The following is a 113,921-nucleotide window of genomic DNA, read 5'->3' on the forward strand; positions in this document are numbered from 1 at the left end:
GTTCGGGGTGACGCCCGCCCACGCGGTGGTGCTCGGGCCGCTGGACACGGCGACCGGGTCGCTCATCGACCGGATCGACGGGACGCGCGGCATGGAGCTGCTGCGGGCCGAGGGCGCCGGGATGGGGCTGCCGGAGGGGCAGGTGGACGGGCTGGTCCGGCACCTCGCCGGGGCCGGGCTGCTCGACGACCTCACAGCCGGAGGGCCGCGGGCGCAGGCCGTGCGCAGGAGGCCGGAGGTGCTGGAGCGGCTGGGGCCCGACCTGGGCTCGCTCTCGCTGGTGCACCGGGAGCCGGGCGGGGACCTGCGGGGCGTCGCGGCGCGGAGGGCGTTACGGGTCCAGGTGCGCGGGAGCGGCCGGGTCGGGGCGGTGATCGCCGCCGTGCTGGCGGGGGCCGGGGTCGGCCGGGTCGATGTGCTCGACGGGGGCCGGGTGGAGGCGGCCGACGTGGCTCCGGGCGGGCTGGATCCGGGCAGCGTGGGCCGGCCGCGGGCGGAGGCGGCGGGGGCGCTGGTGCGGGAGGCGGCGCCGGGGCGCGCTCCGGGTGCGGGCGATCCCGGAGGGCCCGGACCGGAGCCGGCCCTGGTGGTCCTCGCACCCCGGGACGGCCTCCAGGCGTGGGCCCCCGATCCGGCGACGGCCGCCGACTGGGTGGCGACGGGCACCCCGCACCTGTACGCGGGGGTGCTGGAGGGGACGGGGCTGGTCGGGCCCCTGGTGCTGCCCGGGTCCACGGCGTGCGCGGGGTGCATGGAGCGCGACCGCGTGGACCGGGATCCGGCCTGGCCGCGCATGCTGGTCCAGTGGCGCTCGGCGCACCGCCGACGCGGTGCGGGGGCCTGCGACCTGGGGCTGTCCACGGCGGTGGCCGGCCTGGCCGCGGCGCACGCCCTGGCCTTCCTCGACGGGCAGCTGCCCGCTTCGACGGCCGCCCGCTGGGAGGCCGCCCTGCCCGGACTGCACTGGCAGCACACCGCGCTGCGCCCGCATCCGGACTGTCCCTGCGCGGCCGCGGACCCGGGGGCGGCCGCCGGCCCGGGGGTGGCCGCCGGCCCGGGGGCGGGCTCCGGGGCGGGGGCGGGCTCCGGGGCGGGGGCGGGCTCCGGGGCGGTGCGGTCGTGAGCCGCCGGACTCCCGACGGAGCCGGGGCGGGTGCCCCGGTCCGGGGGCTCGGGGGGTCATGGCAGGATGCGACGGGGGCCGAGCCGCGCCTCGAACCGCCGCTCGCGGCAGAGCAGTCCGGAAACTGGAGGGGCTCATGTCTGATCTTCCCCGGAAGGCGGTCACGCGCACCGTCAAGCTGGCCGCGCTGCCACTCGGCATCGCGGGACGGGCCACGTGGGGGCTGGGCAAGCGGATCGGCGGCAAGTCGGCCGAGATCGTGGCCCGCGAACTCCAGCAGCGCACCGCCGAGCAGCTGTTCCGCACGCTCGGGGAGCTGAAGGGCGGCGCGATGAAGTTCGGGCAGGCCCTTTCGGTGTTCGAGTCGGCGCTTCCCGAGGAGGTCGCCGGACCCTACCGGGCTGCGCTGACGAAGCTTCAGGAGGCGGCCCCGCCGCTGCCGGCGGCGCGGGTGCACGAGGTGCTGGCGGAGCGGCTCGGCGAGGACTGGCGGGAGCTGTTCGAGGAGTTCGAGGACAAGCCGGCCGCGGCCGCCTCGATCGGGCAGGTGCACCGGGCGGTGTGGCACGACGGCCGGCAGGTGGCGGTCAAGGTCCAGTACCCGGGGGCCGGGGAGGCGCTGCTGTCGGACCTCAAGCAGCTGAGCCGGTTCGCGGGCCTGCTGGGTCCGCTGGTTCCGGGCATGGACATCAAGCCCCTGATCACCGAACTGCGCGACCGGGTCGCGGAGGAGCTGGACTACGAGCTGGAGGCCGAGGCGCAGCGCACCCACGCCGACGCCTTCGACGACGACGGGGACGTGGTCGTCCCGGACGTCGTGCACCAGGGTGACCAGGTGCTGGTGACCGAGTGGCTGGAGGGCACCCCGCTCTCCGAGGTGATCGCCGACGGGACGCGGGAGGAACGCGACCGCGCCGGACAGCTGCTGGCCCGGTTCCTCTTCTCCGGGCCCGCGCGCACCGGGCTGCTGCACGCCGATCCGCACCCGGGCAACTTCCGTCTCATGGCGGGGGCCGACGGCCGGATGCGGCTGGGCGTACTGGACTTCGGCACGGTGGACCGGCTGCCGGGCGGCTGGCCCAAGCCCATCGGCCGGTCGCTGCGGATGACCCTGGACGGGGACGCGGAAGGGGTCTACGGGCACCTGTGCGCCGAGGGGTTCGTGAGGGAGAGCGTCGAACTCGACCCGGACGCGGTGCTGGACTACCTCAAGCCCATCATCGAGCCCGCCGAGGCCGACGAGTTCACCTTCACCCGGCCGTGGCTGCGCGGGCAGGCGGCGCGGATCGCCGATCCCCGCTCCCCCGCACACCAGTTGGGGCGGCAGATCAACCTGCCGCCGTCCTACCTGCTGATCCACCGGGTGACGCTGAGCACCATCGGCGTGCTGTGCCAGCTGGGTGCGACGGTGCGGCTGCGCGACGAACTGGAGTCGTGGCTGCCGGGGTTCCTGCCCGAGGACTGATCCGGGCGGGCGTCACCACCAGGAGGAGTCGAGCCGTCCCTCGATCGCGCGGAGGTTGGCGCGCGCGCAGTCGACGCAGAAGTACTGTCTGGTGCCGTTCTCCACCGAACACGTCCAGGTGGGCGGTGGTGGGGCGCCTTCCGGGGAGCGGGCACCGCAGCGCGCGCAGACGACGGGCTGGGCCTCGGGCCCCGGCGGGGTGGGTTGGGGGGTCGGCTGGTCCACCACCAGACGATATCCCCGCCGGCCCGTGCGGGGCCCCGCAACGCACCGGGGGGACCGGTCCGTTCGGACCGGTCCCCCCGGGCGCTGCCGTCGCCGGCCGTGTTCAGCCGGCTCCGGCGGTGTTCAAGTCGCTTTCGAGCCGCGTTCGGGCCCGGTCGGGGCCCGTCGCGGGCTCAGTGCATGACGGCCATGGCCAGCGCGCGCCGGGCGCGCATGGAGACGCGCTCGGCCTTCCGCTGCATGCGCCGCGCGGCGACCAGGCGCAGGGCGTGACGCTCGGCGTCCACCTCGCGCATGCGGTCGTCCATATGGGCACGGGCCAGGGCTTCTGGGATGAGTTGCATTTCGCGGGTCCTGTTCTGACGCGAGGTGATCGCGCCTGCGGTGATGAAGTCTGCGGTGGCGGAGCCGTGCGGCTGCTCGCTCGTGGTGGCGTGGGGGGACATGGGGGCCTGCTTCAAGGGGTCGTGCGTGAGGGGGCGGTCGATGGTTCCGATGGCGGTCATGCCGCTGCAACCGGGTTCTTGCGCGGACGGCCACGGGGCCGCTTGCGGGCCACGACCACGCCCTGGACGAAGAGCTCGCCGCCCCAGACGCCCCAGGGCTCGCGGCGCTCCTTGGCGCCGGCGAGGCAGGCCTCGACCAGCGGGCAGGTGCCGCAGAGGGACTTGGCGTACTCGACGTCCGCCGGGGACTCGGCGAAGAAGACCTCGGGGTCGAAGGTCCGGCACGGTACGGGGACGCCGAGGTTCTCGATGGCGTCGTCGAGCGCGGTGAGCGCGGTGAGGGGGGTCAAGGCGGGGTCCTCCGGGACTGCGGGCGGGGAGATCGTTTGGGTCTGCGGTACGGACGGGGCGTGCGCTTCGAGTTGCACGGTGTTTTCTTCCTCGTCTTGGTCGGCTAGTCGTTCCGGCCGGTCGGCCGGGTGGCGGCTGTGGTACCTGGTCTTGCCAGTCCCGAGGCCCCTTCGCTCCGTCATCCCCGTTCGGGGACAAACAGAAGGGCCGCGGATCCCGGGTGGGGTTCCGCGGCCCTGAAGGCGCCGGCCTGATCATGCGATCAGGCTGGATCACTCCAGGGTTCGAGCCCGCGGAAGGCCCACATCAGGTGGTGCTGCTGCGTCTGCTGCGTCTTGGATCCGGCACCGGCTGCGGCCGCGAAGCCATAGGCGCCATGCGCCTTCCGGGCTTCCGCTACTGCCACCAGTGCCTTGGTCGGTCGCTCATTGCGCTCGCTGACCGGAAGGGTCGCCAGCAGGGCGGGGCTGTCAGCGGAAATCGCGGACAGACCGGTGCCCAGGAGGGAGACGGAACCGAGCAGGCAGGAAGCGTCGACCGAGCGATCGGTCATTTTGGTGAAGGTCATGAAGCTGGTCACTGGTCTCGCCTCCTCTCGGCGTCTCGGGGACCGGGCCCGGAGGCCTGTCCCATGTATTCGGATAAGTACAGCACGGATCCGGAGCTTCGGAGAAGCCACCGTTTCCGTTGCTAAGAACCTATGGGGCTTCGCCGGGCATGTGCAAACTATTTTTCCGACGAGTTTCTACGCGTCGTCAGGATCCTCACCGTCAGTCCCCTGACCAGTACAGATGGCCAGGACATCGGCCCCGTAACGGTCAAGCTTGCGGCCGCCCACTCCGGAGATCATCGAGAGCTCTCCCGGCTCGGAGGGCGCGGCCTCGGCGATCGCCATGAGGGTTTTGTCCGTGAACACACAGTATGCGGGCATCCCCTGGAGCTTCGACTGCCCGGCGCGCCACTCGCGCAGCCGCTCGTAGAGGCCCTCGTCCATGTCCGACGGGCAGTCGCCGCAGCGCATCAGCTTGATGTCCCCGGCCTCCGTCAGGGTCCGGCCGCAGACCCGGCACAGCACCGGACCCCGGCGGCCCCGCTTGCGCGGTGCGCCCTCGGCCGGGCCGCCCGGCCGGGCGGCGGGGGCCGCGGAGCCCGGCCGCAGGCCGTTCAGGAACCGGCTGGGGCGACGGGAGGCCCGGCCGCCCGGAGCCCGGGACAGGGCCCAGGAGAGGGTCAGGTGCAGCCGCGCGCGGGTGACGCCGACGTACAGCAGCCGGCGCTCCTCCTCGACCTGGTCGTCGGTCTTGGCGTAGGTGATCGGCATCATGCCGTCGGTGAGGCCGACCAGGAACACGGCGTCCCACTCCAGGCCCTTCGCGGCGTGCAGCGAGGCGAGGGTGACGCCCTGGACGGTCGGGGCGTGCTGCGCGGCCCTGCGCTCGTCCAGTTCGACGGTGAGCTCCGCGAGCCCGGCGCCGGGCCGGGAGCGGGCGAAGTCCTCGGCGAGGCGGACCAGCGCGGCCAGCGATTCCCACTGGTCGCGCACGGCGCCCGAGCCGGCCGGCGGCTCGGCGGTCCAGCCGGTGGAGCTGAGCACGGCCCGTACCTGGGCGCCGAGCTCGACGACGTCGTCGAGCAGCGGGTCGTTGCCCGCGGAGCGGGCGGCTCCGCGCAGCGCGAGCACCGCCCTCTGCACCTCGGCGCGTTCGAAGAAGCGCTCCGCGCCGCGCAGCTGGTAGGGGACGCCGGCGTCGGCGAGGGCCTGTTCGTAGACCTCGGACTGGGCGTTGATGCGGTAGAGCACGGCGATCTCGCCTGCCGGGACCCCGGCCGCGATGAGGTCGCGGACCCGGCGGGCCACGCCCTCGGCCTCGGCGGGCTCGTCGGGGTACTCGGCGTAGACCGGGTCGGGGCCGGGCTCGCGCTGGGAGACCAGCTCCAGCCGGTGTTCGGCGGCCCGGCCGCGGGCCTGGTTCAGCAGGCCGTTGGCGAGGTGGACCACCTGGGGGGTGGAGCGGTAGTCGCGGACCAGCTTGACGACCGTGGCCTGCGGGTAGCGGGTGCGGAAGTTCAGCAGGTGGTCGGGGGTGGCGCCGGTGAAGGAGTAGATCGTCTGGCTGGCGTCGCCGACGACGCACAGGCTGTCGCGGTCGCCGAGCCACAGCTCCAGCAGGCGCTGCTGGAGCGGGCTGACGTCCTGGTACTCGTCCACCACGAAGTGCTGGTACTGGGTGCGGATCTGCTCGGCGATGTCGTGGCGGTCCTGGAGGATGCCGACGGTGAGGAGCAGCACGTCCTCGAAGTCGATCATGCCGCGGTCGCGCTTGAGCTGCTCGTACGTGCCGTAGATCTGGGCGATCTCCGCCATGTCGCGGGGGGCCTCGCGGCCCGCCTTGAGGGCGGCGGCCGGGTAGTCGGCGGGGACGGTCTGGGTGACCTTGGCCCACTCGATCTCGCCGGTGACGTCGCGCAGCTCGTTGCGGTCGAGTCGGACGCGGCAGCGCGCGCCGGCCTCGGCCACGAACTGGATCTTGCGCTCCAGGAGCCGGGGCACCTCCCCGCCGATCGCCCGGGGCCAGAAGTACTGGAGCTGGCGCAGGGCGGCGGAGTGGAAGGTGCGGGCCTGGACGCCGCCCGCGCCGAGGGCGCGGAGCCGGCCGCGCATCTCGCCGGCGGCGCGGTTGGTGAAGGTGACGGCGAGCACGCTGGCCGGCATGAGCTGGCCCGAGCGGACTCCGTAGGCGATGCGGTGGGTGATCGCGCGGGTCTTGCCGGTACCGGCGCCCGCCAGCACGCACACCGGGCCGCGCAGGGTCGTGGCGACCTCGCGCTGCTCAGGGTCGAGGCCCTGGAGCACGGCGTCGGGGTCGACGTCGGGCGCGCCGCCGCCGGCCGGTACGGATGAGGAGTGCGTTGCTGCTGTCACCCCGCCATGCTGCCAGGTCCGGTGGGCCGGACGGGAAACTCGTCCACAGGCCCGCGGCATACGTCATACCGGACGCGTACCGGACGCGCGGGTGGATCAGCAGGCGCCGCAAGGGCGGGCCGGGGGGCGCCCCGGGAGCGGTCCGGCCGGCAGTCGGATCGGTCACACCGGGCGGTCCGGCGGGAATGGCCCGGCGGGGCGGGACGTTCGACTCCTCGGATCTTCGAGCGGGACCTCGGACCATGAACCGGCACCGCGATCCACCGAGACCTCACAGAGGAGCGAGCATGCAGGACACCGGCACCGTCACGATGTACAGCACCACCTGGTGCGGCTACTGCCGTCGGCTGAAGACCCAGCTGGACCGGGAAGGCATCGCGTACAACGAGATCAACATCGAGCTCGACCCGGAGTCCGCGGCGTTCGTGGAGAAGGCCAACAACGGCAACCAGACGGTTCCGACCGTGCTCGTGAAGTCCGCCGCCGGCAGCGAGTCCGTCATGACGAACCCGAGCCTGGCCCAGGTCAAGCAGGCCCTCGCCGTCTGACCCGCGCGCTCCCGGAACGGCCCCCGCCGCGGCGGGGGCCGTTCGGCGTCCACGGGGGGGGGCGCGGCGGCTCAGACGGCCGACGGCCCCTTGGGCAGCGGCTGCCCGTACCAGAGCTCGACCAGGCGGGCGGCGATGGAGATGCCCGCCGGGGGCAGGACCTCGCCGGCCTCGATCGCGGCGTGGTAGTCCTCGCGGGAGAACCAGCGGGCCTCCTGGATCTCCTCGCCGTCGACCGTGATCTCCGAGCTGACCGCGCGGGCGTTGAAGCCCAGCATCAGGCTGTACGGGAAGGGCCAGGGCTGGCTGGCGACGTACTCGACCTCGCCGATCCGCACCCCCGCCTCCTCCCACACCTCGCGGACCACGGACTGCTCTATCGACTCGCCAGGCTCCACGAAGCCCGCCAGCGTCGAGAAGCGGCCCTCCGGCCAGTGCACCTGGCGGCCCAGCAGCGCCCGGTCCTGCTCGTCGGTGACCAGCATGATCACGGCCGGGTCGGTGCGCGGGTAGTGCTCGGCGCCGCAGCCCGGGCAGCGGCGGATGTGGCCGGCCGCCGCCACGACGGTGCGCTCGCCGCAGCGGGAGCAGAAGCGGTGCATGCGCTGCCAGTTCTCCAGTGCCACCGCGTGCACCATCAGCCCGGCGTCGCGCGGGTTCAGCAGCAGCCCGGCCTCGCGCAGTCCGGCCGGGCGGGCCGACTGGTCCATGCGGCCCGGCAGGGAGTCCTTCTGCAGCGCGAAGTACCGTACGCCGTCCTCGTCCGTGCCGAGGAAGTACCGGTGCGTCTCGGTGACCGGGGCCTCGAAGGCGGGGGTCATCACGATGCCCGTCCCGCCGTCGGGGGTGTCGTCGATCAGCACCTGGCCGCCGGAGACGACGAAGACGCGGGTCGTCGGGTGGCTCCAGGCGGCGGCGAGCCACGCCTCGTCGAGGCGGTGGTGCGCGGCGCGGTCGATGTCGGTGGGCGCGGTGAGCGAGAGAGGACGCTCGGTATGGGTGCTCACTGGTACTTCCAACTCCCCCGGTGGTGGGACAAGGCAGGCGTACGGAACGTGTTTCAGGCGGTGGTGGCGGTGGGCGCGGCGGTCTTCGGCGACCAGTTCCCGGCGAGGTCGCCCCACAGGTAGGCGGTGGTCTCGACGCCCTTGAGGAGCAGGTCGAGCTCGACCTTCTCGTTCGGCGAGTGCCAGCCGTCGGAGGGTACGGAGATCCCGAGGAACAGCACCGGCGCGTCCAGCACGTCCTGGAGGTCGGCCGCCGGGCCCGAGCCGCCCTCGCGGGTGAAGCGGACCTGCTGCCCGAACGCACGGCCCATGGCGCGGACGACGGACTGCAGCGCGGGGTGGTCCAGCGGGGTGAGGCAGGGCCGGGTGGGGGCGCCGAAGACGATGCGGTGCCGGATCCCGGCGGGGACGCGGGCCGCGACCCACTCCCGGACGGCGGCCTCGACCTCGTGCGGGTCCTGCCCGGAGACCAGGCGGAACGACAGCTTCAGCTGGGCGGAGGCGGGCACGATGGTCTTGCCGCCGGGGCCCTGGTAGCCGCCTCCGATGCCGTTGACCTCGGCGGTCGGGCGGGCCCAGACGCGCTCCAGGGTGGAGTAGCCGGCCTCGCCGGCGGCCGCGTACGACTTGGCGGTGCGCAGCCACTCCTCCTCGTCGAAGGGCAGCTCGGCGATGAGCCGGCGCTCGGCCTCGGTCAGCTCGGCGATGTTGTCGTAGAAGCCGGGGATCGTGACGCGCCCGTCCTCGTCGTGCAGGGCCGCGACGACCCGGGCGGCGACGGCGGCCGGGTTGGGAACGGCCCCGCCGAACGCGCCGGAGTGGATGTCCTGGTCGGGCCCGTGGAACTCGATCTCGCAGTCGGCTACGCCGCGCATGCCGGTGCACACGGTCGGGGTGGTCTCGGACCACATGCCGGTGTCGGAGACGATCACGACGTCGGCGGCGAGCTCGGCGGCGCGCTCCTCGACGAGTGCGCGGAAGTTCGGGGAGCCGGACTCCTCCTCGCCCTCGATGAGCAGCTTGAGGTGCACGGCGGGGGCCTCGGCACCGGTCGCGGCGAGGTGCGCGCGCAGGCCGAGGGTGTGGAAGAACACCTGGCCCTTGTCGTCGGCGGCGCCGCGCCCGTACATCCGGCCGTCCTTGACGACCGGCTCGAACGGCTCGGTGTGCCAGCCGTCCGCGAGGGCGGCGGGCTGGACGTCGTGGTGCCCGTAGACGAGGACGGTGGGGGCGGCCGGGTCGGCGGCCGGCCAGTGCGCGAACACGGCGGGGGCGCCGGTGCCCTCGGCGGTCTCCCAGACCTCGGCGACGGGGAAGCCGGTCTCCTTGAGCTTCGCGGCGAGCCAGTCGGCGCTGCGGCGTACGTCGTCCGCGTGCTCGGGCTGGGCCGAGACCGAGGGGATCCGCAGCCACTCGGCGAGGTCGTCGAGGAAGGCGGCGCGGTGGGTGCCGATGTACGTGCGGACGACGCTGTCCGGGGTTTCGCTCATGGCCACGAGCCTAGCCGTCCGCCCGGGGGGCGCCGTCCGTGCCCGATTCGCCTTGGAGGATCCGCTCAAGTCGCTCCCGTCCGGGCAGGTCACGGGGGCGGACGACGCGGCCGCTGCGGACGTGGAGGAAGGCGGCGGAGACCCGGTCGAGGGGGGTGCCGGTGGCTTCCGCCCAGGCGAGGCGGTACACGGCGAGCTGGAGGGGATCGGCCTGGGTGGTGCGGCCGGTCTTCCAGTCGACCACCTCGTACGAGCCGTCGGGGTTGCGGTACACGGCGTCGATCCGGCCGCGGATCACCCGCCCGGCGAGGGTGAGCTGGACCGGCGCCTCCATCCGGTACGGGGTGCGCTCTGCGTACTCGCTGCGCTCGAAGGCGGCCTTGAGCGCGGCGAGGTCGGCCTCGTCGGCGACCTCCTGGTCGGAGCCGGGCAGGTCGGCGGCGGGGTCGAGGAGGTCGTCGAGGAGCGGCAGGGGCAGCTCGTCGAAGCGGGACTCGACCCAGGCGTGGAAACGGGTGCCCTGGCGTGCCGCGGGCTGCGGGGGCTTGGGCATGGGGCGCGCGAGATCGCGTACGAAGCCCTGCTCGTCGGCGGCGAGGCGCAGGAGCTGGCTCGCGGACAGGGCGGAGGGCAACTCGACGTCCCGCACGGCTGCGCGGGCGCGGCGGAGCTCGCCCTCCAGGGCGTCGAGGTCCCGGTCCCAGGAGGCGATGGTGCGGGCCTCCTCGGGGGTGAGCCCGTCGCCTGCGGCGGGCCGCACGGGCTCTCCCGCCCAGAGGTCGTCGCCGGGGTCGACGGCGCCGGGCTCGCGCCGGTGCCCCCCGGCCGGGCCGGGACGGAGGTTCTGCTCCCCCACCCCGCCCCTTCCCGAAACCGGGGCTCCGCCCCGGACCCCGGGGGACCCGTCCCCGGCTGCGCCGGGCCGCTCGGGCACGGCTTCGCCGGCCCACAGGTCGTCCGGCGGAGGAGGGGGTTCGTCGTCGTACGACGGGTCCTCGCAGTCCGGGGGCCAGAGGTACGGGTCGTCCGCCGGGGGGTCGGGGGTGAGGTGGGCTTCGACCAGGGCGGCCGCCTGGCGGCGGAGGGCCAGGGAGGACGGGTCCAGGGGCAGGGGCCAGGAGTGGTCCGGGGCCGCGTCGGCGGCCAGGGCCGGGTTCTCGGCGTCGGGGGCCGGTTCCTCCGCCCAGGCCTCGATCTCGCCGAAGCCGGCCGCGCAGTGGTCGTGGAGGGCCGTCAGGAAGGCCGAGGGGCCCCGGCGGCGCTTCTGGGTCGGCCCCCACCAGTGGCCCGAGGCGAGCAGGAGGGAGCGGGGCCGGGTGAAGGTCACGTAGCCGAGGCGGAGCTCTTCGGTCTGCTTGTGGGTCTTCAGGGCCGCCTTGAAGGACTTCAGGCTCGCCGAGGTCCACTCCGGGGCGGCCGGCAGGGTGCCGGCGTCGCCGCGCAGGGCGTACGGGAGGACCTTCGGGTACGAGGTCCAGGCCTCGGGGGCCTTCTCCTTCGGGAAGGAGCCCGCGCACAGGTCGGGAACGACGACCACGTCCCACTCCAGGCCCTTGGACTTGTGGGCCGTGAGGACCTTCACCGTGTTCTCCCCGCCGGGGAGCGCGTGGTCGAGGCCCTTCTCGTACTGGGCGGCGGTGCGCAGGAAGCCGAGGAAGGCCAGCAGGGTCGCCTCCCCGTCCAGGGCCGCGAAGCCGGCCGCGACGTCCAGGAAGCCGGACAGGGTCTCGCGCCGGCGGGCCGCCAGGGCGTGCGGGGAGGCCGACAGCTCCACGTCCAGGCCCGTCGTGGCCAGGACCCGGTGCAGGACGTCCATCAGGGGGTCGGCGAGGGAGCGGCGCAGGTCGCGGAGCTCCTGCGCGAGGTGCGCGAAGCGGACCCGGGCGGCCGCCGAGAAGGGCAGGCCTTCCGGGGTCGAACCGTCCAGGAAGGTCTCCAGCGCGTCGGCCAGCGAGACGACCTCGGCCGGGTCGACGCCCTCGACCGCCGCCGCGAGCCGGCCGTCGGGCCCGTCGGAGGCGTCGGGGCGGGCCACCAGCTGCCGGGCCAGACGCCCCAACAGGGCCAGGTCCCGGGCGCCGATCCGCCAGCGGGGGCCGATCAGGAGGCGGACCAGTGCGGCATTGGCGCCGGGGTCCTGGAGCACCTCGCAGACGGAGACCAGGTCGGCCACCTCCGGCAGGTGCAGCAGGCCGGACAGGCCGACGACCTCCACCGGGACGTCCCGGGCGACCAGGACGTCCTGGATCTGGGCGAAGTCGGCGGCCGAGCGGCACAGGACCGCGATCTCGCCGGGCTCCCAGCCGGTGCGCACCAGGTGGGCGACGGAGTCGCCCAGCCACTCCAGCTCCTCGGCGTGCGTCTCCAGCAGGGCGCAGCGGACCACGCCGTCGCTCTCGGCGCCCGGGGCGGGGCGCAGCGCCTCGACGCCCTCGTGCATGGCGCGCAGCGGGGCGGCGAGGCCGTTGGCCAGGTCGAGGAGGCGGCCGCCGCTGCGCCGGTTCTCGCTGAGGGAGAGGCGGGTCGCGGGGGTGCCGCCGGCGTGCGGGAAGTGCTCGGGGAAGTCGTCGAGGTTGGCCACGGACGCGCCGCGCCAGCCGTAGATGGCCTGGCAGGGGTCGCCGACGGCGGTCACCGCGTGCCCCGTGCCCCCGCCGAAGAGGCCGGACAGCAGCAGCCGCTGGGCGACGGAGGTGTCCTGGTACTCGTCGAGGAGGACCACCCGGAACTCCTCGCGGAGCAGGCCGCCGACCTCCGGGCGGGTGGTGGCGAGCCGCGCGGAGAGGGCGATCTGGTCGCCGAAGTCGAAGAGGTCTCGGGAGCGCTTGGCGGCCCGGTAGCGGGAGACCAGTTCCAGCAGCTCCAAGCGGCCGCGCACCGCTTCCGGGACCTTGCGCAGGTCGTCGTTGGTGAGCTTGGCGACGGCGAGCCCGTCGAGCAGCCCGGTGTCGTGCGCGCGCAGTGCGTCCGGCTCGACGAGGTGCTCGGAGAGTTCCCCGTCGAGCGCGAGGAGGTCGCTGACCAGGTCGGGGACGGATTTGGTGAGGGAGGGGTAGGGGCCGGGGGCCTCGCGGAGCACCTTCGCGGCGAGCTGGAAGCGGGTGGCGTCGGCGAGGAGGCGGGCGCTGGGCTCCAGGCCGATGCGCAGGCCGTGGTCCTTGAGGAGCTGCCCGGCGAAGGCGTGGTAGGTGGAGATGCGGGGCTCGCCGCCGGCCGTCCCGGCCGCCACGTCGGCCGGGGAAGGGTCGGGGTCGGTGACGCCGGCCCGGGCGAGGGCCTTGCGGACGCGCTCGGCCAGCTCGCCGGCGGCCTTGTTGGTGAAGGTCAGGCCGAGGACCTGCTCGGGGGCGACCGTGCCGGTGCCGACCAGCCAGACCACGCGGGCGGCCATGACGGTGGTCTTGCCGGAGCCGGCGCCCGCGACGATGACCTGGGGAGCGGCGGGGGCGGTGACGCAGGCCAGCTGTTCGGGCGTGAACGGGATCCCGAGGAGCTCCTTGAGCTGCTCGGGATCGTCGAGGACGGGGGCGCGCCCGGACACGTACGCGGTCACCTCAAAAGGCTAGCCGGAGCCGCCGACACTCCCGGCCGCCGTCTCGCCGGCCGGTCATTCGACGGTCTGGCGTCCCTCGGGCAGGGCGCTGCACGCGCTGCGGAAGGTGCAGCGGGTGCAGTGTTCGCCGGTGGCGGGGGCGAAGCGCTCGTCGAGGACCCGTCCGGCCGCGGTGGCCAGCAGGTCGCCGACCCATTCGCCGGAGCCTCCGCCGGACAGCGGTTCCTGCGCCTGGATCTTCGGGACCTCGTCGCCGCCGTCGCGTTTGGCGGCGCCCTGGCGCAGCTGGACGAGTTCGGCGCCGCCGGGTTCGGGACGGCGGCCGTCGAAGACCTCGTCGACGGCGCCCTCGCGGACGGCGAGCTGGTAGACGGCGAGCTGGGGGTGGCGGGCGACCTCGTCCTTGGTCGGGGCGCCCTTGCCGGTCTTGAAGTCGACGACGTACGCGCGGCCCTGCGGGTCCGCTTCCACGCGGTCCATGGAGCCGCGGATCCGTACGGCGTACTCGCCCGCGTCGAGGGTGACGTCGAAGTCGTGCTCGGTGGCGACGGCGGCCCGGCCGCCGCGGTCGGTGGTGTGCCAGCGCAGGAAGCGCTCCAGGGCGGCGCGGGCGTTGTCCTTCTCCTGGCGGGACTTCCAGGGGGCGTCGAAGGCGAGGGCGTCCCAGACGGAGTCGAGGCGTTCCATGAGGACGGCGAGGTCGGCGGGGGTGCGGCCGGAGGCGACCTCGTCGGCGAGGACGTGGACGACGTTGCCGAAGCCCTGGGCGGCGGTGGAGGGGGTGTCGGCCTTGACCTCGCGGCCCAGGAACCACTGGAGGGAGCAGGTGTTGGCGAGCTGGTCCAGGGCGCTGCCGGAGAGGGCCACGGGCCGGTCGCGGTCGCGGAGCGGCACGGCGGAGGCGGTGGGCTCGTACAGGCCCCACCAGCGCTGCGGGTGCGCGGCGGGCACCAGGGGGCGGTCCTCGTCGTCGGTGAGCGCGGCGAGCCGGGCCAGGCGCCGGGCGGCGGCGTCGCGCAGGGCGGGCGAGGCGTCGGGGTCGACGGTGGTGGCGCGGAGCTCGGCGACGAGCGCGGTGACGGCGAGGGGGCGGCGGGGGCGGCCGGTGACGTCCTTGGGGGTGACGCCGAGTTCGGTGAGGAAGCGGGCGGGCTGGTCGCCGTCCTCGGCGGGGGCCTTGACGGCGGTGACGACGAGGCGGTGGCGGGCGCGGGTGGCGGCGACGTAGAAGAGCCGCCGCTCCTCGGCGAGGAGGGCGCCGGGGGTGAGGGGTTCGGCGAGGCCGTCCCGGCCGATGCGGTCGGCTTCGAGGAGGGAGCCGCGGCGGCGCAGGTCGGGCCAGAGCCCTTCCTGGACCCCGGCGACGACGACGAGGCCCCACTCCAGGCCCTTGGAGCGGTGGGCGGTCATGAGGCGCACGGCGTCGGTGCGGAGCGCCTTGCCGGTGAGGGTGTCGGCGGCGATGTCCTCGGCCTCGAGCTGTTCGAGGAAGTTGAGCGCGCCGCGGCCGCCGGTGCGTTCCTCCGCGCGGGCGGCGTTGTCGAAGAGGGCGCAGACCGCGTCGAGGTCGCGGTCGGCGTTGCGGCCGGCGGTGCCGCCGCGGCGGGCCTGGCGTTCGAGGCGCTGCGGCCAGGGGGTGCCGTCCCAGAGGGTCCAGAGGGCCTCCTCGGCGGTGCCGCCGCCCTGGAGCAGCTCGCGGGTCTTGCGCAGCAGCAGGCCGAGGCGCTGCGCTCCGCGGGCGTAGGCGGGGTCGTGGGCGGTGAGCCGCTCGGGCTCGGCGAGGGCGCGGGCCAGCAGTACGTCGGAGGGCGCGGGCACGGCGACGCCGGCTGCCCGCTCCTCGTCGCGCAGCGCCCGCCCGAGCCGGCGCAGGTCGGCGGCGTCCATCCCGCCGAGCGGCGAGGTGAGCAGCACGGCAGCCCCCTCGACCCCGACCCACCCTTCGCCTCCGGCGGTCGCGGGGGTCTCGGCGTCGCCCCCGGGGGCGTCGGATCCCGCCTCGGCGGGGCCGGTTCCTCCGGCGGTCGCGGGGGGTTCGGGGTCGCCCCCCGGGGCGTCGGATCCCGCCTCGGCGCCGGAGGGAAGGTCCCGCCCACCCGCCCCGAAGTCGCGAGCGAGCTCGCGCACCCCGGCGCCTGCGGCACCCGTCGCGGACGCCGCGGAGCCTGCCGTCTCGGCGGCCTCCGGCAGCCCCGCCGACACCGCGGCAACGCCCGGGAGGGCGGCGGCGGATACGGCCCCGCCCGACGGGGCGCCTGCGGCCACCGGCCGGGCGCCATCCGGCTCCCCGCCCGGCAGGGCGGCCGCGGCCGGGAGGACGGAGCGCTCCCCGTCACCGCCCGGCAGGGCTGCGGTGGCCGTGAGGCGGAGGGCTGTCAGGAGGGGGGAGACGGCGGGTTCGTGGCGGAGGGGGGTGGATGCCGCGTCGGTCTCCGCCGGGACTCCGGCCGCGATCAGGGCGCGGCGCATCGCCGGGAGGGTGCGGCCGCCCGCGCGGACCAGGACGGCCATGTCCCGCCAGGGCACGCCGTCCTCCAGGTGGGCGCGGCGCAGGATGTCGGCGATGTTGTCCAGCTCGGCGCCGGCCGTCGGGTACGTGTACACCTCCACGCTGCCGCCCTCCCGGGCCGGGGTGAGGTCCCGGTGCGCCCGGACGGCGGCCGCGGGCAGCCGCGGTACCGGCATGCGGGTGGTGAGGAGGCGGGTGGCGGCCAGCAGGTTCGAGCCCGAGCGGCGGCCGACCGTCAGGGCCCGGACCTCCGCGCCCGGGAAGGCCGACTCGAAGTCGAGGACGTTGTTGATGTCGGCGCCGCGGAAGGCGTAGATCGACTGGTCGGGGTCGCCGAAGGCCACCAGCGTCCCGGCCGGCCCGTTCAGCGCGCGCAGCAGCCGCAACTGGGAGGCGTCGGTGTCCTGGTACTCGTCCACGAGGATCACGTCGTACGTGGCGGCGAGCGACGGGGTGGTCTCCGCCAGGAGGACGGCGCGGTGCAGGAGTTCCGCGTAGTCCAGGGAGCCCTGGAGGTCGAGGACGTCGAGGTACTCGGAGAGGAAGGCCGCGGCCGCCTTCCAGTCGGGGCGGCCGATGCGGTCGGCGAAGGTGGCGAGGGCCTCCGGGCCCAGGCCGAGTTCGCGGGCGCGGGCGAGGACGGCGCGGACCTCGTCCGCGAACCCGCGCGTGGTCAGCGCGGCCCGCAGGTCGTCCGGCCAGCGGATGGACCGCAGCCGCCGCTGGCCCTCCAGCAGCGTGCGGACCATCACGTCCTGCTCCGGGCCGGACAGCAGCCGCAGCGGGTCGGCGAAGAGCTCGTGGTCCTGGTGGGCGCGGACCAGGCCGTAGCAGAAGGAGTGGAAGGTGGTGGCCTGCGGGGCGCGGGCGCCGCCGAGCCGCAGGGCGGCGCGGTCGCGCAGCTCCACGGCCGCCTTCCGGCTGAAGGTGAGGATCAGGATCCGGGCGGGGTCGGTGCCCGCCTCGACCCGGGCTGCGGCGGCCTCGACGAGGGTGGTGGTCTTGCCGGTGCCGGGGCCGGCCAGGACCAGGAGCGGTCCGCGGGTGTGATCAACCACCGCCTGCTGGGCTGCGTCCAGAACAGGGGGAGCCACCTGGACCGGCCCGGTGCGCACCAGGCGGTACGCGTCAGGCGTGCGCGTACGCCGCTCCGAGCGGCCGGGGGGAGAGGTGATCACGTGGGGTGCCGGTCCTGGTGGGTCTGCGGTTGCTGCGGTCTGGCCGGCGGCCGCGGAGGTCGGGGGGACCGCGGCCGCGTACGCCGAAGAGGCAACGCTACGCCAACCTCGCCGGCTGCCGCAGTCCGTCCCGCGGGGTGCGGAAGTCGCCCGGGAGGTCTGCGGCATCCTCCCCCGTACGGGCCTTCGACCCTCCGCCCGCGTCTCGTATGCCGGAAGCTGTCAGGTGTGAGCCTCGTCGCCTCCGGCCCCCTCGTCGCGCCCGTCCCAGCGCGCCCTGCGCATGGCCAGCCGGGGTTCGCCGGAGGGGGTCTCGCGCAGCGGGGTGCCCTCGGTCCGGTAGTGCTCCAGGGCCCGCCGCTCGCTGCCGGGCAGTGGTACGCCGTCCGCCCGGACCACCCGCCACCAGGGCACCGCTCCTCCGTACAGGGCCATGACACGCCCGACTTGGCGCGGTCCTCCCTCGCCGAGCCACTCGGCGACGTCCCCGTACGTCATCACCCGGCCGGGCGGAATCCGCTCGGCCAGCTCCAGTACCCGCTCCGCGTAGGCGGGCAGCTCTTCGCTCATTCGGCACATGGTGCCGGATGCTCCGGCCGGTCCGGTGGAAGCTTTCCTTCCGTACCGGCGCGCACCCTGCTGCCCCGCACGACCGCCCGTCCGTGCCACCATCTTCCGGGCGGTGACTGGTGATACGTGATCAAGAAGAGACGGATGTGACGGCGAAGGAGCGGGTTGTGAGCCCTCCGGACGGCGCGGCGAGGGGCGATGACGCGCGCCCGGACGAGGCGCACCCCGACGACCCGCCCGGCCACACGCCGACGGCGGCCGACCGCGTCGAGGTGGACGAGCCGCTGCTCGCCGCCCGCGTGCACCGGCCCTCCGACCTGGTACGCCTGCTCTCCGGGATCCTGGGCATCGCCGTCGTGCTCGGCATCGCCGCCTTCGCCCACGGCACCACCGCGGGCCTGGAGCAGGACATCACGCAGGGCACCGGCCAGGCGCCGGCCCTGCTGATCAAGGTCGCGGGGCTGGTGTCCAGCATCGCCGTGCTGCTCGTGCCGGTGGCCTTCGCCATCGAGCGGCTGATCAAACGCGACGGGCTGCGCATCGCCGACGGCGTCCTCGCGGCCGTGCTCGCGCACGGGGTGACCCTGGCCACCGACCTGTGGGTGTCGCAGGGCGCCCCCGAGACCATCCAGGACGCCCTGACCCGTGCCACCGGCACGGCCGGCTCCACGGACCCGGTGCACGGGTACCTCGCGCCCGTGATCGCGTACATGACCGCCGTCGGGATGACCCGGCGGCCCCGCTGGCGGGTCGCGCTGTGGGTGGTGCTGCTGTTGGACGCCTTCGCCATGCTGGTCAGCGGCTACACCACGCCGTTCTCCATCATCCTGACCGTGCTGATCGGGTGGAGCGTGGCGTACGGAACCCTGTACGCCGTCGGTTCGCCGAACGTCCGGCCCACCGGTCAGAACCTCCTCGCCGGCCTGCGCCGCGTCGGCTTCCAGCCGGTCAGCGCGATGCGCGCCGAGCCCACGGACGGGGACAGCACCGAGACCGGCGACCGGGGCCGCCGGTACCACGTCACGCTGGAGGACGGGCCGCCGCTGGACGTCACCGTCGTCGACCGCGAACAGCAGGCGCAGGGCTTCTTCTACCGGGTCTGGCGGCGGATGACCCTGCGCGGGATCACCACCCGGCGCAGCATCCAGTCGCTGCGCCAGGCCCTCGAACAGGAGGCCCTGCTCGCGTACGCGGCGATCGCGGCCGGGGCGAACGCGCCGAAGCTGATCGCCACCTCCGAGCTGGGTCCGGACGCCGTGATGCTCGTCTACGAGCACCTGGGCGGCCGCAACCTGGACGCGCTCGCCGACGAGGAGATCACGGACGGGCTGAGCCGCAACGCGTGGGAGCAGGTGCGTGCCCTGCAGTCGCGCCGCATCGCGCACCGCCGGCTCACGGGGGACGCGCTGGTGGTGGATCGTTCCGGCAAGGTGATCCTCACGGACCTGCGGGGCGGTGAGATCGCGGCCGGCGACCTGGTGCTGCGGATGGACATCGCACAGCTGCTGACCACGCTCGGCTTGCGGGTCGGCGCGGAGCGGTCGGTGGCCTCGGCGGTGTCGGTGCTCGGGCCGGACACGGTGGCGGACTGCCTGCCGCTGCTCCAGCCGATCGCGCTGAGCCGCTCCACCCGGGCGACCCTGCGCCGGCTGGCCCGGGAGCGGGCCGACCGGCAGCGGGAAGCCGTACTGGAGTCCTCGCGTGCGGCGAAGGCCGCGCGCGAGGCGGGCTCCGAACCCGCGGCGGCCACCGCCGCGGCGGACCGCAAGGCCGAGAAGAGGGCGCTGGACGACGCCCTGGAGGGGGCGCGGGAGGAGGACCTGCTGAGTCAGATCCGCCAGCAGGTGCTGCTGATCCGCCCGCAGGCGCCGGTGGAGCCGGCCCGGCTGGAACGGATCCGGCCGCGCACCCTGGTGTCCTTCATCGCGGGTGCCTTCGGCGCGTACTTCCTGCTCACGCAGCTGGCCCACGTGGACTTCGCGACGATCATCGGCGAGGCGCAGTGGGGCTGGGTCGGGGCGGCGCTGGCGTTCTCGGTGCTGACGTACTTCGCGGCGGCGATGAGCCTGCTGGGCTTCGTCCCGGAACGGGTCCCCTTCCTGCGGACGGTGGTCGCGCAGGTCGCGGGGTCCTTCGTGAAGCTGGTGGCCCCGGCGGCGGTGGGCGGTGTCGCGCTGAACACCCGCTTCCTCCAGCGGGCCGGGGTCCGGCCCGGGCTGGCCGTGGCGAGCGTCGGCGCGTCCCAGTTGTTCGGGCTGGCCAGCCACATCCTGCTGCTGCTGGCCTTCGGCTACCTGACGGGTACCGAGAAGACCCCGGAGATGGCCCCGTCGAGGACGGTGATCGCGGGTCTGCTGACGGTGGCGGTGCTGGTGCTGGTCGTCACGGCGGTGCCGTTCCTGCGGAAGTTCGTGGTGACGCGGGTGCGGGCGCTGTTCGCGGGCGTGGTGCCGCGCATGCTGGACGTGCTCCAGCGGCCGCAGAAGCTGGTGACGGGCATCGGCGGGATGCTGCTGCTGACCGGCTGCTTCGTGATGTGCCTGGACGCGTCGATCCGCGCCTTCGGGGGCGGCGAGGCCATCAGCTACGCGAGCATCGCGGTGGTGTTCCTGGCGGGCAACGCGCTGGGTTCGGCGGCGCCGACGCCGGGCGGCATGGGTGCGGTGGAGACCACCCTGACGCTGGGTCTGATCGCGGCGGGGCTGGAGAAGGAGGTCGCGATCTCGGCGGTGCTGCTGTTCCGCCTGATGACCTTCTGGCTGCCGGTGCTGCCGGGGTGGGTGTCGTTCAACTTCTTGACGCGCAAGGAAGCCATCTAGCTCCGCAGGTTCCGCCGGTCCCGCCGTGGCCGGGGTGGGTGGGCCGCTGCGCGGGGCGGAGTCCCCACACCCGCCCTTCGCCCGTTCCCCGTGGCTCCGCCCCAGCCCCGCGCCTCAATCGCCGACGGGGCTGAATTCGACGGCGTTTGAGGCGAGAACGGGTGGCGGGCGGGGAGGGGCCAGGCCCCGCGCAGCGGCCCACCGGCCCCGGCCGCCCGCACCGGCCCCGCCCCGGGTCCGGCGGCCGGAGGCTGTCGCAGCGGCGCGAAGCCGGTGGGGCCGGCCGCGGCCGAGCCGCGCGAGCGGCGCGTCAGGAAGGAATCAGCAGCACCGTCAGGAGGGCGGCCGCGCAGGAGAGTTCCACCGCGCCGACGACGGCCGGCCGCAGGCCACGGCCCGGGAGGGCGGCGGCGCGGGCGAGGTAGCCGGCGAAGGGGAGCGCCAGCCACGGGGAGAGCAGCACGGCCGGCGCGACGGCCGCCGCGTGGTAGGCCACCGAGCCCCGCCGGTAGGCCCGCGAGTTCCGTTCCCGGATCATCGTCTTCACGTACGGCACCGTCCCCGCGAAGTACAGCAGGCACGCCACCGCCGCCGGCCACGCCCCGCCCGGGCCCAGCCCCCCGAGCCGGGCCGCGACCAGCGCCATCCCACACGCCGGGACCACCGCCGCGAGGCCGTTGGCCAGCGCCCGCTCCCGGCCCCGCCGGGCGTACCAGGTGTTGACCGCCAGGAAGGGCAGCGCCGCCGCGGCCGCGAGCAGCAGCCAGGGGTGCGCCACCGCCAGTGGCAGCGCGGCCGCCGCACACGCCCCGCCGAGGACCAGCGCCGGCCGGACGTGCCGTCCCGCCGAGCGCAGGCCGCGCGCGTGCAGCCGCAGCCACTGCTGGGCGTGGAAGACCGCCGCGTACCCGAGCAGCCAGGCGGCGAGCAGCACCGCGTGCGTCCACCCGGGGTGCGGGGCGAGGAGGGTGCCCGCGAGGAACGGCACCACCAGCATCGCCCACGCCCCGTGCTGGTCCGGGATCCAGTTCCGCCAGATTCGCCTGCGAGCCATGGAAGCGAACCTCCCACGCATTCAAAGCGGAGTTTTTCCGCGTGATTCGATTCCGGCAATTCCCGGCCACTCGGCCCGGTGAAGTGCGGAAGTCGGTCACCCCTACCCGGGACCCTTGCCGCCCGCCGGGACTTTGCCGCGGGCGTAGCGTCGACGAGTGGTCCGGCTTTCCGGGACCGCCCCACCCACTCCGTTTCCGGTCGCCTGGAGGGTCACCTTGAACGCGCGTGATTCCGTCGATTCAGCCGTCGATTCGCTCGTCAGGGCGGGTGTTTTCTTCACCCGCGCCGAGGTCTCCGACGACCTGCGCACGGTGCACCGGACCGGCGGCCGGGCCGCCGAGGCGTTCTACCGGGACCGGTGGAGCCACGACAAGGTGGTCCACTCCACCCACTCGCCGCTCGCGCACGAGGAGCTCGCGGCGGTCCCGTACGCCTCGACGGCGGTCGTCACGCTGGTGTTCTCCCGCGGACGGGCCCACGCCCTCCCGGAGGGCAACGGCTTCCTGGTCCCGCCGGCGGACGGGCGCACCCTGAAGGCGGCGTCGTTCCTGTCGAACAAGTGGGCCTGGCTGCGGGACGCGGCGCCCTCGGAGTTCGTGGTGCGCGCCTCCGTCGGCCGGATCGGCGAGGCGGGCCTGCTGGAGCGCCCCGACCGGCACCTGATCCGTACGGTCGCCGCCGAACTCCGCCAGGCGGTCGGCGCCACGGGCGTACCCCACGCCGCCCGGGTGACCCGCTGGGACCGGGGCCTGCCCCAGTACGGCGTGGGCCACCTTGACCGGGTCGCCCGGGTCCGCGAGGCCGCTGGGAACCTCCCGGGCCTGGCCCTGTGCGGCGCGGCGTACGAGGGCGTGGGCGTGGCCGCCTGCGTCGCCACCGGCCGCGCCGCGGCCCGGCGGGCCGTCGGCGGGGCCTGAGCCGGCCCGTCCCCGGACCCCCCGAACGGGTCAGCGCGGGGGCGGGGGCGGGGGCGCGCCCACAGGATGGGGGCATGCCGAGAAACGTCCTGCGGGCCACCACCGCCGCCGCGCTCGCCGCCACGCTGCTCACCACCGGCGCCTGTTCCGACGGCGGCGACAGCGGAGGGCGGAGAACCGGTACCGGAGCCGCCAAGCCGGTCAAGCCCCTGTCCTGGGGCGGGTGCGACGCGCCCACGGCCGCCGAGGGCGGCGGGCAGGCGCCCGGCCAGGACTGGCAGTGCGCCACGCTCGACGTACCGCTCGACTACGCGGAACCCGAGGGCGAGACCATCCCCATCGCCCTGATCCGCGCGAAGGCCCGCAACAAGTCCAAGCGGCTCGGCTCGCTGGTGTTCAACTTCGGCGGGCCCGGCGGTTCCGGGATCTCCACGCTGCCCGGCGCCGCCAAGGAGTACGAGGCCCTGCGCACCCGGTACGACCTGGTGAGCTTCGACCCGCGCGGGGTCGGCCGCAGCGCCCCCGTCCGCTGCGAGGACGACAAGCAGCTCGACGCCTACTACGCGCAGGACTCCTCCCCGACGACCCCGGAGGAGGAGAAGGCCTTCGTCGACGGCATCCGCAGGTACCAGCAGGCCTGCCGGGCCAACTCGGGCAAGGTGCTCCCGTACGTGGGCACCGAGAACGCCGCCCGAGACCTGGACCGGATCCGTCAGGCCCTCGGCGACGAGAAGCTGAACTACTTCGGGATCTCCTACGGCACCGAACTCGGCGGGGTCTACGCCCACCTGTTCCCGAAGAACGTCGGCCGGGCGGTCTTCGACGCCGTCGTGGACCCCACCAAGGACGCCGAACAGGGCGCGCTGGGCCAGGCGAAGGGCTTCCAGCTGGCCCTCGGCAACTTCGCCCAGGACTGCGTGAACCGCGGCGACCAGTGCCGGATCCAGGGCAGCACCGCCAAGGAGATCGAGGCCAACGTCATCAAGCTGCAGAAGGAGCTGGCCGCCAAGCCCATCGCCGGCATCGGGGACCGGCGGCTCACCGAGTCCCAGGCGACCAACGGCATCGCGCAGGCCCTCTACTCCAAGGAGCTGTGGCCGCTGCTGGAACAGGGCCTGGACGAGGCCGAAGGCGGTCAGGGGCAGCTGCTGATGGCCCTGTCCGACGCCCTCAACGGCCGCGACCAGAACGGCCGCTACAGCAACATCGGCGCGGCCAACACCGCCATCAACTGCGCCGACTCGAAGGAGCGCTACACGCTGGAGGAGACCAAGGCCCGGCTGCCGGAGTTCCGTTCGGCCTCGCCCGTCTTCGGGGAGTTCCTCGGCTGGGCGATGCTGAGCTGCACCGACTGGCCGGTGCCCGGCGCCTGGCAGACCCCGGACGTGTCGGCCCCCGGGGCCGCCCCGATCCTGGTGATCGGCAACACCGGTGACCCGGCGACCCCGTACGAGGGCGCGCGCAAGATGGCCGAGCGGCTGGGCAAGGGCGTGGGCGTGGAGCTGACGTACAAGGGCGAGGGGCACGGCGCGTACAACAGCGGCGACAAGTGCGTGCAGGGCGCGGTGAACGCGTACCTGCTGGACGGGAAGGTGCCGGGCGCCGGCACGGTCTGCACGGCGGCCTGAGCCGGGCCGGGCACGCGGAAGGGGGCCGTACCCGCCGGGCGGGTACGGCCCCCTTCAGGGCACTTCGCAGGGCACTTCTAGTAGACCGGCTTCTCGGGCTCGATCTGGTGGACCCAGCCGATGACGCCGCCGCCGACGTGCACCGCGTCGGAGAAGCCCGCGGACTTCAGCACCGCGAGGACTTCCGCACTGCGGACACCCGTCTTGCAGTGCAGGACGATGCGCTTGTCCTGCGGCAGGTCCTGGAGGGCGGTGCCCATCAGGAACTCGCCCTTGGGGATCAGCTTCGCGCCGGGGATCGAGACGATCTCGTACTCGTTCTTCTCGCGGACGTCGATGATCTCGATCGGTTCGTCGCCGTCGATCCACTCCTTGAGCTGCTTCGGAGTGATCGTGGAGCCGGCGGCGGCCTCCTGGGCCTCCTCCGACACGACGCCGCAGAAGGCCTCGTAGTCGATGAGCTCGGTGACGGTCGCGTTCGGACCGCAGACCGCGCAGTCGGGGTCCTTGCGGACCTTGACCTGGCGGTACTGCATCTCCAGGGCGTCGTAGATCATCAGGCGGCCGACGAGCGGCTCGCCGACGCCGGTGAGGACCTTGATGGCCTCGGTGACCTGGATCGAGCCGATGGACGCGCAGAGCACGCCCAGCACGCCGCCCTCGGCGCAGCTCGGGACCATGCCCGGCGGCGGGGGCTCCGGGTACAGGCAGCGGTAGCAGGGACCGTGCTCGGACCAGAAGACGGAGGCCTGGCCGTCGAAGCGGTAGATCGAACCCCACACGTACGGCTTGTTGAGCAGCACGCAGGCGTCGTTGACCAGGTAGCGCGTGGCGAAGTTGTCCGTGCCGTCGACGATGAGGTCGTACTGGCTGAAGATCTCCATCACGTTCTCGGCCTCGAGCCGCTCTTCGTGAAGGACCACGTTGACGTACGGGTTGATGCCCAGCACGCTGTCACGGGCGGACTCGGCCTTGGAGCGGCCGATGTCCGACTGGCTGTGGATGATCTGGCGCTGCAGGTTCGACTCGTCGACCTCGTCGAACTCCACGATGCCCAGGGTGCCGACGCCGGCCGCGGCCAGGTACATGAGGGCGGGCGAGCCGAGGCCGCCCGCGCCCACGGCCAGCACCTTGGCGTTCTTCAGGCGCTTCTGGCCGTCCATCCCGACATCCGGGATGATCAGGTGGCGGGAGTACCGACGGACCTCGTCAACGGTGAGCTCAGCAGCTGGCTCTACCAGGGGTGGCAGCGACACGGGGACTCCGTAGATGGGTAAGTCTGAACGGTGGTTCTTCCCGTAACACTGCCACGCCCTTCTTCATTCCGAGACACCCGGTCCGATACGTGAGACGATTTCGTCCCAGTACGCGGGCATTGACGCCCAGGGGTCCCGGTCCGGGGTCCCGCGGCGGTCGGTGAACCAGATGGTTCCGGCGCCCTGCCAGCGGGCGACGCGGACGGCCTCCTCCAGGTGGGTGCGGGGCACGCCGTGGACGAGGTGGCAGAACCGCTCCGGCGGGTGGTCGGCCGTCCACTCCGCCACCTGCGACCAGCGGTAGTCGGCCCAGGCCCCGGAGAAGGTGACCAGCTGGTCGGCGGCCTCCACATAGCCCTCGTAGGGGTGCGTGCCGTGGCCCAGCACGATCCGCAGCCCCTCGCCGAGCCCCCGCAGGGCGTCGGTCACCCGGCGCACGGCGGGCAGCTCCGCCCGGCCGGCGGGGGCGCCTGCCAGGTAGAAGCCGCCGACGCCGTACCAGTCGCGGAAGCGGTGCGCGTCGGACACCAGCTCCCCGAAGGACCGGGAACCGTCCCGCATCGCGAGATGCCCGAGGACCGTGCCGCCCGCGCCCCGCAGCTTCGCCGCCGCCTCGGTGCAGTGCGGGTCCGGGCGGCCGCCGGGGCCGTCGGTGATGTTGAGCACCGCCCAGTGCAGCGGGGTCCCGGGGCGTGTCAGCTCGGCCCACTCCACCGGGGCGACCAGCGGGTGCGCGTAGCCGGGGATGCCCAGGCCGAGCCGGCCGGCCTCGGTCGCGGCGGCCGCCGTGGCCCCCGGCGGGGTGGTCAGATACGGCACGCCGCCTCCATCCAGATGTCCGCGAGGGACTCCTCCAGGTTGATCCGGGGCCGCCAGCCGAGCCGGTCCCGGGCGGTGCGCACGTCGGCCTGCTGCCAGGCGCCGCAGCCGTCGGGGTAGGGGTACGGCTGGGGGGTCGCGGCGAGCTGCTCGGGGGTGGCCTCGGAGCGGGGAGAGCCGATCGCGGAGAGGCCCTGCGGCCGGCCGCCGTGCCCGTGCCCGTGCCGGTCGGCGCCGTGCGGTACGTCCAGCTCGTGCAGGGCGCCGCCGTACCCGGCGACCCGGGCGAGGACGGCCGCCGCGTCGCGCAGCCGGACCGCGCGGCCGGTGCCGATGTTCACGACGCCCTGGGCGGCGGACAGGGAGGCCGCGTGGACGGCCCGCGCGACGTCCCGTACGTCGACGAAGTCGCGCTGCACCCCGAGGCCGCTGAGCTTGAGCTCGCCGTCCCCGGACTGCATGGCCCGCCGCATGGCCTCGGCGAGCCGGCCCAGCGGGGAGCCGGCCGGGGTGCCGGGGCCGACGGGCGAGAAGATCCGGAGCACGACGGCGTCCAGCCCGGAGCCGAGGACCAGCTCGGTGGCGGCGAGTTTGCTGACGCCGTACGGTCCGCCGGGTCTCGGGACGGCGTCCTCGGCCGTGGAGGAGCCGGGCTGGCTGGGCCCGTACTCGGCGGCACAGCCGAGCTGGACGAGCCGGGCGCCGCAGCCGCTGCGGCGCAGGGACTCGCAGATGGTGGCGACGGCGACGGTGTTGTGCCGGGTCAGCTCCCGGGCGCCGCCGCGGGTGGCGCCCGCGCAGTTGATGACCACGCCCGGGTGGACGGCGTCCAGGAACCGGGTGAGCGCGCCGGGGCTCCCGGTGGCGAGGTCGAAGCGGACGTCGGCGTCGTCGCCGCGGCCGAGCGCGGTGAGCTGCACGGCGGGGTCGGCGAGGAGCCGGTCCGCGACGTAGCGCCCGAGGTATCCGTTGGCTCCGATCAGCAGCACCCTCATCGCGCAACCCCTTGGTCGATTGGCTGGCCGGTCATGCTGTTTCTCCTTGGTTTCGGTGGGGCCGGTGACGCGCGTGTGCGGAGGCACGGGACAGCGCGAGGAAGGCGTGTACGAGGAGTCCCGCCGCGGCCGCGAGGACCGCCGCCGGGTCGGGGACCAGGGCGAGCGCCAGGGCTGCGGCCACCGGTGTGCGGTGCGCGCCGTGCCGCAGCAGCAGCCGGGCCAGGAACAGCAGCAGCGCGAACGGCACCGCCGTCCCCGGGGAGGCCGCGGTGACCGCGGCCGCCCCCGTGGCGGCCGCGGTGAACAGCAGGAGGACCCCGGCGAGCAGCGGTCGCGACCCGGCGGCGAAGTCCTCCAGGGCCCGGCTCCCGGCGAGCCGGCGGCGCGCCCGGGCGGCGTAGAGGACCCCGGCGAGGTGTCCGGGGGCGACGGCCAGCGCGAGGGCGGCGCCGAGGGCCGGGCCGTGCCGGTGGACGGCCCAGCCGACGGCGGCCGCCGCCAGCAGGTGGGCGGTGCAGGGGAAGCGCCCCCCGGCGCTCCGGCCGGGCCAGACGAGCGCGGCGGCGGTGAGGAGCGCCGCGAGGGGTCCGGCCCCCGGTGTCCCGGCGGCGGCCGCGCCGAGGGCGAGGGCGCCGGGCAGCAGGGCGTACCCGAAGCCGCGCACCACCCGGGTCCCGGCCGGGGGCCGCACGGGCGCGGCGTCGGGGGCCTCGCCGCGCGGGGTCCGGGCGTACAGCTCCTCGGCGAGGCCGAACACGTCCCGGTGCCGGAAGCGCGTGGCGGTCCGGTCGGTGATGCCGTGCGCCTCCAGGCCTGCGGCGATCTCCAACGGATCGACGGCCCGCTCGCACAGCTCCCGATGCCGGTGCAACAGCGCCTTGACGGGATCCCCCGCGGCTTTCCGCCGCGGCTTCTCCGCGGGGCGGGCTCCGGCCCCGCCGGATCCAGCGCTGTCAGCGCCGACGCCGGCGAATTCGGCCCCGCCCAATCCAGCCTGGCCGGCGTCGGAGGCGCGAGGGCCCGGGGGCAGAGCCCCCGGCAGCGGCGCCGCACCCGCGATGTCCGAGGTGGTCATGCCCGCACCTCCGTAGCCGAGGCGGGAGCCGGCCCCGCATCCCCCGCGTGACCGATCCACGGCCCGGCCACCCTCGCCTCCGCCGGCCAGGCGAACGGCACGTCCCCCGCCCCCCGTGCGGAACCACCGGCCAGCAGCCGCAAGTAGCTCTCCCCGAAGGCCTCCACGTTCTGCTCGACGGTGAACAGTTCCAGCGCCCTGGCCCGCGCCGCCGCGCCCAGCCGCTGGGCCCGCTCGGGGTCCTCCAGCAGCGCGAGGCAGGCCTCGGCCAGCGCCCGCGGGTTGCGCGGCGGCACGACGAGCCCGGTGCCGCCGATGACCTCGCGAACAGCGCCGACGTCGGTGGAGACGGTGGCCCGGCCGCAGAACATGGCCTCGGCCAGGGTGATGGGGAAGCCCTCGATCACCGAGGACAGCAGCACGATCCGCCCGGCCCCGTACGCGTCGGCCGGCGTGGGCGCCTCGGGTCCGCCGATCTCCTCGAAGGTGACGGGGCTCTCCCCCACGGTCCGCGCGTCGGCGGCCTCGTCGGGGAAGAGCTGCGCGGCCAGCGAGCGGCAGTCGGCCAGGTAACCGGGGGCGGCCGCCGAGGCGAAGATCCGCAGCCGGGTGTGCGGGGCGCCCCGGCGGACCTCCGCGAAGGCGTGCAGCAGGGCGATCAGGTCCTTGGCCGGCTCGATCCGCCCGACCCACACCAGGGTGTCGGGGTCCCCGCGGTCGGGGTCCTCGCCGACGGCGGCGAATCGGTCCGCCTCCATGCCCGGGTAGACCGTCCGCAGCCGCTCCCGGGGCGCCCCGCACCGCTCCTGCCAGCGGCGGGCGTGCGCGTTGCCGGGGGTGAGGAGGTCCGCGCGGGCGTAGATCTCCCCGGCGAGGCGGATGTGGAAGGCGGCGAGCAGGGCGCGGACGGCGGGCCGGGTGTCCTCGCGCTGTTCCAGGTAGTGGGCGCGGAGCTGGACGCCGTACTCGGTGACCAGCAGCGGGACCCCGAAGAAGCGTTTGGCCAGCAGTCCGGGGACGGCCGCGACCCCGCCGGCGGCGGCGTGGCAGACGTCGGCGCGGCCGAGGCCCTCGTCCTCGTCCTCGTACCAGTCGAGCGACAAGGGCCGCAGCGCGCGCTCCAGTTCGTCCACGAACTCCAGCAGGTCGGGGACCCGCGCGGCCTGTACGGCGCGGCCCCCGCCCGGGGCGCGGCAGCCGGCCTCGACCGCCCGCACGGCCGTCTCGGAGCGCAGGGCCGCGTACATCCCGCCCTGGTCCCGCGCGAGTTCGGCGAGCCCGTACAGTCCGGCGGCGAAGGCGTCGGGCTCGCCGGCGCAGATCCCGCGGACCAGCTCGGCGAAGCACTCGGTGAAGTACCGGCGCTCGCGGCGGGAGTACGTGCGCCCGTCGTCCGCGGGGGCCCACAGCGGGGCGGTGCGCACGCGGGTGACGTGCGGCGGGAGCGTGACCCGGCCGCCCTCCTCCTGCCCGGCGGTGCGGCTCAGCGCGTAGAGCTCGAACTCGTGCTGGGGCAGCCCGCGCACGAGCCGGTCGCACCAGAGCCTCGCCTCGCCCGCCGCATACGGATAACCACCTTCCGTGACCAGTCCGATCCGCACGAGTGGCACCCCCGATCTCCCGTTCCAGGCGGTCGCCGTCGGTCCGGCGACCCGCCGCGGGAGAACTCAAGCGGATGCGCCGGTGGCGCGACGGACGGTTGTCCGTCGCGCCACCGGAAGGGGTGAAGAGTCGTAACTTTCCCGTACGGTTCGCGTTCGAGCACGCTAAGAAGGGCGTTACGCGAAGGCCTCCTGGCGTTCGGAACAGGCCGCCCGCCGACACCGGTCGGTCAATTCCCGGGGTACACCCAGGGGTTGGCCTTGCAGCGGATGTTGTCGATGTCGAGGGACTTCGTCTGCTGCTGCATGATCGGCGCGAGGGCGCCCGGGGTCTGACAGCTGACGTGCCCGTGCCCGAGCCGGTGTCCGACCTCGTGGTTGATGAGCATCTGCCGGTAGGCGAGCATCTGGTCGGCGCCGTAGGTCTGCGACCCCTGGCCCCACCGGAAGGCGTTGATCATCACGCGCTCCGTGGACGCGGAGTCGCAGGAGACGTTGTCGATCGTGGTGTCGAGCCCCGACTTGGCGCACCAGACGCCGGTGGTCCCGGGGCTGGCCAGGGTGATCACGAACTCGGCCTCGCCGCCCGGCACCCGCTCGAAGGTCATCGCGTCGCCGTGGGCCCAGCTGCGCGGGTCGTTGAGGGTGCGCTGCACGGCGTCGGCGAACAGCTGCGCGTCCATGCCGAGGCCCTGCTCCACGTCGACCCGGTAGCGCACCCGCTTCCCCTTGCCCGGGGCCTTGGCCACGCCGGGCACGGTGTCGAAGGTCCCCGGGCCGGTGAGCTTCGCGTCGATGGGCAGCTGCTGCGCCATCTGCTGCTCGTACGTCGCCGGCTGCGCGGCCGGGGCCGCGGCCGGCGGGACGGAGGGGGTGGGGCGGCCGTCGGAGCGGGAGGCCGGGGAGCTGTCGGTCTGGGTGCGCTGCGGGGCGTCGTCCCCGGCGGCGCGGGCGGCGGTGCCGGAGTCCCCGTCGGCGGCCACCTGTCCGGCGACGACGACGGCGAGCACGGTGGTGACGGCGGCCGCGGCCATCCCGGTGTACGTACGGATCTTCGTGCCGCGGCTGCTCGCGGGCGCGGCGGCGGCCGCCTCGGGCTTGCGGGGTCCCGGCACCCGGCGGTGCGAACCGGTCGAGGTGAAGGGGTCGCGCGGGGCGGCCTCCGGCTCGGGCGCCGCGGTGGCGTGGGCGGCCGCGGCACGGGGGGCGTCGGTCCGGGGGGCGTCGGTCCGGGAGGTGCCGCGCCAGTCCCCGTAGACGGCGGCGGGCGCCGGGGCGGGGGCGGTGCCCCAGGCGCCGCCGGCTTCCCGGTGTTCGGGGTGGCCGCCGGGGCGGGCGCCGCGCGGGGGCGCGTACCCCTGGTGGACGACGGTCGGCTCGCCTGCCCGGCGCGCGTCACCGGGCCAGGGCTCCTCGTACGGAGCGGGCTCGTACGGGTCGGCGTACGGGCCGGGCGCGTGGGACGAGGGTGCCGGCTCGTACGGGTCGGGGGTGTACAGCCCGTCCCCGAAGGGGTCGGCCGCGTACCCCTGCGGCTCGTACGGCGCCTGCGTGTCCTCGGGCTCCGGCTGCGGACGGACCGGGGCCGAGCCCTTGCGACTATGTCGTCCCACGTCCTCAGCCCTTGCCGTCTTCGGTACTTCGGTCGGTTTCCCGCCCGGCGGTGTCGCGCAGCAGCTCCTGGAAGGCCGCCGCGACCACCTCGGGGTACTCCATCATCGCCACGTGCCCGGCCTCGGGCAGGCTCAGCAGCCGCGAGCCGCGGAAGTGCGCGGCGGCCTTGCGCGCCATACGGTACGAGACCAGTTGGTCGCGCCCACCGTAGACGAGGAGGGTCGGCGCGAGCACGCGCTGCGCCTGGCGCCACAGTCCGTGTTGCCCGCCGAGGGTGTACGCGTCGACGATCCCCCGCGAGGAACGGGTCATCGCGTCCCAGAAATAGGGCAGCGCCATGCGACGCTCCATCTCCTCGACGGCGGCGCTGAAGCCGTCCGCCGTCACCCGTGAGGGGTCCCCGTAACAGAGGTCCGTCACTCCCCGGGTGCGTTGTTCGGCCGTCAGCCCGACCGTGAGGCGCCCGAACAGCGCGGCCACGCCCGGCAGCGCCAGCAGGGCGGTGGGCACGGCCGACCTCTGCACGCGCAGCTCGGGCAGCGCGGGCGAGACGAGCGTCAGGGTCCGCACCAGGTCGGGGCGGACGGCGGCGACGCGGGTGGAGACGGCCCCGCCGAGGGAGTTGCCGAAGAGGTGCACCGGGCCGCGCCCGGCGGCGTCGAGGTGGCGGATGACGGCGCGGGCGAGCGCGGTCACCGAGTAGTCCCGGTCGGAGGGCGGCGGGGACCAGCCGAATCCGGGCAGGTCCACGGCCTCGCCGTCGACGTCGCCGGCGAGCTGCTCCATGAGGGCCGACCAGTTCTGGGAGGAGCCGCCGAGTCCGTGCACGAAGAGCGCGGGCGGCAGGCCCTCGCGCAGCGGTGGCCGGAAACGTACGTTCATTTCCAGGCCCGGCAGCGCGACGGTGCGCAGCTGCTCCCCCTCGGCCACCCGGACGGCACCCACCTGGGAGGCCGTTCCGGCGGTGGACCGGACGCCCGGCGGCTCGGTCGAAGACATGGGCCAATGTTACGAGACGATCACGCCCGGCCCCTTGCGTTCTCTTGTGTTCGCGGTCACAGGACCGTCTGGCGTCGCACTCCCGATCCTCCTAGGCTCGTAGTGAGTACGAGCGAAGGCGAGGGGAGCGGAATGACTGTCGACCCCGCGGAGCCGGACACCTTCCGGGAGCGGTTCCGGGACGCCCTGGGCGCCGAGGCTCCGGAGGCGGACGCCGCCGAGCAGCACATCGAGATCCAGCCGCAGGAGGACGACCTCCTCGTCGGCCTGGATCCGGGCGAGGCTCCGGAGGCGGACGCCGCCGAGCAGGCCCGGGTGGTCCCCCTGGACGAGGAGGACTACCGCTGACCGCCGCCGCCCCGCCCCGACGGGCGCTGACCAGCGTGTCAGGCGTGTGTCCGGGCGGTCCGTACCGCGAGAAAACTCGGCTTGAACCCACCAGATTCGGTTACCGAAAAGTACGATGGCGGCGCGGCGCAGAGCGCACTGTGTTCTTAGAGAAAGTGGGAGGCGGCGTGACAGCCATCGAGCAGACCGAGGCAGCGCGTCCGCGGGGTACGCGGCTGCCGCGCCGTGCCCGGCGCAACCAGCTGCTGGGCGCGGCCCAGGAGGTTTTCGTCGCGCAGGGCTACCACGCGGCGGCGATGGACGACATCGCCGAGCGCGCCGGCGTCAGCAAGCCGGTGCTGTACCAGCACTTCCCGGGCAAGCTCGACCTCTACCTGGCCCTGCTGGACCAGCACTGCGAGAACCTGCTCCAGGCGGTACGCGGTGCGCTGGAGTCCACCAGCGACAACAAGCTGCGCGTGGCGGCGACCATGGACGCCTACTTCGCGTACGTCGAGGACGAGGGCGGGGCGTTCCGGCTGGTCTTCGAGTCGGACCTGACGAACGAGCCGGCGGTGCGCGAGCGCGTCGACCGGGTCTCGCTGCAGTGCGCCGAGGCCATTTCGGACGTGATCGCCGAGGACACCGGCCTGTCGAAGGACGAGTCGATGCTGCTGGCGGTGGGTCTGGGCGGGGTCTCGCAGGTCGTGGCCCGGTACTGGCTCTCCAGCGAGAGCCCGGTGGCCCGTGACACGGCGGTGGGGCTCCTGACCTCGCTGGCGTGGCGCGGCATCGCCGGTTTCCCGCTGCACGGCACGGAGGCCTGACCGGCGCTGTTCGCTGCGAGCGTGTCCGCCGTGAGCCGATCGTGTCCCCTCTCCGGGCTAATGTGGACCGGGTACGGCGCGGCTGATCGCGCGAACCGGACCGTCGGAGGGACAAAGCCGTGGAGGTCAAGATCGGCGTGCAGCACGCACCCCGGGAGATCGTGCTGGAGAGCGACCTGAGCGCCGAGGAGCTGGAGGCCATCGTGGCCGCCGCGCTGTCCGGTACGGCGCCGCTGCTGAGCCTGACCGACATCAAGGGCCGCAAGGTCCTCGTGCCGTCCGACCGCCTGTCGTACGTCGACCTGGGCGAGCCGAGCGTGCGCAAGGTCGGTTTCGGGGCGCTCTGACGCTCTTCGAGGCACCGAGCAACGAAGGAAACGGCCCGGCGGATGGTTCCGCCGGGCCGTTTCCCTTTCTTCCGCTTCGGGTAGGACCGCAGTGACCCGGTTTGCCCTGACGCATGGGAGTGACCAGATGCTGCTGATGGAGGCGCTCGGCTCCGGTCTGCTCGGCCTCGCACTGGCCGCCGCCGCCTCGCGGCTCCTCGCGAAGCGGCTGCCCTCCACCAGAACGGTGCTGGTCAGCGGGGTGGTCGGCGCCCTGTTCGGGGCATACCTGACGCACATGTCGCTGGGTCCGGGGCACAACACCCTGTTCGCGACGCTGCTGGGCGGCGTCGGTGTCTCCGCCGTCGTGCTGTCGCTGCTGCTGCGACCCGCCGCGGGTTCCGGGAGGTCTCCCCGGCGCGCTCCGTTTTCGCTCTCGTCGGGCAGCTGAGCGGACCTCGCGCCCCGCTGGAGCGGTACGCCCCCGCGGTGCGGCGGACGGGCCGGGGGAAGCGCCCCCGACCCGCGTGCCTCCGTGAACGCCGGGGCGGGACTCAGGCCGCGAGGCCCAGGGCCGCCATGCGCTTGGTGTGCGCCTTGGTGATCCGGGTGAACATCTCGCCGACGGCCGCCAGGTCGAAGCCGGCCGCCATCCCGTCGACGCCGCCGACCAGCATGGTGGACAGCGCGTCGCGCTCGGCGACCACGCGCTGCGCCTGCGAGAGGGCCTCGCCCATCAGCCGGCGGGCCCACAGCGCGAGCCGGCCGCCGCAGCGCGGGTCGGCCTCGATCGCGGCGCGGACCTTCTCCACGGCGAAGCCGCCGTGGCCGGTGTCGTCGAGGACGCCGACGACCAGGGCGCGGGTGTCGGTGTCGAGGTGGGTGGCGACCTCGCGGTAGAAGTCGCTGGCGATCGAATCACCGACGTAGGCCTTGACCAGGCCCTCCAGCCAGTCGGAGGGGGCGGTCTGGCGGTGGAAGTCGTCCACGCCCTTGGCGAAGGGCTCCATCGCGGCGGTCGGCTCGGCGTCGATGGCCGCGAGGCGGTCCCGGAGCCGCTCGAAGTGGTGGAATTCGGCGGAGGCCATCTTCGCCAGCTCGGCCTTGTCACCCAGGGTGGGCGCGAGCTTCGCGTCCTCCGCCAGGCGCTCGAAGGCCGCGAGCTCCCCGTACGCCAGCGCGCCGAGCAGGTCCACGACGGCGGCCCGGTACTGGGGGGAGGCGGAGGCCGTCGCCCAGTCCTGGGCGGCGATGCCCTGCGGCTGCTCCTGGGCGTCGTCGTCGGCGGGAGATGCGTTTTCTACGGTCGACATGCTCCGCACAATAGCCCGCCGAAAGGCCGCACAAGTCACCACACCTGAGCACCGTCGGCCCCCGTAAACACGCCTACCCGGTGAATTCACCCGACACACCTGCGCGATTCCGGGGTACAGTGGTAATGCGCCTGCCGAATACTCGGCGGGCCATCCGAATGAGGATGCCCGGTCGGTGGCCCGATCGGCTCCACCCGACCGCCCTCTGTGTGGTGGTGCGTCCATGCGCACCGGTCCGCACGAGGGGCCCCCTCAGCGGCAGAAGCGCTTGAGCGAAGGCCAGTGGTCCCGCGCAGCTTTGTATGTACACAGCAGTACTGCAAGCCCGGCACGGTAGGACCCCCCTCGCCGCCTCGCGCCGCGTCTCACAGAAGAGGCAGCACCCTGACTACGTTCCGAGAACTCGGGATCTTTCCCGAGACCGCCGAGGCCCTGGAAGCCGTCGGCATCGTGTCCCCCTTCCCGATCCAGGAGATGACCCTCCCCGTCGCCCTCTCCGGCACGGACGTCATCGGCCAGGCGAAGACCGGAACCGGCAAGACGCTCGGTTTCGGCCTTCCGCTGCTGGAGCGGGTCGTCGTCCCCGCGGACGTCGAGGCCGGCCGGGCCAAGCCCGAGCAGCTGACCGACGCCCCGCAGGCCCTCGTGGTGGTTCCGACCCGCGAGCTGTGCACCCAGGTCACCAACGACCTCCTGACCGCGGGCAAGGTCCGCAACGTCCGCGTCCTCGCCATATACGGCGGCCGCGCGTACGAGCCGCAGGTCGAGGCCCTCAAGAAGGGCGTCGACGTGATCGTCGGCACCCCGGGCCGCCTGCTGGACCTGGCCGGGCAGAAGAAGCTCGACCTGTCCCGCGTCAAGGCCCTCGTCCTGGACGAGGCCGACGAGATGCTCGACCTGGGCTTCCTGCCCGACGTCGAGAAGATCATGAACCTGCTTCCCGCGAAGCGCCAGACGATGCTGTTCTCGGCGACCATGCCGGGCGCGGTCATCGGCCTGGCCCGCCGCTACATGTCGCAGCCGACGCACATCCGCGCCGTCTCCGAGGACGGCGAGGGCGCCACCGTCGCCAACATCACGCAGCACGTCTTCCGCGCGCACAACATGGACAAGCCGGAGCTCGTCTCCCGCATCCTGCAGGCCGAGGGCCGCGGGCTCGCCATGATCTTCTGCCGCACCAAGCGCACGGCGGCCGACATCGCCGAGCAGCTGGAGCGCCGCGGCTTCGCCTCCGGCGCCGTCCACGGCGACCTGGGCCAGGGCGCCCGCGAGCAGGCGCTGCGCGCGTTCCGCAACGGCAAGGTCGACGTGCTGGTGTGCACCGACGTCGCCGCGCGCGGCATCGACGTCGAGGGCGTGACCCACGTCATCAACTACCAGACGCCCGAGGACGAGAAGACCTTCCTGCACCGCGTGGGCCGCACCGGCCGCGCGGGCAACAAGGGCACCGCCGTCACCCTGGTCGACTGGGACGACATCCCGCGCTGGCAGCTGATCAACAAGGCGCTGGAGCTGGACTTCCACGACCCGGTGGAGACGTACTCCACGTCCCCGCACCTGTTCGAGCAGCTGAACATCCCGGCCGGCACCAAGGGCATCCTGCCGCGCGCCGAGCGCACGCGGGCCGGCCTGAAGGCCGAGGAGCTGGAGGACCTGGGCGAGACCGGCGGGCGCGGTGGCCGTGGCGGCCGCGGCGCCGCTGCCGCCGCCGTGGTGACGGAGGAGCGCCCCGCGCGTACCCGTACGCCGCGCCAGCGCCGCCGCACCCGTGGCGGTGCCGACCTGGGCGCCGAGGCGGACGTCGAGTCCCCGGCCGTGGCCGAGGCACCGGCCGTCGAGGTTCCCGCCGACGACGAGCCGCGTCGGCCGCGCCGCCGCCGGACCCGGGTGACCGCTTCGGCCGTCGCCGCCGTGGCGGAGGCCGCCGTGGTCGAGGCCCCGGCCGTCGCCGCGGCGCCGGTCGCGGAGGTCGTCGTCGAGGTCCCGGCCGTGGTCGAGGAGGCCCCGGTCAAGCCCAAGCGCACCCGGACCCGCAAGACCGCCGAAGCCGTCGTGGTCGAGGCGCCGGTCGCCGAGGCCCCGGTGGCCGAGGAGGCCCCGGCCAAGCCGAAGCGGACGCGGACCCGCAAGGCCGCCGCCGTGGTGGAGGCCCCCGCGGCCGAGGCCGTGGCGGCCGAGGCTCCGGTCGCCGCCGCCGAGGCGGCGCCGGTCAAGCCGCGCCGGGTCCCGACCCGCAAGCCCGTGGCCACGCCGATCCCCGACGTGGTCCGCGGTGCGGTCGCCGAGGCGCCCGCGCCCCGCCGGACCCGGACCCGCAAGCCGGCCGTCGCCGCCGTGCCGGAGCCGGACTTCCAGATGGCCCCGCCGTCGGAGCCGGCCCGGACCACCCGCCGGTTCCGCTGACCCGGCCGGGCGCACGCCCGCAGGACGGCCCCGGTCCCCTTTCGAGGGGGCCGGGGCCGTTCCCGTACCCGGACGCCCGCTACGGACCGGTAACCTCGGGCCATGAGCAAGCCGCCGCGCCTCACCCTGCCGTCCGTCGCCCGTGCGTACCGCCTGACCACCACCCGTGGCGAGTTCGCCGTGCACGAGGCGGGTCGGCCCGTACGCGGAACGGCCCTGCTGGTCCCCGGGTTCACGGGCAGCAAGGAGGACTTCATCGCCCTGCTGGAGCCGCTCGCCGCCGCCGGCTACCGGGTGGTCGCCGTGGACGGGCGCGGCCAGTACGAGAGCCCCGGCCCGCACGAGGAGGCCGCGTACGAACTCCAGGAGCTGGCCCTCGACGTGCTGGCGCAGGCCGCGGCGCTGGACTCCGGCCCGCTCCACCTGGTCGGGCACTCCCTCGGCGGGCTGGTCTCGCGCGCCGCGGTGCTGCGCGACGCCTCCCCCTTCGCCTCCCTCACCCTGCTGAGCAGCGGGCCCGCCGCCATCGCCGAGGACCAGCAGGCCCGTACGAAGCTGCTGGTCATGGCGCTGGAGGAGCTGCGGGAGACCGCGCCCGCCACATGCATGGAAACGGTGTGGGCCGCGATGCGGGCCCAGGACCCGGCGGACGCGGAGCCGGACTCCCCCGAGCTGGCCGCGTTCCTGCACGAGCGCTGGCTGCGCACCGTTCCGGAGCAGCTGATCACGACCGGGCGGGTGCTGATCTCGGAACCCGACCGGGTGGCGGAGCTCGCGGCGGTGCCGCTGCCGAAGCTGGTGCTGTCCGGGGTCGTGGACTACGCCTGGCCGGTGCGGCTGATGGACGAGATGGCCGTCCGGCTGGCTGCTTCCCGCGTGGTGGTGGAGGGCGCCGAGCACTCCCCCAACGCAGAGAACCCGCAGGTCACGGCGGGTGCCCTAGTCGGCTTCTGGCGATCCTTGAGCGGCCGGTAGTTAGCTAAGGAAAAAATTTCCTTAGCGTAGGGAATGTTTCTGGTGCGGCCCCTGTTGACCCCTGTGCAAGGAGAACACCGACGAAGGGAGAAGCCGTGCGCTTCGAGATTCTGCGCCTGGACGACGTCGACGGAACCGCCGTGGACAGCACCGTCGTGGACGCGGCCTCCGTCAACCGGATCGTGCAGCAGGCGGCCGCCATCGGCCAGCGCATCCTGATCCGACCGGCCGAGAGTGCGTCCTCCTGACGATTTCGCGAACGCCCCCGCACCGATCCGGTGCGGGGGCGTTCGCCTGCCGTACGGGCCGGCGGGGCTCAGGCGCCGCGGACGACCTGGAGCACGCCGTTGATGATCTGCTGGACGGCGATGGCGGAGAGCATCATGCCGGCGAGGCGGGTGACCAGGACGACGCCGCCGTCCTTGATGACCCGGATGATCACCAGCGAGTAGCGCATCGTCAGCCACAGCACGACGTGCATGGCGGCGATCGCGGCCCAGACGGAGAACTGGCCGCTGAACCCGTCGGCCTTCTGCACGGCCAGGATGACGGACACGATCGCACCGGGACCGGCCAGCAGCGGCATGCCCAGCGGGACGAGCGCCACGTTGACGTCCTTGGTCTGCTTGGGCTCGTCGGTCTTGCCCGTGAGCAGGTCGAGCGCGATCAGCAGGAGCAGCAGACCACCGGCGATCATCAGCGCCGGGACGGAGACGTGCAGGTAGTCCAGGATCTGCTGGCCGCAGAGGCCGAAGACGGCGATGACACCGAAGGCCACGCAGACGGCCTGCCAGGCCATGCGGCGCTGGACCTTCGCGGGACGGCCGGAGGTCAGGGCGAGGAAGATCGGCGTGATCCCCGGGGGGTCCATAATCACAAAAAGCGTGAGAAAAAGGGATCCGAAGACGGCGAAATCAAACACAGTGATGCCTTGCAGTGAGGGGTGTTACCAAAAGCGGGAGGGGGACGTGTGGGCGCGGCGCTTACGCGCGGGCGTCTCCACCGGCGCCGGGCACGGGGAAGGCCCCCGCCGCGCGGCGCGTGATCTCGCCGTAGATCTCGGGGTCGGTCGTGTACTCCCCGAGACGACAGGTCTTGCGGCTGCCGTGGTAGTCGCTGGAGCCGGTCGTCAGCAGACCGAGGTCCCCGGCCAGTCCGCGCAGCCGGGCGCGGGTGGCGGTGTCGTGGTCCATGTGGTCCACCTCGATGCCGTCGAGGCCGGCGGCCGCGAGCGCGGCTATCGCGGACTCGGGCACGCACTCGCCCCGCTTGACGGCGGCGGGGTGCGCGAACACGGTGACCCCGCCGGCCGCCTTGACCAGGCGGATGGCGTCGAAGGGGTCGAGCTCGTGCTTCTCCGCGTACGCGCGGCCGCCGTCGGCGAGCCAGTCCGCGGTGAACGCGTCGGACACGGTGGGGACGACCCCCAGCTCGACCATCGCGGTCGCGATGTGCGGGCGGCCGACCGAGCCCTTCCCCGCGATCCGGGCCACCTGCTCCCAGGTGACGTCCACGCCCAGCGCCTGGAGCTTGCCCACCATGGACTGCGCGCGGGGGGTGCGGTCGTCCCGTACGAGCTCCCGCTCGCGGGCGAGCTCGGGCTCCTCGGGATCGAACAGGTACGCCAGCATGTGCATCCCGACGCCGTCGAGGCGGCAGGACAGCTCGGCGCCGGTGACCAGCGTCAGCCCGGCGGGCAGGGCGGCGATCGCCTCGGCGTATCCCCCGACGGTGTCGTGGTCGGTCAACGCGACCACGTCCAGCCCGGCCGCGGCGGCATTGCGCACCAGCTCGGCGGGGGTGTCGGTGCCGTCCGAAGCGGTGGAGTGGGCGTGCAGGTCGATGCGCACAGCCGGACTCCAGGGTTCACGCGGACGGGGGACACTCCAGGGTACCGCCCACGGGACGCGCGACGGTCCCGCCGGGAGCGGTGTCCCCTCGGGCGGCCTGACAGTCGGTTTGGGGGTTTCCCGTCAGTCCCATCGTCCTTCCGTGTCGTGCCGGTCCCTCAAGGGCGCTCCTTCGTCGCGTCACTTCGTGATCGCCTTCGGCGACCCTTGACCGACCGCCCCGCCCCGGAAAGCCGAAAGACTGACGGGAAGCCCCCAAAGGAACGGTCACCGGGCAGGAGGAGGGGAGCGGGTCCCTCAGCGATGAGGCGAGGGGCCGGGCCTTGGCCGGCCGGGCATCCGGGCCCTCAAGAGTCGAGATCCCGGGCCGGGGGCGCGGCGACCCGCACGAGAGGTTCATCAGAGCCCCCAGCAGACCACCCGGACGCACCGGATCGCCACGCGCTCCCCATGTCTCAGCGTCCGACGGCCGTCCGGGGCGGATACCCGCACCGGAGGTTGATCAGAGCAGCCCAGGAAGGGGATGGGTGCGGTCGGATCGCTACGCGTCCGACCAGCAGGACGACGGGGCGTTCAAGTCCGCGGACTCCGCGCCATTTCCGCCCGCCAGGCCTCGGGGCTGCGGTAGTGGTTGCGATGTCCCGCGGCGAGAACCCGCCTCAGCGGTGCCAGGTGCTCGGTGTCGGCGGGGAGGTCCAGCCGGTCCAGCAGGGCGAGCGCGGGCTCCGGTTCGAGCTGCCCGTACAGGTCGTGGTAGCTCGTCAGCAGAGCCCGGAAGACAGCCGGGTGCAAGGCGGGTACCCGGCTCGCCGCCTCGTAGGTGGCGGCCTTGGCCTTCCACGGCACTGGGCCGGAAGTCTCCAGGACGCGGCGCGCCCGGCGCAGCAGAGGCTCCGGGGCGCCGGGCAGCAGCCGGTCGCGGTCGTTGCCGAGCACCTCGGCGAAGGCTTCCTCGGCGGTATGCCAAACCTCGAACCAGTCGAACCAGAGCGAGTCGGTGATCGCCGGGTACTCCCGGACGGCTTCGAGCCTCCGGCGGTAGCCGCCCCAGAGCAGCTCCGCAGGCAGCGGTCCCTCGGGCCCGAGATGCGCCGAATGGACCTGTCCGGTCACCAGGGTGTGACCGCCGAGCAGGTCCATCAGCCCGAGCGCCACCCGCAACCTGCCCGCCAGGTCGAGTCCTTCGTCGGTGAAGGCCATCGAACCGAGCCCGTTGCACAGGTCCTCCCCGGTCAGGTTCTCGGCGGGTGGCTCCGCGTCGTACCAGGCGTCCGGCCCGGTCTGTGTGATGCAGTCCTCGGCGAGCCAGCGCCGGGCGATCTCGCCGTCCGGTACGTCGGCGAGGAACGCGGTGACGGCCCCTGTGAACTCCTCCGGAGCGGCAGCGTGCACCAGATGGCCGACCGGGATCGTGGTGAGCCGGGCGTCCGGGACCCGGCGGACGAGCTCGGCGAGGGCCTCCTGCGGGATGTGACTGTCCGGCCCGCCCCCCACCACCAGGGTCGGGGCCGTGATCAGGGAAAGGCCCTCCAGCCAGGACGGGTCGGGCCGGTCCAGATGAGGCCGGACCGCGAGCACCATCGCCCAGTCGAAGGCCAACTCCCCCTCGGGCCGCACCGGAGCGACCGGTTCGCGGGGGAGCGGCGGCGGGGCGTCCTCCAGGACCAGCCGGACCACCCGCCACGGGCTGTGCTGCGCGACCAGATACGCGACCACGCCGCCCATCGAGTGGCCGACCAGGTCCACGCGGTCCAGGCCGACGGCGTCCAGGAATCCCAGCACGTCGTCGCGCATCAGCTCCGGCGAATACGCGTCGGTCCGCTCGCTCCGGCCGTGCCCCCGCAGGTCCAGGGCGTACACCCGGCGGTCCCGTGCGAGTGCGTCCCGTACGAGGGCCCAGTCGTCCGCGGTCTCGCCCAGCGCCGGCAGCAGGAGCAGCGGGTCGCCGTCGGCCGGGCCGGCCACCTGGTACGCCAGCCGGACGCCGTTCACCGTGAGGGCGTGGTGCTCTGTCATCCGGCCGACAGTACGCGCAACGGAGTGGACGGTGGTCGTTCGCCTCGGTGGCGCTCCCCCGCGCCTGGTGCGCACCCTCCTTGGCCTAGGCGTCGAAGTCGTACTCCAGGACGTAGGAAGCGGAGTCCCGGGTCATTTCGTTGGCCTCGACAGCCCGGCCGTCCTCGGCGAACGCGGTGCGGACGATCTGGATGACGGGTGTCCCCATGGAAAGGGTGAGCCGTTCAGCCTCGTCGGCGGAAGGCATGCGGCACCGAAGCTCCTCACGGAAGTGCACGGGCTCGTGGCCCAGTTCGGCCAGCCTCGCGTACGTCCCACCAGGCCCGGTGTCGGGTCGGGTGATGGCCGAGTCGGCCACGACCTCCGACGGCAGATACGACGTCGCGAAGAGCACCGGCTTGCCGTCCAGCACGAACCGGCGGCTGCGCGACCAGACCGGAGAGTCGTCCGGAACGCCGAGAGCTGCGGCGATCTCGCCGCTCGCCGGCTCTTCACGCACCTCGACCTGATCGACGACGACCTCTCGGTCTTCGCTGTCCGTCGACCAGACGGAGCGTCCCGAACCCCACTGCTCCCGCGCGAGGCGCTGGATGCCGTGCCGCCGAAGAGGCCTGAAGGCCCGGACGAAGACACCCGCACCCTTCCGCGCCTCGGCGAGGCCTTCGTCCTGGAGCACGCCGAGGGCCTGGCGCGCGGTCCCACGGGCGACGTCGTAGGTGGCCACGACATCTGAGGGCCCGGATGCGCGGTGGGCCGGCGCCCGGCCCCTCGTCTCGTCGCTGACGCGGCCGCTTCTCGCTCCTCTCCCCCGTGACCGTTCCTTTGGGGGCTTCCCGTCAGTCTTTCGGCTTTCCGGGGCGGGTCGGTCCGTCAAGGGTCGCCGAAGGCGATCACGAAGTGACGCGACCGCAGGGAGCGCCCTTGAGGGACCGGCACGACACGGAAGGACGATGGGACTGACGGGAAACCCCCAACCCCTCCCTGCTCCCGCCCAAGGGGATCCCGTTCACCACCCCACCGGCCCGCAGACGAGGGGGCCGGTGGGCAAGCCCCGCCCGGCCCCCACCCCGTCGAGGGGGAGATGGCGGGCCCGCCGCCGCGAGCCCCGGCCCCCTACCCCAGGATCCGCGGGCTCAGCGCCCCGCACGGCAGGAGCTCGACCTCCGAGCCTGCGTCGCGGAGGTCCGTCAGTACGAGTTCGTCGTACATGAGGAGGCCCGTCTGTTCCGGCCAGACGATGGCCCACAGCCACAGGCCGCGGGCCTCGCCCGCGAAGACGGCGCGGTCGTCCGGGGCGCCCTTGACGTGCCACAGCGGGGTGGGGCGGCCCGCGGCGACGACCTTGGCGTGCGGCGGGGCGGAGACGTTGATGTAGGGGCCGGGATCGGGGGCGTCGATGCCGGCGAAGCGGGAGCCGAGGCCCACTCCGAGCTCCTCCGCGACCAGCAGCAGCTCCCCGAGGCCGCCGAGCGGCCCCGGGCCGGTGCAGGCCACGGCGGTGGCGCGGCCTCCGCTGCGGTCGTCACCGGCGCTCGCGACGCCGGTGAACAGCCAGCCGACCGGGAGCGGCCACGGCATCCACACGGGCACGTTCGCCCGGTTGACGACGACCTCCAGCCCTTCGACGCTGGGCGGGATCACAGGCTGTAGCGGGTGGACGGCGCCGTGCACCGCGCACTGCCAGGAGTCGGAGAAGAGGCCGGGCGCACGGACCCGGCCACCGCACTTCGGGCAACTCGGTTCGCCCCTCATAAGAAGCACGCTCCTCCCCGCCCGGGGCGTCGTCAAGACGCGATCACCCGTCCGGGCTCAGTCCAGTGCGACGGCCGTACGCAGAGGGTCCCGCAGATCCGTGCCGCGCGCGAGCCAGCGCTCCTGGAGCGCGGCGGCTCCGTGGACGCGCTTCCAGGCGGCCTCGTTCGCCGTCATCGGGAGCAGCGGGAGGAAGCGGACGGGATCCATGGGCTCGTCGAGCTCCAGGTCCTCGACGAGCCCGCCGGGCTCGGCGACGAGTACGGAGCTGAACGGGGCGCCGTCCCACAGCGGTTCGCCGACGTCGAGCGAGGCTCCGGGGGCGACGATGAGCCCCTCGACCATCGGGGAGGCCGCCAGCACCGCCAGCGGCCGCAGCAGCTTGTCGGTGGGTGCGAGCCCCGCCCGTACGGTCAGCACCAGTTCGGCACGGGGGCCGCGCACCGGGTCGGCCACGACGGCGGTGGGGTCGGTCATCGGGTGTGCGGACATGCCGAGGGTCGCGTACCGGACGAGGTCGCCGTCGGTGAAGCGGAGGACCTCGATGCGGTCGGTGCCCAGGAAGGTGACGGAGGCGCGGGCGTCGGGTTCACCGAGCGTGCTGCGCAGCCGGGCTTCGACGAGGGCCAGAATTTCTGCCATGCAGCGAGCATAGAACTCGTATCCGCCGGGTAAAGGGCGGGTCTTGACCATCCGTCGGCTGATAGTGTTGACAGCTGGTCGGGGCCGCACTCAGAAGAGTTGTTTCAGGGCTCCGGCGACAGGACGTCCCTCACGGGGGACCGGCCGGAGGAGGTGGGGCTGCGATGGACCGAAGTCGATCGTGCAGTACCAATCGCTCTTCGGCGTCCGTCAAGGGCGGCTCCAGCCACCTTTGATCTTCTGATCAGCAGAAGAGCGACGGCAGAACTTTGTCCTCCCGTCCTGTTTCCCTCCGCCGGCCCCGGGCTGCCCGCCCCCGGTGCGCAGAGGGCCTCCCACCCGTACGGTCCGCAGCCGTGCGCGAGAAGGAGCCTGCCATGTCGATGCTGCCCTACCTCCGTGCCGCCGTCCGTCCGGCACTGCGCAAGTCCACCCCCGTACAGCCCGGCTACGACACCACCCGCGACCCCTCGGCCAGCAGTGCGGTGGTCGACTGCGCCGTGTACCGCGACGGCCGGCGCGCCCAGGGGGACTGCCTGACGCCCCGTGAGGCCCTGCGCCGGGTCCGTGAGGACGGCGGCTTCGCCTGGATCGGACTGCACGAGCCCACCCACGACGAGTTCGCCGGGATCGCCGCCACCTTCGGGCTGCACCCGCTCGCCGTGGAGGACGCGGTGCACGCGCACCAGCGGCCGAAGCTGGAGCGGTACGACGAGACCCTCTTCACGGTGTTCAAGACGATCCACTACGTGGAGCACGCCGAACTGACCGCGACCAGCGAGGTGGTGGAGACCGGCGAGGTGATGTGCTTCACGGGCCCCGACTTCGTGATCACCGTCCGGCACGGCGGCCAGGGCTCCCTGCGGAGCCTGCGCCACCGCCTCCAGGACGACCCGGAGCTGCTCTCGCGGGGCCCGTCGGCGGTGCTGCACTCCATCGCCGACCACGTGGTCGACGGGTACATCGCGGTCGCGGCGGCGGTACAGGACGACATCGACGAGGTGGAGAGCGCGGTCTTCGCCACCCCCGCCAAGGGCGTCGCCCGGGGCGGCGACGCGGGCCGGATCTACCAGCTCAAGCGGGAGGTGCTGGAGTTCAAGCGGGCGGTGTCGCCGCTGCTGCGGCCGATGGAGCTGCTGAGCGAGCGGCCGATGCGGCTGGTGGACCCGGACATCCAGAAGTACTTCCGGGACGTGGCCGACCACCTGGCCCGGGTGCACGAGCAGGTCATCGGCTTCGACGAGCTGCTGAACTCGATCCTCCAGGCGAACCTGGCCCAGGCCTCGGTCGCGCAGAACGAGGACATGCGCAAGATCACCTCCTGGGCGGCGATCATCGCCGTGCCGACGATGATCTGCGGCGTGTACGGGATGAACTTCGACCACATGCCGGAGCTGCACTGGAAGTACGGCTATCCCCTGGTGATGGCCGCGATCGTCGGCAGCTGTTTCGCCATCCACCGCACCCTCCGGCGCAACGGCTGGCTGTAGCGGGCGGGAGCGCACCGCCTACGCTGTGCGCATGACTCTCAGCGCGCTCGACCTGGCCCTCGTCGAGGAGGCCTCCAAGAAGTCCGGCCTGATCTGGGTCCGCGGCACCGGCGCCGACCGGGCCCTGTGGCACGCCTGGGTGGACGGCGCCGCGCACGTGCTCGGCGACGGCCCCGGCGAGCAGCCCTTCCCCGGGCTCACCGACGGCACCTCGGCGGAGGTGACCGTACGCAGCAAGGACAAGGGCGGCCGGCTCGTGGCCTGGACCGCGGACGTACGGGAGCTCGTGCCCGGCAGCGAGTCCTGGGAGGCCGCCGTCGCCGAGCTGAAGGGCAAGCGGCTGAACGCGCCGGACTCGGAGCGGATGACGGAGCGCTGGGCCCGCGAGTGCCGGCTGCTGCGCCTGGAGCCGGTGGCCGTGGCGGACGGACTGCCGACCGGTTCGCTGGCGGCGCGGCCGGTGGGCTCCCCGGCCGTCACCCGCAGGCCGATCCCGGCGGGCCTGCCGAAGCTGCTGCTGAAGCGGAAGAAGGCCAAGCGCTAGGGGGCGTCCCGGCCGTCGGGGCTCAGCCCGTGGGGTCGGCGCCCTGGCCGGAGGACTTCGAGGGCGCCGGGGATGCGCCGGGGGCGGTGCCCTTGCCGTCCTTGGTGGTCGGCAGCTGGCTGCCGTAGTCCACGGTCTGGTCCGGTGCGGGCGCCTCCAGCGGGAAGGGCTTGCCCCACTCGGACAGCTCCACCCGGCCGGCGCCGCCCGCCCGCTCCATCAGCAGCGGGTACGGGGTCCCCTCCAGGGACACCGACAGCTTGCCGCCCTTGCCCGCGTCCGCGGAGACGGGGACCGCGCGGGTGTGCCCGACGGTGGTGTAGGCGCCCTTGGTGAGCTTGCCCTGGAGGCCGAGCAGCCCGTCCAGCAGGACGTGCATGTCGGTGAACCCGCGGAACTGCTTGTAAGAGGGGTCGGCCTCGGGCACCTTCACGTACTTGTCGCCGAGCTTGCCCGCCGAGTCCGACTTCCCCCAGAAGGCCGCGCTGGCCTTCAGGTACAGCTGTTCGCCGACCCGCAGCAGCTGGAAGGTGTCCTCGGCCGACTTCACCTCGCCGGAACCGCCGTCGGCCTTCAGCCGCATGTCGAGGGTGAAGGTCTTCCCGCCGGTGACCAGCGTGCCCGCCAGGTGGACCGAGTTCGCCGCGGTCGCGGCCGCCTTGGCCTGGCCCTCGATCTTGTCGGCGGCGAGCTTGCCGACGCCGTTCGTGCCCTTGTCGGGGTCCGTCTTCTCCGCGCAGCCCGTCCCGGCGACGGCGAGGCCGGCGCAGAGGGCACCGATGAAGGCGGCCCGGCGCAGCCGTACGGCGGGGGTGTGGGCGGTCACGGGCGTGTGCCTTCCGTCGGGGGTCTGCGGCAGCAGGCAGCGTACCCGTCCGGGGGCGCGGCCCCGGCGGACCCCCGGACACACCCCGGCCGGACGGCCCCACCAGGACGCCTTCCCCCGCCACGGGCTAGCCTGAGGCACGGCACGACTGTTGATGGACGCTCTAGGAGGCGCACGGATGGCTGCAGGCGCCCCGCGGATCTTCGTCTCGCATCTGTCGGGTGTGCCCGTCTTCGACCCCAACGGCGACCAGGTCGGCCGCGTCCGCGACCTCGTCGCGATGCTGCGGGTCGGCGGCCGTCCGCCCCGGCTGCTGGGCCTGGTGGTCGAGGTCGTCAGCCGGCGCCGGATCTTCCTGCCCATGACCCGGGTGACGGGCGTGGAGTCGGGCCAGGTCATCACCACCGGTGTCGTCAACATGCGGCGGTTCGAGCAGCGCCCCACCGAGCGGCTGGTCCTCGGCGAGCTGCTGGACCGGCGGGTGCGCCTCGTGGACGGCGGCGAGGAGGTCACCGTCCTGGACGTGGCCATCCAGCAGCTGCCGGCCCGCCGGGACTGGGAGATCGACCGGATCTTCGTGCGCAAGGGCAAGGGCGGCGCACTGCGCCGGCGCGGCGAGACGCTGACCGTGGAGTGGTCGGCGGTCACCGGCTTCTCCCTGGAGGAGGAGGGCCAGGGTGCCGAGAACCTGGTCGCGACCTTCGAGCAGATGCGCCCGGCGGACCTGGCGAACGTCCTGCACCACCTGACGCCGAAGCGGCGCGCCGAGGTGGCCAACGCCCTCGACGACGACCGGCTGGCGGACGTCCTGGAGGAGCTGCCCGAGGACGACCAGGTGGAGATCCTCGGGAAGCTGAAGGAGGAGCGCGCCGCCGACGTCCTGGAGGCCATGGACCCGGACGACGCGGCCGACCTGCTCTCCGAGCTGCCGGAGGAGGAGAAGGAGCGGCTGCTGACGCTGATGCAGCCGGACGACGCGGCCGACGTGCGGCGCCTGCTGTCGTACGAGGAGAACACCGCGGGCGGTCTGATGACCACCGAGCCGATCGTGCTGCGCCCGGACGCCACCGTCGCCGACGCGCTGGCCCGCGTGCGCAAGTCCGACCTGTCGCCGGCGCTGGCCGCGCAGGTCTACGTCTGCCGGCCGCCGGACGAGACGCCGACGGGCAAGTACCTGGGGACGGTGCACTTCCAGCGGCTGCTGCGGGACCCCCCGTTCACCCTGGTCAGCTCCCTGGTGGACGCGGACCTGCCGCCGCTGCGCCCGGACGCCTCGCTGCCTGCGGTGACCAGCTACCTGGCCGCGTACAACATGGTCGCGGCGCCCGTCGTCGACGAGAGCGGTTCGCTGCTGGGCGCGGTCACCGTGGACGACGTGCTGGACCACCTGCTGCCCGACGACTGGCGGGAGACGGACTTCCACTCCGAGGAGGCCCTGCGTGGGCACTGAGCGCGGGCGCGGCGATGCGGCGCGCGAGCGGCGCCGGGAGAGGCGCGAGCAGGCCCGGGAGGGGCTGTCGGAGCGGCTGGAGGAGGCCGCCGAGCGGCTCCGCAACGAGCGGACGGAACGTTCCGCCGAACGGGCGAGGAGCGCGGCGCCCGCGGGGGCGAGCGCGCTGACGCGGTCGCGCGTACGGCTGGACCAGCCGCGCGCGGCTCGCCGCAAGCTGCTGCCCGAGTACGACCCGGAGGCCTTCGGGCGGCTGTCGGAGCGGGTGGCGCGGTTCCTCGGCACGGGCCGGTTCATCGTCTGGATGACCCTGGTCATCGTGGTGTGGGTGCTGTGGAACATCTTCGCGCCGGACTCGCTGCGCTTCGACCAGTACCCGTTCATCTTCCTGACGCTGATGCTGTCCCTCCAGGCCTCGTACGCGGCCCCGCTGATCCTGCTCGCTCAGAACCGGCAGGACGACCGGGACCGGGTCACCCACGAGCAGGACCGCAAGCAGAACGAGCGCTCCATCGCGGACACGGAGTACCTGACCCGGGAGATCGCGGCGCTGCGGATGGGCCTGGGCGAGGTCGCCACCCGCGACTGGATCCGCTCGGAGTTCCAGGACCTGATCAAGGAGATGGACGAGCGGCGCCTATTCCCCGGTGAAAGTGACGAAGGCGACCGCTGATCGGCTTACCTGAGCGCTGCTGCCGAGCCGTACCATCGGGGACATGGCTACCGAGACACCCTCCGCCGCCGTGCCGGAGCAGGACGCGATCCTGGACGCGCTGGCGACGGTCAACGACCCCGAGATCCACCGGCCGATCACCGAGCTCGGCATGGTCAAATCGGTGGAGATCGGCGAGGGCGGCGCCGTCGCCGTCACGGTCTACCTCACGGTGTCGGGCTGCCCCATGCGCGAGACCATCACCAAGAACGTCACCGAGGCCGTCGAGAAGGTCGCGGGCGTCACCTCCGTCGCCGTCTCCCTGGACGTGATGAGCGACGAGCAGCGCAAGGAGCTGGCGGCCACCCTGCGCGGCGGCACCGCCGAGCGCGAGGTGCCCTTCGCCAAGCCGGGCTCGCTGACCCGCGTCTACGCGGTCGCCTCCGGCAAGGGCGGCGTCGGCAAGTCCTCCGTCACGGTCAACCTGGCGGCGGCGATGGCGGCCGACGGCCTGAAGGTCGGCGTGGTCGACGCGGACATCTACGGCCACAGCGTGCCGCGGATGCTCGGCGTGGAGGGCAAGCCGACCCAGGTCGAAAACATGATCATGCCGCCGTCCGCGAACGGCGTGAAGGTCATCTCCATCGGCATGTTCACCCCGGGCAACGCCCCGGTGGTGTGGCGCGGCCCGATGCTGCACCGGGCGCTCCAGCAGTTCCTGGCGGACGTGTTCTGGGGCGACCTGGACGTGCTGCTGCTGGACCTGCCGCCGGGCACCGGCGACATCGCCATCTCGGTCGCGCAGCTGGTGCCGAACGCCGAGATCCTCGTCGTGACCACCCCGCAGCAGGCCGCCGCGGAGGTCGCGGAGCGGGCCGGCTCGATCGCGGTGCAGACGCACCAGAAGATCGTCGGCGTCGTCGAGAACATGTCGGGCCTGCCGTGCCCGCACTGCGACGAGATGGTGGACGTGTTCGGCTCGGGCGGCGGCCAGAAGGTCGCCGACGGCCTGACCAAGACGGTCGGCGCGACGGTCCCCGTGCTCGGCACGATCCCGATCGACGTCCGGCTGCGCGAGGGCGGCGACGACGGCAAGCCGGTCGTCCTGTCCGACCCGGACTCCCCGGCGGGCGCGGCCCTGCGCACCATCGCCGGCAAGCTGGGCGGCCGCGCCCGCGGCCTCTCGGGCATGAGCCTGGGCATCACGCCGCGGAACAAGTTCTAGGGGAAGGTGCGGCGACCCGCGGGGTTCGCGCAGCGCAAGGGCACCGCCGCCGGGCGGTGCCCTTTCCCGTACCTACTCGTACGCCGCGAGGTCCGCGATGGCCGAGAAGCCCAGCCCGTACGCGCTCATCCCCCGCCCGTACGCGCCCAGGTGCACCCCGCTCCCGGTGGAGCCGGCCAGCACCCACCCGAACTCCGACTCCCGGTAGTGGAACGGCGTCGGCTCCCCGTCCACCGGCAGCGACAGCGTCGACCAGTCCGGCCCCGCGAGGTCGTCGGCGAGCTCCCAGGCGGCCTCGGTCTGCTGGTCGAGCCAGTCGTCGCGGCGGGTGTGGTCCATCTGCGGCGGCCAGCTGTACGACAGCAGCCCCGACCCGGCCAGCCAGGCCGCCGAGGAGACCGAGGTGGCCTCCAGGACGCCGGTGCCGTCGCCGCTGCGGCGCAGGGGGTTGCCCGCGACGGTGACCACCACCGCGAAGCGGTCCTTCTCGCCGGTGGCGATCTCGCCCCGGGCGGACGGCTCGTCGCCGTGGCCGGTGGAGCCGTGCTCCACGCTGCCGTCGGCGCCGGTGCCGACCTGCATGAGCCAGCGGGGGCCGGTGAAGGCCCCGTCCAGGCCGTACCAGGGGAATTCCGCGCTCAGGTAGCCCGCCGCCCCCCGGCGGGCCTTCGGGAACGGTGCGGCGGCTTCCGGGGGCTGGCCCGGGGCGGCCTGGCCGCCGGTATGTTCCGGGGGCTCGGTCTGCGCGGGTGGTGCGTCTTCGGGGGCTTCGGCAGGCTGCGCGCCTACACGGCTGCTGCTCGTCGTCTCCATGGGCGGCCTCTCGTTCCGTGGGGTCCGGAACGGCCCTCCCCCTCGCTTGGCTGGGGGGACCCCCACCCTCGGGCGTCCTCGGTCCGGACAGATGGAGGATAGCCATCCGGCCCCGGATCGACGGGCAGGCTGCGGATCAGGTGGCGTCGGCGTCGAAGGGGGTACGGGGCTCCTGGGCCGGTGCTGCGGGCTTCTTCAGCAGGTCCGGACCGGTGCCCGCGGCGGGCGTGGCGGACGGCGCGGCGGCGGCCTGGGCCGCGTCGGCCTCCCGGCCGTTCACCGCGTCGGTGACCTCGTTCAGCTCCTTGCGGAGGTCGAAGCTGCTGCGCAGGTCCTGGAGGTCCTCGTTCTCGGTGAGCTGCTTGCGGATGAAGGTCTTCGGGTTCAGGTCCTCGAACTCGAAGTCCTTGAACTCGGGGCCCAGTTCGGAGCGGATGTCCTGCTTGGCGCTGTCCGAGAACGCGCGGATCTTCCGGATGAAGCCGGAGACGTCCTGGATCACCTTCGGCAGCTTGTCGGGGCCGAAGACGAGGATGGCGAGCACCACGATGGTGACCAGCTCGAGTGCGCCTATGTCGTTGAACACCTTGCCGCTCCTCGGCTCTCTCCACATCCGGCCCGGTCAACGGTACCCGGCGTTCCCTGCGCTCCCCTACGCCGGTGCACGAGCGTTCACGGATTCACCCGGGCGTCATCCGGTATTCGTGTGGCGGAGCGGCCGCCCGGGGCCCGTCCCGGGGCCCGGCCGGGGCGTCTCAGGAGCCGCTCGCCGAGCCGAGGACCACGTCCAGGGTGCGTTCCCTGCCGTCGCGCAGCACGGTCAGGCCCAGGCGGTCGCCGGGCCGGTGGGCCCTGATCTTGATGATCAGCTCGTCGCCGCCGTGCACGCGTACGCCGTCCACCTTGGTGATCACGTCGCCGGGCCGGATCCCGGCGCGGGCGCCGGGCCCGTCGGCCACCACGGAGGGCTTGCCGTCCTCGCCCTTGGCGTCGACCCGGGCTCCGTCGCCCTTGTACTCCATGTCCAGGGTGACGCCGATGACGGGGTGGGTGGCGCGGCCGGTGCGGATGAGTTCCTCGGCGACCCGTTTGCCCTGGTTGACGGGGATGGCGAAGCCGAGGCCGATGCTGCCGCTCTGGCGGGTGGGGTCGTCGCCGTCCTCGCCCTTGTCGGCGCCGCGGATGGCGCTGTTGATGCCGATCACGTGGGCGCGGGAGTCGAGGAGCGGGCCGCCGGAGTTGCCGGGGTTGATGGGGGCGTCGGTCTGGAGGGCGTCGACGTAGCTGATGTCGCTGCCGTCGCGTTTGCCGCCGCCGGCGGTGATGGGGCGGCCCGTGGCGCTGATGATGCCCGAGGTGACCGTGTTGGAGAGGTCGAAGGGGGCGCCGATGGCCACCACCGGGTCGCCCACGCGGACGTTCTCGGAGTTCCCGAGCGCCAGCGGGCGCAGGCCCCGGACCCCGTTGACCTTCACCACGGCCAGGTCGTAGCCGCCGTCGCGGCCGACCAGCTCGGCGGTGACGCTCTCGCCGGTGCTGAAGGTGACCGTTATGTCGCGGGCGTCGGCGACGACGTGGTTGTTCGTCAGGATGTGGCCCTGCTCGTCCAGCACGAAGCCGGTCCCGGTGCCGCTGCCGCCGCCCCCGCTGACGTGCAGGGTGACCACGCCGGGCAGTGCGGTCGCGGCGATGCCGGCCACGCTGTCGGGGGCCCGGCCCTTGTTGTCGGCGGCGGCCTGCGGGAGCTCCAGGCGGGTGCTCGTGCGCCGCTCGGAGAGGATGCCGAGGTAGCCGCCGGCGCAGCCCGCGAGGAGGGCGATGACGGCGCCGACGACCGCCAGCTGCCACAGCGCGGGCGCGCCGCGCGGCGCCTTGCCCTGGTCGACGACCTGGAGCGGGCCGGCGGCCCAGGGGTCGTAGCGGGGGCCGGGAGCGGAGCCGGGGTCCGGGTCCGGACCGGGCGCCGCCGGGTCCGGGACCGTGTCCGCTTCCGGGCCCGGCTCCGGGATGGCCGCGGGCCGGCTCCACCACGTCGGAGCCGGACCGTTCTGCTGACTGTCGGACATGGGCGCTCCCCCGCGGGCCTGGCGCACCGCGGGGCGGCGCGTGTGCCGCAGATTCAACCAGGTACCCGGGCCCCTCGGGGCCCGGGTCAGCGGGAGAGGGACACCGGCTGCGCCGTCGCCGGGGCCGAGGAGGCCGCCGTGGGCAGCTGTCCCACCGGGACCGGGCCGGTCGTCACGCCGGGGGTCGGGACCCGGTCGCGCACGAAGGCGTCGGTCAACGGCACCGCGGGTCCGGGCCTGGTCGCGGGCGCCTCGCCCCGGGCGTTCGGCTCGATCCCGTCCAGCGGCAGGGTGCCGCCGAGCGCGATCGCGGCCAGCGACACGGCTCCCGCCGCCACGAAGGCGAAGCGGCGTCGGGGACGGCCCACCTCGTGGATGCGGAAACCCTCGCGCGGGGCGGCCGGAGCGGAGTACCCGAACGAGGAGAACGGGTCGACGCCCGGGGCCGGGGGCGCGAGCGGAGCCCCCGGTCCACCGGTCGGCCCGGCGGGCCCGGCGGGCCCTGCAGGCCCGTCCGGGCCCGCCCCCGGCAGCCCCTGGAGCCGGGCCAGCAGCCCGGCCGACAGTGGCGGCGGTGCGCTCTCCACGAACAGGGTCTTCAGCCGGCGCTGCGCGTCGGCCTCGGCCTTGCACTTGGCGCAGGTCGCCAGGTGCGCCAGCACCCGCTCGCGCGCGTCGTGCTTCAACTCCCCGTCCACCAGGGCGGCGAGCCGGTCGCCCAGGTGCTGTTCGGCGGGGGAGGGACTGGCTCCGCTCACTCGGCTCCGCCCTCTCCCCCGGCGCCCGGCGCGCCCACCGCCACGCCCGCAAGCGCGCGCTGCTCGGCGCGGGCCTCGGGAGAGCGGTGCTTGAGCGCCTTGCGCAGGTGCGAGCGGCCCCGGTGGATGCGGCTGCGGACGGTGCCGAGCTTCACGCCGAGCGTGGCGGCGATCTCCTCGTAGGACAGGCCCTCGATGTCGCAGAGCACCACGGCGGCGCGGAACTCGGGCGCGAGGGTGTCCAGCGCCTGCTGCACGTCGGCGTCGAAGTGGGTGTCGTGCAGGACCTGCTGGGGGGAGGGCTCGCGGCTCGGCAGCCGCTCGGCGGCGTCGTCGCCGAGCGCGTCGAAGCGGATCCGCTGCTTGCGGCGCACCATGTCCAGGAACAGGTTCGTGGTGATGCGGTGCAGCCAGCCCTCGAAGGTGCCGGGAGTGTAGGTGGACAGCGAGCGGAAGACGCGGACGAAGACCTCCTGCGTCAGGTCCTCGGCGTCGTGCTGGTTGCCCGTCAGGCGGTAGGCGAGGCGGTAGACCCGCGCGCTGTGCGTGCTGACGATCTCCTCCCATGAGGGAGGGGTCCACGCCTGGGAGCCCGCATCGGCGGCAAAGGTCGCGGTGGTCGCGGTGTGGGCGGTGTGGAAGCGGTCAGCAGTGTAGGTCACGGATTTCGGCTCACCCGCCGACCAGAAGAGACGTCTGAGAACGCCTCCACGATCCACAGGCGCAGCCGCACCTCCCCTGTCGGCTCTGGTGGTGTCCAGTGGAGCCCCTACCATAGCCACCCCTCCCGTCAGCTCTGGATAAGCATTTTTGCAGTAACTTTGCACGGGCCTCGGGGTCCGGACCGCCGATCTGCCCGAAGCCGTCCCCTCTATCCCGCCTCTCACCCTCCCAACGCCCGGTCCCATCTGCGGGTTCCCGACGTCAGCGGATACAGTCACCGTTGCGCCAACTATGGGGACAGGAGAGGGTCATTAGCGGCAACCGGCAGACGAGCTGGGCGTTCGCCGACGCGTTTGTCGCCGAGGACGAAGCCCTGCGATGGGCACGAGACCGGTCCAGGGAAGCGGGCCTGCGGTCCGTGTCCCCCGGCACCGGGGCCGCGCTGCGCCTGCTCGCCGCCACCGCGGACGCCAAGGCCGTCGCCGAGATCGGCACCGGGACCGGCGTCTCGGGGATCCACCTGCTGCACGGGATGCGGCCGGACGGGGTCCTGACCACGGTGGACCCCGAACCCGACCGGCAGGCCTTCGCCCGCCAGGCCTTCCGCGCGGCCGGCTTCGCGGGCAACCGCGCGCGGTTCATCCCGGGGCGGGCGCTGGACGTGCTGCCGCGGCTCGCGGACGGCGGCTACGACCTGGTCTTCTGCGACGGCGACCCGGCCGAGTCCCTCGACTACCTCGCGGAATCGTTGCGGCTGCTGAGGCCCGGGGGGCTGGTGTGCTTCGAGGGGGTCTTCGCCGACGGGCGTACGGTCGACTCGGCGGCCCAGCCGGTGGAGGTCATCCGGGTGCGGGAGCTGCTGCGCAGCGTGCGGGAGAGCCCGGCGCTGGAAGCCGCACTGCTGCCGGTCGGCGACGGGCTCCTCTGCGCGGTGCGGCGGTAGCCGTCGCCCGGGGTCACCGCTGCGCGGGCTGCTCCCCGCCCCACCCTTCGCCCGTTCCCCGGGGCTCCGCCCCACACCCCGCGCCTCGAACACCGGCGAGGCCGGATGGTGCCGCGCGTCAAAAAAACCCCGCCCCCGCCGCGGTGGGCGGCAGGGGCGGGGCAAGATCAAGTGGCCGAGGCTCAGCCGACGACCTTCTTCAGGGCGTCACCCAGGGCGTCCGCCTCGTCCGGCGTCAGCTCGACGACAAGTCGACCGCCGCCTTCGAGCGGTACGCGCATGACGATGCCTCGCCCCTCCTTGGTGACCTCGAGCGGGCCGTCGCCCGTCCGCGGCTTCATGGCCGCCATGCTCGTTCCCCTTCCTGAAACCAGCTCATCGTCAGCCGACGGCCCCGTTCAGGCGCCTAGTACCCGGCATCGAACACATTGCTTCCCAGCCATTATCCCGCATGTCAGGACCCGATGACCAACATCGGAAGGGAACGCTTGCGCAACGCGCTCGACCAAAACCACTCATTTCGGGGATCCGCCTGCGATACTTCGCCGCCGCCCCCGGGGATGGGCCCCCTCTTTGTTTGACGCACATCACATGCCCGCCCCCGGTCCCGTCCGCCATGCTGGCCCTTGCACCGGCCGGTACCGGCCGGTAGCCAAGCCCGCGACGAAGGGGGACCCCCGCCATGGCCGACAGCGTGCTCTACGAAGTCACCGACGGACTCGCGACCGTCACGATCAACCGGCCCGACGCGATGAACGCCATGAACACGGAGGCCAAGGTCGCCCTGCGCGACGCCGTGCAGGCGGCGGCCGCCGACACCGCCGTACGGGCGGTCCTGCTCACCGCCGCCGGGGACCGGGCCTTCTGCGTGGGCCAGGACCTCAAGGAGCACATCGGCAACCTCGCCGCCGACCGTGAGAACGGCTCGACGCTCACGATGAGCACGGTCTCCGAGCACTACAACCCGATCGTGCGGGCCCTGACGGAGATGCCCAAGCCCGTCGTGGCCGCGGTCAACGGCGTCGCCGCCGGGGCCGGCTTCGGGTTCGCGCTCGCCGCGGACTTCCGCGTCGTCGCCGAGACCGCGTCCTTCAACACCTCGTTCGCCGGGGTCGCGCTGACCGCCGACTCCGGGGTGTCCTGGACCCTGCCCCGGCTGATCGGCGCCTCCCGGGCCTCCGACCTGCTGCTGTTCCCCCGCTCCGTCAAGGCGCAGGAGGCGTACGAGCTCGGCATCGTGAACCGGCTCGTGCCCGCGGAGTCGCTGCGCGCGGAGGCCGAGAAGGTGGCCCGCGCCCTCGCCTCGGGCCCGACGGTGGCCTACGCGGCCCTGAAGGAGTCCCTGGCGTACGGGGCCTCGCACTCCCTCTCCGAGGCCCTGGAGCGCGAGGACGTCCTCCAGACCCGCGCGGGGGCCTCCGAGGACCACTCCATCGCCGTGCAGGCGTTCCTCGCGAAGCAGCCGCCGCGGTACCTGGGCCGCTGACGCCTCACCCCTCGCGGGAGACGCAGCCCGCGAGGTGGTCGTTGACCAGGCCGCACGCCTGCATCAGGGCGTAGGCCGTGGTCGGCCCGACGAAGCGGATGCCCGCTTTCTTCAGGGCCTTGGCCAGGGCCGTGGACTCCGGGGTCACCGCCGGCACGTCGGCGGTGCTCCTCGGGGCCCGGCCCGGCTTCTGCGGGGCGTGGGACCAGATCAGCTCGTCCAGCTCCCCCGCCCCCCAGCCGGCCAGCACCTGCGCGTTGGCGAGGGTGGCCTCGATCTTGGCCCGGTTGCGGATGATCCCCTCGTCGCCCATCAGCCGCTCGGCGTCCGCCGGGCCGAACTCCGCGACCGCCGCGATCTCGAAGTCCGCGAAGGCTTTGCGGAAGCCCTCGCGGCGGCGCAGGATCGTGATCCAGGACAGGCCGGACTGGAAGGCCTCCAGGCACAGCCGTTCGTACAGGGCGTCGTCCCCGTGGACGGGCTTGCCCCATTCGGTGTCGTGGTAGACGACGTAGTCCTCCGTGGACAGCCCCCACGGACAGCGCAGCCCGCCGTCCGGGCCCGCGGCCAGTCCCGCGCCGCTCACCGCTCGTCCTTCGTGAGGTCGACCCGGTCCGCCGGGGCGGGCTGGGCTCGCGCGGCCGTCAGCTCCGCGATCCGCGCGTCCCGCTCCGCCAGCTCGGCCGCGAGCCGGTCCAGTACGTCGTCCACCTCGGCCATCCGGTAGCCGCGCGGCGCGACCGGCAGCCGGAGCGCGTCGATGTCCGCCCGTACGACCGGCCGGCTCTCCGGGAGCGCGTCCGCCACCCGGTCCGGCTCGGCCTCGGGCAGCACGGCCTCGGCACCTCCGCCGACGACCGCGAGGGTGACCGCGGCCACCACCACGACCAGCGCGATCAGCAAGAACCAGAACACGATCAACTCCCCTGAGAGACTCCTGCCCCTCAGGTTAAGGTCGCAGACGAGGCGCGAGGGTCGCCGAAGGAGGAAAGAGCAGGATGCTGCGACTGGGCAGGCGCGAGTTCGACACCCACGAGCCGGTGATCATGGCCATCGTGAACCGCACCCCGGACTCCTTCTACGACCAGGGCGCCACCTTCCGCGACGAGCCCGCCCTCGACCGGGTGGAGCAGGCCGTGGCCGAGGGCGCGGCGATCATCGACATCGGCGGGGTGAAGGCCGGCCCCGGCGAGCACGTGGACGCGGCGGAGGAGGCCCGGCGCACGGTCGGTTTCGTGGCGGAGGTGCGCCGCCGCCACCCGGACGTGGTGATCAGCGTGGACACCTGGCGGCACGAGGTCGGGGAGGCGGTCTGCGAGGCCGGGGCGGACGTGCTGAACGACGCGTGGGGCGGGGTGGACCCCAAGCTGGCGGAGGTCGCCGCGCGCTACGGCGCGGGCATCGTCTGCACCCACGCGGGCGGGGTCGAGCCGCGCACGCGGCCGCACCGGACCTCGTACGAGGACGTGATGGAGGACATCCTGCGCGTCACGGTCGGCCTCGCGGAGCGGGCCGAGGCCCTCGGCGTGTCCCGGGAGTCGATCATGATCGACCCGGGCCACGACTTCGGGAAGAACACCCGGCATTCACTGGAAGCCACCCGCCGGCTCGCGGAGATGACCGAAACCGGTTGGCCAGTACTGGTCTCCCTGTCCAACAAGGACTTCGTCGGCGAGACCCTCGACAAGCCGGTCAAGGAGCGCCTGCTCGGCACCCTGGCGACCACGGCCGTCTCGGCCTGGCTCGGCGCGCAGGTCTACCGCGTCCACGAGGTCGCGGAGACGAAGCAGGTCCTCGACATGGTCCGCTCGATCCAGGGGCACCGCCCGCCGGCGGTCGCCCGCCGCGGACTGGCCTAGCGAACCCCGTGAGGCCACCGCCCACCGGCCCGGGGGCCGGTGGGCGGTGGCCCGCGCCGCTACTTGCCGACTTCCTTCGTCACCAGCGCGATGGCCTCGTCCACGTCGTCCGTGACGTGGAAGAGGTAGAGGTCCTTCTCCGAGGCCTTGCCCTGGGCGATGACCGTGTTCCGCAGCCATTCGATCAGGCCGCCCCAGTACTCCGTGCCGAACAGCACGATGGGGAACCTGGTGATCTTCTGCGTCTGGACCAGGGTCAGCGCCTCGAACATCTCGTCCAGGGTGCCGAGTCCGCCCGGCAGGACCACGAAGCCCTGGCTGTACTTCACGAACATCGTCTTGCGGACGAAGAAGTACCGGAAGTTCAGCCCGAGATCGACGTGCTGGTTGAGCCCCTGCTCGAAGGGCAGCTCGATGCCCAGGCCCACGGAGATGCCGTTCGCCTCGCGGGCGCCCTTGTTGGCCGCCTCCATGGCGCCCGGACCGCCGCCGGTGATCACCGCGAAGCCGGCCTCGACGAGCGCGCTGCCGATCCGTACGCCGGCCTCGTACTCCGGCGAGTCCACCGGAGTGCGGGCCGAGCCGAACACGCTGATCGCGGGCGGCAGCTCCGCCAGCGTGCCGAAGCCCTCGATGAACTCCGACTGGATGCGCAGGACCCGCCAGGGATCGGTGTGCACCCACTCGGAGGGCCCGGCGGAGTCCAGCAGCCGCTGGTCCGTCGTACTGCCCGCCTGCACCTGGCCCCGCCTGCGCAGCACCGGCCCGAGCTGCTGCTCCTCGGGCCGTCGGCGGGACCCTTCGGGGTTGCCCATGATGTGCTCCCTCCTGCTGATCGTTGGATCAGGTTAGGCGCACAAAAGTGACGGGAGGTGGAATTCAGGAGGTCAGCCAGGCACGGAGTCGTTCCTCGCAGTGCAGGATGGCCTTCGTCTCGACACGCTCGTCGACCTTGTGGGCCAGCAGCGCGTCACCCGGCCCGTAGTTGACCGCCGGGACGCCGAGCGCGCTGAAGCGGGAGACGTCCGTCCAGCCGAACTTGGGCATCGGGCGGCCGCCGACCGCCTCCATGAAGGCCGCCGCGGCCGGGTGGGACAGGCCGGGCAGGGCGCCGCCGGAGGAGTCGTCGACCACGAACTCGGCGATGTCGCAGTCCGCGAAGACCTCCCGGACGTGGGCCAGCGCGTCGGCCTCGCTGCGGTCGGGGGCGTAGCGGAAGTTCACGGTGACCGTGCAGGCGTCCGGGATGACGTTGTTGGCGACGCCGCCCTCGATGCGGACCGCGTTGAGGCCCTCGTGGTACTCCAGTCCGTCGATGACGGGCTTGCGGGGCTCGTACGCGGCCAGCTTCGCCAGGATCGGGCTCGCGGCGTGGATGGCGTTGGAGCCCATCCAGCTGCGCGCGGAGTGGGCGCGCTCGCCCCTGGTGCGCAGCAGTACGCGCAGGGTGCCCTGGCAGCCGCCCTCGACCTCGGCGTTGGAGGGTTCCAGCAGTACGGCGAAGTCGCCGGCCAGCCAGTCGGGGTGGGCGTCGGCGACCTTGCCGAGGCCGTTGAGGTCGGCGGCCACCTCCTCCTGGTCGTAGAAGACGAAGGTGAGGTCGCGGTTGGGCTCGGGGACGGTCGCCGCGATCCTCAGCTGTACGGCGACCCCGGACTTCATGTCCGTCGTGCCGCAGCCCCACAGGACGTCGTTCTCGTCCAGGCGGGACGGGACGTTGTCGGCGATCGGCACGGTGTCGAGGTGGCCGGCCAGTACGACGCGCTCGGCGCGGCCGAGGTCCGTGCGGGCCACGACGTTGTTGCCGAGGCGGTCGACGGTGAGGTGTGGGAGGGCGCGCAGCGCGGCCTCCACCAGGTCGGCGAGCACCTTCTCGTCGCCGCTCACGGAGGGGATGTCGACGAGCCGGGCGGTCAGCTCGGCAGCGTCCAGGGTGAGGTCCAGCTCGGATTCGGACATGGAACTGACCCTAACGCCCCGGGATGGGCGGGAAGCGGGAGCGTCCGGCCGGTGGACGGTTTATCGGCCTCAAGTACGGTGGGCCGCGTGTCCGAGACCGATCGCTCCCGCCCCCGCCGCCGCCGGCCGTTCCGCAAGGCCGTCGGCCTGGTCGTCCTGCTCGGGGTGATCGGGTACTTCGTCGTCCAGCGGGATTCCAACAACGGCGCCTCGTACTGCACGGCTTCGGCGACCGGGGCGGCGGGTTCCGCGGGTGCGGGGACCGTCCAGACGTACGAGATGACCCCGGAGCAGGCGGCGAACGCGGCGACGATAGCCGCCGTCGGGATCTCCAAGGGGCTGCCGGACCGGGCGGTGACCATCGCGCTGGCGACGGCGATGCAGGAGTCGGCGCTGCGCAACCTCGACCACGGGGACCGCGATTCGCTGGGGCTGTTCCAGCAGCGGCCCTCGCAGGGCTGGGGCACGCCGGAGCAGATCATGGACCCGGTGTACTCGGCGGGGATCTTCTACGACCGTCTCGCCGAGATCAAGGGCTACACCCGGCTGCCGCTGACGGTGGCGGCTCAGAAGGTCCAGCTCAGCGGTTTCCCGCAGGCGTACGCGAAGCACGAGCCGGACGCGACGGTCCTGACGGCCGCCTTCGGCGAGAGCGGCACGCCGGCCTCCCTGTCCTGCTCCGGTCCGGCGCCCGCGGCGGGCGACCCGGAGACGGTGCGGGCGGAGCTGGCCCGGGCCTTCGGGGCGCCGGCGCGGGAGGCGCTGGGCGCGGGCCGGGCGGGCGCTCCGGCCGCGCGGCCGGCGTCGGGCGGGTCCGTGGCCGAGGCGGAGGTCGGGCTGCGGCTCAAGGAGGGCGGCGGTCCGGCGGAGGCGCGGCGCGGGCGGGCGATGGCCCATTGGGCGGTGGCCCGGTCGAAGGAGCTGGGTATCGGCCGGGTGTCGTACGACGGCTCCTCGTGGGTGGCCGGCCGGGACGGCGGCGCGTGGCGGGGCAAGGGCGGCGGCGGCCGCAAGGCCGGTGCCGGGGACCCGCACGACGCGGCTCCGGGCGAGGTACGGATCTTCATGGCCCGCGCCACCGCCCGCTGAGCGGCGCCACGGCCCGCGTACGCCCCCGGCGCGCGGGCGCCCGGCCGCGGCACCCCGGCGGCACGGTCAGGCGTACGGCCCGTCACCCGGGAGGGGTGTCCACGCGTTCGGCCCGTACACCCGGAAGGCGGACAGAACCGCAGGTCGGCACGGGTGCGGTGCTCTTGTCACGGAAGCCGATTAAACGATGCGTTACCGATCCTTTACCCGGCGGGTCCGCAACTCCCCGCACCCCGGGAGCGGTTGTACACGGCGTACTCAGCCGCTACCGCTTAGGAGCATCATGACCCTCCCCCTGACCCGTCGGATCGCCCGCGCCGCGCTTCTCCTCGCAGCCGGTACCGCTCCCGTGGTCGGTGCGGCAGGCGCCGCCAGCGCGGCCGACGCCGTGGGCCTGGAGTCCCTGCCGAAGCTGAACACGCTCACCGCCCCGGACACCGGGGCGGCCACCGACGCCGCGCACACCGCCACCGAGGCCCTCCCGGCCGCCGCCCCCGTCGCCGGACAGGCCACCGAGGCCGTCGGCGGCGCCGGGGCCGCCGGCCAGACGCTGGGCGGCCTGCCGGTCGCCGGCCAGCTGCCGGTCGGCCAGCTGCCGCTGGGCGGCCTGCCGCTGGGCGGCTGACCTCCGCGCCGGACCCGCGAACGCCCGAGGGGGCCGGGAGCTGCTGCTCCCGGCCCCCTCGGTCCGTTTCACGCGGGCGGCGGTGGTCAGCCGAGGCGCTTGACCGCGGCGGCGACCCGCTCGTCGGTGGCCGTGAAGGCCACCCGGACGAAGTTCGCGCCGGCCTCGCCGTAGAAGTCGCCCGGCGCGACCAGGATGCCGAGCTCGGCGAGGTGCGCGACGGTGTCCCAGCAGGGCTCGTCGCGGGTCGCCCACAGGTAGAGGCTGGCCTCGCTGTGCTCGATGCGGAAGCCGTGCGCCTCCAGGGCCGTGCGCAGCGCCTCGCGGCGGGCGGCGTAGCGGCCGCGCTGCTCCTCGACGTGGGCGTCGTCGCCGAGGGCCGCCACCGTGGCCGCCTGCACCGGGGCGGGGGTCATCATGCCGCCGTGCTTGCGGATCTCCAGCAGCTCGCCGAGGACGGCCGCGTCACCGGCGATGAACGCGGCACGGTAGCCGGCCAGGTTGGAGCGCTTCGAGAGCGAGTGGACCGCCACGAGGCCCTCGTAGGAGCCGCCGCAGACGTCGTCGTGCAGGACGGAGACGGGTTCGGCCTCCCAGCCCAGCTCCAGGTAGCACTCGTCGCTGAAGACCAGGATGCCGTGCTCGCGCGCCCAGGCGACGATCCGGACGAGGTCTTCCTTCGGGATGACCTTCCCGGTGGGGTTGGACGGGGAGTTGAGCCACAGCAGCTTCACGCCCGCCGGGTCCAGCTCCGTCGGGTCGTCGTAGACCACGGCCTCGGCGCCGCACAGCCGCGCGCCGACCTCGTACGTCGGGTACGCCAGCCGCGGGTAGGCGACCTTGTCGCCGGCGCCCAGGCCCAGCTGGGTCGGCAGCCAGGCCACCAGCTCCTTGGAGCCGACCACGGGCAGGACGTTGCGGTGTCCGGCGGCGCTCGCGCCGAGGCGGCCCCGCAGCCAGCCGGTGATCGCGTCGCGCAGGGCGGGCGTCCCCCACACGGTGGGGTAGCCCGGGGAGTCCGCGGCGGCGACGAGGGCGCGCTGGATCAGGTCGGGCACCGGGTCCACAGGGGTGCCGACGGACAGGTCGACGATGCCGTCAGCGTGGGCCGCCGCCGTGGCCTTGTACGGCTCCAGCTTGTCCCAGGGAAAGGCGGGAAGACGGTCGGAAACTGCGGCCACGGTGCTCTCTGCTCTCTGTGGGGTGCGGGGCTGTGTCGTACGGGGAAACGGCTCGGTCCCGCGCGGCAGCAGTGCCGTACGGGACCGAGGGGCGCGTCTGCCGTGAACGGTCAGTGCTCGCCGGCGTTGATGTCGGCGGGCAGCGCCGCGACGAAGGGGTGGTCGCGCTCGATCAGGCCGAGCTTGGAGGCACCACCGGGCGAACCGAGCTCGTCGAAGAACTCGACGTTCGCCTTGTAGTAGTCCTTCCACTCCTCCGGAGTGTCGTCCTCGTAGAAGATGGCCTCGACGGGGCAGACCGGCTCACAGGCGCCGCAGTCGACGCACTCGTCCGGGTGGATGTACAAGGACCGCTGGCCCTCGTAGATGCAGTCGACGGGGCACTCTTCGATGCAGGCCTTGTCCTTGACGTCGACACAAGGCTCCGCGATGACGTAGGTCACGCTCTCGTTCCTCCTCGGTAGGGCTGTCCATTCGCGCGGGAGCGCGGCGTCGTCGATGCCCGCACCTAGTATCTCCGTTCCCGGGCACGATCCGAACAGGAGGGGCGGACAGAGCTGTGGAAATCACTGCCGGTGGGCTGCTGGAGATCCGTATTACCCCGGTTGACGTGGGTAAACGGGTCTCTGTACGACGGGTGGAGGGCGGCAGGAGCGGTGCCCCGGTGTTCGCGGACGTGGTCGGGGTGCTCACATCCTGGACCGGGGGTGTGCTGACGATCACACGCAAGGACGGCGTGACCGTCCACATCCCGGAATCGTCGCTGGTGGCGGGCAAGATCGTGCCCCCCGCGCCCGCTCGGCGCAGGGGGCCCGCGGCCTCCTTCGAGGAGCTCGCGCGGGTCACGGCGCGGGCCTGGCTGCCGCTGGAGAGCGAGCCGCTCGGCGAGTGGACGCTGCGGGCCGCCGCCGGGTTCACCCGGCGCGCCAATTCCGTGCTCCCGCTCGGCGACCCGGGCATACCCCTGGACGAAGCACTCGCGCGGGTGACCTCCTGGTACACGGAGCGCGACCTTCCGGCGTACGTGCAGGCCGCGACGGGCGCCGCCGGGACGCAGGAGCTGCTCTGCGCGGAGCTGGAGCGCCGCGGCTGGGCGAACGAGGTCTCGGCGGAGGTGCGCGTCGGGGCGCTGGCCCCGGTGGGCGACCTGGACGCGGACGTGGCGGCGGTACGCCTCACCCGCGAGCCGGACGAGCAGTGGCTGGGGCGCTACGGCAGGGTCCGGGACCCGGAGCTCGCCCGGCGGATGCTGGTGGAGGGCCCGTCGGTGTGGTTCGCCTCCCTGGACGGCGGCCGGGCGATCGGGCGCTGCGTGGTGGACGGCCGCTGGGCCGGCTTCGCGGCCGTCACCGTCGCCCCGGAGGACCGGCGGCGGGGGCTCGCGACGGCGGTGATGACGGCGCTGGCCCGGCGGGCGCTGGAGGAGGGCGCGTCGGCGGCGTGGCTCCAGGTGGAGACGGACAATCCGGCGGCGCGGGCCCTGTACGACGGGATGGGCTTCGCCACGCACCACGCGTACCACCACTTCCGGGCGGCGCGATGAACACCCGTGAGCTGTTCGCGGCGGAGGCCCGCGCGGAGCGGCCCGATCTGGCCCGGCTGTGCCTGCTGCTGGCCGCGGAGGCGGATCCGGAGCTGGACGAACACGCCATGGACCGGGCCGAGATCGAGCTGGACCGGCTCGCGGGGATGCTCCCGTACGGGCTGCGGGACGCCCGGTCGTGGGCGGCGGCGGTGACGGAGCTCCTCGGCGGCCGGCTCGGCTTCCACGGCACCCCGAAGGACTACGACCGGCTTTCCTCCTCCCTCCTGCACGAGGTGCTGCTGCGCCGGCGGGGCCTGCCGATCCTCCTCTCGGTGGTGTGGCTGGAGGTGGCCCGGCGGGCGGGCGCGCCGGTGTACGGGCTGGGGCTGCCGGGGCACTTCGTGGTGGGCTTCGGGGACCCGGAGGACTCGGTGGTGGTGGACCCCTTCGCCGGCGGCGCCTCGCTGGGGGCGGGCCCGGCGGAACTGGCGGCCTCCCCCAAGACCCCGGCCCGCACCCTGGACATCGTGCTGCGGATCCTGAACAACATCCGCGTCTGGGCCTCCTCCCGCCCGGAGCACTCGGCGGTCGCCCTGTGGGCCCTGGACCTGTCCCTGCTGCTGCCCTCCCACCCGGCGGCCCTGCGCTACGAGCGGGCGCGGCTGCTGGTGGAACGCGGCTCCTTCCAGGAGGGTGCGGCGGAGATGGACTCGTACGCGGTGGTGATGGACGCGGTCGACCCCGAGTCCGCGACCCGGATCCGCGGCGAGGCCGCCGCCGCGCGGGCGCTGCTGAACTAGCCGGTTCCCCCCGGCGGGGTCGGGGGCCGCTGCGCGGTGCCGGTCCCCTACCCGCCCTTCAACCGTTCTCGCCTCAGTCGCCGGCGCGGCTCACTAGACGGCGCTACCGACGCCCGCGCCTCAAACGCCGGCGGGGCCGGCTTGCTACAACCAGCCCTTTTCGCGGGCCACGCGGACCGCTTCGGCGCGGTTGCGGGCCGCGAGCTTCTGGATGGCCGTCGAGAGGTAGTTGCGGACCGTGCCCTGGGAGAGGCTGAGGCGGGCCGCCAGTTCGGCGTTGGTCGCGCCGAACTCCGCCGCCCGCAGGATCTGCCGCTCGCGGTCCGTCAGGGGGTTCGCGCCCTCCGCCAGGGCCGCCGCCGCGAGGGTGGGGTCGATGACGCGCTCCCCCGCCAGGACCTTGCGCACCGCGTCGGCGAGTTGGGCGGCCGGGGCGTCCTTGACCAGGAAGGCCGAGGCGCCCGCCTCCATCGCCCCGCGGAGGTAGCCGGGGCGGCCGAAGGTGGTCAGGACGACGATCTTGAGGGCGGGCAGGGAGGCCCGTAGCTGCGCGGCGGCCTCGATGCCCGTCATGCCCGGCATCTCGATGTCGAGCAGCGCGACGTTCACGTCGTGCGCCCGGGCCGCCGCGAGGACCTCGTCGCCGCGCGCGACCTGGGCCAGGACCTCGATGTCCGGCTCCAGGCCGAGGAGGGCCGCGAGGGCTTCCCGGACCATCGACTGGTCCTCCGCCAGGAGGATCCGGATGGGGGCGTCGCCGGCTTCGCTCATGACCCGGATCCTAGGGGGACCCGCGCCACCAGGCGGAAGCCGGTCCTGCCCGCCGGGCCGGCCGACAGCGTGCCGCCGACGGCCTCCAGGCGTTCGGTGAGGCCGGTCAGGCCGTTGCCGGGGACCGCGGGGCCGCCCGCGCCGTCGTCGGTCACGGTCAGTTCGACGACCGGGCCCGCGAGGGACTGGCGGGTGGCGAGGGTGACCGTGCAGCGGCGGGCGCCGCTGTGCCGGACCACGTTCGTCACCGCCTCGCGCAGCGACCACGCAAGCGCGGACTCCGTCTCCTCCGGGAGCGGGGTCTCGTCGAAGTCGGCCGGCAGGTCCGCCGCCACGCCCGCCGCGGCCAGCGCCGTGCGCGCGCCCGCGAGTTCGCCGGGCAGCGTCGGCCGCCGGTAGCCGCTGACGGCCTCCCGTACGTCGACCAGCGCCTGCCGGCTGACCCGCTCGATGTCCGCCACCTGCTGGGCGGCCCGCTCGGGGTGCTCGGGCAGCATCCGGCCCGCCAGCTCGCTCTTGAGCGTGATCAGCGACAGGGAGTGGCCCAGCAGGTCGTGCAGGTCCCTCGCCATCCGCAGGCGCTCCTCGTTGGCGGCGAGCTCGGCCACCGTGGCCCGGGCCTGGCGCAGCTCTATGGTGGTCCGGATCATCGCCCGGACCCCGACCATCGCGAACCCGCCCATCAGCGCCGGGACCACCAGCCCGGCGAGGTACTGGGTGCCGCCCGGGACCGCGAGGGCCACCGCGGTCAGCAGCGCGGTCGCGCCCGGGACGGTCCAGCGGGACACCTCCCCGGGCAGGGCGGCGCCGGAGGAGATGGACACGTACACGAAGAGCACCAGCCACTCGCGGCCCAGGGTCAGCGACAGCACGGTGGCCTGCGTGGCGAGCACCGCCAGGGAGACGAGCACCCGGGCCACCGGCATCATCCTGACGGTGCGGAAGACCAGCACCAGGTACCAGCAGGTGAAGGCCAGCAGGCCCAGGCCGCCGAGCAGCCGGGCCCCGGTGCTGTGTCCGCCGCTGACCAGGTCGGTGACGGGGGCGCTGAGGTAGAAGAGCCAGATGCCGATCCACAGGCTCTTCACCACCTTGTGGGTGGTGGTCTCCGGTGCCTGGCCGATCCGGTGCAGACCGTCGGCTTCCTGCGTCAGCGCCACTTCCTCAGGCCTTCAGTGAGTCCTTGCGGTACAGCCAGGCGGCCGCACCGGTGAACAATACGAAGTACACGGCGAGGATCGCCACGTCCTTGGCGTGCGGCGCGCCCCCGAGCTCGATGGCCTGGCCGAGGCCGGCGTACGCGTGGGTCGGCAGCCACTCGCAGATGTTCCGGAGCCACTGGGGGAAGTTCGCGGTGGGCATCCACAGCCCGCCGAGGATGGAGAGGCCGAAGTAGAACAGCATCGTGATGGGGCGGACGTTGTCCCCGCTGGCGAGGTAGCCGATGGCCACGCCGAGCGCCGCGAAGACGAGGCTGCCGGCCCAGATCGCGCCGGTGAGGGCGAACCACTGCCAGGCGTCGAAGCGCACGCCCTTGGCCGCGGCCGCGACGGCGAAGACGACCAGGATGGAGGGCAGGGACAGGACGCCCGCGCTGGCGGTCTTGGCGAGGACGTAGCCGTGTCCGGGCAGGGCGGTCAGGCGCAGCTGGCGCACCCAGCCCTTCTCGCGCTCCTTGGCGATCCGCTCGCTGTTGCCCATCAGCACGGCGGTGAGGGCGCCGAAGGAGGCCATGGCGACCATGTAGAAGGCGGGCATGGTCAGTTCGGTGCCCATGACCTTCGTGGTGCCGTCCAGGGTGCCCCCGAGCATCAGGAAGAGCGCGGCCGGGTACATGACCGTGAAGAACAGGTACTTCTTGTTGCGCAGGGCGCGGGAGATCTCCAGCTTGACCAGCCGCAGGGTGCCGGTGTTGACCGTGTTCGTCATCGGGTGGCCTCCTCGGCCTCGGTGAGGGCGATGAAGGCCTGCTCCAGGCCGAGGCCCGCGACCTCCAGGTTGCGGGGGTGGAGCCCGAGCGCGTACACGGCGCGCACGGTGTCGTCGGCGTCGCGCGACTGGAGGCGTACGGACCGGCCGGTGAGGTCGAAGGCGGTCAGGCCGGGCAGCGCGCGCAGCGCCTGCTCGTCGACGGGCCCGTCGAGGTCGAAGGCGACCTTGCGGGCGCCCGCCTTGGCCTTGATCTCGGCGGCGGTGCCGTCGGCGAGCAGCCGGCCCTTGTTGAGGACGAGGACGCGGTCGGCGATCGCGTCCGCCTCCTCCAGGTAGTGGGTGGCGAACAGGACCGTGCGGCCCTGGGCGGCCTGCTCGCGCATGGTGGCCCAGAAGGCCTGGCGGGAGGTGACGTCCATGCCGGTGGTGGGCTCGTCGAGGACGATCAGGTCGTTCCGGCCGGCGGTGGCGAGCGCGAAGCGCACGCGCTGCTCCTGGCCGCCGGAGAGCTTGTTGACGAGCCGGCCGGCGATCTCCTCGACGCCGGCCCGGCTGAGCACCTCGTCGACCGGGTACGGGCGCGGGTGCAGGGCGCAGCCGAGGGCGACGAGCTCGCGTACGGTCACGTCCTCCATCAGGCCGCCGCTCTGGAGCATGGCGCCGACCCGGCCGGAGGCGATGGCCTCGCGGGGGGTGGTGCCGAAGAGGCTGACGGTGCCGGAGTCGGCGGGGCGCAGGCCGAGGAGGAGGTCGAGGGTGGAGGACTTGCCGGCGCCGTTGGGGCCGAGGAGCGCGACGGTCTCGCCCGGGTGGAGTTCCAGGGAGAGGCCGTCGACGGCCCGGACCTTGCCGTAGCTCTTGGTCACGTTCCGGAAGGACACCACGGTGCCGGTGTCGCCGGATCCGTCTGCGGGGCCCGGGGCGGCGGGGTGTGCCGCGGTCGTCGTCGTCATGGCCCAAGGTTCGCCCGTACGGGGGTGGGCGCGGCAGTGTCGCGGGTCGTGACTCCCGCATGACGGATGTCATGCGCTTCGGGTGACGCGCCTGGTGGGGCGGGGTGCCGGGGGATGCGGCGAAGCCCCTCGCCGGGGTTCGGGGAGGGGCTTCGCGGTGCGGCCTCGGGCCGGTCAGTTCGCGTTGGTGTCGATCGTGACGGTCCGTTCGGCGGCGGTCTTGCCGACGAGGGCCTTGCCGAGGGCGCCCGCCACGTCCTGCGGGGTGACGGGGGTCTTGGCGCCGGTGCCCCGGGTGATCAGGACCCCGTCGAAGGCGTTCCCGTAGGTGGCCTTGAGGGCCTCCAGGTCGTACTTCTCGACGAGGCGTCCGTCCACGGCCGTCATGCTGAGGATCTTCGGCAGGGACTTGGGGCCGAAGGGGATGGACTTGGTGCCCGCCTTGACCGTCGCCACGCCGGACATCGCGGGCTCGGCGAACTCCTTCATGGCCCGGTCCAGTTCGACCTGGGTGACCGTGGGCTCCTTCTTGGCGACGGGGAGTTCGACGGTCGGGGACTTGCCGTTGGCGACGAGCTCGCGGAAGGCCTTGGTGACCTTGTCCACGGAGCCTTCGACGTCGAGGCCCTCGCCCGCCTTCCCGGGCACGGCCACGGCCTTGCCGGTGTCGAACTTGATGGTGCTCTCGGAGGCCGAGCCGGCGGCGCCGGCCAGCTCCTGGAGGGAGACCCGCAGCTTCTCCTCGTCGACCGGCATGACGGCGGTGGCCGTGCGCTCGACGCCGAAGAGGGAGCCGATGACGGTGACGGGGTTGTAGTCGCTGCCCGTGGCGTTGCGGACGGTGGTCTGGCTGTCGAGGGTCAGGCCGGCCTTCTCGGGCTTCAGCTCGACCTGCTTGCCGCCGACGCTGAGCAGGAGCGGGGCGGAGGCGCGCTTGCCGAAGGCCGTCTGGAGCTTGGCGACGGCGTCGTCGCGGCTGCCGCTGATGTCGACGCCGAGGACGGTGGTGCCCTTGGGGACGTCGGAGTGGTTCATCAGGAGTCCGGCGCCGTAGGCCACGCCGGCGAGGACGACGACGCCTCCGCCGAGCAGGACCAGCTTGGAGCGGCCCTTCTTCTTGGCGGGCCTGCCGGCCGGGGCCGCCTTGCCGGACTTGCCCGCGGGGGCGGGCGGCGGCGTCTGGCGCGGCGGCTGCGGGCCCGGCGGCGGGGCGGCGGGGCCGGGGGACGGCACCGGCGCGGGGGCCGGGGTGTCGAAGGCCTCGGGGCCGGGCCAGCTCGGGGGCGCCTCGGCGCCGACGGGTACGGTGCCCAGCACGGGTCCGCCGGTCGGCCCGGCGGGCTCCGGGAAGGCGGGGAAGGGCTCGGTGACGGGGCCGTTGTCGTACCCGGTGTACCCCTGGGGCGCGCCGACTCCGGGTCCGCCGACGGCGGGGGCCGGTGCGAAGCCGGCTCCGCTGCCGTACGCGGCCGGGGGCTGCGGGCGTCCGGGCTCGGCCGGGGGCGCGAAGCCCGCGCCGGTGCCGGGCACGCCGGAGCCGTAGCCCGCGCCGGGGCCGGCGGGCGCGCCAGGACCGGCGGGGGGCACGGGCACGCCGGCCGGGGGCGTGGCGGTCGGCGGGGGCGTCGCCGCCTTGCGCGGGGCGAACCAGTTGCTGGTCGGCTCCTCGGCGGGCGCGGGGGCCGGCGCGGGCGCGGCCGGCGCGGGGGCCGGGGCCTGTGCCGCGGGGAGCGCGGGGGCCGAGGCCGCGGGCCGTGCCGGCGCGGGGCGCCGCTCGGGGGTGCGCGGGGCCGTGTCCGGGACCGGCCCGGCGGCCGGGGACGCGTCCTGGGCGCCGTCCTTGACGGGCTTGCGCACGACCACGGGCGGGATCGGCCGGGATCCGGGGATGTTGATCCGGATCCGGGTCGTCAGGTGGGTCTCGGTCTTCGGCCCGTCGGTGTCGGTGTCGGGCTTGGACGGGTTCGAGGTCACAGGGTTCTCCTCCGGGACGGTCGCGGCGCCGGGACCGGGTGGCACGGACGGATACTGGCCGGTTCCATACGGCGGCGTACCCGAGGGGTAGGCGGCTCCACCGTGCCCTTGGGGCCCGGGGGACGAACTGTCGGTTTGACGACTCAAGGCAGGTTCTCCCGGTTGGCTCCGCCGCCCGTCATTCCGTGCTCGGGCAGCTCGGCGGCCCGTCCACCATACTGGCCGCCGCCCGGGCGCAACTGTCGGCCAGGAATCACAGGTTCCTCTTCTGCTTCCGTGCGCCCCCGGGCGAGGGTCCGTCAAACCCCCGCAACCCGTCCCCGATCGGCGGATGCGGGAGTTCAGCGGCCTGTCATCCGCGGGACTTGGAGGCCGAAACGGGCCCTTGCGCGGGACCGCGCATCGTGGCGCAGATCACAGCGGCCGCACTTCCCCCCAAAAGGTATGCGTACATGCCGATTCCGGAGGAACCGAGCAGGAAGTCCCCTTCGGGGCGGGGGACGCCGAGGAGGACGTAGGACAGGAACCAGCCGGCCGCCGGGGCGCCCACTCCGAGGCCCCCGCCGACCGTCAGCCGGCCGGCGAGGAACAGCCCGAGGAGGGCCAGCAGCGCGAGCAGCAGCCCGGCCGGGAACCACAGGTCGACCACGAGCCAGCCGGCCGCGCCGGTCAGCGCGCCGAGCACGAGCAGGCCGAACAGGGCGGCGATCCGCCCGGGGGTCAGCGCGGTGGTCACGCCTCCACCCCCGCGAAGAGGTCGCGCTCGCGCTCGCCGGCCGGGGCGCCGGAGCGGCCCGCGGCCAACTCGTAGTACTCCCGGGCGAACAGGGGCTGGCCCAGGTCGTTGGAGAGGGCGAAGAAGGGGCCGTCGACGGCGATCTGGGTGACGTGCGCCCGCATGGCGGCCGCCTTCGCCGCCACCAGTACGGTCGCGTCGCCCTCGTCGCCGATCTCGGCGGTGATCCGCTCGTCGGGGACCACGCCCGGCACGTCGTCCGGGGTCGCGAGGCCCGGGAAGGCCGCGCCGGCCGCGCGCAGCCGCTCGAAGCCCTCGTCGACGACCGAGGCCGGGACGCGGTTCCAGTAGAGCTTCGCGATGGCGTGCGGGGCGCCGAGATCGGGGCGGAACGCGGGATCGGCGGCCAGCTCCGCGCCGCGCGTGGCGACCCGGTGGGCCTGGATGTGGTCGGGGTGGCCGTAGCCGCCGTCGGGGTCGTAGGTGACCAGGACCTGCGGGCGCAGCTCCCGGATCACTTCGACGAGGTACCCGGCGGCCTCGTCGAGGTCGGCCGACCAGAAGGAGCCGGGGCGGGCGTTCTGCGGGGCGCCCATCATCCCGGAGTCGCGGAAGCGGCCGGCGCCGCCGAGGAAGCGGTGGTCGGCGACCCCGAGTTCCTTCATGGCGGCGGCGAGCTCGCCGACCCGGAAGGGGCCGAGGGCGTCGTCGCGGTCCGGCGCCAGGTGGGCCAGCTCGGCGGGGATGACCTCGCCCTCCTCTCCGAGGGTGCAGGTCACCAGCGCGACGTGGGCGCCCTCGGCCGCGTACTTGGCCATGGTGACGCCGTTGTTGATCGACTCGTCGTCCGGGTGCGCGTGCACGAGGAGCAGCCGACGGGCGGGAAGACCGTTCATGGGTCCACCCTAAGAGCTGCGCCGTGGGGGTGTCTCGCAGGCCGCGAGCCCGGGCTGGCCCGCGGGACACCCCCTACAGCTTGAGGCCACTGATCATGCTCGCCACGTTGGACGTGAGCTGGCTGAGGGTGGGCGCGACCGTGGAACTCGCCAGGTAGAACCCGAGCAGTACGCAGACGAACGCGTGCCCCGCCTTCAGACCCGACTTCCGGACCAGAAGGAAGACGACGATCGCCAGCAGCACCACGGCCGAGATCGAGAGTGCCACGGCGTTTCACCTCCACGTCGAGCGGACATCGGTATGCGTACTCGTGCTCGGCGAATCCATACCCACCGTGCGCTACGGATCATAACTATCCGTACCAGCGCATCGATCGAATTCCGGCAGCACGGGGGGCGCATGCCGCGCACGGCCGGGGGCACACGAAGGCCGGCCGGGAGGGCTGTACGCCCTCCCGGCCGGCTGTCGGCACCCGCACGGCCGCACACGGCCCAGACTGCATGCCCCAGATCTCGGGGCAGAAACGGTCAAGTTGCCCCTGTGTTAAGCGTGTTGGGTCAAAGCCGACCCGACCGGTCATCCATGCGCGGGGTGGCTGGAAATGATCGCTCACCCGGGCGTCCGAAAGTGCCCGCTACTCCTTCGTCAGGGGGGCCGGTGGGGGCGGGAGTTCTCCCGGCGGCGGGACCACCCGTTTCTCCGCCGCGAAGTGGCAGGCCGAGGGGTGGGCCGCCGGGCCGGGCGGGAGGGCCGAGGGGACGGCCAGCAGGGGGACCTCCGTCGCACAGCGGGATTCGGCCTTCCAGCAGCGGGTGCGGAAGGGGCAGCCCGACGGCGGGTCGGCCGGGGAGGGTACGTCGCCGGTGAGGATGATCCGCTCCCGGTGGGCGCGGGCCCCGGGGTCGGGTACGGGCACGGCGGACAGCAGGGCCTGGGTGTAGGGGTGGGTGGGGTGGTCGTAGATCTGGGCGTCGGTGCCGATCTCGACGACGCGGCCCAGGTACATGACCCCGACCCGGTCGGAGATGTGCCGGACGATGGAGAGGTCGTGCGCGATGAACACGTACGAGAGACCGAAGTCGTCCTGGAGCCGCTCCAGGAGGTTGACCACCTGGGCCTGGACGGAGACGTCGAGCGCGGAGACCGGCTCGTCCGCGACGATGACCTCCGGCTGGAGGGCGAGGCCGCGGGCGATGCCGATGCGCTGGCGCTGGCCGCCGGAGAACTGGTGCGGGTACCGGTTGATGTACTCCGGGTTCAGGCCGACCACGTCCAGGAGCTCCTGGACCTTGCGGCGCCGGTCGCCCTTCGGGGCCACCTCGGGGTGGATCTCGTACGGCTCGCCGATGATGTCGCCGACCGTCATGCGCGGGTTCAGCGAGGTGTACGGGTCCTGGAACACCATCTGGATGTTGCGGCGCACCGCCTTCAGGGCCCGCCCGGAAAGCTTGGTGATGTCCTCGCCCTTGTACGAGATCGCGCCGGCGGTGGGGCGTTCGAGGTTGACCAGCATCCGGGCGACGGTGGACTTCCCGCAGCCGGACTCGCCGACGATGCCGAGGGTCTCCCCCGGCGCCAGGGAGAAGGAGACGCCGTCGACGGCCTTGAACGCGCCGACCTGCTTCTTGAAGAGGATGCCCCGGGTCAGCGGGTAGTGCTTGACGAGGTCGCGGACCTCCAGGATGGGCTCAGGCACCGAGGCACTCCTTCCAGAAGAAGCAGGCACTGGCCCGGTCCGGGGCGACGTCGGCCAGCGGCGGGACCTCGGCCCGGCAGACGGCCTGCGCCATCGGGCAGCGCGGGTTGAAGGCGCAGCCGGGCGGGATGGCCAGCAGGTTGGGCGGCAGGCCCTTGATCGCGTAGAGCTCCTGGCCCTTCTGGTCGAGCCGCGGGATCGAGTCGAGCAGGCCCCGGGTGTACGGGTGGGCGGGTGCCTTGTAGATCTCGCGGACGGGGGCGGACTCGACGATCCGGCCCGCGTACATGACGGCGATCTTGTCGGCGACGTCGGCGACGACGCCGAGGTCGTGGGTGATCAGGATGAGGCCCATGTTGAGTTCGCGCTGGAGCTCGGCGAGCAGGTCCATGACCTGGGCCTGGACGGTGACGTCGAGGGCGGTGGTGGGCTCGTCGGCGATGATCAGGGAGGGTTCCAGGGCCAGCGCCATCGCGATCATGATGCGCTGGCGCATGCCGCCGGAGAACTGGTGCGGGTAGTCCCCCACGCGCTGTTTCGCGGCGGGGATCTTCACCCGGTCCATCAGCTCCACGGCCTTGGCCCGGGCGTCCTTGCGGGAGGTCCCGCGGTGGACCTCGAACATCTCGCCGAGCTGGGCGCCGACGCTGAGGACGGGGTTGAGGGAGGACAGGGCGTCCTGGAAGATCATCGCCATCTCGGCGCCGCGGATCTTCCTGCGCTCCTCCTCCTTCGTCTTCAGGAGGTCCTTGCCCTTGAAGAGGATCTCGCCGCCGGCGATCCGGCCGGGCGGGACGTCGAGGATCCCCATCACGGCCTGGGCCGTCACCGACTTGCCGGAGCCGGACTCGCCGAGCACGGCGAGGGTCTCGCCCTCGTCCACCGAGTAGTTCACGCCGTTGACGGCCTTGGCGACTCCGTCGCGGGTGGTGAACTCGACGTGCAGGTCCCGGACTTCGAGCAGCATCTGGCGGCTCACACTCCTCAGCGCAGCTTGGGGTCGAGGGCGTCGCGCACCGCGTCGCCGAGCATGATGAAGGCGAGCACGGTCAGGCTCAGGGCGCCCGCCGGCCAGAGCAGCATGTGGGGGGCGTTGCGGATCTGGGTGGCGGCGTTGGAGATGTCGATGCCCCAGGAGACCGTGGGCGGGCGCAGGCCCACGCCGAGGAAGGACAGGGTGGCTTCGAGGGCGATGTAGGTGCCCAGCGCGATGGTGGCGACGACGATGACGGGGGCGACGGCGTTGGGGGCGACGTGGCGCAGCAGCATGCGCCCGTTGCCGGCGCCGAGGGCCCTGGCGGCCTGGACGTAGTCGTTCTGCTTGGCGGTGATCACCGAGCCGCGGGCGATGCGGGCGAGCTGCGGCCAGCCGAGCAGCACGATGAAGCCGACGACGGGCCACACGGTGGTGCTGGTGACCACGGACAGGAAGACCAGGCCGCCGAGGACGACGGGGATCCCGAAGAAGATGTCGGCGACGCGGGAGAGCAGGGAGTCTCCCCAGCCGCCGAAGAAGCCCGCGAGCCCGCCGAGTACGGAGCCCAGCAGGGCGGCGCCGACGGTCGCGCAGACGCCGACGGTGATGGAGGCGCGGGCGCCGTAGACGGTGCGGGTGTAGACGTCGCAGCCCTGGGTGTCGTACCCGAAGGGGTGTCCGGGGGCGGAGCCCTGCTGCGATTTGGACAGGTCGCACTGGAGGGGGTCGCCGCTCGCGATGAGCTGGGGCCAGACGGAGATGGTGACGAGGAAGAGGATGAGCAGCGCCGAGACGATGAAGACGGGGTTGCGGCGCAGCTGGTGCCAGGCGTCGGACCACAGGGAGCGGGCCTTCTCCCGGGGTCCGGCGGGGCCGGCGGGGCCGGACTCCTGGGCGACGGCGGCGCCTTCCACGCTCTCGGCCTCCTGGAGGGCCAGGTCCATGGCCCCGCCCTGGCCGGTGGGTGACATCGCCTCGCCGGGGCGGGGGCCCACCGGGTCGTAGCCTCCGGGGCCGCCGGGGCCTTCGGTGTGCTCGGGCTCAGGCATAACGGATCCTCGGGTCCAGGACCGCGTAGAGCAGGTCGACGAGCAGGTTCGCCACCAGGAAGACGATGACGAGGATGGTGACGAAGCCGACCACCGTGGGCGAGTTGTTGCGCAGGATGCCCTGGTAGAGCTGGTAGCCGACGCCGTGGATGTTGAAGATCCGCTCGGTGACGATGGCGCCGCCCATGAGGGCGCCGATGTCGGTGCCGATGAAGGTGACCACCGGGATCAGGGAGTTGCGCAGCAGGTGGCGGGTGATGACCCGGCGGCGCGGCAGGCCCTTGGCGACGGCGGTGCGGACGTAGTCGGCCTTGACGTTCTCCGCGATGGAGGTCCGCGAGAGCCGGGTGACGTACGCGAGGGAGACCAGGGCCAGGACGATGCCGGGCAGGATCAGCTCGTCGAAGGGGGCGTCCGGGGAGACGGTGGGGCGTACCCAGCCCCATTTGACGCCGAAGACGAACTGGAGCAGGTAGCCGGTGACGAAGGTGGGCACCGAGATGACGACGAGGGTGAGGACGAGCAGGCTGGTGTCGATCGCCTTGCCCCGGCGCAGTCCGCTGACCACGCCGAGGGTGATGCCGACGAGGATCTCGATGACGATGGCGACCAGGGTCAGGCGCAGGGTGACGGGGAAGGCCGTGGCCATCAGCTCGGTGACCGGCTGGCCGTTGAAGGCCGTGCCGAAGTCTCCCTTGAAGATCTGCCCCATGTAGTGGACGTACTGCTCCCACAGCGGGCGGTCGAGGTACAGGTCCTTGCGGATCCGGGCGGCCGTGGCGGGGTCGGGGGCCTTGTCGCCGAAGAGGGCCGCGACCGGGTCGCCGAGCGCGTAGACCATGATGAAGATCAGGAAGGTGCTGCCGATGAACACGGGGATCATCTGGAGCAGCCGCCGGATCACGTAACGTCCCATGGACTGCTCCAGGATCGATCCGTCGGAGGGGTCAGCTGACCTTGATCTCGTTGTAGACCGGGACGCTGAACTGGTTCAGGGCGACGTCGGAGATCCGTTCGGAGTGGCCGGCGCTGCCGTTCTGGTACCAGAGGGGGATGGCCGGCATCTGCTCGGCGAGGATCTTCTCCGCGTCCTGGAAGAAGCCGGTGGCCTTGGCGGCGTCGGTCTCCTGGTTGGCCTGGTCGACGAGTTTGTCGAAGTCCGGGCTGCTGAACTTGCCGTAGTTGGAGGAGGCTCCGGTGTAGTACAGCGGCTGGAGGAAGTTCTGGATCAGCGGGTAGTCGGCCTGCCAGCCGGAGCGGAAGGGGCCGGTGAGCTTGTAGGCGCTCTGCTGGTTGCGGAAGTCGGCGAAGGTGCCGACCGGGTTGACCGTGCAGACGGGGCCCTCGCCGAGGGCGTTGTTGACGCTGTTGCAGACGGCGTCCATCCAGTCGCGGTGCGAGCCGGTGTCCACGTTCGAGGTGAGGGTCATCTTGCCGCCGGGCAGTCCGCCGCCGTCCTGGATGAGCTTCTTGGCCTCGGCGGGGTCGTACTTGCAGGCGTCGCCGCAGAGGGTGGACTTGAAGCCGCCCTTGTCGCCGAGGGCCGGGGAGGTCCAGTCCTTGGCGGGGGTGCGGGTCTCGCGGAAGATCTGCTGGGTGATCTCGTCGCGGTTGATGGCCATCGAGATGCCGCGGCGGACCTTCTCCATGCCCTCCTTGCCCCACTGGGGGTCGTACAGCGGGAAGGTGAGGGTCTGGATGATGAGGGCCGGCTGGTTGATGTAGCGGTCGCCGAGGTCGTTCTTGACGTTCTTCAGCTGCTGGGCGGGGACGTCGTCGACGAGGTCGAGGTTGCCGGAGATCAGGTCCGTGTAGGCGGTGTTGTTGTCGGTGTAGACCTTGAGGTCGACACCGCCGTTCTGCGCCTTGTCCTCGCCGGGGTAGCCGTCCCACTTGCGCAGCTTCATGCCGGTGCCCTTGGTGTACGAGTCCACCGTGTACGGGCCGTTGCCGACGGGCTTGTCGAGCCAGGCGGAGTGGTCGGTGAAGAAGGCCTTGGGCAGGGGGGCGAAGGCCTGGTAGCCGAGGGTCTCGGGCCAGGTGGAGAACTTCGACTTCAGGGCGACGGTGAAGGTCTTCGGGTCCTTGACGACCAGTCCGGACATGGTCTTGGCCTTGGGGTCCCCGGAGGCGGGGTGGAGGTCGGCGTAGCCGACGATGTCGGCGAAGAAGGGCGCGTTGTTCTGCTTGTTGCGCACGTCCGCCGCGTAGTTCCAGGCGTCGACGAAGGACTGCGCGGTCACGGGCTCGTCGTTGCTGAACTTCCAGCCGTCCTTCAGGGTGATGGTGAAGTTCTGGCTGTCGGTGGTCTCGATCTTCTCGGCGACCATGTTCCTGGCCTCGCCGGTCTTCGCGTCGTAGCGCTTGAGGCCCCGGAAGAGCATGTCGAGTACCTTGCCGCCCTGCACCTCGTTGGTGTTGGCGGGCTCCAGCGGGTTCTGCGGGTCACCCCAGGAGGAGCTGACGATCCCGGCCGCGCCGCCGCCCCCGCCGCTGTCGCTCCCGCCGCCGCAGGCCGTCGCCGCGAGGGCGACGGCCACCGCACATGCGGCCCACTTGGCGTGGGTGGCTCCGCGCATGGACTGCCTCCTAGGGGTACCGAGACTCACTTAGGGGCAATGTCACCGCATGTGGGTGCTCGCGCACTCTCGGTTGGCCCGATTGCACCCTCGCGTCCCCCGCCTGTCACCCCTGGGGGTGCAACATGAGCTCCCAGGTGTCGACGGCGTAGTGCAGGGCCATGCCGTGCGCCTCGTACAGGGCGAGGGCGCCGCTCTCGTTGAGGGTGTCCACGCCGAGGCCCAGGGTGTCGCGGCCGCGTGCGGCGTAGCCGGCGAAGGCGTGCCGCAGCAGGTGGGCGCCGATGCCCCGGCCGCGCAGGTCCTCGCGTACGCCGAGGTGGCTGATCCAGCCCATGCTGGTGCGGTCGTCGCGGGTGACGAGGACGGCCGCGTCGCCCTTGCCGGGCAGGCTCGCGATCCATACGAGCGACCAGTCGAGGCCGCGGCCGTCGATGTGGTCGAGCCAGGCCTCGTACGGGCGGTGCGCGTGCCCGAAGTGGGCGGCGAAGGTCTCCTCCACCAGGGCGTGGGCGCGCCGCCGGTCGGCCTCGTCGGCGGCGCAGTCGCGCAGGACCAGGCCCTCGGGCGGGGCGGGGGGCAGGTCGGCGGCGGGAGAGAGGCGGCGGGTCATCACCTGGTAGCGGCGGACGCTGCGGTAGCCGCGGCCGGTGAGGAGGGTGAGGTCGAGGGTGGGCCGGACGTTGAGCTGGATGCGGAGCCGGGCGTCGGTACCGGTGCCGGCCGCCATCTCGCGGGCCCGGTCCTCCACCCGCCGCAGCAGCGCCAGGGCGGCCCGGCCGTGGCCGGGCAGGACGTAGTGGTCGCCGTCGATGCGGCCGGGTCCGGAGTCGGCCCACACGAGGGCGTAGGCGACGAGCCGGCCGTCCTGGAAGGCGAGCCAGGAGTCGGCGGCGAGGTCCACGTCGGGGTGGTTGAGGTCGGCCTCGACGGTGCCCAGGTCGGTCTCGGGTCTGCCGATCTCGATGACGTCGACGGCGTTGAGCAGTGCGCAGATGTCCCGGGCGTCCCCGGGCCCGGCCGGGCGGACGGTCAGCGTCTCGGTGGTCATCCGTCCACTGTCGGCGGCCTCGGGGGGCGGCCGCAACGGACTTTGGACCTCCGGGGCCGGGACGGGCGGGGAACGCGGAGGGCGCCCGGGGCCGGAGCTGGTGCTCCGGTCCCGGGCGCCCTGGGACGCGTACGCCGTACGGGGAGGTCAGCCGGCCAGGACGGCCTTCTCCTCCGCGAAGTGGCAGGCCGACTCGTGCGCGGCCGGGCTGTCGGAGCCCTGGAAGCGCGTCGGGATCGCCAGCAGCGGCTCCTCCGTGGAGCACTTCTCCTCGGCCTTCCAGCAGCGGGTGCGGAAGCGGCAGCCCGACGGCGGGTTGGCCGGGGAGGGGACGTCACCGGTGAGGATGATCCGGTCGCGGCCCTCACGGGCCTCCGGGTCCGGCACCGGCACGGCGGACAGCAGGGCCTGGGTGTACGGGTGGGTGGGGTGGTCGTAGATCTCGGCGTCGGTACCGATCTCGGCCATCTTGCCCAGGTACATGACGCCCACGCGGTCCGAGATGTGCCGGACGATGGAGAGGTCGTGCGCGATGAAGACGTAGGACAGGTTGAACTCGTCCTGGAGCTTCTCCATCAGGTTGATGACCTGCGCCTGCACCGACACGTCGAGCGCGGAGACCGGCTCGTCGCAGATGATGATCTCCGGGTTCAGCGCGAGGCCGCGGGCGATGCCGATGCGCTGGCGCTGGCCGCCGGAGAACTGGTGCGGGTACCGGTTGATGTACTCCGGGTTCAGGCCCACGACGTCCAGGAGCTCCTGGACCTTGCGGCGCCGGTCGCCCTTCGGGGCCACCTCGGGGTGGATCTCGTACGGCTCGCCGATGATGTCGCCGACCGTCATGCGCGGGTTCAGCGAGGTGTACGGGTCCTGGAACACCATCTGGATGTTGCGGCGGACGGCCTTGAGGGCCGCGCCGGACAGCTTGGTGATGTCCTGGCCCTTGTAGAAGACCTCGCCGGCGGTGGCCTTCTCCAGGCTCATGAGGAGCTTGGCGACGGTGGACTTGCCACAGCCGGACTCGCCGACGATGCCGAGGGTCTCGCCCTGGTAGAGGTCGAAGGAGATCCCGTCCACGGCCTTGACCGCGCCGATCTGCTTCTTGAACAGGATGCCCTGGGTCAGCGGGAAGTGCTTGACCAGGTTGCGCACCTGAAGGATCGGCTCACCCTTGGGCTTGGTGAGGTCAGCCATGGATCTGCTCCTTCCAGAAGTGGCACGCGCTGCCGCGGCCGGCGAGCGCGGTGCCGTCCTGCTCGGTCACCTGGTGCAGGACCGGGACGTCGGTGCGGCAGACGTCCTGCGCCTTGGGGCAGCGCGGGTTGAAGGCGCAGCCCGAGGGGATGGCGAGCAGGTTGGGCGGCAGGCCCTTGATCGCGTAGAGCTCCTGGCCCTTCTGGTCCAGGCGCGGGATCGAGTCGAGCAGGCCGCGGGTGTACGGGTGTGCCGGGCGGCTGTAGATCTCGTGGACCGGGGCGGTCTCGACGATCCGGCCGCCGTACATGACGGCGATCTTGTCCGCGACGTCGGCGACGACGCCGAGGTCGTGGGTGATCAGGATCAGGCCCATGTTCATCTCGCGCTGGAGCTCCGCGAGCAGGTCCATGACCTGGGCCTGGACCGTCACGTCGAGGGCCGTGGTCGGCTCGTCGGCGATGATCAGGTCGGGCTCCAGGGCCATCGCCATGGCGATCATGATGCGCTGGCGCATGCCGCCGGAGAACTGGTGCGGGTAGTCGCCCACGCGCGCCTTGGCGGCGGGGATCTTCACCCGGTCCATGAGCTCGACGGCCTTGGCCAGCGAGTCCTTCTTGGACATGCCGCGGTGGACGCGGAACATCTCGCCGAGCTGGGCGCCGACGGTGTGCACCGGGTTCAGCGAGGACAGGGCGTCCTGGAAGATCATGGCGATCTTCGAACCGCGGATCTTGCGGTACTCCTCGGCCGGGAGCTTCAGCAGGTCCTGGCCCTGGAAGAGGATCTCGCCGGACGGGATCTTGCCGGGCGGCATGTCGAGGATGCCCATGATGGCCTGCGCCGTCACGGACTTGCCGGAGCCGGACTCGCCGAGGACGGCGAGGGTCTCGCCGGCGTCCACCGAGTACGAGACGCCGTTCACGGCCTTGGCCACACCGTCGCGGGTGTGGAACTCGACGTGCAGGTCGCGCACTTCGAGCAGGGGGGTGCCCTCCGGCGCCGAGCGGGGCGCGGGGACGTTCGAGGTCTTGTCGATGGTGGTCAACGTTACGCCCTTCCTCAGCGCAGCTTCGGGTCGAGGGCGTCGCGTACCGCGTCGCCGACCATGATGAACGCGAGCACGGTGACGCTCAGCGCGATGGACGGGAACAGCAGCACGTGCGGTGCCTGGAGCCAGCGGGCCGAGGCGTCGCTGACCATCAGGCCCCAGGAGATCTCCGGGGGCTGGACACCGATGCCGAGGTACGACAGGGCCGCCTCGGCGGAGATGTACACACCGAGGCTGATCGCGCCGACCACGATGACCGGGGCGACGGCGTTCGGCAGGATGTGGCGGATCGTGATGCGCATCGTCCCGGCGCCCAGGGCGCGGGCGGCCACGACGTAGTCGTTGTTCTTGTTCTGCAGCACCGAGGACCGCATGATGCGGAAGATCTGCGGCCAGCCGAGGACCGCGAGGACCAGCGAGACGGTCCAGGCGTTGCCGGGCATGGCGGACATGATCAGCATGCCGCCGAGCAGCAGCGGGATGGCGAAGAAGATCTCGGTGAAGCGGGACAGGATGCTGTCCACGAAGCCGCCGACCCAGCCGGCGATCAGGCCGAGGGCGCCGCCGACGAGCAGGACGAGCGTGGTGGTGACGACGCCGACGATCACGGAGTTGCGGGCGGCCCACACGGTACGCGTGTAGACGTCGCAGCCCTGGATGTCGTAGCCGAACCAGTGGGCCGCGCTCGGGGTCTTGAGCGAGTCCTCCAGCTTGCAGGCGCCGGCGTCGAACGGGCTGCCGTCGGTGAACAGCTGCGGCACGGCGGCGACGATCAGCAGGAACACCACGAGCACTGCACCGATGATGAAGATCGGGTTGCGGCGCAGGTCGTCGATCGCGTCGGACCAGAGGCTGGCCTCGCGGTCCTTCTTCTTGTCCTGGACCTTGCCGGCCTGCTTGCCCCCGGAGGTGGCCGCGGCCGTCTGGGTGTCGGTCATCGAGTCCTCCACCGTATTCGTGTCACGCATAGCGGATCCTCGGGTCGAGCACGGCGTACAGCAGGTCCACAAGGAGGTTGGCGACGAGGTAGATGAGGACCAGGAGGGTCACACCACCCACGACGACGGCACCCTGCTTGAGGTAGACGGACTGGGCGAGCAGGCCGCCGAGGCCGTGGATGTTGAAGATGCGCTCGGTGATGACCGCACCGCCCATGAGGGCACCGAGGTCGGCGCCGAGGAAGGTGACGATCGGGATCAGCGCGTTGCGCAGCGCGTGGTTCACGACGACGCGGCGGCGGGGCAGGCCCTTGGCGGTCGCGGTGCGGACGTAGTCCGCGCGCATGGTCTCCATCAGGCTGGTACGGGTGAGTCGGGCCACGTACGCGAGCGAGGTCGAGGCGAGCACCCAGGCCGGGAGGAGGTAGGCCTGGAGTCCGTCGTTCTCGTTGAAGGAGACGGAGAAGAGCTCGATGCCCCAGCTGTTCTTCAGCTGGACGCCGAGGGTCAGCTGGAGGACGAAACCGGTCACGAAGACGGGGATCGAGATGACCATCAGGGTGGAGATGAGGACCAGCTGGTCGAGGAACTTGCCGCGGCGCAGGGCGGCCATGATGCCGGCCGCGACGCCCACGATCGCCTCGATCACGAAGGCGAAGATGGCGAGGTTCACCGTGTACGGGAACGCCTCGCCGATCAGGTCGGTGACCTTGCGCCCGGTGAGGGTCTCGCCGAGGTCACCCTGGAACACACCGGTGATGTAGTTCCAGTACTGCAGCAGGAACGGGTCGTCCAGGTGGTACTTCTCGCGCAGCATGGCGGCGACGAGCGGGTCAGCCTTCTTCTCGCCGGCGAGGAGCTGAATCGGGTCAGCGCCGGGCATCGCGAAGGTGAGCAGGTAGATCAGGAACGTGGCGCCGATCAGCACAGGGATCGCCTGTATGAGTCGGCGGATGAGGTAGCGGCCCATCAGACCTCCAGCAAAGAACAGGGGGAAAGGGCGGGCAGACGGAAACCTGATTCCGTCTGCCCGCCCCCCGGAACTCCCCTAAGTGACGAGGGGTGTTAGTTGCGCTCGACGTTCGCCAGGTCCATCTGGCCCTGGGCGTCGACCTCGACGTTCTTCACGGACTTGGAGTAGGCCGCGGAGGACATGTACGTGAACACCGGGATGTACGGAAGGTCGCGGATGATGATGTCATCGGCCTTCTGGTACAGCTTCAGGCCCTCGGCCGCGTCGGTGGCCTTGTCGGCCTCCGACATGACCTTCTCGAACTCGTCGTTGCGGTAGTGGCCGTAGTTGGAGCCCTGCTCGATCGCGACCTTCGAGAAGACCGGGCGCAGGTAGTTCTCCGCCGCCGGGTAGTCCATCGACCACGCCATGCGGAAGGCGCCCTTGTACTTCGCCGCACCGAGGTCGTCCAGCATGTCACCGAACTTGGCGTAGGGCTTGGCGGTGACCTCGATGCCGAGGTTCGCCTTCAGCTGGTTGGCGACGGCCTCGATCCACTCCTTGTGGCCGCCGTCGGCGTTGTAGCCGAGCTCGATCTTGTTGCCGGGGACCCCGCCGGCCTTCTCGAAGAGCTCCTTGGCCTTGGTCGGGTTGTACTGGCCGAACTCGCCCAGCGCGCCCTTGCGGTAGCCCGGGATGATGGGGCTGATGAAGTCGTCGGCCGGCTTGCGGGTGCCGTTGAAGATGGTCTTCGTCAGCGTGTCCCGGTCGATGGCCATGGAGATGGCCTGTCGGATCTCCAGCTTGCCGAACGCCTCGGGGTTCGTCTCCAGCGGGAGGCCGATGTAGCCGACGGCCGACTCGGGCTTGTAGATGTAGCGGTCGCCGAACTCCTGGGAGACGGTGGCCATCGCCGAGATCGGGAGCTTGTCGACGATCTGGATGTTGTCGGCGCGCAGGTCGTTGTACGCCGTGTCCATGTTGTCGTAGATCTTGAAGGTGACGCCCGCGAGCTTCGCACGGCCCTCGGCCGGGTACTTGTCGAAGCGCTTGACCTTGATCTGCTTGTTGTGCTCCCAGGCGCCGTCCATCTGGAAGGGGCCGTTGCCGATCGGGTTCTCGCCGAACTTCTTCGAGTCCATGGTCTCGAAGGCCTTCGGCAGCGGGAAGAAGGCGTTGTAGCCCAGCATGGTCTTGAACTGGGAGAAGGGCTCCTTCAGCGTGACGGTGAAGGTCTTCTCGTCAACGACCTTGAGGCCCTTGAGCTCCTTGGCGGTGGGCTTCTTGTCCTTGCCCGGCGCGAGCTCGTCGGAGCCCTCGATCTTGGCGAAGAACGGCATGGCCTCGGCCACGTTCTCCTGGTTGGCGCCCCAGTTCCAGGCGCGGACGAACGACTGCGCGTCGACCTTCTCACCGTTGTGGAAGGTGAAGCCGTCCTTGACCTTGATGGTCCAGGTCTTCGAGTCCGTGCTCTCGATGGACTCGGCGACGTCGAGCTTCGGCTCGTTGGTCTTGGTGTCGTACTTGACCAGACCGCTGAAGACCGCGTTCATGACCTCGGAGCCCTCGGACTCGGCGGTGTCCTGACCGATCAGGCGGTGCTGCGGCTCGCCGAGCACAACCGTGATGTTGCCGCCCTTGCCACCGGCGTCGTTGCTACCGGTGCTGCAGGCCGTCGCGGCCATGGCCACGATCACGGCACCCGCGACCCACTTGGCGCTCGTTGCTCCGCGCATGGGTATTTGCCTCCTCAGGAGTCACTGTCGATTCGTGAAGGACCCGGTTCCCGCTGACACCCCTGACAGCGAAATCCGGTCCCATCGTGTGTGCTCGTGAGTCGACGCTCCCCACAGCGTGTGACCCATTGACCCGAGCTCAATGGAGCCAATCCTCAGGGACTCCCAGGCCGTAAACCACACTTAAGTGGTCTCGTTTTCACAACATCACCGCATGGCGAAAACCCGAAATCCGGACAAACGGATAGGAGACAGACACGTGCGAAACGGACGGTTAGCTCATCATCCGGAGTGTCACGGTCGGTATGCGGACATCGGCGCTCATCAATCCGTTTGACAAACGCGAACGGCCCCTCCCCGCACCGGTCCGGTGCGGGGAGGGGCCGTCGTCAGCCTACGGCTTTCGGCCGGAGTCCGACTCGCGTACTACTTGGCGGACTTGGCGCGCGACGCGGTGCGCGAGCGCTCCTTCTGGTCCAGGACGACCTTGCGGATGCGGACGGCCTCCGGGGTCACCTCGACGCACTCGTCGTCGCGGCAGAACTCCAGGGACTGCTCCAGGGAGAGCTTGCGGGGCGGGATCACGTTCTCCGTGTTGTCCGCGGAAGCCGCACGCATGTTGGTGAGCTTCTTCTCCTTGGTGATGTTCACGTCCATGTCGTCGGAGCGCGAGTTCTCGCCGACGATCATGCCCTCGTACACCTCGGTGCCGGGCTCGGTGAACAGGACGCCGCGCTCCTGCAGGTTGATCATCGCGAACGGCGTGACCGCGCCGGAGCGGTCGGCGACCAGGGAGCCGTTGTTGCGGGTGACCAGCTGGCCGAACCACGGCTCGTGGCCCTCGTGGATCGAGTGGGCGATGCCCGTACCGCGGGTGTTGGTCAGGAACTCCGTGCGGAAGCCGATCAGGCCGCGGGACGGAACGACGAACTCCATGCGGACCCAGCCGGAGCCGTGGTTCGACATGTTGTCCATGCGGCCCTTGCGAACGCCCATGAGCTGCGTGACGGCGCCCATGTGCTCCTCGGGCACGTCGATGGTCATGCGCTCGACCGGCTCGTGCGTCTTGCCGTCGATCTCCTGCGTGACGACCTGCGGCTTGCCGATGGTCAGCTCGAAGCCCTCGCGGCGCATCTGCTCGACCAGGATGGCCAGCGCCAGCTCACCGCGGCCCTGCACCTCCCAGGCGTCGGGGCGGTCGGTGTCCAGGACGCGCAGCGAGACGTTACCGATCAGCTCGCGGTCCAGACGGTCCTTGACCTGGCGGGCGGTGACCTTGCGGTCCTTGACCGCGGCCTTGGCGTCCGCGCCCTTGCCCGTGCCGCCGCGGCCGACCATCGGGGAGGTGTTGGTGCCGATGGTCATGGAGATCGCCGGCTCGTCGACCGAGATCAGCGGCAGCGCCACCGGGTTCTCCGGGTCGGCCAGGGTCTCGCCGATCATGATGTCGGGGATACCGGCGACGGCGCAGATGTCACCGGGGCCGGCGACCTCGGCGGGCTTGCGGGTGAGCGCCTCGGTCATCATCAGCTCGGTGATGCGGACGTTGGAGATCGTGCCGTCACGCTTGATCCACGCGACGGTCTGGCCCTTGCGCAGCTCGCCCTGCTCGACGCGGAGCAGCGCGATGCGGCCGAGGAAGTTGTCGGCGTCCAGGTTGGTGACGTGGGCCTGGAGCGGGGCCTCCTCGTCGTACACCGGGGCCGGGACGTGCTCCAGGATCGCCGAGAAGAACGGCTCCAGGTTCTCGCTGTCGGCGGGAACGGTGCCGTCCTCCGGCTTGGTCAGCGAGGCGATGCCGTCACGGCCGCAGGCGTAGACGATCGGGAACTCGATCTGGTCCTCGTCGGCGTCCAGGTCGAGGAAGAGGTCGTAGGTCTCGTTGACGACCTCGTCGATCCGGGAGTCCGGACGGTCCGTCTTGTTGATGCAGAGGATGACCGGCTTGCGCTGCTGGAGGGCCTTGCGCAGCACGAAGCGGGTCTGGGGCAGCGGACCCTCGGAGGCGTCCACCAGGAGGACGACGGCGTCCACCATCGACAGACCGCGCTCGACCTCGCCACCGAAGTCGGCGTGGCCGGGGGTGTCGATGATGTTGATCGTGATCGGGGCCCCGCCGTCCTTGGGGTGGTACTTCACCGCCGTGTTCTTGGCGAGGATCGTGATGCCCTTCTCACGCTCCAGGTCGTTCGAGTCCATCATGCGGTCGTCGAGCTGCTGGTGGGCGGCGAAGGCACCGGCCTGCTTGAGCATGGCATCGACGATGGTCGTCTTGCCATGGTCGACGTGGGCGACGATGGCGACGTTACGGATGTCGTGGCGCGTGGGCACTTCGGCGCTTCTCCCGGGATCGTGGATGGCGTCGCGTACGGCCTGGCACGCGAGCCTCTGCCGGGCGGAAACCTGCCACGGCCTTACCCCATCGTACGTCGAGTGGCGGGAACCGCCTGCCGGGGGGTCTGTCAAGAGGCCGGACGACTGAGGAACGCCGGGTTTCGGGTGGGGGGTCCCGGCGGGGGGTGCGGCCTGTGTTCATGCGGGTCAATGGGTGCTTACGACCTTGCCCGCCGGGGATCCGGCGGGCAAGGAACTTGAGTCACTTCTGAGCTTGCTACCCGTGGGTCAACCTGACAGGCCCCGTTTTTTCATCCGATGTCCGCGCTACTTCTTCTTGCCGTCCTTGGTGTCCTTGGCGGCCGGCGGCTTCTTCCAGCCGATGTCCTGGTAGCGGGGCGCCCCCAGGCCGAAGGCGCCGGCGTTGGCCAGGCCCGGCTTGACGGCGACCAGCTCGGGGCGCTGGTAGAGCGGGATGGAGCCGGCCGCCGCCCAGATCCGGGCGTCCGCCTTGCGCATCAGCTCGCGGGCCTGAGCCTCGTCCAGCTCGCCGGCCGCCTGGTCGAAGAGCTGGTCGATGTGGTCGGTGCCGACCCGGGTGTAGTTCTGTTCGACGAGTAGCGAGCCGTCGGCGGCCGGCTCCGGCTTGGCGAAGATGGGGCGGGCGTCGGTGGCCGGGAAGGCCGTAGCGGGCCAGGAGTACAGGGCCAGGTCGTACTGGCCCGAGGCGATGTGGTCCTTGAAGAAGCTCTCGTCGGCCACCTTCTTGATCTCGGTGCTGATGCCGATCTTCTGGAGCATCTGGGAGATCCGCTCGCCGACCGAGCGCAGGGCCTCCGAGCCGGGGCCGGCCGGGAGGACGAACCGCAGGCTGAGGGGCTTGCCGTCCTTGGCGAGCATCGCGCCGGAGGTGCGCGCCTGCTTGGCGGGGACGGGGGCCGGGCTGGCGGCCGCGGGCTCCTTGGCGTCGTCGCCCTCCGCGGCCCCGTCCCCCTCGGCGGGGGCCTTGGCGTCGTCGCCCGCCTCCGGGGCCTTGGCCTTGGCGAGGGCCTCCGCCTGGGCCAGCAGTACGTGCTCCTGCTGCGCGGCGAGCGGGGCCGGGGCCAGGGCCGGCGAGGGCCCGTCGGTACGGCCGAAGGTGGCGAGGCCGTCGGCCGGGTCCGCCCCGAAGCCGCGTACGGGCCCCTCGGGCAGCACGCGCAGCCCCGCGGCGGGTGCGCCGGGCAGGCCCGGGCGGGTCCGGCGGATGCCCAGGTCGGCGGTGGCCGAACGCAGGTCGCCGTTGCGCCCGTCGTCGTCGCCCACGATGTAGAGGCCGTCGTCGCCGGTGCCGTCGCCCGGTCCGGGCTTGGCGCCCGCCGGGGTCTTCGAGTCGTCCAGCGAGCTCTCGGCGCTCTCCGCCCCGGCCTTCGCCCCGGCCGGCTCGTTCAGCTTGCCGCCCTTGCGCCAGCCGGCGTCCGCGAGCAGGGCCTGCGCCGCCTGGGTGTCCTGGCCGCCGAGGGCGTCGCTGTTGTCGGCGTACGCCTGCTGCCCGGCCAGTGCCAGGTGGCTGCCGACCGGCTTCGCCGGCAGGCCGAGCGGCTTGAGGACGATCTCGGCGAGGGTCTTGCGGTCCAGGGCGCGGGCCACGGCCCGGCGGACCCGCTCGTCCGAGAGCGGGCCGGAGGCCCCGTTCATGGCCAGCTGCGTGTAGGCGGCCTCCAGCGACTTGCGGACCGTGAACCCGCGCAGCGCCGACTGCTCCTCCGCGTACTTCTTGACGGCGTCGGCGTTCTTCTGGCGGGTCTCCTGCTCCTCCTTCGCCCTGGCCTCGTCGGCGCCGTGGGCCAGCGCCCAGGAGAGCGTGGCCTGGGCGGGGGTGAGGGAGGCGCCCGGGCCGTGCGTGCCGTCCACCCGGCCGGCGTCCCGGTGGGCGAGGGCGATGCGGTCGGCGCCGGAGCGGTCGATCTCGGCCAGGTCGACCTTCCCGGCGGCCAGTGCCGCCGGGCGGCCCGCCCTGGGCACCGCCGCCAGCACGAGGGTGTCCAGCTTCGCGGGCCGGCCCCACCAGCGCGGGTTGCGGGTCAGCGCCGCGGTGCCGGTCTTCTTGTCGATGGCCCCGAGGCCGAAGGGCCCGGCGGTGACCTTGAGGGCGCCGCGGGCGCCCTCGTTGAAGGCCTCGGGGGTGCCCATGACCTGCTTGGGGTAGAGCGGGCTGAACAGCGAGCGCCAGTCGGCGTACGGCCTGACGAAGGTGACCTTGACCTCCAGGTCGGTCTTGCCGCGCTCGATCTTCTCGATCCGGTCGTAGCCGGCGTTGCGGGCGGTCCAGTACGCCGAGTCCTTGCCGTTCAGGGCCCGCCACTGGGCGACGAAGTCGGCGGCGCCGATCTCGCGCCCGTCGCTCCACACCGCCTGTTGGTTCAGCTTGTACAGGACGACCTGCTTGGGCTCGCGCTCGACGACCTCGGCCTTCTCCAGGTAGTCCGGATTGGCCACCGGCCGGCCCTTGGCGTCCAGGGTGAACAGCTGGGGCAGGACCGCGCCGGCGATCCGGTTGGTGGTGGCGTCCGCGTCGGCCTGGAAGGTGTTCAGGGTCTCCGGCAGGGAGTCCACGGCCCAGCGCAGCACGCCGCCGTCGGCGACCTGCTCGCGGACGGTCGTCGCGATGTCCGGTCCCGCGGCGGCCGGGCCGCCCTCGTCCTCACCCGCCCCGCAGCCCGCGAGGAGCGGCAGTGCGAGGACTCCCGAGGTGAGGAGCGCCAAGGACCTGCGCCTTCTCTTGGTCATGCGTGGTACCTCCGGGGCGGGGCGCGAGGGCCGGGAAAGAGGGTCTTGATCACGTTCGGCGGTATATGGAGCTGATCACACCGGTGTGGAAACCCACTGAAATCGACCACCGCCCGCGTCCTCCGCAGCGGCCCCTCGCCACGCCGCGAACCCCACCCGTGCGGACCAATCCAGCTTGCGCCCCCGGGCGCGCCCCCCGCCCCCGGCTGCCGCCGGGCTCCGCGCCCAAGGCGCGCGTTCCCTCGTTCGAGGGATGAAAATGGGAGCAGGGAGGGGCGCACGGTTTGCGCCTGCGCGCCCGGAATCGCTGCACGTCCCTTCACAACCGGGGACGGGAGGCGCGACACTCGCAGGCGCCCGTGAGCGTTGCCACCGCACCCTGCGGAAGTGAGGGCAAGTCATGTCCCTGCAAGACGATCTGACCGCCGTACGGCGCAGTCTCGACGAGCTGGTCCGCTCGGTGGAGCAGCTGGAGAAGGACGTCGCCCGGGAGGCACCGGCCGCCGGCTCCAGGCCGCCGGAGAAATCCGGGATGGTGACCATCCCGGACACCCCGTACGACAACGCGCTGTGGACGGACACCGACGACGAGGGCCTCGGCGCCCGCGACCGCCGCGCCCCCTAGAGCCCACCGCCCGTCCGTACGCAGCACCCCCATCTGGCCCGGCCGCTCCGGCGGCCGGGCCTCCTGGGCCACCCCTCGACCACTCCACCCGGAGTTCCCCTTGGCCACAGGCACGGAACCACCCCAGCAGCGGCCCGGCGGCGTGCACGGCCCCTCGCGGGCCGCGATCACGGCCCGGCACCTGCGGACCGACCGGTGGTGGCTGTCGCCCGCCGGCACCGCGGCCGGGCTGCTCGCCTTCATCGCGTACTCGACCTGGCGGGCCTTCGCCAACGACCACTACTACGCGGCCCCGTACGTCTCCCCGTTCTACTCACCCTGCCTGGCGGAGAACTGCCAGACGATGCGGGGCGGCCCCAACCTCGACCTGTTCGGCAGCTGGTGGGGGCTGTCCCCCGCCCTGCTGATCCTGGTCTTCCCGCTCGGCTTCCGGCTGACCTGCTACTACTACCGCAAGGCCTACTACCGGGGCTTCTGGGCCTCGCCGCCCGCCTGCGCCGTCGCCGAGCCGCACGCCTCGTACACGGGTGAGACCCGCTTCCCGCTGATCCTGCAGAACCTGCACCGGTACTTCTTCTACGCGGCGGTGCCGGTCGCCGGCATCCTCACGTACGACACCGTGCTGACCTTCCGCGACGAGCACTACGCCTGGGGCCACATGGGCCTCGGAACGCTGGTCTTCCTGGCCAACATCGTGCTGATCTGGGCCTACACGCTGTCCTGCCACTCCTGCCGGCACATCATGGGCGGCCGCCTCAAGCACTTCTCCCGGCACCCGGTGCGCTACCGCCTGTGGGGCTGGGTCAGCCGGATCAACGCCCGCCACATGCAGCTCGCGTGGGCCTCCCTGATCAGCGTGGCCCTGTGCGACTTCTACGTGTACCTGCTGGCCAGCGGCACCATCACCGACCCGAGGATCTTCTGAGATGGCTCAAGTGGAACGGCAGCAGTGGGACGTGGTCGTGGTCGGCGCGGGCGGTGCCGGGCTGCGGGCCGCGATCGAGGCCCGCGAGCGGGGCGCCCGTACGGCCGTGATCTGCAAGTCCCTCTTCGGCAAGGCCCACACGGTGATGGCGGAGGGCGGGATCGCCGCCTCCATGGGCAACGTCAACGAGGGCGACAACTGGCAGGTGCACTTCCGCGACACCATGCGCGGCGGCAAGTTCCTCAACCAGTGGCGGATGGCCGAACTGCACGCCAAGGAGGCACCGGACCGGGTCTGGGAGCTGGAGACCTGGGGCGCCCTCTTCGACCGCACGCCCGACGGACGGATCTCCCAGCGCAACTTCGGCGGGCACGAGTACCCGCGCCTCGCGCACGTCGGCGACCGGACGGGCCTGGAGCTGATCCGCACCCTCCAGCAGAAGATCGTCCAGCTCCAGCAGGAGGACTTCAAGGAATACGGGGACCACGAGGCCCGCCTCAAGGTCTTCCAGGAGTGCACGGTCACGCGCGTGCTGAAACACGGAGAGAGGGTCTCGGGGACCTTCTGCTACGAGCGCGAGACCGGCCGCTTCTTCGTCCTGGAGGCCCCCGCGGTGGTGCTCGCCACCGGCGGGATCGGCAAGTCCTTCAAGACCACCTCCAACTCCTGGGAGTACACCGGCGACGGCCACGCGCTGGCCCTGCTCGCCGGCGCCCCGCTGCTGAACATGGAGTTCGTGCAGTTCCACCCCACCGGCATGGTCTGGCCGCCCTCGGTGAAGGGAATCCTCGTCACCGAGTCCGTGCGCGGCGACGGCGGGGTGCTGCGCAACAGCGAGGGCGAGCGGTTCATGTTCGACTACGTCCCGGACGTCTTCAAGGAGAAGTACGCCGAGTCGGAGGAGGAGGGCGACCGCTGGTACGAGGACCCCGACAACAACCGGCGCCCGCCCGAGCTGCTGCCCCGCGACGAGGTGGCCCGCGCCATCAACTCCGAGGTGAAGGCCGGCCGCGGCTCCCCGCACGGCGGGGTCTTCCTCGACGTGTCCACCCGGATGCCGGCCGAGAAGATCAAACGCCGGCTGCCCTCCATGTACCACCAGTTCAAGGAGCTGGCGGACGTGGACATCACCGCCGAGCCCATGGAGGTCGGCCCGACCTGCCACTACGTGATGGGCGGCATCGCGGTCGACTCCGACACCGCCGCCACCGTCGGCGTACCGGGCCTGTTCGCCGCGGGCGAGGTCGCGGGCGGCATGCACGGCTCGAACCGGCTCGGCGGCAACTCCCTCTCCGACCTGCTGGTCTTCGGCCGGCGGGCCGGGCTGCACGCGGCCGGGTACGCGGCGCTCCCGGGGCAGCGCCCCGCGGTCCCGCAGGAGCAGATCGACGCGGCCGCCGCCGAGGCGCTGGCCCCGTTCCGCGCCGACGAGGGCGCGGAGAACCCGTACACCCTCCACCAGGAGCTCCAGACGGCCATGAACGACCTGGTCGGCATCATCCGCCGCGAGGGGGAGATGGCCGAGGCCCTGGACCGGCTGGCGGCCCTGCGCGTACGGGCGGCCCGTGCCGGGGTCGAGGGGCACCGGCAGTTCAACCCGGGCTGGCACCTGGCGCTGGACCTGCGCAACATGCTGCTGGTCAGCGAGTGCGTGGCCCGCGCGGCCCTGGAGCGCACCGAGAGCCGGGGCGGGCACACCCGCGAGGACTGCCCGGCGATGGAACGGGAGTGGCGGCCGGTGAACCTGCTGTGCCGCCCGGTGGAGCCGGCGCCCGTGGATCCCGCCGCGGCGCGGATCGCGCTGGAGCGGGTCCGTACCGAGCCGATCCGCCCCGACCTGCTCGCGCTCTTCGAGAAGGAAGAGCTGGCCAAGTACCTCGCCGAAGAGGAGCTGTACGGGTGACCACATACGACGCACGCTTCCGGGTCTGGCGGGGCGACGCGGAGGGCGGCGGGCTGCGGGACTTCACCGTCGAGGTGCACGACGGCGAGGTGGTCCTGGACATCGTGCACCGGCTCCAGGCCACCCAGGCGTCCGACCTCGCGGTCCGCTGGAACTGCAAGGCGGGCAAGTGCGGCTCGTGCAGCGCGGAGGTCAACGGCCGGCCGCGGCTGATGTGCATGACGCGGATGTCCGTCTTCGACCGGGACGAGACCGTCACGATCACCCCGCTCCGCGCCTTCCCGGTGATCCGCGACCTGGTCACGGACGTGTCCTTCAACTACGCCAAGGCCCGCGAGGTCCCTGCCTTCGTTCCCCCGCCGGGGGTCGCGGCGGGCGAGTACCGGATGCAGCAGGTGGACGTGGAACGCTCGCAGGAGTTCCGCAAGTGCATCGAGTGCTTCCTGTGCCAGGACACCTGCCACGTGGTGCGCGACCACGAGGAGAACAAGACCGCCTTCGCGGGCCCCCGCTTCCTGATGCGGGTCGCGGAACTGGACATGCACCCGCTGGACGCGGCCGCGGACGCCGGCCTGGACCGCAAGCGGACCGCCCAGGAGGAACACGGGCTGGGCTACTGCAACATCACCAAGTGCTGCACGGAGGTCTGCCCCGAGGGCATCAAGATCACCGACAACGCCCTGATCCCGTTGAAGGAGCGGGCCGTGGACCGCAAGTACGACCCCCTGGTATGGCTGGGGAACAAGATCCGGCGCCGTTCGGCCTCCGACCCCCGTTAGTTCACTTCGCGGTGGACAATGCCCCCTGGATGACCGTCGGACGACGTGATCTCAGGGGGCTTCGCGGTGCGGGTGGGGGAAGTACTGGCGGACCGGTACCGGCTGGACCAACGGCTCGGCGCCGGCGGCATGGGCGAGGTGTGGCGGGGCCACGACCGGGCCCTGCACCGGGCGGTGGCGGTCAAGGTGCTGCTGGACGCGGCGACCGGCGGGGAGCTGATCGCCCGGTTCCGGCGGGAGGCCACCATCGGGGCGCGCCTCCAGCACCCGGGCATCACCGTCGTGCACGACGTGGGGCAGCACGAGGGGCGCCTGTTCATCGTGATGGAGCTGCTCTCCGGGGAGGACCTGGGGGCGCGGCTGGCCCGTTCTCCCGGCGGGCTGCCGGTGGCCGAGGCGGTGGAGCTGGCCGCGCAGACGGCGGAGGCGCTGGCCGCCGCGCACGAACAGGCCGTGGTCCACCGGGACCTGAAGCCCCAGAACCTCTTCCTGCTGCCCGGCGGCCGCCTCAAGATCTGCGACTTCGGCATAGCGCACTCCGCCGACGCGACGGCCGGCTGGACGGTGACCGGGCGGATGTTCGGCACCCCGCCGTACATGGCGCCCGAGCAGTGGCGGGGCGAGCACGTGGACGCCCGCTGCGACCTGTACGCGCTGGGGTGCGTGCTGTACGCCCTGCTGAGCGGGGAGCCGCCCTTCGGGTCGGCGGAGCCGATGTACGTCCTGATGCGCCGCCACGTGGAGGACCCGCCGGTGCCGCTGCCCGCGCCGCGGGTGCCGGAGGAGCTGGGCCGGCTGGTGCTGGCGCTGCTGGCGAAGGACCCGCGGGACCGGCCGGATTCGGCCGAGCGGGTGGCGGCGGCGCTGCGGGGCCCGGCCGGCGGGGTGGCCGGCCCGGTTCCGGAGGGGGGTCCCGCCGAGGTGCGGAGCCCCGCTCCCGTTGCGGACGACGCGCCGCGGGAGCCGGAGGCCCTCGCGGAGGCGGAGGCCGAGCCCCTCCCGGAGCCGGAGCCGGGCGTCGTTCCCGGGCCCGTACGGGAGTTCGTACGGGAACTGCTGCTGGAGGCCGAGGAGACGCTGACCTCCCTGCCGCCCGGGGCGGGCGAGGCCCGCACCGAGGGGCTCGCCCTCGCGGCGGAGGCCGCCGCGCGCTTCGACGCGGGCCTCGCCGGCCGGCTGCTGGCGGACGCCGAGCTCTGGGCCTGGACCGACGGGGACGGCGACGGCGCCCGGGTGGCCGCGCTGCTGACCGGGCTCGCCCGGCGGATCTCGCGGGACGCCCCCGCCCGCACCGAACGGGTGCTGACCGACGCGCAGCAGGCCCTCTTCCCGGTGCCGGACCCGAAACGGACGGCCCGGCTGCGCAAGGTCGCGGAGGAGCTCGCGGCGGTCGCCCCCGAACGCGGGGTCCGGCTGGCCCGGCGGTACTTCGCCGGCGGCCCGGCGGAGGAGGCCGTGCTCGCGCGGGCCGCACTGGCGAGCGCACCGGCCGACCTCCCCCGGGCCGAGGGGTACCTGTCCCTGATCCGGAGCCCGGTGGTACGGGCGGCGACCGAGTCCAAGGCCGTCACCGCCGTCGCCCGGCAGGACCTGCCCGGCGCGCTCCGGCTGGCCGCGCGGATCCCGGGCGGCGGGGCCCGGGTGCGGGCGCTGTGCCGGGTGGCGGGCGAACGCTCCGCCGTCGGGGACCGGTCGGGCGCGGCCGAGGCCCTGGCCCTGGCGGAGCAGGCGCTGGCCGACACCGGGGACGAGGAGCTGGACGGGGCCCGCGCCGACCTGGCCGCCGCCCGGGACCTGAGCGCGCGGGGCCACCGGTCCGTACTGGACCCGGCCGTCGCCGGGGAGCGCGCGGCCGCGGCGCGGGGGCTCGGCGAACCGGCCGAACGGGGCCGGGAGCTGGCCTGGATCGCCCGGGACTGCACGGCGGGAGCGCCCTGGCTGGCGGCCGCCGCGGCGGACCCCGGCACCCCGCCCCCGCGCGGGGTGACGCTGCGGCCCGACACGGCCGGGCCCCGGCCGTCGTCGGGGTGGCACACCGGGGACCGGCCGGACGCGCTGTACGCCGCCGGGGAGCGGGTGGTGTGGACGGCGGGGGCCGGGGTGGGCTGCGCGGGCGCCGCGACGGGGGCCGGGCGCTGGACGGCGTACGCCGACGAGGGGGTGCGGGCGCGGCCGCTGCCGGAGCCGGAGCGGGTGTGGTGCGCGGCCGACGCGGACACCGTGTGCGTGGTCGTGGGGTCGGGCGGCGGTTCGCGCGGGCGGCTGGTGGTCCGGGATCCGGCGGACGGGCGGGTGCGGTGGTGGCGGGATCTGGCGGAGGCGGCGGCGCTGACCCCGGTGCCGGGGCTGCTGCTGCACGCGGCGGAGGGTGAGCTGGCCGCCCTGGACAAGGCCGCCGGGGAAGCGGTGTGGCGGCATCCGCTGCCGGGCGGGGCGGCGCTGACCGTCGCGGGCGAATGCCTGGTCCTCGCGGACGGCGGCCGGCTCCGGGCGCTGCACCTGCCGAGCGGGACCCCGCTGTGGTCGTGGCCGCGCGGCTACGACGCCGGCGCGCGGCCGGCCCCCGACCACCTTTCGGGCGGGCCGGTGCACGTGCTGGACGGCGGTGTGCTGCGTGCCCTGGACCGGCGCAAGGGCTACGAACTGTGGCGCTTCGAGCCGGGGACGCCGGCGGCGGGGCTGCTCGTCGAGGACGGGGTGGTGTACGTGGCCGCGTACCGCGCCGGGCAGGGCTGGGACGTGGTGTTCGCGCTCGACGCGGAGAGCGGGGCCGTGCGGTGGCAGCGGCCGGTGACGCGGCGCGAGGGCACGGCGTGCGTGCTGGAGCTGCTGGGGGTGCGGCGGGGGGTGCTGTACGTGAAGTCCTCGCACGGCGGTCGGCGGGGGCTGCTGGGGCGGACGGCCCTGCCGTTCGTGACGGGCCTGGACGTCAACACGGGCAAGCCGCGCGGCCACTGGGACCACCCGGCCGACGGCCCGTCCCCGGTGGTGGCGTCGGACGCCCTGCTCCACGCCCGGCCGACGCTGCGGGCGCTGGCGCTCCCCTCTTGACGCGCCGCTCGCACGGCTCGGCCGCGGTCGGCCTCCCCGGCCCCGCGCAGCGGCGTACCGGGTGCGGGAGCGTGCGGGGCCCCATAGCCTCCCAAATGTGTATCCGCTGAGAGGCACCGCCGCCCTCCGGGCCCTGATCGTCGTCGCCGCCGGGCTCCTCACGCTCGGCGGGCCGACGGCGCCGGCCCGCGCCGAGGATCCCGTCACGCTCTCACGGCAGGGGCAGGTCACCGACCGCGTCGGTGCCCTCGGCGACCGGGCGCCCGCCGTGTCCGCGGCGCTGGAGCGGCTCTACGCCGACCGCAAGGTCCAGCTCTTCGTGGCGTACGTCCGGGACTTCTCCGGCCGCGCCCCGCAGAGCTGGGCCGACGCCACCGCCCAGCGGAACGGCCTCGGCCGGGACGACCTGCTGCTCGCGGTGGCGACCGGCGACCGCCAGTACGCCTATTCGGCCGACGTCGACTCCGGTTTCACCGAGGCGCAGCTCGCGGACGTCGCCCGTACCGCCATCGAGCCCGCCCTGCGCCAGAACGACTGGGCGGGTGCCGCCATCGGCGCGGCGAACGGCTACGACGCCGTGCTCGGCGGGAAGCCGGTGCCCGTGCCCGCCGTCACCCCCGGTCCGGCCGACCCCGGCGGCGCGGCGGACGGGGCGAGCGGGGCCGGGGACTTCGTGCTGCCGGTGGTCGCGGTCGGCGCGGCCGGGGCGCTCGGGGTGTACGCGTACCGCCGCCGGAGGAAGCGCGACGGGACGGGACGGGGGACCACCACCGCCCACGCCGGCTGGGACGGGGGGCGGGCCGAGCCCACCCCGCTGCCCGAGCTCGACGCCAGGGCGAAGGCCCTCCTCGTGGAGACCGACGACGCCGTCCGCACCAGTACCGAGGAGCTCGGCTTCGCCACCGCGCAGTTCGGCGACGACGCGGTCGGCACCTTCACGGCGGCGGTGGCGTACGCCAAGGACGAGCTGACGCACGCCTTCCGGCTGCGCCAGCAGCTGGACGACGCCTACCCGGAGGACGACGCGACCCGGCGGCGGATGCTGGAGGAGATCGTGGCCCGCTGCACGGAGGCGAACCGCGGGCTCGATGCCGAGTCGGCGGACTTCGACCGGCTGCGGGACCTGGAGAAGAACGCGCCGCAGGCCCTGGCCACGGTGGAGGCGCACTTCCGCGCGCTGACCGGCCGTGCGACGACCGCCGGGGCGACCCTCGCAGCGCTGACGGGCCGCTACGCGGACTCCGCGGCCGCGCCGGTGGCCTCCAACCCGGAACAGGCCCGGGACCGGCTGCTGTTCGCGACGACCAGCCTCGGTGAGGCGCGGGCCGCCCTCGGCGCCGGGGACAACGGCCGGGCCGCCGTGCACGTGCGGGCCGCCGAGGGCGCGGTGGACCAGGCGGCGACCCTGGTGGACGCGGTCGAGCGGCGGGCGCAGGAGCTGGCGGAGGCGGCCGGGAAGCTGCCGGGCGCCCTCACCGAGACGGAGACGGACCTCGCCGACGCGCGCGGCCTGCTGTCCGGTACGCAGGCGGGCTCCGCCACGGGCGACCTGCGGGGCCGGATCGGGCGGGCGGAGTCCGTACTGGCCGACGTGCGGCGGGAGCAGGCGGCCGGCCGGTTCGACCCGATCGACGCGTTGCGCCGGGTCGAGGAGGCGGACGCGGCCCTGGACGAGGCCCTGGCGGGGGCGCGGGAGCAGGAGTCGGGGCGGCGGCGGGCGGCGGCGCTGCTGGACCAGGCCCAGCTGTCGGCCCGCAGCGCGATCGGCGCGGCGACGGACTACGTGACCACCAGCCGGGGCGCCGTCGGCAGCCAGGCCCGGACCCGGCTGGCGGAGGCGCAGCGGCACCTGGAGCGGTCTGCGTCGCTGGCCGGCCAGGACCCGGCGGGCGCGCTGGCGGAGGCGCAGCAGGCGGACTCGCTCGCCCGGCAGGCGCAGCAGCTGGCGGAGGAGGACGTACGGGCGTACCGGAACCCGTACGCGGGGCAGCGCGCCGGCGGCGGCCGGGGCGGTGCCGTGCTCGGCGGGATCATCCTCGGCGAGATCCTCCGGGGCGGCGGCCGCGGCGGCTTCGGCGGAGGCGGGGGCGGCGGAGGCTTCGGCGGCGGCTTCGGCGGCGGGCCCGGCTCCTACGGGGGCGGCGGCACCCGCGGCCGCATGGGCGGCGGCGGCCGCTTCTGAACGACGAGCCACCGGACCCCCACCCACCAGGAAGGACCCCGATGAGCAAGCAGACCGTCCTCGGCCGTGTCACCCAGCTCGCGAAGGCGAACATCAACGCGCTGCTGGACCAGGCCGAGGACCCGCAGAAGATGCTCGACCAGCTGATCCGCGACTACTCGAACAACATCTCGGAGGCGGAGCAGGCGGTGGCCACGACCATCGGCAACCTGCGGATGCTGGAGGCCGACCACAAGGAGGACGTGGACGCCGCGGCCGGGTGGGGCGGCAAGGCCCTCGCGGCCAGCCGCAAGGCGGACGGGCTGCGCGCGTCCGGGTCGGCGGCGGACGCGGACCGCTTCGACAACCTGGCGAAGGTGGCCCTGGGGCGGCAGTTGCAGTCGGAGAAGGAGGCGGCGACGGCCGAGCCGGTGATCGCCGCCCAGACGGAGGTGGTGGACAAGCTCAAGGCGGGCCTGGCCTCGATGAAGGTCAAGCTGACGGAGCTCCAGGCCAAGCGGGACGAGCTGGTGGCGCGGGCGAAGACGGCGCGGGCGCAGAACACGATGCTGGACGCGGTCAAGGACATCGACGTGCTGGACCCGACGAGCGACCTGAACCGCTTCGAGGAGAAGGTGCGGCGGGAGGAGGCGATGGCCATGGGCAAGTCGGAGCTGGCGGCCTCCTCCCTGGACGCCCAGTTCGAGGCCCTGGACGACCTCGGCAAGGCCTCGGAGATCGAGGCCCGCCTGGCCGCCCTCAAAGCCCGCGCGGCATAGGCCCCCTCAGCCGTACATGCTCAGCAGCTGTTCCGCCGACAGCTCGGTGACCGCCTCTCCAGGTGCGCCGCCCGGCATCGGGAGCGGGAGCTCGAACCAGACGGTCTTGCCCCGGTGGGTGCGGCGGGTGCCCCAGCCGGCCGAGAGCAGGCCGACGAGCTGGAGGCCGCGGCCGCCCTCGTCGGTGTCCCGGGCGCGGCGGCGCCTGGGCTGGGCGAGGTTGCCGTCCCAGACCTCGCACACCAGGGTCCGGTCCAGCAGCAGCCGCAGCCGGATCTCGCCCTCCCCGTACCGCAGGGCGTTGGTGACGAGCTCGCTGACCAGCAGTTCGGTGGTGTCGAGCAGGCCCTCCAGGCCCCAGCCGGGCAGCTTGGCGCGGGCCAGTTCCCGGGCCCGGCCCACCGAGCGGGCCTCGCGGGGCAGCTGCCAGTCGCCGACGGCGCCGGCGGGCAGCCCCTGGACCCGTGCCATGAGCAGGGCGATGTCGTCCTCGCCGTGGCGGGTGTGGAGGGTGTTCAGGACGTGGTCGCAGACCTCCTCCAGGGGGCGGGACGGGTCGGCGACCGCCCCGCGCAGCCCGCGCAATCCCTCCTCCAGGGGGTGGTCGCGGGATTCGACCAGCCCGTCGGTGTAGAGGGCGAGCAGCGCTCCCTCGGGGAGTTCGACCTCGACCTCCTCGAAGGGTTCGCCGCCCACCCCGAGGGGCATCCCGGTCGGGATCTCCAGCAGCAGCCCGGGGCGCGGTTCGGCGCCGTCCTCGGCGGGTTCGACGAGTACGGGCGGCATGTGGCCGGCGTTGGCGATGGTGCAGCGCCGGGTGACGGGGTCGTAGACGGCGTACACGCAGGTGGCGAGGTAGACCTCGGAGCGGTCGGCGTCGCGGGAGTGCAGGGCGGCGCGCGAGGCCTGCTGGGCGCCGCCGGGGGCGCCGAGGCCGCGGGCGACCTCGTCCAGGGCGGTGAGCACCTCGGCTGGTTCCAGGTCCAGCAGGGCGAGGGTGCGTACGGCGGTGCGCAGTTCGCCCATGGCGACGGCGGCGCGCAGGCCGCGGCCCATGACGTCGCCGACGACGAGGGCGGTGCGGTGGCCGGGGAGTTCGATGACGTCGAACCAGTCGCCGCCGACTTCGGTGGCGGCGTTGCCCGGCAGGTAGCGGCAGGCGATGTCGAGGCCGGCCGCCTCGGGGTCGCCGGGCGGGAGCAGGCTGCGCTGGAGGATCAGCGCCCGTTCGTGCTCGCGCCGGTAGAGGCGGGCGTTGTCGATGCAGACGGCGGCCCGTGCGGCGAGTTCCACGGCGACGGCCCGGTCGCGTTCGCCGAAGGGCTCGCTGCCCTTCGTACGGGAGAACTGGGCGAGGCCGACCACCGTGTCGTGGGCGACCATCGGGACGATCAGGGTGGACTGGACGAGGTCGTCGGGACCCTCGGCGTCGACGAGTCGGGGCCGTGCCGTGCGCAGGACCATCGCTCCGGGGGAGGCGGCGGGGTAGCGGTGGGTCTCCCCCACGGCGACCAGTGCGCCGGGCCCCGACAGCGGGGCGTCGGACACGGCGGAGGCGAAGGCCACCCTGCGCAGCTTCGCGGAGGGGGCGCGGCGGGCCCCCTGGTCGGGCAGCGAGGGCATGCCGGGGCCCTGGGGACGGGCGGGCCGGTCGTCGTCGCCGAGCAGCAGGCCCTGGTAGAGGTCGACGGCGGCCAGGTCGCAGAAGCCGGGGACGGTGACGTCGAGGAGTTCGCGGGCGGTGGTCTCCAGGTCGAGGGAGTTGCCGATGCGGTGCCCGGCCTCGTTGAGGAGGGCGAGGTTGCGGCGGACCCCGGCGGCCTCGCGGGCGGCGAGGTGGCGGCGGGTGACGTCGGTGCCGAGGCCGGCGACGCCGATGGGGCGGCCGGTGCCGTCGTGCACCCGGTAGAGGTTGATGGACCAGTGGCGGTCGTCCCGGCTGCGGGGGGTGGCGCCGGTGATCCGCAGGTCGGTTACGGACTCGCCGGTCTCCAGGACCCGGCGCAGGGCTTCCGCCATCCGGTCGGCCTCGTGGGGCGGCAGGTAGTCGTGGACGGTCCGGCCGCGGTGCTCCTCGACCGCTCCGCCGAAGACGGTCGCGAAGCGCCGGTTGGCGCGCTGGACGGTGAGGTCGGTGCCGAAGAGCAGGAACCCGAAGGGGGATTGGCCGAATATGGCCTGTGATGCGGCGAGGTCGGACTCGATGCGGCGCAGCGCGCGCACGTCGACGACCACGCACAGTGCGGCCCGCTCGGCGCTCTCGGTCTGGGTGGGCATCACATAGATCTCGGCCACCCCGTGGGCCCCCTCGCCGCCGGGGATGCGGAAGGGGATCAGGCCGGTCCACTCCTTGCCGTCGAGGATCTCGGCGACCTTGCGGTGCCCGCCCTCGCGCAGCTCGGGCGGCATGAAGGCCTCGACCGGGTCGCGGCCGACCGCCTGCGCCGCGCCGAGCCCGAACAGCTCCTCGGCGCGCAGGCTCCACTGGTCGATGAGCCCGTCAGGGCCGATCGAGAAGGACGCGACCTTTATGTAGTCGTATATCGAGCCAGGCGGACTGCTGTGCCACAGGGAGTCGTGCAAAGGCTCCCCGGGCACGCGGGCCTGATGTGTCTGCGCAGGTATCTCGCTCACGCGACCGTCCCCTCCAGCTCACCGCAACCGGACCGGCCATGACCGAAGTATTCAGCACCACGGCCCCGTACGGCACGGCGTTCACGATCACAAAAGGGTCCCGTTGTTTTCCGGCCACGTCCGGTGGTCTCCCCAGACGCCGCCCGGGAGACCCACTGCCGCCCTTCTCCTTGTTACTCACCAGGAAGAGCCAACTCGAACCACACGGTTTTCCCCGTCTTCCCGTGCCGGGTCCCCCAGCGGCGCGCGGAGACGGCGACGAGGTGCAGGCCGCGCCCGCCCTCGTCGTCCGGCTTGGCGATGCGCTCGCGGGGCGGATCCGGAAGCGGATCCGAGACCTCCACGAGTAGGGCCGGGCCGCCGGCCAGGTCCGGCGCGGCCGGATTGCGCCGTACCAGCCGGACCCCGATCGGGCCGGAGGCGTACCGCAGGGAGTTGGTGACCAGCTCGCTGACCAGCAGGACGGTCACGTCGCCGACGGAGTCCAGGCCCCAGGAGCGGAGGGCGCCCCGCACGGCGTGGCGTGCGGTGCGGACGGCACCGGGCTCGGCGGGGAAGGCCCACTCGGCGCATTCACCGTCTGTGTCGATCACGCCGACCACTTCCCGGGCCACCAGCGACCCCAGTCAGGTTCGTCGGGACGAAAGGGGGACGAGATAGGGACTAATAGCGACATACCCGATATTCGGGGCGCCGTACCACCCGATCCCCCACGCACCGGCGCACTGTGGCGCAGACGGCCTAGAGCGGGAGCGTCACGCGCCCCGGTGCGCCCCGCCGTGCGACTCGGCGCCCGTCCCGCCGCCTGTCCCGCGACCCGCCCGGCCCCTACCCCGCGGCCGCTCCGGCGCGCAGCCGGCGGCCGGCCTCCTCGACGAAGGGCCGGTCCTGGTCGAGCCAGTCCACCGAATCCAGCTCGTGCGGCGCCAGCCAGCGCAGCTCGTCGTGGTCCTCCAGCGGCTCGGGCTCCCCCGAGACCAGCCGGGCGGTCCACACGTGGAGGACCAGGCCGGGCTTCAGCGGCCACTCCCCCGGAATCCGCTCCAGCGCCTCGGTCTCCACGCCGAGCTCCTCGCGCAGTTCGCGCACCAGCGCCTCGGGCACGGTCTCGCCCGGCTCGGCCTTGCCGCCCGGGAGCTCCCACCGGCCGGCCAGCTCCGGCGGCGCGCTGCGCCGGGCGGCCAGCAGGCACCCGTCATGACAGAGGGCTCCGCCCACGACCACTCGTACAGTCATGGACGGAGCCTATGCCAGCGCCTTCAGCCGATTCAGTTGGTGGCGGTCTGGCTTTCCTGTCCGATCCGCTCGACCCAGTAGAGCTGCTTGTGTCCGTGGTCGTCGAGGCTGTCGACGACCTTCTGGGCCTCGGCCCGGGAGGGGTAGCGCCCCACCCGGTAGCGGTTGCCGTTGTCGTCCTGACGTATGACCAGCCATGGAAGCAGGGCACCGCTGTCGGTCATCGCGCTTCACCCTCCGCCGCTGTACCTGCCCAGGAAACCGCATTGCGCATATGCCGGAGCTTACGCCCGACCTTTACTGAGCGGATACGGTTTTTCACGAAGAGGTACCTGGGGGGCGTACGCATCCGGCCAGGCGTACGAGCGGGCCGTGCGCGCCGGTCCGGGCCCGGCGCACGGAGCGCACCGGCGGGTGGGGGACGTGGGAGCGGCCGCGGCGCCGCGCGGGCACAACTCGAACAAGGGCCCGGGGTACGCCCCGGACCCTTGCGAAACGACCGAAAACCCCGCGTGCCCCCTGTTACCGGACAGGCAGGTGGTACGAGAGGCGGTAGCGGTCCGCCGGCACGACCACGTCCGCGGTCTCCACCGCGCGGCCCGACGCGAAGTACGTACGGCTGACCACCAGCACCACGTGCCCCGGGACCCCGCCCAGCGACATGATCTCCTCGGCCAGGCCCGGCCGGGCCCCGACCTCCTCGACCACGTTGTCCACGACCACGTCGATGGCGGCCATCCGGTCCACCACCCCCGAGCCGCCCAGGGGGCCCTCCTCCGGCAGCATCACCGGGGTCCGGCCGGTCACGGCCAGGGGCTCCCAGGAGGTGGAGAGCATCATGGCCTCACCCGCGTCGCGGAAGACGTACCGGGTGCGCATGACCCGGTCCCCCGGCTCGATGCCGAGGCGCTCCGCGATCCGCTCCGGCGCGGCCGCCTGCTCGCTGCTGGACTCCCACGTGCCGCGCGCGCCCGCCTCCGCCTGCTCCTGGCGGAACGGCGTCGACGCCCCGGCCGAGCGGTAGCCGGAGCGGGCGACCCGGCGGGGCACGGGCTGCTCGCGCACGTACGTACCCGACCCGGAGCGGCCCTCCACCAGCCCCTCGGCCATGAGGACCTTGCGGGCCTCCAGCGCCACGGTGTCGGAGACCCCGTACTCCTCGCGGATCCGGGCCTGGGAAGGGAGCCGGGCGTGCGGGGGCAGGGACCCATCGACGATCTTCCGTCGCAGATCCCCGGCGACGCGGAGATAGGCCGGCTGCTCACCGAAAGTCACGAGCCACTCCCATCAGGTTGACAGACAGCTACACCCTGGCAACCCACGGTTGAGCAGCGCAAGCACGGGCCAGAGTTTCACTCGATGTGATGAACCCAGGTCACTCAAACCCCTTACCGCGCGTTACCCACAGGACCTCAGACCGACTCCGACGAAGGCCCCCGCCCGGAGCCCGCCCCCGGCCCCTCCGGACCCGTCTCCCGCCACTCCGGAACCCGCGTCGACAGCCCGTACGCGCCGCGCAGCGTCTTCTCCGTGTCCACCGACAGCGCCGCCAGCGCCGCGTCCCACGCCCGCTGGAAGTCGGCCGGCCGCGCCGCCCGGGACGCCCGCTGCCACTCCTTGCGCGCCGCCGCGACCTCCCTGAGCCGCGTCCGCGCCGCCGGGCCCGTGTCCTGGCGCGAGGCGACGCCCTGGAGCATCCGCTCCTCCGCGGCCAGCGCCTCGTCCACGCCGCGCGCCCACTTCTGGTGCTCGGGCAGCGCCTCGTCGAGGTCGCGGTCGGGGGCGCGTCCGAGCGCCTGGTCCACCGTGTTCAGCGCGCTCAGCAGGGTCACCTGGTCCGGCGTCAGCATGCCCGCATCCTTGCGCAGACTGCCCTTGTGGTCCTCCGTCGACGTGCCGACGAGGCACAGGAGCCGCCGGTCGCCGGTCTGCCAGCTGTCCGGCGAGGGGGTGAAGTAGTACATCTCCGCGTACGCCGGCAGCGCCCACGAGTCCATCGCGTACGCGTCCTGCGCCTTCCAGCAGGTGTCCGTGGCGGTCTCCTTCAGCGACCCCTGGCCGGGATAGGCGCCCGGTCCGAGCTGCGTCGCGGAGGTCACCTCGGCGTCGTGCACCCGGTCGCAGCCCACCCGGTAGGTGAAGCGGGCCTCGTCGAGGAGGTCGCCGCCGGGGACGTTGAAGCAGTCGCCCACGCGCAGCTCGTCCATCCCCGTGAGCTGCCCCTCGACCTCCTCCGGCTCCCGGGCGGCCCCGCCCAGCGCGCCGGCGAAGTGCTCCGCGTACCGGGTGACACCGGTGACCAGGACGGCGGTCGCCAGCAGCGAGACCACCAGGCCCACGACGGCCAGGGCGCGGCCCCGCTCCCCCTTGCGCGCGATCTGCACCAGCGCCACGGCGCCGAAGACGATCCCGAGCGGCGGGAAGCACAGCAGCCCGACCAGCAGGGAGGCCAGCGCGAATCCGTTGAGCGCGGGCGGGTGCGCGTACGCGGGCGGCGGCCCCCACACCGGCGGCGGGGGCCAGGAGCGGCCCGGACCGGCGGGGGGATGTTGCGGGGGCGGGGTGCTCACCGGGTGAGTGCTCCATCGGGGGCGGCGCGAACGAATGCGCGAAATAGTACGCAGCGGGGGCGACCGACTACTCGGTCGCCCCCGCGTTCATCGCGCGATCCAGCCTGTTATCGCGCCCCTCGCCACCCGGTCGCCCGGGCGGAGGACCTCGGTGCCCTGTCCGGCGTCGGAACCGCCCGGCGTCAGAACTGCAGCGCCCAGGAGTCGATCTTGCCGGTGTCGATGTTGGCGTTGTCGTTCACCCGCAGCTTCCAGACCCCGTTGGCCACCTCGGACGAGGCGTTGACCGTGTAGGAGCGGATGATGTTGTCGGCGCTGCCGCCGCTGCGGTTGTGCAGGTTGTAGACCGTGCCGTCGGGGGCGACCAGGTCGACCTTCAGGTCACCGATGTAGGTGTGCTTGATGTCGACCGAGACGCTCAGCGCGGCCGGGGCGTTGCCGGAGATCCCGCTGACGGTGACCGGCGACTCGACGGTCGCGTTGTCGTTGACCGCGTAGTCGGCGGTGTTCTCGAACTTGGTGCCCGGGTTCGGCGGCGTGGTGCTCGCGCCCACGTTCAGCAGCCGGTTGGGGGACCCGGTGCCGGGGCCGGTCACCACGTTCGGGGTGGCCGCCGCGACGAGGCCGTCGCGGACCTGCGCCGGGGTGCTCGCCGGGTTCTGCGAGAGGTAGAGGGCCGCCGCGCCGACGACGTGCGGGGTGGCCATCGAGGTGCCCGAGATGGTGTTCGTCGCGGTGTCGCCGGTGCCCCATGCAGAGGTGATGGAGGAGCCGGGCGCGAAGATGTCCAGGATGCTGCCGTAGTTGGAGAAGCTGGACTTCGCGTCGGTGTTGGTGGTCGAACCGACGGTGATGGCCTCGGCCACGCGCGCCGGGGACTTGCTGGAGGCGTCCGTGGACTCGTTGCCGGCCGCGACGCCGTAGGTGATGCCGGCGGCTATGGAGTTGCGTACGGCGGTGTCGAGCGCGGAGTCCGCGCCGCCGCCGAGCGACATGTTGGCCACGGCCGGCTTGACGGCGTTGCGGGTGACCCAGTCGATGCCGGCGACCACCTGGGCCGTCGTGCCGGAGCCGTTGTTGTCGAGGACCCGGACGCCGACGATCTTCGCCTTCTTGGCCACGCCGTACGCGCCGCCGGCGACGGTGCCGGCGACGTGCGTGCCGTGGCCGTGGCCGTCCTGGGCGGTGTTGTCGTTGTCGACGGCGTCGTAGCCGTAGGAGGCGCGGCCGCCGAAGTCCTGGTGGGTGATGCGGACGCCGGTGTCGATGATGTACGCCGTGACGCCCTCGCCGGCCTTGTCGGGGTAGGTGTAGCTCTGGTCGAGCGGGAGGGCCCGCTGGTCGATGCGGTCCAGGCCCCAGGACGGCGGGTTGGGCTGGGTGGCGTCGACGGTGAAGGTCCGGTTCTGCACGACCGACCGGACCGCCGGGTCGGCGGCGAGCTTTCTGGCCTGCGCCTCGGAGACCTCGACGGAGTAGCCGTTGAGGGCCGCGCTGTAGGTCCGGGCGATCTTCGCGCCGTACCGCTTGGCGACGGCCCTGCCGCTGTCCGCGGTGGAGCGGGCGGCGGAGTCCTCCAGGGTCACGATGTAGCTGCCGGGGACGGCCCCGGCGACGCCGGCGTTCTCGATGACGCCCTGGGGGCCGCCGTCGGCCGCGGAGGCGGGCAAGGCGGCGGCCGCGCCGAGCGCGAGGGCCACGACGGCGGTCGCGCTGACGCCGGCGATCCTCCGGCGGGTGTGACGCATCACGGACATGTGGGGGGTCCTCCTCGTAGGGGGTGGGCTGCGGGTGCCGTGCGGCGGTGCGCGGACACGCGGACGAACTGTTTTTAAGCATGTCCATGACAACGAATCCCGTCCCAACGGGCCGCCGTCCCCGAAAGGTTGACCCACCCCCCGCCATCCCACAAGAGCACAACGGACGCACCACGGACGCGTAACATCCGTGCCATACAACGGCCATGAACGAGCAAAGGTGCTCAGCACATGACGCACGCACTTCCTGGTTACGTCTGCCCCGAGGACGGCACGCACGCGGACGTGCGGACGGCGCCCTGGTGCTGCCCCCTGTGCGGCGGCCCCTGGGACCTCGACTTCACACCCGATCCGGCCATCCCGCTCGAACCGGCGGCGGGACCCCACTCGCTGTGGCGGTACGCGCCCGCGCTGCCGCTGCCGGGGGCGTTCTCGGTCACGCTCTCCGAGGGGCACACCCCGCTGGTGCCGCTGGCGGAGCGGATTCACGCCAAGCTCGACTTCCTGATGCCGACGCTGTCCTTCAAGGACCGGGGCGCGGTCATGCTCGCCGAACTGGCCCGGCGGCTGGCACCGGAGCGGGTGGTCGCCGACAGCAGCGGCAACGCGGGCACCTCCGTGGCGGCGTACTGCGCGCGGGCCGGGCTGACTTGTGAAGTTTTCGTGCCGGAGGGCACCTCGGAGAAGAAGACGGAGCAGATGCGGGCCCACGGGGCCTCCGTACGCGTCGTCCCGGGCGGCCGCGAGGCCACCGCGCGGGCCGCGCGGGCGGCGGCGGACGAGCCGGGGGTCTTCTACGCCAGCCACGTCTTCAACCCGTACTTCCTGCACGGCACCAAGACGTACGTGTACGAGATCTGGGAGGCCCTCGGCGGGCGGCTCCCGGAGGCGCTGGTCGTACCGGTGGGCAACGGCACCCTGCTGCTGGGCGCCGCGCTGGCGGTCGAGGAGCTGGCCCGGCACGGGGTGCGGCCGCCCGCGCTGATCGGGGTGCAGGCGGAGGCGGTGTCCCCGCTGGCGGCGGCCTTCGCGGCGGGCGCGGAGGAGGCCGCGGCGGTGCCGCAGCTGCCGACGGCGGCGGAGGGCATCGCGATCCCGGCCCCGCCGCGGGCACGGCAGATCCTGGCGGCGGTCCGCAAGTCCGGCGGCACCTTCCTGACGGTCCCGGACGACCGGCTGCGCGAGGCCCAGCGGGACCTGGCGCGGCGCGGCCTGTTCGTGGAGCCGACGGCGGCGGCCTGCTGGGCGGCGGTGGCCCCCACCGCCCCGGGCGGCCCCCTCCGCGGCCGCACGGCGGTCCTCCCCCTGTGCGGCGCGGGCGCGAAGACGGGCCTGGCCCGGCCGTAGGCGTCGGAAAACCGCCAGCGGCACAGCCGTGCGGTCTGGTGAACTGGGCCCATGACCACCAACCTTGACCGTGCCGCCCAGGCCGCGGCCTTCACCGCGCTGCACACCCCCGCCGCCCCCCTCGCCCTCGCCAACGCCTGGGACGTCGCCAGTGCGCGTCTCGTCGAGGCGGCCGGGGCGGCGGCCGTCGCCACCACCAGCGCCGGGGTCGCCTGGTCGCTCGGGGCACCCGACGGGGACGCCCTCGCGCGGGACCGGGCGCTGGAGCTGATCGCCCGGGTGGCCTCGGCCGTCTCCGTGCCCGTCACCGCCGACATCGAGGGCGGGTTCGCCGCCGACGCCGCCGGGGTCGGGGAGACCGTCGCCGGGGTGCTGGCCGCCGGGGCGGTCGGCATCAACATCGAGGACGGCCGCCGCGCCCCCGCCGAGCACGCGGAGCGCCTCGCCGCGGCCCGCGCCGCCGCCGACGCGGCCGGGGTGCCGCTGTACATCAACGCCCGCGTGGACACGTACCTCTTCGGCCTCGGCGAGAGCGCCACCCGCCTCGACGAGACCCTGTCCCGCGCCGCCGCCTACCTCGCCGCCGGGGCCACCGGCGTCTTCGTGCCCGGTGTCACGGACCCGGCCACCGTCGCCGAGCTCGCCAAGGGCATCGACGCCCCGCTCAACGTCCTCGTCGGCCCGGACGCGCCCTCCGTCGCCGAGCTCGGCGGCCTCGGCGTGGCCCGCGTCAGCCTGGGCTCCTGGGTGGCCGAGGCGGCGTACGCCGTGGTCCGCCGCGCCACCGAGGAACTGCTGGCCGGAGGCACGTACGGCTCCCTCGCCGGGGCCCTCCCGTACGGGGAGCTGAACGCCCTGCTCAAGGGCTGAGATACCGAGAAGCGTGCATGCGGCACCGACCGTAGGATCCGGCCATGGGCACCTCGACTCCGATAGACAGCACGGGCACGACCGCGGACACGCCGCCGCGCCGCAGGACCACCGGGGCCGTGTGGTTCGCGCTCGCGCTCGTGTACGTGGTCTGGGGCTCGACCTACCTCGGTATCCGGATCGTCGTGCAGACCATGCCGCCCTTCCTGTCCGCCGGGGCCCGCTTCATCACCGCCGGCCTGGTGCTGGCCGGCATCGTCGCCCTGCGGTACGGGCCGGCCGCACTCAGGGTCACGGCCGCGCAGGCCCGCTCCCTGGTGCTGGTCGGCCTGCTGCTGATCCTGGGCGGCAACGGCCTGGTGGTGCTGGCCGAGACCTCCATCCCGTCCGGGCTGGCCGCGCTGCTGGTCGCGTCGGTGCCGATGTGGGTGGTCGTGCTGCGGGCGGTCACCGGGGACCGGCCGCCGCTGCGCACCCTGGCCGGGGTGCTGGTGGGGCTCGCCGGGCTGGCGGTGCTGACCAGCCCGGGGCTGAGCGGGGAGGTGCACCTGGCCGGGGTGCTGATGGTGGTGGGCGCCGCGCTGCTGTGGTCGCTGGGCTCGTTCTCGGCCGGGCGGCTGCCGATGCCGGAGAACCCGTTCACCGGCTCCGCGTACCAGATGCTGGCGGGCGGGGCCGCCGGTGTGGTGGTGGGGCTGCTGCGCGGCGAGCAGCACGGCCTTGACGTCGGCTCCTTCTCCGCCGCCTCGTGGACGGCCCTGGTCTACCTCGTGCTGATCGGGTCGGTCGTCGGTTTCACCGCGTACGCGTGGCTGCTCCAGGCGGCGCCGCTGTCGCTGGTGGCCACGTACGCGTACGTCAATCCGGTGGTGGCCGTCGCGCTGGGCGCGCTGATCCTGGACGAGCAGCTGACCCTGCCGATCGTGCTGGGCGGCGCGATCGTGGTGGCGGCGGTGGGCGTGATCGTCAGCACCGAGCGCCGGAAGAAGTAGCTCCGCTCAGCCCCTGGCCGCCCGCTCGTAGAGGGCCTTGGCCTTCTCGTCGTACAGCGCGGCCGTGGAGTCCACGTCCGTGTCCCCGCCGCTGAGCACCCCGATCAGCCGGCCCGGCTGCCCCGTGCCGCCGCGGTCGGCGATCCAGG

Annotated in this window: 101 protein-coding genes and 1 pseudogene (2 of these 102 only partly in view); 35 read left to right on the forward strand and 67 right to left on the reverse strand. The window is 73.2% G+C overall.

The window, feature by feature from the left end; genetic code table 11:
• On the forward strand, positions 1-1,123 hold the 3' portion of the coding sequence (locus ACZ597_RS02575) for a ThiF family adenylyltransferase (RefSeq protein ID WP_471323923.1). Its footprint begins 59 nt before the window's first position; 1,123 of the gene's 1,182 nt are visible here — the last part of the coding sequence; its start codon lies off the left edge, out of view; the stop codon is at positions 1,121-1,123.
• A gap of 136 nt (positions 1,124-1,259) precedes the next feature.
• Positions 1,260-2,588 (forward strand): ABC1 kinase family protein, encoded by a 1,329-nt coding sequence (locus ACZ597_RS02580; protein WP_471323925.1) that lies wholly within the window; start codon positions 1,260-1,262, stop codon positions 2,586-2,588.
• A gap of 12 nt (positions 2,589-2,600) precedes the next feature.
• Here the strand turns inward: ACZ597_RS02580 and ACZ597_RS02585 are convergent, their stop codons facing one another.
• The 5 genes from ACZ597_RS02585 to ACZ597_RS02605 form a co-directional block, all read right to left on the reverse strand.
• Positions 2,601-2,813 (reverse strand): hypothetical protein, encoded by a 213-nt coding sequence (locus tag ACZ597_RS02585; protein ID WP_470974439.1) that lies wholly within the window; start codon positions 2,811-2,813, stop codon positions 2,601-2,603.
• A 173-nt stretch (positions 2,814-2,986) separates the two neighbouring features.
• Entirely contained in the window at positions 2,987-3,319 is a 333-nt protein-coding gene (locus ACZ597_RS02590) for a hypothetical protein (protein ID WP_471323928.1), read from the reverse strand.
• Complete coding sequence (locus ACZ597_RS02595) at positions 3,316-3,687, reverse strand: WhiB family transcriptional regulator (RefSeq protein ID WP_351879426.1); 372 nt, start codon at positions 3,685-3,687, stop codon at positions 3,316-3,318. The genes ACZ597_RS02590 and ACZ597_RS02595 overlap by 4 nt, the downstream gene beginning before the upstream one ends.
• A 185-nt stretch (positions 3,688-3,872) precedes the next feature.
• Complete coding sequence (locus ACZ597_RS02600; protein ID WP_471323931.1) at positions 3,873-4,190, reverse strand: hypothetical protein; 318 nt, start codon at positions 4,188-4,190, stop codon at positions 3,873-3,875.
• Between the two features lie 165 nt (positions 4,191-4,355).
• Complete coding sequence (locus ACZ597_RS02605) at positions 4,356-6,593, reverse strand: ATP-dependent DNA helicase UvrD2 (protein WP_471323934.1); 2,238 nt, start codon at positions 6,591-6,593, stop codon at positions 4,356-4,358.
• Positions 6,594-6,820: 227 nt separating this feature from the next.
• On the opposite strand from ACZ597_RS02605, the gene ACZ597_RS02610 reads away from it, so the two are divergent.
• A complete protein-coding gene (locus tag ACZ597_RS02610) occupies positions 6,821-7,081 on the forward strand; it encodes a mycoredoxin (RefSeq protein ID WP_007266404.1) in 261 nt (86 codons plus the stop codon).
• A 71-nt stretch (positions 7,082-7,152) separates the two neighbouring features.
• Here ACZ597_RS02610 and nudC read toward each other — a convergent pair whose 3' ends face one another.
• The 5 genes from nudC to ACZ597_RS02635 all read right to left on the reverse strand — a co-directional run bounded on the left by nudC (position 7,153) and on the right by ACZ597_RS02635 (position 17,388).
• Positions 7,153-8,100: an NAD(+) diphosphatase gene (gene nudC / locus ACZ597_RS02615; protein ID WP_471323938.1), complete on the reverse strand. Its 948-nt coding sequence runs from the start codon at positions 8,098-8,100 to the stop codon at positions 7,153-7,155.
• Between the two features lie 41 nt (positions 8,101-8,141).
• Positions 8,142-9,578 (reverse strand): dipeptidase, encoded by a 1,437-nt coding sequence (locus ACZ597_RS02620; protein WP_471323941.1) that lies wholly within the window; start codon positions 9,576-9,578, stop codon positions 8,142-8,144.
• Positions 9,579-9,588: 10 nt separating this feature from the next.
• Entirely contained in the window at positions 9,589-13,131 is a 3,543-nt protein-coding gene (locus ACZ597_RS02625; protein WP_471323943.1) for a UvrD-helicase domain-containing protein, read from the reverse strand.
• Between the two features lie 54 nt (positions 13,132-13,185).
• Positions 13,186-16,815: an ATP-dependent helicase gene (locus ACZ597_RS02630; protein ID WP_471325104.1), complete on the reverse strand. Its 3,630-nt coding sequence runs from the start codon at positions 16,813-16,815 to the stop codon at positions 13,186-13,188.
• 225 nt (positions 16,816-17,040) lie between these two features.
• On the reverse strand, positions 17,041-17,388 hold the full coding sequence (locus tag ACZ597_RS02635) for an MGMT family protein (protein WP_471323946.1): 348 nt from the start codon (positions 17,386-17,388) through the stop codon (positions 17,041-17,043).
• A 119-nt stretch (positions 17,389-17,507) separates the two neighbouring features.
• On the opposite strand from ACZ597_RS02635, the gene ACZ597_RS02640 reads away from it, so the two are divergent.
• Positions 17,508-20,207 (forward strand): lysylphosphatidylglycerol synthase transmembrane domain-containing protein, encoded by a 2,700-nt coding sequence (locus ACZ597_RS02640; RefSeq protein ID WP_471323949.1) that lies wholly within the window; start codon positions 17,508-17,510, stop codon positions 20,205-20,207.
• A 310-nt stretch (positions 20,208-20,517) separates the two neighbouring features.
• On the opposite strand, the gene ACZ597_RS02645 is transcribed toward ACZ597_RS02640, so the two are convergent.
• Positions 20,518-21,261, reverse strand: a complete 744-nt coding sequence (locus ACZ597_RS02645; RefSeq protein WP_471323952.1) for a YwiC-like family protein — start codon at positions 21,259-21,261, stop codon at positions 20,518-20,520.
• A 217-nt stretch (positions 21,262-21,478) separates the two neighbouring features.
• On the opposite strand from ACZ597_RS02645, the gene ACZ597_RS02650 reads away from it, so the two are divergent.
• Together ACZ597_RS02650 and ACZ597_RS02655 are read left to right on the forward strand one after the other, a co-directional pair.
• Positions 21,479-22,180, forward strand: a complete 702-nt coding sequence (locus tag ACZ597_RS02650) for a protoporphyrinogen/coproporphyrinogen oxidase (RefSeq protein WP_471323955.1) — start codon at positions 21,479-21,481, stop codon at positions 22,178-22,180.
• Between the two features lie 74 nt (positions 22,181-22,254).
• The gene (locus ACZ597_RS02655) at positions 22,255-23,808 is read left to right on the forward strand and encodes an alpha/beta hydrolase (protein ID WP_471323958.1); all 1,554 of its coding nucleotides are present in this window, start codon (positions 22,255-22,257) and stop codon (positions 23,806-23,808) included.
• A 77-nt stretch (positions 23,809-23,885) separates the two neighbouring features.
• Here the strand turns inward: ACZ597_RS02655 and moeZ are convergent, their stop codons facing one another.
• The 7 genes from moeZ to ACZ597_RS02690 form a co-directional block, all read right to left on the reverse strand.
• Complete coding sequence (gene moeZ / locus ACZ597_RS02660; RefSeq protein ID WP_471323961.1) at positions 23,886-25,064, reverse strand: adenylyltransferase/sulfurtransferase MoeZ; 1,179 nt, start codon at positions 25,062-25,064, stop codon at positions 23,886-23,888.
• A 63-nt stretch (positions 25,065-25,127) separates the two neighbouring features.
• Positions 25,128-25,883, reverse strand: coding sequence for a spherulation-specific family 4 protein (locus tag ACZ597_RS02665; RefSeq protein WP_471323963.1), 756 nt, complete (start codon positions 25,881-25,883; stop codon positions 25,128-25,130).
• Positions 25,871-26,878 carry an NAD-dependent epimerase/dehydratase gene (locus tag ACZ597_RS02670; RefSeq protein WP_471323966.1) on the reverse strand — a complete coding sequence of 336 codons (1,008 nt, stop codon included), beginning with the start codon at positions 26,876-26,878 and terminating at the stop codon, positions 25,871-25,873. Before ACZ597_RS02670 ends, ACZ597_RS02665 begins: the two co-directional genes overlap by 13 nt.
• A gap of 31 nt (positions 26,879-26,909) precedes the next feature.
• A complete protein-coding gene (locus tag ACZ597_RS02675) occupies positions 26,910-27,956 on the reverse strand; it encodes a hypothetical protein (protein WP_471323969.1) in 1,047 nt (348 codons plus the stop codon).
• Positions 27,953-29,557, reverse strand: a complete 1,605-nt coding sequence (locus tag ACZ597_RS02680) for a DUF3492 domain-containing protein (protein ID WP_471323972.1) — start codon at positions 29,555-29,557, stop codon at positions 27,953-27,955. Before ACZ597_RS02680 ends, ACZ597_RS02675 begins: the two co-directional genes overlap by 4 nt.
• A 230-nt stretch (positions 29,558-29,787) precedes the next feature.
• Complete coding sequence (locus tag ACZ597_RS02685; RefSeq protein ID WP_471323975.1) at positions 29,788-31,170, reverse strand: DUF3152 domain-containing protein; 1,383 nt, start codon at positions 31,168-31,170, stop codon at positions 29,788-29,790.
• Between the two features lie 4 nt (positions 31,171-31,174).
• Complete coding sequence (locus tag ACZ597_RS02690) at positions 31,175-32,170, reverse strand: alpha/beta fold hydrolase (RefSeq protein ID WP_471323977.1); 996 nt, start codon at positions 32,168-32,170, stop codon at positions 31,175-31,177.
• 132 nt (positions 32,171-32,302) lie between these two features.
• Here ACZ597_RS02690 and ACZ597_RS02695 point away from each other — a divergent pair, with 132 nt between their 5' ends.
• The 4 genes from ACZ597_RS02695 to ACZ597_RS02710 all read left to right on the forward strand — a co-directional run bounded on the left by ACZ597_RS02695 (position 32,303) and on the right by ACZ597_RS02710 (position 34,101).
• A complete protein-coding gene (locus ACZ597_RS02695) occupies positions 32,303-32,518 on the forward strand; it encodes a hypothetical protein (RefSeq protein ID WP_471323979.1) in 216 nt (71 codons plus the stop codon).
• A gap of 167 nt (positions 32,519-32,685) precedes the next feature.
• Entirely contained in the window at positions 32,686-33,324 is a 639-nt protein-coding gene (locus ACZ597_RS02700; RefSeq protein WP_007266374.1) for a TetR/AcrR family transcriptional regulator, read from the forward strand.
• Between the two features lie 119 nt (positions 33,325-33,443).
• Positions 33,444-33,671, forward strand: coding sequence for a DUF3107 domain-containing protein (locus tag ACZ597_RS02705; RefSeq protein WP_267032810.1), 228 nt, complete (start codon positions 33,444-33,446; stop codon positions 33,669-33,671).
• Between the two features lie 127 nt (positions 33,672-33,798).
• A complete protein-coding gene (locus tag ACZ597_RS02710) occupies positions 33,799-34,101 on the forward strand; it encodes a hypothetical protein (protein WP_471323982.1) in 303 nt (100 codons plus the stop codon).
• A gap of 103 nt (positions 34,102-34,204) precedes the next feature.
• Here ACZ597_RS02710 and ACZ597_RS02715 read toward each other — a convergent pair whose 3' ends face one another.
• Positions 34,205-34,963: a ferritin-like fold-containing protein gene (locus tag ACZ597_RS02715; protein WP_471323985.1), complete on the reverse strand. Its 759-nt coding sequence runs from the start codon at positions 34,961-34,963 to the stop codon at positions 34,205-34,207.
• A 450-nt stretch (positions 34,964-35,413) separates the two neighbouring features.
• Between ACZ597_RS02715 and ACZ597_RS02720 the strand changes: the two genes are divergently transcribed.
• The 3 genes from ACZ597_RS02720 (at position 35,414) to ACZ597_RS02730 (ending at position 38,589) form a co-directional block, all read left to right on the forward strand.
• Positions 35,414-37,366, forward strand: coding sequence for a DEAD/DEAH box helicase (locus tag ACZ597_RS02720; protein WP_471323987.1), 1,953 nt, complete (start codon positions 35,414-35,416; stop codon positions 37,364-37,366).
• A gap of 102 nt (positions 37,367-37,468) precedes the next feature.
• Positions 37,469-38,341, forward strand: a complete 873-nt coding sequence (locus ACZ597_RS02725; protein WP_471323989.1) for an alpha/beta fold hydrolase — start codon at positions 37,469-37,471, stop codon at positions 38,339-38,341.
• 95 nt (positions 38,342-38,436) lie between these two features.
• Positions 38,437-38,589 (forward strand): hypothetical protein, encoded by a 153-nt coding sequence (locus ACZ597_RS02730; RefSeq protein WP_007266367.1) that lies wholly within the window; start codon positions 38,437-38,439, stop codon positions 38,587-38,589.
• A gap of 68 nt (positions 38,590-38,657) precedes the next feature.
• Here ACZ597_RS02730 and ACZ597_RS02735 read toward each other — a convergent pair whose 3' ends face one another.
• From ACZ597_RS02735 to ACZ597_RS02760, 6 genes are all read right to left on the reverse strand, one after another.
• Positions 38,658-39,263 carry a MarC family protein gene (locus tag ACZ597_RS02735; protein WP_471323992.1) on the reverse strand — a complete coding sequence of 202 codons (606 nt, stop codon included), beginning with the start codon at positions 39,261-39,263 and terminating at the stop codon, positions 38,658-38,660.
• Positions 39,264-39,324: 61 nt separating this feature from the next.
• A complete protein-coding gene (locus ACZ597_RS02740; RefSeq protein WP_471323995.1) occupies positions 39,325-40,191 on the reverse strand; it encodes a PHP domain-containing protein in 867 nt (288 codons plus the stop codon).
• Positions 40,192-40,764: 573 nt separating this feature from the next.
• Complete coding sequence (locus tag ACZ597_RS02745; RefSeq protein WP_471323997.1) at positions 40,765-42,207, reverse strand: alpha/beta fold hydrolase; 1,443 nt, start codon at positions 42,205-42,207, stop codon at positions 40,765-40,767.
• An 85-nt stretch (positions 42,208-42,292) separates the two neighbouring features.
• Entirely contained in the window at positions 42,293-43,081 is a 789-nt protein-coding gene (locus tag ACZ597_RS02750) for a GntR family transcriptional regulator (protein WP_471324000.1), read from the reverse strand.
• Between the two features lie 239 nt (positions 43,082-43,320).
• Entirely contained in the window at positions 43,321-43,959 is a 639-nt protein-coding gene (locus ACZ597_RS02755; RefSeq protein WP_471324003.1) for a DUF6758 family protein, read from the reverse strand.
• A 57-nt stretch (positions 43,960-44,016) separates the two neighbouring features.
• Positions 44,017-44,601: a suppressor of fused domain protein gene (locus ACZ597_RS02760; RefSeq protein WP_470978092.1), complete on the reverse strand. Its 585-nt coding sequence runs from the start codon at positions 44,599-44,601 to the stop codon at positions 44,017-44,019.
• Between the two features lie 377 nt (positions 44,602-44,978).
• Here ACZ597_RS02760 and ACZ597_RS02765 point away from each other — a divergent pair, with 377 nt between their 5' ends.
• Together ACZ597_RS02765 and ACZ597_RS02770 are read left to right on the forward strand one after the other, a co-directional pair.
• Positions 44,979-46,091, forward strand: coding sequence for a magnesium and cobalt transport protein CorA (locus ACZ597_RS02765; protein WP_471324005.1), 1,113 nt, complete (start codon positions 44,979-44,981; stop codon positions 46,089-46,091).
• A 31-nt stretch (positions 46,092-46,122) separates the two neighbouring features.
• Entirely contained in the window at positions 46,123-46,635 is a 513-nt protein-coding gene (locus ACZ597_RS02770; RefSeq protein WP_471324007.1) for a hypothetical protein, read from the forward strand.
• A gap of 22 nt (positions 46,636-46,657) precedes the next feature.
• On the opposite strand, the gene ACZ597_RS02775 is transcribed toward ACZ597_RS02770, so the two are convergent.
• Positions 46,658-47,461, reverse strand: coding sequence for a hypothetical protein (locus tag ACZ597_RS02775; RefSeq protein ID WP_471324009.1), 804 nt, complete (start codon positions 47,459-47,461; stop codon positions 46,658-46,660).
• A 178-nt stretch (positions 47,462-47,639) separates the two neighbouring features.
• Between ACZ597_RS02775 and ACZ597_RS02780 the strand changes: the two genes are divergently transcribed.
• The 3 genes from ACZ597_RS02780 to ACZ597_RS02790 all read left to right on the forward strand — a co-directional run bounded on the left by ACZ597_RS02780 (position 47,640) and on the right by ACZ597_RS02790 (position 50,788).
• A complete protein-coding gene (locus tag ACZ597_RS02780; protein WP_405978736.1) occupies positions 47,640-48,911 on the forward strand; it encodes a magnesium transporter MgtE N-terminal domain-containing protein in 1,272 nt (423 codons plus the stop codon).
• A 166-nt stretch (positions 48,912-49,077) separates the two neighbouring features.
• Positions 49,078-49,584: a DUF1003 domain-containing protein gene (locus ACZ597_RS02785; protein WP_471325107.1), complete on the forward strand. Its 507-nt coding sequence runs from the start codon at positions 49,078-49,080 to the stop codon at positions 49,582-49,584.
• Between the two features lie 43 nt (positions 49,585-49,627).
• Entirely contained in the window at positions 49,628-50,788 is a 1,161-nt protein-coding gene (locus tag ACZ597_RS02790) for an Mrp/NBP35 family ATP-binding protein (RefSeq protein WP_469111230.1), read from the forward strand.
• A gap of 72 nt (positions 50,789-50,860) precedes the next feature.
• On the opposite strand, the gene ACZ597_RS02795 is transcribed toward ACZ597_RS02790, so the two are convergent.
• The 5 genes and pseudogenes from ACZ597_RS02795 to sigE form a co-directional block, all read right to left on the reverse strand.
• Complete coding sequence (locus ACZ597_RS02795; protein WP_471324011.1) at positions 50,861-51,601, reverse strand: hypothetical protein; 741 nt, start codon at positions 51,599-51,601, stop codon at positions 50,861-50,863.
• Between the two features lie 136 nt (positions 51,602-51,737).
• Positions 51,738-52,187 carry a sec-independent translocase gene (locus ACZ597_RS02800; RefSeq protein WP_471324013.1) on the reverse strand — a complete coding sequence of 150 codons (450 nt, stop codon included), beginning with the start codon at positions 52,185-52,187 and terminating at the stop codon, positions 51,738-51,740.
• A 169-nt stretch (positions 52,188-52,356) separates the two neighbouring features.
• Entirely contained in the window at positions 52,357-53,667 is a 1,311-nt protein-coding gene (locus ACZ597_RS02805; protein WP_471324015.1) for a S1C family serine protease, read from the reverse strand.
• Positions 53,668-53,945: 278 nt separating this feature from the next.
• Positions 53,946-54,425 (reverse strand): annotated as a pseudogene (locus ACZ597_RS02810) (anti-sigma factor family protein); the annotation flags it as partial.
• Complete coding sequence (gene sigE / locus ACZ597_RS02815; RefSeq protein ID WP_471324018.1) at positions 54,422-55,201, reverse strand: RNA polymerase sigma factor SigE; 780 nt, start codon at positions 55,199-55,201, stop codon at positions 54,422-54,424. The pseudogene ACZ597_RS02810 and the gene sigE, both read right to left, overlap by 4 nt.
• A 167-nt stretch (positions 55,202-55,368) precedes the next feature.
• Between sigE and ACZ597_RS02820 the strand changes: the two genes are divergently transcribed.
• On the forward strand, positions 55,369-56,031 hold the full coding sequence (locus tag ACZ597_RS02820; RefSeq protein WP_401244698.1) for an O-methyltransferase: 663 nt from the start codon (positions 55,369-55,371) through the stop codon (positions 56,029-56,031).
• A 182-nt stretch (positions 56,032-56,213) separates the two neighbouring features.
• On the opposite strand, the gene ACZ597_RS02825 is transcribed toward ACZ597_RS02820, so the two are convergent.
• The gene (locus ACZ597_RS02825) at positions 56,214-56,381 is read right to left on the reverse strand and encodes a DUF3117 domain-containing protein (RefSeq protein ID WP_003966491.1); all 168 of its coding nucleotides are present in this window, start codon (positions 56,379-56,381) and stop codon (positions 56,214-56,216) included.
• Positions 56,382-56,713: 332 nt separating this feature from the next.
• Between ACZ597_RS02825 and chcB the strand changes: the two genes are divergently transcribed.
• Positions 56,714-57,517, forward strand: a complete 804-nt coding sequence (gene chcB / locus ACZ597_RS02830) for a 2-cyclohexenylcarbonyl CoA isomerase (protein WP_471324021.1) — start codon at positions 56,714-56,716, stop codon at positions 57,515-57,517.
• Between the two features lie 4 nt (positions 57,518-57,521).
• Here the strand turns inward: chcB and ACZ597_RS02835 are convergent, their stop codons facing one another.
• Positions 57,522-58,103, reverse strand: coding sequence for a DNA-3-methyladenine glycosylase I (locus ACZ597_RS02835; RefSeq protein ID WP_471324024.1), 582 nt, complete (start codon positions 58,101-58,103; stop codon positions 57,522-57,524).
• Positions 58,100-58,432 carry a DivIVA domain-containing protein gene (locus tag ACZ597_RS02840; protein ID WP_471324027.1) on the reverse strand — a complete coding sequence of 111 codons (333 nt, stop codon included), beginning with the start codon at positions 58,430-58,432 and terminating at the stop codon, positions 58,100-58,102. Before ACZ597_RS02840 ends, ACZ597_RS02835 begins: the two co-directional genes overlap by 4 nt.
• An 83-nt stretch (positions 58,433-58,515) precedes the next feature.
• On the opposite strand from ACZ597_RS02840, the gene folP reads away from it, so the two are divergent.
• On the forward strand, positions 58,516-59,376 hold the full coding sequence (gene folP / locus ACZ597_RS02845; protein ID WP_471324029.1) for a dihydropteroate synthase: 861 nt from the start codon (positions 58,516-58,518) through the stop codon (positions 59,374-59,376).
• 59 nt (positions 59,377-59,435) lie between these two features.
• Here the strand turns inward: folP and ACZ597_RS02850 are convergent, their stop codons facing one another.
• On the reverse strand, positions 59,436-60,191 hold the full coding sequence (locus tag ACZ597_RS02850; protein ID WP_471324032.1) for an LOG family protein: 756 nt from the start codon (positions 60,189-60,191) through the stop codon (positions 59,436-59,438).
• A gap of 64 nt (positions 60,192-60,255) precedes the next feature.
• Positions 60,256-61,335 (reverse strand): succinyl-diaminopimelate desuccinylase, encoded by a 1,080-nt coding sequence (gene dapE / locus ACZ597_RS02855; RefSeq protein ID WP_471324034.1) that lies wholly within the window; start codon positions 61,333-61,335, stop codon positions 60,256-60,258.
• An 87-nt stretch (positions 61,336-61,422) separates the two neighbouring features.
• Here dapE and ACZ597_RS02860 point away from each other — a divergent pair, with 87 nt between their 5' ends.
• Both ACZ597_RS02860 and ACZ597_RS02865 read left to right on the forward strand, forming a co-directional pair.
• Positions 61,423-62,424, forward strand: a complete 1,002-nt coding sequence (locus ACZ597_RS02860) for a hypothetical protein (RefSeq protein WP_471324037.1) — start codon at positions 61,423-61,425, stop codon at positions 62,422-62,424.
• A 283-nt stretch (positions 62,425-62,707) separates the two neighbouring features.
• Entirely contained in the window at positions 62,708-63,049 is a 342-nt protein-coding gene (locus ACZ597_RS02865; protein WP_471324039.1) for an ATP-binding protein, read from the forward strand.
• Positions 63,050-63,135: 86 nt separating this feature from the next.
• Here ACZ597_RS02865 and dapC read toward each other — a convergent pair whose 3' ends face one another.
• A complete protein-coding gene (gene dapC, locus ACZ597_RS02870; RefSeq protein ID WP_471324042.1) occupies positions 63,136-64,230 on the reverse strand; it encodes a succinyldiaminopimelate transaminase in 1,095 nt (364 codons plus the stop codon).
• A 110-nt stretch (positions 64,231-64,340) separates the two neighbouring features.
• Positions 64,341-64,673, reverse strand: a complete 333-nt coding sequence (fdxA, locus tag ACZ597_RS02875) for a ferredoxin (protein ID WP_007266339.1) — start codon at positions 64,671-64,673, stop codon at positions 64,341-64,343.
• Positions 64,674-64,789: 116 nt separating this feature from the next.
• On the opposite strand from fdxA, the gene ACZ597_RS02880 reads away from it, so the two are divergent.
• On the forward strand, positions 64,790-65,773 hold the full coding sequence (locus tag ACZ597_RS02880; protein WP_471324045.1) for a GNAT family N-acetyltransferase: 984 nt from the start codon (positions 64,790-64,792) through the stop codon (positions 65,771-65,773).
• Complete coding sequence (locus tag ACZ597_RS02885) at positions 65,770-66,555, forward strand: transglutaminase-like domain-containing protein (RefSeq protein ID WP_471324048.1); 786 nt, start codon at positions 65,770-65,772, stop codon at positions 66,553-66,555. The genes ACZ597_RS02880 and ACZ597_RS02885 overlap by 4 nt, the downstream gene beginning before the upstream one ends.
• A 144-nt stretch (positions 66,556-66,699) precedes the next feature.
• Here ACZ597_RS02885 and ACZ597_RS02890 read toward each other — a convergent pair whose 3' ends face one another.
• The 21 genes from ACZ597_RS02890 to ACZ597_RS02990 form a co-directional block, all read right to left on the reverse strand.
• Positions 66,700-67,326, reverse strand: a complete 627-nt coding sequence (locus tag ACZ597_RS02890) for a response regulator (RefSeq protein WP_471324050.1) — start codon at positions 67,324-67,326, stop codon at positions 66,700-66,702.
• Positions 67,323-68,486 (reverse strand): sensor histidine kinase, encoded by a 1,164-nt coding sequence (locus ACZ597_RS02895; RefSeq protein WP_471324052.1) that lies wholly within the window; start codon positions 68,484-68,486, stop codon positions 67,323-67,325. The genes ACZ597_RS02890 and ACZ597_RS02895 overlap by 4 nt, the downstream gene beginning before the upstream one ends.
• 4 nt (positions 68,487-68,490) lie before the next feature.
• Positions 68,491-69,255, reverse strand: a complete 765-nt coding sequence (locus ACZ597_RS02900) for an ABC transporter permease (RefSeq protein WP_471324055.1) — start codon at positions 69,253-69,255, stop codon at positions 68,491-68,493.
• Complete coding sequence (locus tag ACZ597_RS02905) at positions 69,252-70,211, reverse strand: ABC transporter ATP-binding protein (RefSeq protein ID WP_471324057.1); 960 nt, start codon at positions 70,209-70,211, stop codon at positions 69,252-69,254. Before ACZ597_RS02905 ends, ACZ597_RS02900 begins: the two co-directional genes overlap by 4 nt.
• A gap of 174 nt (positions 70,212-70,385) precedes the next feature.
• On the reverse strand, positions 70,386-72,332 hold the full coding sequence (locus ACZ597_RS02910; RefSeq protein WP_471324060.1) for a hypothetical protein: 1,947 nt from the start codon (positions 72,330-72,332) through the stop codon (positions 70,386-70,388).
• Positions 72,333-72,537: 205 nt separating this feature from the next.
• Positions 72,538-72,921, reverse strand: coding sequence for a DUF6113 family protein (locus ACZ597_RS02915; RefSeq protein ID WP_471324063.1), 384 nt, complete (start codon positions 72,919-72,921; stop codon positions 72,538-72,540).
• On the reverse strand, positions 72,918-73,817 hold the full coding sequence (mshB, locus tag ACZ597_RS02920; RefSeq protein ID WP_471324065.1) for an N-acetyl-1-D-myo-inositol-2-amino-2-deoxy-alpha-D-glucopyranoside deacetylase: 900 nt from the start codon (positions 73,815-73,817) through the stop codon (positions 72,918-72,920). The genes ACZ597_RS02915 and mshB overlap by 4 nt, the downstream gene beginning before the upstream one ends.
• Before the next feature lie 73 nt (positions 73,818-73,890).
• Positions 73,891-74,085, reverse strand: coding sequence for a hypothetical protein (locus tag ACZ597_RS02925; protein ID WP_007266329.1), 195 nt, complete (start codon positions 74,083-74,085; stop codon positions 73,891-73,893).
• Between the two features lie 367 nt (positions 74,086-74,452).
• Complete coding sequence (locus ACZ597_RS02930; RefSeq protein ID WP_471324069.1) at positions 74,453-75,514, reverse strand: ABC transporter ATP-binding protein; 1,062 nt, start codon at positions 75,512-75,514, stop codon at positions 74,453-74,455.
• Entirely contained in the window at positions 75,507-76,481 is a 975-nt protein-coding gene (locus ACZ597_RS02935) for an ABC transporter ATP-binding protein (protein WP_471325110.1), read from the reverse strand. Before ACZ597_RS02935 ends, ACZ597_RS02930 begins: the two co-directional genes overlap by 8 nt.
• 17 nt (positions 76,482-76,498) lie before the next feature.
• The gene (locus tag ACZ597_RS02940; RefSeq protein WP_471324071.1) at positions 76,499-77,539 is read right to left on the reverse strand and encodes an ABC transporter permease; all 1,041 of its coding nucleotides are present in this window, start codon (positions 77,537-77,539) and stop codon (positions 76,499-76,501) included.
• Positions 77,532-78,455 (reverse strand): ABC transporter permease, encoded by a 924-nt coding sequence (locus ACZ597_RS02945; RefSeq protein WP_471324074.1) that lies wholly within the window; start codon positions 78,453-78,455, stop codon positions 77,532-77,534. Before ACZ597_RS02945 ends, ACZ597_RS02940 begins: the two co-directional genes overlap by 8 nt.
• A gap of 31 nt (positions 78,456-78,486) precedes the next feature.
• A complete protein-coding gene (locus ACZ597_RS02950) occupies positions 78,487-80,118 on the reverse strand; it encodes a peptide ABC transporter substrate-binding protein (protein WP_471324077.1) in 1,632 nt (543 codons plus the stop codon).
• Between the two features lie 106 nt (positions 80,119-80,224).
• The gene (locus tag ACZ597_RS02955) at positions 80,225-81,169 is read right to left on the reverse strand and encodes a GNAT family N-acetyltransferase (protein ID WP_471324079.1); all 945 of its coding nucleotides are present in this window, start codon (positions 81,167-81,169) and stop codon (positions 80,225-80,227) included.
• A gap of 147 nt (positions 81,170-81,316) precedes the next feature.
• A complete protein-coding gene (locus ACZ597_RS02960; protein WP_471324082.1) occupies positions 81,317-82,363 on the reverse strand; it encodes an ABC transporter ATP-binding protein in 1,047 nt (348 codons plus the stop codon).
• A complete protein-coding gene (locus ACZ597_RS02965) occupies positions 82,356-83,411 on the reverse strand; it encodes an ABC transporter ATP-binding protein (protein WP_471324085.1) in 1,056 nt (351 codons plus the stop codon). The genes ACZ597_RS02960 and ACZ597_RS02965 overlap by 8 nt, the downstream gene beginning before the upstream one ends.
• A gap of 14 nt (positions 83,412-83,425) precedes the next feature.
• Positions 83,426-84,382, reverse strand: a complete 957-nt coding sequence (locus ACZ597_RS02970; RefSeq protein WP_471324088.1) for an ABC transporter permease — start codon at positions 84,380-84,382, stop codon at positions 83,426-83,428.
• Positions 84,375-85,322 carry an ABC transporter permease gene (locus ACZ597_RS02975; protein ID WP_405978768.1) on the reverse strand — a complete coding sequence of 316 codons (948 nt, stop codon included), beginning with the start codon at positions 85,320-85,322 and terminating at the stop codon, positions 84,375-84,377. The genes ACZ597_RS02970 and ACZ597_RS02975 overlap by 8 nt, the downstream gene beginning before the upstream one ends.
• Positions 85,323-85,417: 95 nt before the next feature.
• Positions 85,418-87,040, reverse strand: a complete 1,623-nt coding sequence (locus ACZ597_RS02980; protein WP_471324090.1) for a peptide ABC transporter substrate-binding protein — start codon at positions 87,038-87,040, stop codon at positions 85,418-85,420.
• A gap of 426 nt (positions 87,041-87,466) precedes the next feature.
• The gene (gene typA / locus ACZ597_RS02985; RefSeq protein WP_471324093.1) at positions 87,467-89,371 is read right to left on the reverse strand and encodes a translational GTPase TypA; all 1,905 of its coding nucleotides are present in this window, start codon (positions 89,369-89,371) and stop codon (positions 87,467-87,469) included.
• A gap of 330 nt (positions 89,372-89,701) precedes the next feature.
• Complete coding sequence (locus ACZ597_RS02990; protein WP_471324096.1) at positions 89,702-92,143, reverse strand: ABC transporter family substrate-binding protein; 2,442 nt, start codon at positions 92,141-92,143, stop codon at positions 89,702-89,704.
• 400 nt (positions 92,144-92,543) lie between these two features.
• On the opposite strand from ACZ597_RS02990, the gene ACZ597_RS02995 reads away from it, so the two are divergent.
• From ACZ597_RS02995 to ACZ597_RS03025, 7 genes are all read left to right on the forward strand, one after another.
• Positions 92,544-92,768: a hypothetical protein gene (locus ACZ597_RS02995; protein WP_471324098.1), complete on the forward strand. Its 225-nt coding sequence runs from the start codon at positions 92,544-92,546 to the stop codon at positions 92,766-92,768.
• Between the two features lie 100 nt (positions 92,769-92,868).
• A complete protein-coding gene (locus ACZ597_RS03000; RefSeq protein ID WP_471324101.1) occupies positions 92,869-93,693 on the forward strand; it encodes a hypothetical protein in 825 nt (274 codons plus the stop codon).
• Between the two features lies 1 nt (position 93,694).
• Complete coding sequence (locus tag ACZ597_RS03005; RefSeq protein ID WP_471324103.1) at positions 93,695-95,596, forward strand: fumarate reductase/succinate dehydrogenase flavoprotein subunit; 1,902 nt, start codon at positions 93,695-93,697, stop codon at positions 95,594-95,596.
• Positions 95,593-96,375: a succinate dehydrogenase/fumarate reductase iron-sulfur subunit gene (locus tag ACZ597_RS03010; RefSeq protein ID WP_471324105.1), complete on the forward strand. Its 783-nt coding sequence runs from the start codon at positions 95,593-95,595 to the stop codon at positions 96,373-96,375. The genes ACZ597_RS03005 and ACZ597_RS03010 overlap by 4 nt, the downstream gene beginning before the upstream one ends.
• A 45-nt stretch (positions 96,376-96,420) precedes the next feature.
• Complete coding sequence (locus tag ACZ597_RS03015; RefSeq protein WP_471324108.1) at positions 96,421-99,426, forward strand: protein kinase domain-containing protein; 3,006 nt, start codon at positions 96,421-96,423, stop codon at positions 99,424-99,426.
• A 97-nt stretch (positions 99,427-99,523) separates the two neighbouring features.
• Entirely contained in the window at positions 99,524-101,608 is a 2,085-nt protein-coding gene (locus ACZ597_RS03020; RefSeq protein ID WP_471324111.1) for a TPM domain-containing protein, read from the forward strand.
• A gap of 41 nt (positions 101,609-101,649) precedes the next feature.
• Positions 101,650-102,366, forward strand: coding sequence for a PspA/IM30 family protein (locus ACZ597_RS03025; protein WP_471324114.1), 717 nt, complete (start codon positions 101,650-101,652; stop codon positions 102,364-102,366).
• Positions 102,367-102,372: 6 nt separating this feature from the next.
• Here the strand turns inward: ACZ597_RS03025 and ACZ597_RS03030 are convergent, their stop codons facing one another.
• The 7 genes from ACZ597_RS03030 to ACZ597_RS03060 all read right to left on the reverse strand — a co-directional run bounded on the left by ACZ597_RS03030 (position 102,373) and on the right by ACZ597_RS03060 (position 110,563).
• Complete coding sequence (locus tag ACZ597_RS03030; RefSeq protein ID WP_471325113.1) at positions 102,373-104,991, reverse strand: SpoIIE family protein phosphatase; 2,619 nt, start codon at positions 104,989-104,991, stop codon at positions 102,373-102,375.
• Between the two features lie 182 nt (positions 104,992-105,173).
• A complete protein-coding gene (locus ACZ597_RS03035) occupies positions 105,174-105,602 on the reverse strand; it encodes an ATP-binding protein (protein ID WP_471325116.1) in 429 nt (142 codons plus the stop codon).
• 226 nt (positions 105,603-105,828) lie between these two features.
• The gene (locus tag ACZ597_RS03040; protein WP_471324116.1) at positions 105,829-106,236 is read right to left on the reverse strand and encodes a (deoxy)nucleoside triphosphate pyrophosphohydrolase; all 408 of its coding nucleotides are present in this window, start codon (positions 106,234-106,236) and stop codon (positions 105,829-105,831) included.
• A gap of 32 nt (positions 106,237-106,268) precedes the next feature.
• Positions 106,269-106,460 (reverse strand): SPOR domain-containing protein, encoded by a 192-nt coding sequence (locus ACZ597_RS03045; RefSeq protein WP_471324118.1) that lies wholly within the window; start codon positions 106,458-106,460, stop codon positions 106,269-106,271.
• 298 nt (positions 106,461-106,758) lie between these two features.
• The gene (locus tag ACZ597_RS03050) at positions 106,759-107,511 is read right to left on the reverse strand and encodes a GntR family transcriptional regulator (protein ID WP_471324121.1); all 753 of its coding nucleotides are present in this window, start codon (positions 107,509-107,511) and stop codon (positions 106,759-106,761) included.
• Between the two features lie 137 nt (positions 107,512-107,648).
• On the reverse strand, positions 107,649-108,743 hold the full coding sequence (locus tag ACZ597_RS03055; protein WP_471324124.1) for a DUF4190 domain-containing protein: 1,095 nt from the start codon (positions 108,741-108,743) through the stop codon (positions 107,649-107,651).
• A gap of 245 nt (positions 108,744-108,988) precedes the next feature.
• The gene (locus ACZ597_RS03060; protein ID WP_471324127.1) at positions 108,989-110,563 is read right to left on the reverse strand and encodes a S8 family peptidase; all 1,575 of its coding nucleotides are present in this window, start codon (positions 110,561-110,563) and stop codon (positions 108,989-108,991) included.
• A gap of 231 nt (positions 110,564-110,794) precedes the next feature.
• Here ACZ597_RS03060 and ACZ597_RS03065 point away from each other — a divergent pair, with 231 nt between their 5' ends.
• The 3 genes from ACZ597_RS03065 to ACZ597_RS03075 are packed head-to-tail and all read left to right on the forward strand — an operon-like array spanning position 110,795 to position 113,772.
• Positions 110,795-111,910, forward strand: coding sequence for a pyridoxal-phosphate dependent enzyme (locus ACZ597_RS03065; RefSeq protein ID WP_471324130.1), 1,116 nt, complete (start codon positions 110,795-110,797; stop codon positions 111,908-111,910).
• A gap of 51 nt (positions 111,911-111,961) precedes the next feature.
• On the forward strand, positions 111,962-112,780 hold the full coding sequence (locus tag ACZ597_RS03070; RefSeq protein WP_471324133.1) for an isocitrate lyase/PEP mutase family protein: 819 nt from the start codon (positions 111,962-111,964) through the stop codon (positions 112,778-112,780).
• Between the two features lie 44 nt (positions 112,781-112,824).
• Complete coding sequence (locus tag ACZ597_RS03075; RefSeq protein WP_471324136.1) at positions 112,825-113,772, forward strand: EamA family transporter; 948 nt, start codon at positions 112,825-112,827, stop codon at positions 113,770-113,772.
• A gap of 6 nt (positions 113,773-113,778) precedes the next feature.
• Here the strand turns inward: ACZ597_RS03075 and ACZ597_RS03080 are convergent, their stop codons facing one another.
• On the reverse strand, positions 113,779-113,921 hold the end of the coding sequence (locus tag ACZ597_RS03080; protein ID WP_471324139.1) for a trypsin-like serine peptidase. 649 nt of this gene lie beyond the right edge of the window; 143 of the gene's 792 nt are visible here — the last part of the coding sequence; its start codon lies beyond the right edge, outside the window — the gene reads right to left on this strand; its stop codon occupies positions 113,779-113,781.

The organism is Streptomyces sp. NPDC040718 (assembly GCF_055593565.1).

Coding starts and splice junctions, on each gene's coding strand:
- ACZ597_RS02580 (WP_471323925.1), top strand. CDS start 1,260: ATGTCTGATCTTCCCCGGAAGGCGGTCACGCGCACCGTCAAGCTGGCC.
- ACZ597_RS02590 (WP_471323928.1), bottom strand. CDS start 3,319: ATGACCGCCATCGGAACCATCGACCGCCCCCTCACGCACGACCCCTTG.
- ACZ597_RS02605 (WP_471323934.1), bottom strand. CDS start 6,593: ATGCCGCGGGCCTGTGGACGAGTTTCCCGTCCGGCCCACCGGACCTGG.
- ACZ597_RS02610 (WP_007266404.1), top strand. CDS start 6,821: ATGCAGGACACCGGCACCGTCACGATGTACAGCACCACCTGGTGCGGC.
- ACZ597_RS02620 (WP_471323941.1), bottom strand. CDS start 9,578: ATGAGCGAAACCCCGGACAGCGTCGTCCGCACGTACATCGGCACCCAC.
- ACZ597_RS02635 (WP_471323946.1), bottom strand. CDS start 17,388: ATGAGCGAAGAGCTGCCCGCCTACGCGGAGCGGGTACTGGAGCTGGCC.
- ACZ597_RS02645 (WP_471323952.1), bottom strand. CDS start 21,261: ATGGCTCGCAGGCGAATCTGGCGGAACTGGATCCCGGACCAGCACGGG.
- ACZ597_RS02655 (WP_471323958.1), top strand. CDS start 22,255: ATGCCGAGAAACGTCCTGCGGGCCACCACCGCCGCCGCGCTCGCCGCC.
- ACZ597_RS02670 (WP_471323966.1), bottom strand. CDS start 26,878: ATGAGGGTGCTGCTGATCGGAGCCAACGGATACCTCGGGCGCTACGTC.
- ACZ597_RS02675 (WP_471323969.1), bottom strand. CDS start 27,956: ATGACCACCTCGGACATCGCGGGTGCGGCGCCGCTGCCGGGGGCTCTG.
- ACZ597_RS02690 (WP_471323977.1), bottom strand. CDS start 32,170: ATGTCTTCGACCGAGCCGCCGGGCGTCCGGTCCACCGCCGGAACGGCC.
- ACZ597_RS02695 (WP_471323979.1), top strand. CDS start 32,303: ATGACTGTCGACCCCGCGGAGCCGGACACCTTCCGGGAGCGGTTCCGG.
- ACZ597_RS02710 (WP_471323982.1), top strand. CDS start 33,799: ATGCTGCTGATGGAGGCGCTCGGCTCCGGTCTGCTCGGCCTCGCACTG.
- ACZ597_RS02715 (WP_471323985.1), bottom strand. CDS start 34,963: ATGTCGACCGTAGAAAACGCATCTCCCGCCGACGACGACGCCCAGGAG.
- ACZ597_RS02725 (WP_471323989.1), top strand. CDS start 37,469: ATGAGCAAGCCGCCGCGCCTCACCCTGCCGTCCGTCGCCCGTGCGTAC.
- ACZ597_RS02745 (WP_471323997.1), bottom strand. CDS start 42,207: ATGACAGAGCACCACGCCCTCACGGTGAACGGCGTCCGGCTGGCGTAC.
- ACZ597_RS02755 (WP_471324003.1), bottom strand. CDS start 43,959: ATGAGGGGCGAACCGAGTTGCCCGAAGTGCGGTGGCCGGGTCCGTGCG.
- ACZ597_RS02760 (WP_470978092.1), bottom strand. CDS start 44,601: ATGGCAGAAATTCTGGCCCTCGTCGAAGCCCGGCTGCGCAGCACGCTC.
- ACZ597_RS02765 (WP_471324005.1), top strand. CDS start 44,979: ATGTCGATGCTGCCCTACCTCCGTGCCGCCGTCCGTCCGGCACTGCGC.
- ACZ597_RS02770 (WP_471324007.1), top strand. CDS start 46,123: ATGACTCTCAGCGCGCTCGACCTGGCCCTCGTCGAGGAGGCCTCCAAG.
- ACZ597_RS02780 (WP_405978736.1), top strand. CDS start 47,640: ATGGCTGCAGGCGCCCCGCGGATCTTCGTCTCGCATCTGTCGGGTGTG.
- ACZ597_RS02790 (WP_469111230.1), top strand. CDS start 49,628: ATGGCTACCGAGACACCCTCCGCCGCCGTGCCGGAGCAGGACGCGATC.
- ACZ597_RS02795 (WP_471324011.1), bottom strand. CDS start 51,601: ATGGAGACGACGAGCAGCAGCCGTGTAGGCGCGCAGCCTGCCGAAGCC.
- ACZ597_RS02805 (WP_471324015.1), bottom strand. CDS start 53,667: ATGTCCGACAGTCAGCAGAACGGTCCGGCTCCGACGTGGTGGAGCCGG.
- sigE (WP_471324018.1), bottom strand. CDS start 55,201: ATGGTAGGGGCTCCACTGGACACCACCAGAGCCGACAGGGGAGGTGCG.
- ACZ597_RS02825 (WP_003966491.1), bottom strand. CDS start 56,381: ATGGCGGCCATGAAGCCGCGGACGGGCGACGGCCCGCTCGAGGTCACC.
- chcB (WP_471324021.1), top strand. CDS start 56,714: ATGGCCGACAGCGTGCTCTACGAAGTCACCGACGGACTCGCGACCGTC.
- folP (WP_471324029.1), top strand. CDS start 58,516: ATGCTGCGACTGGGCAGGCGCGAGTTCGACACCCACGAGCCGGTGATC.
- ACZ597_RS02850 (WP_471324032.1), bottom strand. CDS start 60,191: ATGGGCAACCCCGAAGGGTCCCGCCGACGGCCCGAGGAGCAGCAGCTC.
- dapE (WP_471324034.1), bottom strand. CDS start 61,335: ATGTCCGAATCCGAGCTGGACCTCACCCTGGACGCTGCCGAGCTGACC.
- ACZ597_RS02865 (WP_471324039.1), top strand. CDS start 62,708: ATGACCCTCCCCCTGACCCGTCGGATCGCCCGCGCCGCGCTTCTCCTC.
- ACZ597_RS02885 (WP_471324048.1), top strand. CDS start 65,770: ATGAACACCCGTGAGCTGTTCGCGGCGGAGGCCCGCGCGGAGCGGCCC.
- ACZ597_RS02890 (WP_471324050.1), bottom strand. CDS start 67,326: ATGAGCGAAGCCGGCGACGCCCCCATCCGGATCCTCCTGGCGGAGGAC.
- ACZ597_RS02900 (WP_471324055.1), bottom strand. CDS start 69,255: ATGACGAACACGGTCAACACCGGCACCCTGCGGCTGGTCAAGCTGGAG.
- ACZ597_RS02905 (WP_471324057.1), bottom strand. CDS start 70,211: ATGACGACGACGACCGCGGCACACCCCGCCGCCCCGGGCCCCGCAGAC.
- mshB (WP_471324065.1), bottom strand. CDS start 73,817: ATGAACGGTCTTCCCGCCCGTCGGCTGCTCCTCGTGCACGCGCACCCG.
- ACZ597_RS02935 (WP_471325110.1), bottom strand. CDS start 76,481: ATGCTGCTCGAAGTCCGGGACCTGCACGTCGAGTTCACCACCCGCGAC.
- ACZ597_RS02940 (WP_471324071.1), bottom strand. CDS start 77,539: ATGCCTGAGCCCGAGCACACCGAAGGCCCCGGCGGCCCCGGAGGCTAC.
- ACZ597_RS02945 (WP_471324074.1), bottom strand. CDS start 78,455: ATGGGACGTTACGTGATCCGGCGGCTGCTCCAGATGATCCCCGTGTTC.
- ACZ597_RS02950 (WP_471324077.1), bottom strand. CDS start 80,118: ATGCGCGGAGCCACCCACGCCAAGTGGGCCGCATGTGCGGTGGCCGTC.
- ACZ597_RS02955 (WP_471324079.1), bottom strand. CDS start 81,169: ATGACCACCGAGACGCTGACCGTCCGCCCGGCCGGGCCCGGGGACGCC.
- ACZ597_RS02960 (WP_471324082.1), bottom strand. CDS start 82,363: ATGGCTGACCTCACCAAGCCCAAGGGTGAGCCGATCCTTCAGGTGCGC.
- ACZ597_RS02970 (WP_471324088.1), bottom strand. CDS start 84,382: ATGCGTGACACGAATACGGTGGAGGACTCGATGACCGACACCCAGACG.
- ACZ597_RS02975 (WP_405978768.1), bottom strand. CDS start 85,322: ATGGGCCGCTACCTCATCCGCCGACTCATACAGGCGATCCCTGTGCTG.
- ACZ597_RS02980 (WP_471324090.1), bottom strand. CDS start 87,040: ATGCGCGGAGCAACGAGCGCCAAGTGGGTCGCGGGTGCCGTGATCGTG.
- ACZ597_RS02990 (WP_471324096.1), bottom strand. CDS start 92,143: ATGACCAAGAGAAGGCGCAGGTCCTTGGCGCTCCTCACCTCGGGAGTC.
- ACZ597_RS02995 (WP_471324098.1), top strand. CDS start 92,544: ATGTCCCTGCAAGACGATCTGACCGCCGTACGGCGCAGTCTCGACGAG.
- ACZ597_RS03005 (WP_471324103.1), top strand. CDS start 93,695: ATGGCTCAAGTGGAACGGCAGCAGTGGGACGTGGTCGTGGTCGGCGCG.
- ACZ597_RS03025 (WP_471324114.1), top strand. CDS start 101,650: ATGAGCAAGCAGACCGTCCTCGGCCGTGTCACCCAGCTCGCGAAGGCG.
- ACZ597_RS03040 (WP_471324116.1), bottom strand. CDS start 106,236: ATGACTGTACGAGTGGTCGTGGGCGGAGCCCTCTGTCATGACGGGTGC.
- ACZ597_RS03045 (WP_471324118.1), bottom strand. CDS start 106,460: ATGACCGACAGCGGTGCCCTGCTTCCATGGCTGGTCATACGTCAGGAC.
- ACZ597_RS03060 (WP_471324127.1), bottom strand. CDS start 110,563: ATGTCCGTGATGCGTCACACCCGCCGGAGGATCGCCGGCGTCAGCGCG.
- ACZ597_RS03065 (WP_471324130.1), top strand. CDS start 110,795: ATGACGCACGCACTTCCTGGTTACGTCTGCCCCGAGGACGGCACGCAC.
- ACZ597_RS03070 (WP_471324133.1), top strand. CDS start 111,962: ATGACCACCAACCTTGACCGTGCCGCCCAGGCCGCGGCCTTCACCGCG.
- ACZ597_RS03075 (WP_471324136.1), top strand. CDS start 112,825: ATGGGCACCTCGACTCCGATAGACAGCACGGGCACGACCGCGGACACG.